The sequence below is a fragment of the Pseudochelatococcus lubricantis genome, from assembly GCF_011762225.1.
Taxonomy (GTDB): Bacteria; Pseudomonadota; Alphaproteobacteria; order Rhizobiales; family Beijerinckiaceae; genus Pseudochelatococcus; species Pseudochelatococcus lubricantis.
The window spans coordinates 1-113,644 of record NZ_JAASQI010000010.1 but is presented as its reverse complement, the minus strand read 5'-3'; the positions used below and the strand labels follow the sequence as shown (position 1 = coordinate 113,644).

General features: G+C 66.5%; 100 protein-coding genes, 2 pseudogenes and 1 riboswitch (1 of these 103 cut by a window edge). Of the genes and pseudogenes, 55 read left to right on the top strand and 47 right to left on the bottom strand.

From position 1 onward, the window contains the following. Positions 1–921 carry the 3' portion of a ubiquinone anaerobic biosynthesis protein UbiV gene (gene ubiV, locus FHS82_RS18010; protein WP_343042620.1) on the top strand. The gene continues 15 nt to the left of window position 1, outside the view, so the window shows 921 of its 936 coding nt (coding positions 16–936); its start codon lies off the left edge, out of view; it ends in the stop codon at positions 919–921. A 12-nt stretch (positions 922–933) separates the two neighbouring features. On the opposite strand, the gene FHS82_RS18005 is transcribed toward ubiV, so the two are convergent. Beyond that, on the bottom strand, positions 934–1,155 hold the full coding sequence (locus FHS82_RS18005) for a hypothetical protein (protein WP_166955483.1): 222 nt from the start codon (positions 1,153–1,155) through the stop codon (positions 934–936). Between the two features lie 170 nt (positions 1,156–1,325). Here FHS82_RS18005 and FHS82_RS18000 point away from each other — a divergent pair, with 170 nt between their 5' ends. From FHS82_RS18000 to FHS82_RS17985, 4 genes are read left to right on the top strand one after another with little or no spacing between them, the layout of a single operon-like run. Continuing rightward, positions 1,326–1,778, top strand: coding sequence for a c-type cytochrome (locus FHS82_RS18000; RefSeq protein WP_166955481.1), 453 nt, complete (start codon positions 1,326–1,328; stop codon positions 1,776–1,778). A gap of 10 nt (positions 1,779–1,788) precedes the next feature. Then, positions 1,789–3,162 (top strand): cbb3-type cytochrome c oxidase subunit I, encoded by a 1,374-nt coding sequence (locus tag FHS82_RS17995; RefSeq protein ID WP_166955479.1) that lies wholly within the window; start codon positions 1,789–1,791, stop codon positions 3,160–3,162. Between the two features lie 5 nt (positions 3,163–3,167). Beyond that, entirely contained in the window at positions 3,168–3,977 is an 810-nt protein-coding gene (locus FHS82_RS17990; RefSeq protein WP_166955477.1) for a CbbQ/NirQ/NorQ/GpvN family protein, read from the top strand. A gap of 4 nt (positions 3,978–3,981) precedes the next feature. After that, on the top strand, positions 3,982–5,916 hold the full coding sequence (locus FHS82_RS17985) for a nitric oxide reductase activation protein NorD (protein ID WP_166955475.1): 1,935 nt from the start codon (positions 3,982–3,984) through the stop codon (positions 5,914–5,916). A 141-nt stretch (positions 5,917–6,057) separates the two neighbouring features. Here the strand turns inward: FHS82_RS17985 and FHS82_RS17980 are convergent, their stop codons facing one another. The 6 genes from FHS82_RS17980 to FHS82_RS17955 all read right to left on the bottom strand — a co-directional run bounded on the left by FHS82_RS17980 (position 6,058) and on the right by FHS82_RS17955 (position 11,040). Further along, positions 6,058–6,774, bottom strand: a complete 717-nt coding sequence (locus FHS82_RS17980; protein WP_166955473.1) for a Crp/Fnr family transcriptional regulator — start codon at positions 6,772–6,774, stop codon at positions 6,058–6,060. 186 nt (positions 6,775–6,960) lie between these two features. Continuing rightward, on the bottom strand, positions 6,961–7,653 hold the full coding sequence (locus FHS82_RS17975) for a Crp/Fnr family transcriptional regulator (RefSeq protein WP_166955471.1): 693 nt from the start codon (positions 7,651–7,653) through the stop codon (positions 6,961–6,963). Between the two features lie 106 nt (positions 7,654–7,759). After that, a complete protein-coding gene (locus FHS82_RS17970; protein WP_166955469.1) occupies positions 7,760–8,629 on the bottom strand; it encodes an SUMF1/EgtB/PvdO family nonheme iron enzyme in 870 nt (289 codons plus the stop codon). A 109-nt stretch (positions 8,630–8,738) separates the two neighbouring features. Then, positions 8,739–9,863, bottom strand: coding sequence for a copper-containing nitrite reductase (gene nirK, locus FHS82_RS17965; RefSeq protein ID WP_166955467.1), 1,125 nt, complete (start codon positions 9,861–9,863; stop codon positions 8,739–8,741). A gap of 234 nt (positions 9,864–10,097) precedes the next feature. Then, positions 10,098–10,643, bottom strand: coding sequence for a DUF2249 domain-containing protein (locus FHS82_RS17960; protein ID WP_166955465.1), 546 nt, complete (start codon positions 10,641–10,643; stop codon positions 10,098–10,100). A 124-nt stretch (positions 10,644–10,767) separates the two neighbouring features. Next, positions 10,768–11,040, bottom strand: a complete 273-nt coding sequence (locus FHS82_RS17955; protein WP_166955463.1) for a hypothetical protein — start codon at positions 11,038–11,040, stop codon at positions 10,768–10,770. 203 nt (positions 11,041–11,243) lie between these two features. On the opposite strand from FHS82_RS17955, the gene FHS82_RS17950 reads away from it, so the two are divergent. After that, positions 11,244–11,684, top strand: a complete 441-nt coding sequence (locus tag FHS82_RS17950) for an Rrf2 family transcriptional regulator (protein WP_166955461.1) — start codon at positions 11,244–11,246, stop codon at positions 11,682–11,684. Positions 11,685–11,720: 36 nt separating this feature from the next. Here the strand turns inward: FHS82_RS17950 and FHS82_RS17945 are convergent, their stop codons facing one another. Genes FHS82_RS17945 through FHS82_RS17935 form a run of 3 tightly spaced genes read right to left on the bottom strand, consistent with a single transcriptional unit; the run spans position 11,721 to position 14,274 of the window. Further along, entirely contained in the window at positions 11,721–12,404 is a 684-nt protein-coding gene (locus tag FHS82_RS17945) for an anaerobic ribonucleoside-triphosphate reductase activating protein (RefSeq protein ID WP_166955452.1), read from the bottom strand. Continuing rightward, complete coding sequence (nrdD, locus tag FHS82_RS17940; RefSeq protein WP_166955442.1) at positions 12,361–12,564, bottom strand: anaerobic ribonucleoside-triphosphate reductase; 204 nt, start codon at positions 12,562–12,564, stop codon at positions 12,361–12,363. Before nrdD ends, FHS82_RS17945 begins: the two co-directional genes overlap by 44 nt. A 15-nt stretch (positions 12,565–12,579) precedes the next feature. Further along, a complete protein-coding gene (locus FHS82_RS17935) occupies positions 12,580–14,274 on the bottom strand; it encodes a ribonucleoside triphosphate reductase (RefSeq protein WP_343042616.1) in 1,695 nt (564 codons plus the stop codon). Positions 14,275–14,633: 359 nt separating this feature from the next. Between FHS82_RS17935 and FHS82_RS17930 the strand changes: the two genes are divergently transcribed. The 5 genes from FHS82_RS17930 to FHS82_RS17910 all read left to right on the top strand — a co-directional run bounded on the left by FHS82_RS17930 (position 14,634) and on the right by FHS82_RS17910 (position 20,763). Further along, complete coding sequence (locus FHS82_RS17930) at positions 14,634–16,862, top strand: TonB-dependent receptor family protein (RefSeq protein ID WP_166955437.1); 2,229 nt, start codon at positions 14,634–14,636, stop codon at positions 16,860–16,862. 71 nt (positions 16,863–16,933) lie between these two features. After that, entirely contained in the window at positions 16,934–17,896 is a 963-nt protein-coding gene (locus FHS82_RS17925) for an ABC transporter substrate-binding protein (protein ID WP_166955433.1), read from the top strand. Then, on the top strand, positions 17,874–18,761 hold the full coding sequence (locus FHS82_RS17920) for an ABC transporter permease (protein WP_246225422.1): 888 nt from the start codon (positions 17,874–17,876) through the stop codon (positions 18,759–18,761). The genes FHS82_RS17925 and FHS82_RS17920 overlap by 23 nt, the downstream gene beginning before the upstream one ends. Then, entirely contained in the window at positions 18,758–19,519 is a 762-nt protein-coding gene (locus tag FHS82_RS17915) for an ABC transporter ATP-binding protein (protein ID WP_166955431.1), read from the top strand. Before FHS82_RS17920 ends, FHS82_RS17915 begins: the two co-directional genes overlap by 4 nt. Beyond that, positions 19,516–20,763 carry an NnrS family protein gene (locus FHS82_RS17910; RefSeq protein ID WP_166955429.1) on the top strand — a complete coding sequence of 416 codons (1,248 nt, stop codon included), beginning with the start codon at positions 19,516–19,518 and terminating at the stop codon, positions 20,761–20,763. The genes FHS82_RS17915 and FHS82_RS17910 overlap by 4 nt, the downstream gene beginning before the upstream one ends. An 11-nt stretch (positions 20,764–20,774) precedes the next feature. Here the strand turns inward: FHS82_RS17910 and FHS82_RS17905 are convergent, their stop codons facing one another. Genes FHS82_RS17905 through FHS82_RS17875 form a run of 7 tightly spaced genes read right to left on the bottom strand, consistent with a single transcriptional unit; the run spans position 20,775 to position 29,714 of the window. After that, on the bottom strand, positions 20,775–21,791 hold the full coding sequence (locus FHS82_RS17905) for an FAD:protein FMN transferase (RefSeq protein WP_166955427.1): 1,017 nt from the start codon (positions 21,789–21,791) through the stop codon (positions 20,775–20,777). Next, a complete protein-coding gene (locus FHS82_RS17900) occupies positions 21,784–22,356 on the bottom strand; it encodes a nitrous oxide reductase accessory protein NosL (RefSeq protein ID WP_166955425.1) in 573 nt (190 codons plus the stop codon). Before FHS82_RS17900 ends, FHS82_RS17905 begins: the two co-directional genes overlap by 8 nt. Positions 22,357–22,367: 11 nt before the next feature. Further along, positions 22,368–23,195 (bottom strand): ABC transporter permease, encoded by an 828-nt coding sequence (locus tag FHS82_RS17895; RefSeq protein ID WP_166955423.1) that lies wholly within the window; start codon positions 23,193–23,195, stop codon positions 22,368–22,370. Further along, positions 23,192–24,109, bottom strand: a complete 918-nt coding sequence (locus tag FHS82_RS17890; protein ID WP_166955421.1) for an ABC transporter ATP-binding protein — start codon at positions 24,107–24,109, stop codon at positions 23,192–23,194. The genes FHS82_RS17895 and FHS82_RS17890 overlap by 4 nt, the downstream gene beginning before the upstream one ends. Beyond that, complete coding sequence (locus tag FHS82_RS17885) at positions 24,106–25,458, bottom strand: nitrous oxide reductase family maturation protein NosD (RefSeq protein ID WP_246225421.1); 1,353 nt, start codon at positions 25,456–25,458, stop codon at positions 24,106–24,108. Before FHS82_RS17885 ends, FHS82_RS17890 begins: the two co-directional genes overlap by 4 nt. Positions 25,459–25,487: 29 nt before the next feature. Beyond that, the gene (gene nosZ / locus FHS82_RS17880) at positions 25,488–27,428 is read right to left on the bottom strand and encodes a TAT-dependent nitrous-oxide reductase (protein ID WP_166955417.1); all 1,941 of its coding nucleotides are present in this window, start codon (positions 27,426–27,428) and stop codon (positions 25,488–25,490) included. Between the two features lie 24 nt (positions 27,429–27,452). Next, the gene (locus tag FHS82_RS17875) at positions 27,453–29,714 is read right to left on the bottom strand and encodes a NosR/NirI family protein (RefSeq protein ID WP_246225420.1); all 2,262 of its coding nucleotides are present in this window, start codon (positions 29,712–29,714) and stop codon (positions 27,453–27,455) included. A gap of 241 nt (positions 29,715–29,955) precedes the next feature. Here FHS82_RS17875 and FHS82_RS17870 point away from each other — a divergent pair, with 241 nt between their 5' ends. The 3 genes from FHS82_RS17870 (at position 29,956) to FHS82_RS17860 (ending at position 31,863) form a co-directional block, all read left to right on the top strand. Further along, the gene (locus FHS82_RS17870; protein WP_166955413.1) at positions 29,956–30,837 is read left to right on the top strand and encodes a ferritin family protein; all 882 of its coding nucleotides are present in this window, start codon (positions 29,956–29,958) and stop codon (positions 30,835–30,837) included. Between the two features lie 215 nt (positions 30,838–31,052). After that, on the top strand, positions 31,053–31,445 hold the full coding sequence (locus FHS82_RS17865; RefSeq protein ID WP_377700051.1) for a pseudoazurin: 393 nt from the start codon (positions 31,053–31,055) through the stop codon (positions 31,443–31,445). A gap of 13 nt (positions 31,446–31,458) precedes the next feature. Beyond that, positions 31,459–31,863: a DUF488 domain-containing protein gene (locus FHS82_RS17860; protein WP_208394318.1), complete on the top strand. Its 405-nt coding sequence runs from the start codon at positions 31,459–31,461 to the stop codon at positions 31,861–31,863. Between the two features lie 232 nt (positions 31,864–32,095). On the opposite strand, the gene FHS82_RS17855 is transcribed toward FHS82_RS17860, so the two are convergent. After that, positions 32,096–32,392, bottom strand: coding sequence for a DUF6522 family protein (locus FHS82_RS17855; protein ID WP_166955411.1), 297 nt, complete (start codon positions 32,390–32,392; stop codon positions 32,096–32,098). Continuing rightward, positions 32,389–33,627: an NnrS family protein gene (locus FHS82_RS17850; RefSeq protein WP_246225419.1), complete on the bottom strand. Its 1,239-nt coding sequence runs from the start codon at positions 33,625–33,627 to the stop codon at positions 32,389–32,391. Before FHS82_RS17850 ends, FHS82_RS17855 begins: the two co-directional genes overlap by 4 nt. 290 nt (positions 33,628–33,917) lie before the next feature. Here FHS82_RS17850 and FHS82_RS17845 point away from each other — a divergent pair, with 290 nt between their 5' ends. Next, the gene (locus tag FHS82_RS17845) at positions 33,918–34,106 is read left to right on the top strand and encodes a DUF3008 family protein (protein WP_166955409.1); all 189 of its coding nucleotides are present in this window, start codon (positions 33,918–33,920) and stop codon (positions 34,104–34,106) included. Positions 34,107–34,117: 11 nt separating this feature from the next. On the opposite strand, the gene FHS82_RS17840 is transcribed toward FHS82_RS17845, so the two are convergent. Beyond that, complete coding sequence (locus tag FHS82_RS17840) at positions 34,118–35,164, bottom strand: glutathione synthetase (RefSeq protein WP_166955407.1); 1,047 nt, start codon at positions 35,162–35,164, stop codon at positions 34,118–34,120. A 448-nt stretch (positions 35,165–35,612) separates the two neighbouring features. Between FHS82_RS17840 and FHS82_RS17835 the strand changes: the two genes are divergently transcribed. Both FHS82_RS17835 and FHS82_RS17830 read left to right on the top strand, forming a co-directional pair. Beyond that, positions 35,613–35,801, top strand: coding sequence for a hypothetical protein (locus tag FHS82_RS17835; protein WP_166955405.1), 189 nt, complete (start codon positions 35,613–35,615; stop codon positions 35,799–35,801). 20 nt (positions 35,802–35,821) lie between these two features. Next, positions 35,822–36,007, top strand: a complete 186-nt coding sequence (locus tag FHS82_RS17830; protein WP_166955403.1) for a hypothetical protein — start codon at positions 35,822–35,824, stop codon at positions 36,005–36,007. A gap of 197 nt (positions 36,008–36,204) precedes the next feature. On the opposite strand, the gene FHS82_RS17825 is transcribed toward FHS82_RS17830, so the two are convergent. After that, positions 36,205–36,636: a CBS domain-containing protein gene (locus FHS82_RS17825; protein ID WP_166955401.1), complete on the bottom strand. Its 432-nt coding sequence runs from the start codon at positions 36,634–36,636 to the stop codon at positions 36,205–36,207. Positions 36,637–36,958: 322 nt separating this feature from the next. Here FHS82_RS17825 and FHS82_RS17820 point away from each other — a divergent pair, with 322 nt between their 5' ends. The 5 genes from FHS82_RS17820 (at position 36,959) to FHS82_RS17800 (ending at position 43,007) form a co-directional block, all read left to right on the top strand. Beyond that, the gene (locus FHS82_RS17820) at positions 36,959–38,767 is read left to right on the top strand and encodes a glycoside hydrolase family 15 protein (RefSeq protein ID WP_343042614.1); all 1,809 of its coding nucleotides are present in this window, start codon (positions 36,959–36,961) and stop codon (positions 38,765–38,767) included. A gap of 172 nt (positions 38,768–38,939) precedes the next feature. After that, positions 38,940–40,493, top strand: a complete 1,554-nt coding sequence (locus FHS82_RS17815) for a trehalose-6-phosphate synthase (RefSeq protein WP_166955399.1) — start codon at positions 38,940–38,942, stop codon at positions 40,491–40,493. Next, on the top strand, positions 40,490–41,290 hold the full coding sequence (otsB, locus tag FHS82_RS17810; RefSeq protein WP_166955397.1) for a trehalose-phosphatase: 801 nt from the start codon (positions 40,490–40,492) through the stop codon (positions 41,288–41,290). The genes FHS82_RS17815 and otsB overlap by 4 nt, the downstream gene beginning before the upstream one ends. 181 nt (positions 41,291–41,471) lie before the next feature. Next, a complete protein-coding gene (locus tag FHS82_RS17805; protein ID WP_166955395.1) occupies positions 41,472–41,756 on the top strand; it encodes a metal/formaldehyde-sensitive transcriptional repressor in 285 nt (94 codons plus the stop codon). A gap of 138 nt (positions 41,757–41,894) precedes the next feature. Beyond that, a complete protein-coding gene (locus FHS82_RS17800; RefSeq protein ID WP_166955393.1) occupies positions 41,895–43,007 on the top strand; it encodes an S-(hydroxymethyl)glutathione dehydrogenase/class III alcohol dehydrogenase in 1,113 nt (370 codons plus the stop codon). Positions 43,008–43,161: 154 nt separating this feature from the next. Here the strand turns inward: FHS82_RS17800 and FHS82_RS17795 are convergent, their stop codons facing one another. Together FHS82_RS17795 and FHS82_RS17790 are read right to left on the bottom strand one after the other, a co-directional pair. Continuing rightward, entirely contained in the window at positions 43,162–43,371 is a 210-nt protein-coding gene (locus FHS82_RS17795) for a hypothetical protein (RefSeq protein ID WP_166955391.1), read from the bottom strand. A 74-nt stretch (positions 43,372–43,445) separates the two neighbouring features. Next, a complete protein-coding gene (locus tag FHS82_RS17790; protein WP_166955389.1) occupies positions 43,446–45,038 on the bottom strand; it encodes an isocitrate lyase in 1,593 nt (530 codons plus the stop codon). Between the two features lie 127 nt (positions 45,039–45,165). Between FHS82_RS17790 and FHS82_RS17785 the strand changes: the two genes are divergently transcribed. After that, positions 45,166–46,569 (top strand): helix-turn-helix domain-containing protein, encoded by a 1,404-nt coding sequence (locus tag FHS82_RS17785; RefSeq protein WP_166955387.1) that lies wholly within the window; start codon positions 45,166–45,168, stop codon positions 46,567–46,569. A gap of 115 nt (positions 46,570–46,684) precedes the next feature. Further along, positions 46,685–47,545 (top strand): D-amino-acid transaminase, encoded by an 861-nt coding sequence (locus tag FHS82_RS17780; protein WP_166955385.1) that lies wholly within the window; start codon positions 46,685–46,687, stop codon positions 47,543–47,545. Positions 47,546–47,557: 12 nt separating this feature from the next. Here the strand turns inward: FHS82_RS17780 and FHS82_RS17775 are convergent, their stop codons facing one another. Continuing rightward, positions 47,558–48,463 (bottom strand): LysR family transcriptional regulator, encoded by a 906-nt coding sequence (locus FHS82_RS17775; RefSeq protein ID WP_246225418.1) that lies wholly within the window; start codon positions 48,461–48,463, stop codon positions 47,558–47,560. 118 nt (positions 48,464–48,581) lie between these two features. On the opposite strand from FHS82_RS17775, the gene FHS82_RS17770 reads away from it, so the two are divergent. The 10 genes from FHS82_RS17770 (at position 48,582) to FHS82_RS17725 (ending at position 64,023) form a co-directional block, all read left to right on the top strand. Continuing rightward, positions 48,582–48,890, top strand: a complete 309-nt coding sequence (locus FHS82_RS17770) for a (2Fe-2S)-binding protein (protein ID WP_166955383.1) — start codon at positions 48,582–48,584, stop codon at positions 48,888–48,890. Continuing rightward, entirely contained in the window at positions 48,872–50,251 is a 1,380-nt protein-coding gene (locus tag FHS82_RS17765) for an FAD/NAD(P)-dependent oxidoreductase (protein WP_166955381.1), read from the top strand. Before FHS82_RS17770 ends, FHS82_RS17765 begins: the two co-directional genes overlap by 19 nt. Then, the gene (locus tag FHS82_RS17760) at positions 50,244–51,401 is read left to right on the top strand and encodes an NAD(P)/FAD-dependent oxidoreductase (protein WP_166955379.1); all 1,158 of its coding nucleotides are present in this window, start codon (positions 50,244–50,246) and stop codon (positions 51,399–51,401) included. Before FHS82_RS17765 ends, FHS82_RS17760 begins: the two co-directional genes overlap by 8 nt. Before the next feature lie 181 nt (positions 51,402–51,582). Continuing rightward, the gene (locus FHS82_RS17755) at positions 51,583–56,364 is read left to right on the top strand and encodes an ATP-dependent helicase (RefSeq protein ID WP_208394317.1); all 4,782 of its coding nucleotides are present in this window, start codon (positions 51,583–51,585) and stop codon (positions 56,362–56,364) included. Between the two features lie 202 nt (positions 56,365–56,566). Next, the gene (locus FHS82_RS17750) at positions 56,567–57,520 is read left to right on the top strand and encodes a Bug family tripartite tricarboxylate transporter substrate binding protein (RefSeq protein ID WP_166955377.1); all 954 of its coding nucleotides are present in this window, start codon (positions 56,567–56,569) and stop codon (positions 57,518–57,520) included. After that, a complete protein-coding gene (locus tag FHS82_RS17745) occupies positions 57,510–58,037 on the top strand; it encodes a tripartite tricarboxylate transporter TctB family protein (RefSeq protein ID WP_246225417.1) in 528 nt (175 codons plus the stop codon). The genes FHS82_RS17750 and FHS82_RS17745 overlap by 11 nt, the downstream gene beginning before the upstream one ends. Continuing rightward, entirely contained in the window at positions 58,038–59,522 is a 1,485-nt protein-coding gene (locus FHS82_RS17740; protein WP_166955375.1) for a tripartite tricarboxylate transporter permease, read from the top strand. A 211-nt stretch (positions 59,523–59,733) separates the two neighbouring features. Then, a complete protein-coding gene (locus tag FHS82_RS17735) occupies positions 59,734–61,164 on the top strand; it encodes a DUF1800 domain-containing protein (RefSeq protein ID WP_166955373.1) in 1,431 nt (476 codons plus the stop codon). A 4-nt stretch (positions 61,165–61,168) separates the two neighbouring features. Beyond that, a complete protein-coding gene (locus FHS82_RS17730) occupies positions 61,169–62,425 on the top strand; it encodes a DUF1501 domain-containing protein (protein ID WP_246225416.1) in 1,257 nt (418 codons plus the stop codon). Positions 62,426–62,640: 215 nt separating this feature from the next. Continuing rightward, the gene (locus FHS82_RS17725; protein WP_166955371.1) at positions 62,641–64,023 is read left to right on the top strand and encodes a DHA2 family efflux MFS transporter permease subunit; all 1,383 of its coding nucleotides are present in this window, start codon (positions 62,641–62,643) and stop codon (positions 64,021–64,023) included. A 37-nt stretch (positions 64,024–64,060) separates the two neighbouring features. Here the strand turns inward: FHS82_RS17725 and dinB are convergent, their stop codons facing one another. Then, positions 64,061–65,176 carry a DNA polymerase IV gene (gene dinB / locus FHS82_RS17720; RefSeq protein ID WP_166955369.1) on the bottom strand — a complete coding sequence of 372 codons (1,116 nt, stop codon included), beginning with the start codon at positions 65,174–65,176 and terminating at the stop codon, positions 64,061–64,063. A 326-nt stretch (positions 65,177–65,502) separates the two neighbouring features. Here dinB and FHS82_RS17715 point away from each other — a divergent pair, with 326 nt between their 5' ends. Continuing rightward, a complete protein-coding gene (locus FHS82_RS17715; protein ID WP_166955367.1) occupies positions 65,503–67,674 on the top strand; it encodes a malate synthase G in 2,172 nt (723 codons plus the stop codon). A 62-nt stretch (positions 67,675–67,736) separates the two neighbouring features. Here the strand turns inward: FHS82_RS17715 and FHS82_RS17710 are convergent, their stop codons facing one another. Further along, positions 67,737–68,600, bottom strand: a complete 864-nt coding sequence (locus FHS82_RS17710; RefSeq protein WP_166955365.1) for a DMT family transporter — start codon at positions 68,598–68,600, stop codon at positions 67,737–67,739. Between the two features lie 107 nt (positions 68,601–68,707). Between FHS82_RS17710 and FHS82_RS17705 the strand changes: the two genes are divergently transcribed. From FHS82_RS17705 to FHS82_RS17685, 5 genes are all read left to right on the top strand, one after another. Next, positions 68,708–70,111 carry an aminotransferase-like domain-containing protein gene (locus tag FHS82_RS17705; protein WP_166955363.1) on the top strand — a complete coding sequence of 468 codons (1,404 nt, stop codon included), beginning with the start codon at positions 68,708–68,710 and terminating at the stop codon, positions 70,109–70,111. Between the two features lie 207 nt (positions 70,112–70,318). Continuing rightward, a complete protein-coding gene (locus tag FHS82_RS17700; protein ID WP_166955361.1) occupies positions 70,319–70,903 on the top strand; it encodes a DUF2796 domain-containing protein in 585 nt (194 codons plus the stop codon). Between the two features lie 2 nt (positions 70,904–70,905). Next, entirely contained in the window at positions 70,906–71,607 is a 702-nt protein-coding gene (locus tag FHS82_RS17695; protein ID WP_166955359.1) for an ABC transporter ATP-binding protein, read from the top strand. Next, positions 71,604–72,854, top strand: a complete 1,251-nt coding sequence (locus FHS82_RS17690) for an ABC transporter permease (protein ID WP_166955357.1) — start codon at positions 71,604–71,606, stop codon at positions 72,852–72,854. Before FHS82_RS17695 ends, FHS82_RS17690 begins: the two co-directional genes overlap by 4 nt. 11 nt (positions 72,855–72,865) lie before the next feature. Continuing rightward, positions 72,866–73,372: a DUF3299 domain-containing protein gene (locus FHS82_RS17685; RefSeq protein ID WP_166955355.1), complete on the top strand. Its 507-nt coding sequence runs from the start codon at positions 72,866–72,868 to the stop codon at positions 73,370–73,372. A 5-nt stretch (positions 73,373–73,377) separates the two neighbouring features. Here FHS82_RS17685 and tenA read toward each other — a convergent pair whose 3' ends face one another. From tenA to FHS82_RS17665, 4 genes are all read right to left on the bottom strand, one after another. After that, on the bottom strand, positions 73,378–74,061 hold the full coding sequence (gene tenA / locus FHS82_RS17680) for a thiaminase II (protein WP_166955353.1): 684 nt from the start codon (positions 74,059–74,061) through the stop codon (positions 73,378–73,380). Between the two features lie 13 nt (positions 74,062–74,074). Continuing rightward, positions 74,075–74,719: a TenA family protein gene (locus tag FHS82_RS17675; protein ID WP_166955351.1), complete on the bottom strand. Its 645-nt coding sequence runs from the start codon at positions 74,717–74,719 to the stop codon at positions 74,075–74,077. Between the two features lie 22 nt (positions 74,720–74,741). Beyond that, entirely contained in the window at positions 74,742–75,224 is a 483-nt protein-coding gene (locus FHS82_RS17670) for an NUDIX hydrolase (protein WP_166955349.1), read from the bottom strand. 31 nt (positions 75,225–75,255) lie between these two features. Beyond that, positions 75,256–75,387, bottom strand: a riboswitch (TPP riboswitch). Between the two features lie 48 nt (positions 75,388–75,435). Then, positions 75,436–76,140 (bottom strand): TetR/AcrR family transcriptional regulator, encoded by a 705-nt coding sequence (locus FHS82_RS17665; protein WP_166955347.1) that lies wholly within the window; start codon positions 76,138–76,140, stop codon positions 75,436–75,438. 118 nt (positions 76,141–76,258) lie between these two features. Between FHS82_RS17665 and hlyD the strand changes: the two genes are divergently transcribed. From hlyD to FHS82_RS17645, 4 genes are read left to right on the top strand one after another with little or no spacing between them, the layout of a single operon-like run. After that, a complete protein-coding gene (hlyD, locus tag FHS82_RS17660) occupies positions 76,259–77,257 on the top strand; it encodes a secretion protein HlyD (protein WP_166955345.1) in 999 nt (332 codons plus the stop codon). Next, entirely contained in the window at positions 77,254–79,020 is a 1,767-nt protein-coding gene (locus tag FHS82_RS17655; protein ID WP_166955343.1) for an ATP-binding cassette domain-containing protein, read from the top strand. The genes hlyD and FHS82_RS17655 overlap by 4 nt, the downstream gene beginning before the upstream one ends. Continuing rightward, positions 79,017–80,189 carry an ABC transporter permease gene (locus tag FHS82_RS17650; protein ID WP_166955341.1) on the top strand — a complete coding sequence of 391 codons (1,173 nt, stop codon included), beginning with the start codon at positions 79,017–79,019 and terminating at the stop codon, positions 80,187–80,189. The genes FHS82_RS17655 and FHS82_RS17650 overlap by 4 nt, the downstream gene beginning before the upstream one ends. Before the next feature lie 5 nt (positions 80,190–80,194). Next, complete coding sequence (locus tag FHS82_RS17645) at positions 80,195–81,295, top strand: ABC transporter permease (RefSeq protein ID WP_166955339.1); 1,101 nt, start codon at positions 80,195–80,197, stop codon at positions 81,293–81,295. Positions 81,296–81,357: 62 nt separating this feature from the next. On the opposite strand, the gene FHS82_RS17640 is transcribed toward FHS82_RS17645, so the two are convergent. The 3 genes from FHS82_RS17640 to FHS82_RS17630 all read right to left on the bottom strand — a co-directional run bounded on the left by FHS82_RS17640 (position 81,358) and on the right by FHS82_RS17630 (position 86,051). Next, positions 81,358–82,110 carry a hypothetical protein gene (locus FHS82_RS17640; protein ID WP_166955337.1) on the bottom strand — a complete coding sequence of 251 codons (753 nt, stop codon included), beginning with the start codon at positions 82,108–82,110 and terminating at the stop codon, positions 81,358–81,360. Continuing rightward, positions 82,107–84,581: a Lon protease family protein gene (locus FHS82_RS17635; RefSeq protein ID WP_166955335.1), complete on the bottom strand. Its 2,475-nt coding sequence runs from the start codon at positions 84,579–84,581 to the stop codon at positions 82,107–82,109. The genes FHS82_RS17640 and FHS82_RS17635 overlap by 4 nt, the downstream gene beginning before the upstream one ends. A gap of 120 nt (positions 84,582–84,701) precedes the next feature. Beyond that, positions 84,702–86,051: an NtaA/DmoA family FMN-dependent monooxygenase gene (locus FHS82_RS17630; protein WP_166955333.1), complete on the bottom strand. Its 1,350-nt coding sequence runs from the start codon at positions 86,049–86,051 to the stop codon at positions 84,702–84,704. 301 nt (positions 86,052–86,352) lie between these two features. Here FHS82_RS17630 and FHS82_RS17625 point away from each other — a divergent pair, with 301 nt between their 5' ends. Together FHS82_RS17625 and FHS82_RS17620 are read left to right on the top strand one after the other, a co-directional pair. Next, a complete protein-coding gene (locus FHS82_RS17625) occupies positions 86,353–87,975 on the top strand; it encodes an FAD-dependent oxidoreductase (protein ID WP_208394316.1) in 1,623 nt (540 codons plus the stop codon). Further along, positions 87,972–88,295, top strand: a complete 324-nt coding sequence (locus FHS82_RS17620; protein ID WP_166955331.1) for a 4Fe-4S dicluster domain-containing protein — start codon at positions 87,972–87,974, stop codon at positions 88,293–88,295. The genes FHS82_RS17625 and FHS82_RS17620 overlap by 4 nt, the downstream gene beginning before the upstream one ends. Positions 88,296–88,321: 26 nt before the next feature. Here the strand turns inward: FHS82_RS17620 and FHS82_RS17615 are convergent, their stop codons facing one another. From FHS82_RS17615 to FHS82_RS17605, 3 genes are read right to left on the bottom strand one after another with little or no spacing between them, the layout of a single operon-like run. Beyond that, positions 88,322–89,395, bottom strand: a complete 1,074-nt coding sequence (locus tag FHS82_RS17615; protein WP_166955329.1) for a cytochrome-c peroxidase — start codon at positions 89,393–89,395, stop codon at positions 88,322–88,324. Between the two features lie 12 nt (positions 89,396–89,407). Then, positions 89,408–89,986 carry an SCO family protein gene (locus FHS82_RS17610; RefSeq protein ID WP_166955327.1) on the bottom strand — a complete coding sequence of 193 codons (579 nt, stop codon included), beginning with the start codon at positions 89,984–89,986 and terminating at the stop codon, positions 89,408–89,410. Between the two features lie 22 nt (positions 89,987–90,008). After that, positions 90,009–90,803 (bottom strand): substrate-binding periplasmic protein, encoded by a 795-nt coding sequence (locus FHS82_RS17605; RefSeq protein WP_166955325.1) that lies wholly within the window; start codon positions 90,801–90,803, stop codon positions 90,009–90,011. A gap of 202 nt (positions 90,804–91,005) precedes the next feature. Here FHS82_RS17605 and FHS82_RS17600 point away from each other — a divergent pair, with 202 nt between their 5' ends. The 4 genes from FHS82_RS17600 (at position 91,006) to FHS82_RS17585 (ending at position 94,254) form a co-directional block, all read left to right on the top strand. Further along, positions 91,006–92,070 carry an ABC transporter substrate-binding protein gene (locus tag FHS82_RS17600; RefSeq protein ID WP_166955323.1) on the top strand — a complete coding sequence of 355 codons (1,065 nt, stop codon included), beginning with the start codon at positions 91,006–91,008 and terminating at the stop codon, positions 92,068–92,070. Positions 92,071–92,135: 65 nt separating this feature from the next. Beyond that, a complete protein-coding gene (locus FHS82_RS17595) occupies positions 92,136–92,993 on the top strand; it encodes an ABC transporter permease (RefSeq protein ID WP_166955321.1) in 858 nt (285 codons plus the stop codon). A 17-nt stretch (positions 92,994–93,010) separates the two neighbouring features. After that, positions 93,011–93,781, top strand: coding sequence for an ABC transporter ATP-binding protein (locus FHS82_RS17590; protein WP_166955319.1), 771 nt, complete (start codon positions 93,011–93,013; stop codon positions 93,779–93,781). Continuing rightward, positions 93,778–94,254: a tetratricopeptide repeat protein gene (locus FHS82_RS17585; RefSeq protein WP_246225415.1), complete on the top strand. Its 477-nt coding sequence runs from the start codon at positions 93,778–93,780 to the stop codon at positions 94,252–94,254. The genes FHS82_RS17590 and FHS82_RS17585 overlap by 4 nt, the downstream gene beginning before the upstream one ends. Positions 94,255–94,447: 193 nt before the next feature. On the opposite strand, the gene FHS82_RS17580 is transcribed toward FHS82_RS17585, so the two are convergent. Further along, complete coding sequence (locus FHS82_RS17580; RefSeq protein WP_166955317.1) at positions 94,448–94,951, bottom strand: peptide deformylase; 504 nt, start codon at positions 94,949–94,951, stop codon at positions 94,448–94,450. 198 nt (positions 94,952–95,149) lie between these two features. On the opposite strand from FHS82_RS17580, the gene FHS82_RS17575 reads away from it, so the two are divergent. Both FHS82_RS17575 and FHS82_RS21235 read left to right on the top strand, forming a co-directional pair. Beyond that, the gene (locus FHS82_RS17575) at positions 95,150–95,575 is read left to right on the top strand and encodes a VOC family protein (protein WP_166955315.1); all 426 of its coding nucleotides are present in this window, start codon (positions 95,150–95,152) and stop codon (positions 95,573–95,575) included. A 195-nt stretch (positions 95,576–95,770) separates the two neighbouring features. After that, a pseudogene (locus tag FHS82_RS21235) lies at positions 95,771–95,926 on the top strand (hydrolase); the annotation flags it as partial. Positions 95,927–96,052: 126 nt separating this feature from the next. Here FHS82_RS21235 and FHS82_RS21230 read toward each other — a convergent pair. Next, positions 96,053–96,274, bottom strand: a pseudogene (locus FHS82_RS21230) (LysR substrate-binding domain-containing protein); the annotation flags it as partial. After that, complete coding sequence (locus FHS82_RS21225; RefSeq protein WP_343042612.1) at positions 96,216–96,617, bottom strand: LysR family transcriptional regulator; 402 nt, start codon at positions 96,615–96,617, stop codon at positions 96,216–96,218. The gene FHS82_RS21225 and the pseudogene FHS82_RS21230, both read right to left, overlap by 59 nt. A 490-nt stretch (positions 96,618–97,107) precedes the next feature. On the opposite strand from FHS82_RS21225, the gene FHS82_RS17560 reads away from it, so the two are divergent. Next, positions 97,108–97,500 carry a pseudoazurin gene (locus FHS82_RS17560; RefSeq protein ID WP_246225427.1) on the top strand — a complete coding sequence of 131 codons (393 nt, stop codon included), beginning with the start codon at positions 97,108–97,110 and terminating at the stop codon, positions 97,498–97,500. A gap of 119 nt (positions 97,501–97,619) precedes the next feature. On the opposite strand, the gene FHS82_RS17555 is transcribed toward FHS82_RS17560, so the two are convergent. From FHS82_RS17555 to FHS82_RS17535, 6 genes are all read right to left on the bottom strand, one after another. Then, positions 97,620–97,952, bottom strand: a complete 333-nt coding sequence (locus FHS82_RS17555; RefSeq protein ID WP_166955311.1) for an RcnB family protein — start codon at positions 97,950–97,952, stop codon at positions 97,620–97,622. A 630-nt stretch (positions 97,953–98,582) separates the two neighbouring features. Further along, a complete protein-coding gene (locus FHS82_RS17550) occupies positions 98,583–99,983 on the bottom strand; it encodes an LLM class flavin-dependent oxidoreductase (protein ID WP_166955309.1) in 1,401 nt (466 codons plus the stop codon). After that, entirely contained in the window at positions 99,976–101,688 is a 1,713-nt protein-coding gene (locus FHS82_RS17545) for a dipeptide ABC transporter ATP-binding protein (protein ID WP_246225413.1), read from the bottom strand. Before FHS82_RS17545 ends, FHS82_RS17550 begins: the two co-directional genes overlap by 8 nt. Further along, a complete protein-coding gene (locus tag FHS82_RS21220) occupies positions 101,685–102,584 on the bottom strand; it encodes an ABC transporter permease (RefSeq protein ID WP_246225412.1) in 900 nt (299 codons plus the stop codon). Before FHS82_RS21220 ends, FHS82_RS17545 begins: the two co-directional genes overlap by 4 nt. Then, entirely contained in the window at positions 102,581–103,564 is a 984-nt protein-coding gene (locus FHS82_RS17540; protein WP_166955303.1) for an ABC transporter permease, read from the bottom strand. The genes FHS82_RS21220 and FHS82_RS17540 overlap by 4 nt, the downstream gene beginning before the upstream one ends. Positions 103,565–103,568: 4 nt before the next feature. Then, positions 103,569–105,194, bottom strand: coding sequence for an ABC transporter substrate-binding protein (locus FHS82_RS17535; protein ID WP_166955301.1), 1,626 nt, complete (start codon positions 105,192–105,194; stop codon positions 103,569–103,571). Between the two features lie 221 nt (positions 105,195–105,415). Between FHS82_RS17535 and FHS82_RS17530 the strand changes: the two genes are divergently transcribed. Together FHS82_RS17530 and FHS82_RS21455 are read left to right on the top strand one after the other, a co-directional pair. Then, the gene (locus FHS82_RS17530) at positions 105,416–106,468 is read left to right on the top strand and encodes an NADP(H)-dependent aldo-keto reductase (protein ID WP_166955291.1); all 1,053 of its coding nucleotides are present in this window, start codon (positions 105,416–105,418) and stop codon (positions 106,466–106,468) included. 332 nt (positions 106,469–106,800) lie between these two features. Then, the gene (locus FHS82_RS21455; protein WP_166955279.1) at positions 106,801–111,168 is read left to right on the top strand and encodes a tetratricopeptide repeat protein; all 4,368 of its coding nucleotides are present in this window, start codon (positions 106,801–106,803) and stop codon (positions 111,166–111,168) included. A 227-nt stretch (positions 111,169–111,395) separates the two neighbouring features. Here FHS82_RS21455 and FHS82_RS17520 read toward each other — a convergent pair whose 3' ends face one another. Both FHS82_RS17520 and FHS82_RS17515 read right to left on the bottom strand, forming a co-directional pair. Continuing rightward, on the bottom strand, positions 111,396–112,739 hold the full coding sequence (locus FHS82_RS17520; protein WP_166955269.1) for an HlyD family type I secretion periplasmic adaptor subunit: 1,344 nt from the start codon (positions 112,737–112,739) through the stop codon (positions 111,396–111,398). 58 nt (positions 112,740–112,797) lie between these two features. Next, positions 112,798–113,644 (bottom strand): ATP-binding cassette domain-containing protein (locus FHS82_RS17515; RefSeq protein ID WP_166955267.1); only part of this gene is annotated, 847 nt, incomplete at its 5' end.

The window sequence follows — 113,644 nt, the reverse complement described above, 5'->3', positions numbered from 1 at the left end:
CCAACACTCACGCTCGGCCCTGTGCTTTATCTGTGGGAAGGCGAGACGTGGCGCGACTTCTACTTTCGCATCGCCGACGAGGCGCCGGTGAGCCATGTCTACATCGGCGAAACCGTCTGTTCCAAGCGGCTGCATTTTTTCGAGCCGTATCTCGCGGATGTCATCGGCCGGCTGGAAGGGGCGGGCAAGCAGGTCGTCCTTTCCACGCTGGCGCTGGTGACGATCGACCGGGAAATCCGGCACGTGCGCGCCACGATAGACGGCAGCGCCTATCCGGTCGAGGCGAACGATCTTTCGGCGCTCGGCATGCTGCGCGGCAGGCCGCATGTCGTGGGTCCGATGGTGAATGTCTATAACGGCGCAACCGCGCGCCTGCTGGCTGCGCGGGGCGCGGACGCCATCTGCCTGCCGCCGGAGTTGCCCGCCGCCTCCGTGAACCGGATCGTCGCCGACGTGCCGGGCGTCGATTTCGAGGTCTTTGCCTTCGGCCGCGTGCCGCTGGCGATTTCCGCCCGCTGCGCCCACGCGCGCTCGAAGGGGAACATCAAGGACAATTGCCGTTTCGTCTGCGGCGACGACCCCGACGGGCTGCCGGTGCTGACGCTCGACGGGCAGCCGTTTCTGGCGCTCAACGGTGTGCAGACGGTCTCACACACCTGCCAGTCGCTGCTGGGCGAGCTGCACGATCTGGCGGAGGCGGGCGTATCGCGCTTCCGGCTGTCGCCCCAGCACTGCGACATGGTCGCCGTCGCGCGCATCCACGACGATGTGCTGGCGGACCGGACCGATGCCGACGAAGGCATCGCGCGCCTGCGCGCCGTCTATCCGGCGGCGCCGCTGTCGAACGGTTTTCACGAAGGCCGGGAAGGTGCGGCCTGGGTGGCGCGCGCCCGCAATACCGCACACGGCGTGAACGCCTGAAAACAAGCGGGGCTATTGCGCCTCATCCAGCAGATGGCGCACCCAGCGCCCGGCCGCCCATGCCGCCGGCACGCCGAGAGGGACGGCGAGCGCCAGTGCCGTCGCCGGCGACAGAGCGGCGCAACCGATCGCCTGCAGCATGAGGCTCAGCATGAACAGGTTGATTGCCACCGCGGCGGCGGCGAATACGTAAAGCAATATTGCCAATTTCCACACCGGCCAGCGGTCGTCCATTGCGGCGTCTCCTCTAAAGGCAAGGTTTTCATACGTAAAAGCAATTGTCCTTGACTTTGGTTAGGACGCTTCCTCCCCGCTTCTGGCACGTTAGAGCGCATTCCGATCAGATGAAATATCCGGCCGGGAGGCGCTCTAACGACCGGGAACAGTTGAGGGAGACCCTCGTCATGCGCGAAGTCCTGACGAAGAGCATGGCCCGCAATATCTTTTACGGCGGGTCACTGTTCTTCATCATCATTTTCATTGGCCTGTCCGCGCAGAGCCATCTTTACATCGTCAACACCTCGACGGATCGGGCCAGCCTGACGGACAGCGTCGCCGCAGGCAAGCACCTGTGGGAGAAGCACGCCTGCGTGAACTGCCATTCGATCCTCGGGGAGGGCGCCTATTTCGCGCCAGAACTCGGCAACATCATGACACGCTGGGACGTGGCGGACGATCCCGAGCTGGCGTTCCAGACGTTGAAGGGCTGGATGGAGGCGCAGCCGTCGGGCACGCCGGGGCGCCGCCAGATGCCGCAATTCAACCTGACGGATCAGGAGGTGCGCGAACTCGCCGACTTCCTGCTGTGGACCAACAAGATCCGCACCCAGAACTGGCCGCCGAACGACGCCGGTTGAGGAGACGATCATGAAGTACCAGACACAGAAAATCGCGCTCGCCTATTTTGCCGTGGCGCTGGCGCTCTTCGCCGTGCAGGTCACGATGGGGCTGATCATCGGCTATGTCTACGTGAACCCCAATTTCCTGTCGGAGCTGCTGCCCTTCAGCGTCGGCCGCATGCTGCATACCAATGCGCTGATCGTCTGGCTGCTGACCGGTTTCTTCGGAGCGGCCTATTTCCTCATCCCGGAGGAGGCGGAGCGGGAAATCCATTCACCGCTGCTCGCCTATATCCAGCTCGCGATCCTGGTCGTCGGCACGCTCGGCGCGGTGGTGACTTACGCATTTAACCTGTTTGCAGGCAATTTTCTGCTGGGCAGGCAGGGGCGCGAATTCCTGGAGCAGCCAACCTGGGTGAAGATCGGCATCGTCGTCGCGGCGCTGATCTTCCTCTACAACGTCACGCTCACGGTGCTGAAGGGCCGCAAGACGGCGATCACGAACATCCTCCTGATCGGGCTCTGGGGCCTGGCGCTGCTGTTCCTCTTCGCGTTCTACAATCCCCCCAATCTCGCGCTCGACAAGCAATACTGGTGGTTCGTGGTGCATCTGTGGGTCGAGGGTGTGTGGGAACTCATCATGGCGTCGATCCTCGGCTATCTGATGCTGAAGCTCACCGGCGTCGACCGTGAGGTGGTGGAGAAATGGCTGTACGTCATCGTCGCCACGGCGCTGTTCTCGGGCATTCTCGGCACCGGCCACCATTACTACTGGATCGGCATGCCGGCTTACTGGCAATGGGTGGGGTCCATCTTCTCCGCCTTCGAGGTGGTTCCCTTTTTCGCCATGATGGCCTTCACCTTCGTCATGGTCTGGAAGGGGCGGCGCGACCATCCGAACAAGGCGGCGCTGCTGTGGTCGCTTGGCTGCGCGGTTCTGGCCTTCTTCGGGGCCGGGGTGTGGGGGTTCCTGCACACGCTGCACGGCGTGAACTACTACACGCACGGCACGCAGATCACCGCCGCGCACGGGCACCTTTCCTTCTTCGGCGCCTATGTGTGCCTCAACCTCGCGATGTTCACCTATGCCTTCCCCATCCTGAAGAGCCGCGATCCCTACAACCAGGTGCTCAACATGGCGAGCTTCTGGCTGATGTCGGGCGGCATGCTGTTCATGACCTTCGTGCTGACCTTCGCGGGCACGGTGCAGACCCATCTCCAGCGCGTGATGGGCATCAACTACATGGAGGTGCAGGACCAGCTCGCGATCTTCTACTGGATGCGCTTCGGCGCGGGGGCGGCGGTCGTGCTCGGGGTGTTTCTGTTCATCTACGCCATCCTCGTGCCGCGGCGTGAGGTCATCGAGCCTGGCCCATTCGTCAAGCATGCGGCTGCGGAGTGATGGGAATGAACGGAATCCGCATGGTGGAGACGCCGACGGCGCAGCCCCCCTTTTATCTGCCGCAGGCAGACGAGTGCGAAATCTTCGCCGCTGCGCATGGCAACCGGTTGCCACTGCTGCTGAAAGGCCCCACCGGCTGCGGCAAGACGCGCTTCGTCTCCCATATGGCGGCGCGGCTCGGACGGCCGCTCTACACGGTCGCCTGCCACGACGATCTGTCCGCCGCCGACCTGATCGGGCGCTACCTGCTCAAGGGCGGCGAGACTGTGTGGGTGGATGGCCCTCTGACGCGCGCCGTGCGCGAGGGTGCGATCTGCTATCTCGACGAGGTGGTGGAGGCGCGCAAGGATGTCACCGTCGTGTTGCACCCGCTCACCGACGACCGGCGCATCCTGCCCGTTGACCGCACGGGCGAGGAACTGGCGGCGGCGCCCGGCTTCATGCTCGTCGCCTCCTACAATCCCGGCTACCAGAACATCCTCAAGACGCTGAAACCCTCGACGCGCCAGCGCTTCCTCGCCGTGGAATTCGGTTTCCCGAAGCCGGAGCACGAGGTGCCCGTTGTCGCGCGCGAAAGCGGGCTCGCCGAGGCGCGGGTGCAGCCGCTGGTGCGGCTGGCGAACAAGCTGCGCGGGCTGAAGGGGCAGGATCTGGAGGAGGGCGTCTCCACGCGGCTCGTGGTCTATGCCGCCACGCTGATCAATGGCGGCATGCCGGTGGAGCGCGCGGTGCTCGCCGCCATGATCGAGCCGCTGACCGACGACGAGGAGGTGCGGCGCGGGCTGCTCGATCTCGTCGTCGCCATCATGGGTTGATGCCATGGCGTTCGAACCGGTGGAGATCGAGTTTTGGGAGCCGGAGGAAAGCGTCGGCAAGCTGTGGCACGCCTTTGCCTCGCGGCTCGACGCGCCGGTCGTGCATGACGGGGCGCGGGTGCGGCTCGCCGAAGTTTCCGGGCGGCTTGCGGTGCTGTTCCGGGGGCTGGGCGGCAATCCCGCCGTGGAGCTGAAGGCGGCGGTGCAGGAGGTGAGCCGCCACCGGCTGTCGTTCCGGCGTCGGCTCGCGGTGGAGGCGGAGAAGCTGCCGCACGCGAGTTTCGACGGCGAGGTGCTGCGCCTGCCGGAGTCGCTTGCCGTCTTTCCGGAGCGGGCTGCGAACGCGGCGCTTTATGTCTGGCTCGCGGCGATGGTGGCGCATGCGCCGGCGCGCATCGCGCAAGACGATCCCCTGCGCGCCGATCTGGCGGCGATTGCGGCCGCGCGCCGGATGACGCGGGCGACGCTCGTGCACGCGCCGGGGCTGGCGGCGCTTCACACCGATCTCGCGGCCGCGCATCTGGCGGCGCGACCACGGCGGCGGCTGGCGGGAGCCGAGGCGCGGGTGGAAGCGCTGTTGCGCTATCTGCTGGGGGATGCCGTGCTGCCGGATCATGCGATGCTCGCCGCGCTGGGCAGCGGCGATTTCGCCGCTTTTCGCGCGCCTTCCGGCTATCGCAGCTTTCTTCCTGTGCCGTTGTGGCCCGACCTGCGGGCCGTCGGCGTTTCCGCGTCCGCCGAGGTCGAAACGCGCCCGGCGGAAGGCGATGCCGGCGAGAGCGGCGCGGACGACACGCCCAGGCGCGCGCGCCGCCACCGCGCGGACCTCGCCGAGCGCAAGGACAGCCTGATCTTGCACAAGTTCGAGGCGTTGCTTTCCTGGGCCGAGTTCCTCAATCTCAACCGCCGTGTCGAAGACGACGACTTCGACAATGCCCGCAAGGCGATAGACGACCAGGAGGAAATCGGCCTCGGGCAGATATCGAAGGCGCCGGCGACACGGCTGAAGCTGCATCTCGACCTCGCGCCCGAGGACGTCGACCGCGAACGGCTCGCCGGCGCCTTCGTCTATCCGGAATGGGACACGCGGGCGGGAAGCTATCTTCAGGGCCATGTGCGCGTGCTTGCCGCGCCAGTGGCGGCGGACCCCGCCCACGCCGTCAGCGATGATCCGGCTGCGCGCCGCCGTATCCGCGCCGTGCGTCGCCAGTTCGAGGCCATGCGGCCGGGGCGGGTTCTCACCGCCGGCCAGCTGGACGGTGACGAACTCGACATGGACGCCGCCCTGCGCGCCGTCATCGACCTCGCGGCTACCGGCCGGGGCAACGACCGCGTCTGGCGGCAGGCACGGCCCATGAGCCGCGATCTCGCCGTGTCGATCCTGCTCGATGTCTCGCGCTCCACCGAGTCGGCCGTGGCCGGGCGCGCTGTTATCGAGATCGAACGCGAGGCGCTGGCCGCGCTCGCCTGGGGGCTCGATGCCTGCGGCGACAGCTTCGCCATCCACGGCTTTTCGTCGCTGCGGCGCGACCGTGTCTACCTGCACGACTGCAAGGATTTCGCCGAGCCGATGAGTCGGGAGATCGAAGGGCGGATTGCGGCGCTGCGTCCCGGCTTCTACACGCGGCTGGGCGCGGCGGTGCGCCACGCTTCGGCAGGGCTCGCGACGCAGCCGAAGGCGCGCAGGCTGCTGATCGTCATCACCGACGGCAAGCCGAACGACCTCGACCACTACGAGGGCCGCCACGGCATCGAGGATAGTGCCATGGCGGTCCGCGAGGCCCGGCGCGCGGGGCAGGCCGTCTTCGGCATCACGGTGGACCGCGAGGGCAAGGCATGGTTCGCGCGGCTCTTCGGACGGGGCGGCTATGCAGTCATCCGCGATCCCGACCGCCTGACCGGTGCGCTGCCGGAAATCTACCGGCAGCTGGTGGCGTGAGGCCGGGCGTGCTCCGATCTTCGTGCGTCCCATCCGCATCAGAGGCCGCGTTCCGATCAGATGGAATCATGTGATCGCTCGGAACTCGCTCAAAATAAGGAACCTGGAATCTGTCCTGTTTCAACGTAAACAGGACAGCTTCTAAAGGGCGCGCGTCCAGGCCGCGCCGGGATCTTCCGCGATCAGGTGCCGCAGGGCGGCGGTAGAAGCGATGGCCGCGCTGATGTGGCGCACGACGACGCCGTGCGCCCGCAGGCGGGCGAAGGCGCGGCTCAGGCTTTCGGGCTTCATCCCGAGGCGTCCGGCGATCAGCGTCTTGTCGTAGGGCAGCGTCACCGTCGCGGCCTCGGAACCGGCGGGGCACAACTCCAGCAGGAATTCGGCCACCCGCTGCGTTCCGGACTGGGCCTTCAGTTGCTCGATCTGGGAAACGAGGGCGTGCAAGTGCAGATACGTCGCGGACAGAAGCGAGATCGCGGCTTCGGGCCGGCTGCGGATCAGGCCGAGAAGCGCTTCCGATGGCACCTCGATCAGCGTGCAGTCGGTCGCCGCCTGGGCCGAAACAGGATAGGGCGCGCCCCTGAGCGCCACCGGTTCGCCGAAACTCTGGCCGTTGGTGAAGACGCCGACGACGGCCTCCGTGCCGTTCGGCGCGATGCGGCAGAGTTTGACCCAGCCGCCGGCAACGTTATGCAGGAACCGCGCCGTATCGCCCTGCCGGAAGATCGTATCGCCGCGCAGATAGCAGACGGTGCGCGCGGCGGCGAGCAGCGGCGCGGCAAGCTCCTCCGGCATGGCCATGAAGAGGCGCGAATGGTGCGCCATGCGGCGCAGGGCTGGCGACAGCGGAACAGTCATCGGGAAAACGCCTTTCTACCTCCTTCGCGGGCTGGAATCTGACCTGCTTCTGTTGAAACGGGTCAGATTTCTCGTTCCGAGCGAATTGTGATCGGAAAGCGCTCCAGCCGCTTGTATTGGAGATACCCCGGCCGGCTATCCCGGATTTTGCGTTTTCACAAACAACGGAGCTGATGCCGGGGGCGCTCAGCCCTGTCCGTCGGCGATCCGGGTCAGCCCGTCGGCATCGCAGACGGTCAGCTTCTGCCGCCCGCTCTCGACCAGCCCTTGTCCCTCCCACGCGGAGAGGGTGCGGGAAACCGTGTGGAGGGTGGTGCCCGTCATCTCGGCGATGTCCTGCCGGGTGATGGGAAAGTCGATGCGGGTGCCGCCCGCCTCCTGCCGCCCGGCTTTCTCGGCCAGACGCAGAACGGCGTGGGCGATGCGGCGCTCGACTTCCTGCGTGGACATCTCGCGCAGGCGCGTATGGGCCTCATCGAGCCGCTCGCCGATCGTCTGCATGGCGTTGATGGCAAGGCGGGGATTGGCCTCCACCACCGCATCCCAGTCGGACATCGGCCAGCCGACGACGATGCTGTCCACCGCTGCGCGGGCCGTGCCGGGATAATCCGGCCGGTTGAGCGCGCGGGCGAAGCCGAAGAGGTCGCCCGGATGCACGATGCGGACCATGACCTGCTGGCCGTCCGGGGTGACCTGCGACACCTTCAGCCTGCCGTGCAACAGGAGGTAGAACGTATCGGCGACCTTGCCCTGCTCGAACACCGCCTCGCCCTTCGGCACCCTGCGACCGGCGGCGCGCGTCATCAGCCGCGACAGTTCCGCATCGCTCACCCGGCTGAAAAGCGGCAGCGCGCGGACCAGAGAAATATCGATCGCCATGCCCCGCTCCCGTTTCATCGCGTCACTCATTGGTGCCGCAAAACGGGGCCGTTGCCTAGAGGCTGTCCATGGTCACCAACAGCCTCCAGCCATTTGAATGCCGAAGTCAGGACGAAAGCCATTTCATGAGGCGATCGATGACCCCGGGCCTGATTTCGCGCACCAGCCGGAAACCGATGTTGTCGGGCGGCGTGCCGACCGAGCAGCCGCCGCTTTTCGGATCGCGGACGAAGAATGTCAGCGCCGCGCGGTGCTGGCCCTCGACGATATAGATGCCGCAGATCTCGTTCCGGGCGGTGACGGCGCCGCCCGCATCGGTTTCCACCCGCTGCAGGCAGGTGGAGGTCCATTCCCAGACCGGGCCGCCGATGTCGTAAACGCCGAGTTCGTTGACATTGACCGCCCCAAGGGGCTTGACCGTCCTGTCGCGGCCACGGCTGCGCGCCGTCTCCGCATCATAGAGGGCCAGCCAGCGCACGGCGGGGTTGTTGCTGTCCTCCGCCACGCCGAGCGCGTCGTCTGCGAAACGGCTACCGGCGCCGTGCGCCCATTCCGCGTCGGTTGGCAGCCGCCACGTCGCGCCGGTCTTCCTCGACAGCCAGCCGGCATAGGCCGTCGCGTCCTGATAGCTGACGCCCGTCACCGGCAGGTCGCTGCGGTCGGCAGGGCCGCCGGGCGCCGCGCAGACCGCCTCGGCCACGCAGGCCAGATAGTCCGCGACGCTGACCGGATAGGCCATGATGTCGACCGGCGCCGGGATTTTCACCGTCACCTTCGGAGCGTCGACGGGACGGCCCTGCCGGGTCCATTCGCCATCGACCCGGTGCGTGAATGGATGCGGATCAAGACGCACGACCTTTGGCGCGGACGAGTTTTTCGGCGAAATCTCACCGCCGCTGGCGGCATCGAGCGGGATAAGCATGGCCCCGGCCGCCGCGAAGGCCGCTGCCCCGACGAATAGCGAAAACCCGTGCATGGAAGGCTCCTGTGGGCCGACGGATCGGCCGAGAGATCGGGCCGGAAAACGATGTCGGGTTACAGGGAAGCGATGGCCCCCTCCCGCGCGGGAGGGGGCGGAGGATGCGTCAGACGCCTGCCGGCGCGCGCACCTGCGTCATCAGGTCGTCGTTCCACTGGCCCTCTACCTTGAAGTGCGCGGCCGCGCCGAGTTCGAAGGCCTCGATCAGGTTGTGGTTCACGTAGGCATAGACGCCGGGCTGCTCGAAGGTGTAGAGCGCCGCTCCCGCCGTGCCGCCGGGGATGAACCACGTCTCCTGATCCAGCTCGGGCGGGTTGCGGAACTTGCCGGTCGCCCAGACGTAGTTGCCGTGTCCGCCGATCAGGTGGGGCCGGGTGTCGCGGTTGGCCTGGCTGTGGATGATCAGTACCGTCTCGCCCACCTTCGAGGTCAGTGCGCCGTCTCCCGTGAGTGCGCCGACACGGCCGTTGAAGACGATATGAGTGGGCGTCAGCGTCCGCATCACCTTCAATTGATCTTCATAGGCCTCGCCGGCGGTGTCGTACTTCTTGAACTTGCCGTTCTCGTCGCGCGGCACGTAGAAGTCCTGCTCCCCGACATAGTAGACCCTGTCGTAGCGGAGCGGGTTGCCCTGGCCGTCCTTCAGCCCGTCGCGCGGCAGCACCATGATCGCCCCGTTCATGCCCGAAACGACGTGCCACGGCACCATGCCGGGAGGGGCGCAGTGGTAGACGAACACGCCCGGCTTCGTCGCCTTCCAACGCAGCACGACCTTTTCGCCGGGGTTGACCTGCGTGAGGGCGCCGCCGCCCAGCGCGCCGGTCGAGCTGTGGAAGTCGATGTTGTGCAGGAGTTCGTTGCTCGCCGGGTTGACCAGCGTCAGCTCGACATAGTCGCCCTCATGCACCACCATCAGCGGCCCCGGCACGGTGCCGTTGAACGTGAAGGCGATGGTTTCCGTGCCGTCGGCGTCAAGGACGATCTTCTTTTCCTCGATGACCAGCTCGAATTCAACGATCTTCGGTCCATCGGTCGCGACCTGTTCGTGGGCATGCACGAAGGGCGGGTCGACCAGATCGACCTTGACCCGCGGCAGGCCCGCGGCGCCGTTGCCCGCGGCGGCGGGAACCGCATGCTGCGCCTGTGCCGCGCCGTTGTTGAGCTGAGCCATCACGCCAGCCATCGTCACCCCGGCAAAAAGTGTGCGTCGCGTCATTGGGAACTTGCTCATGGTTCTTCCTTTCGGTTATTGCGCCGGTTCCCTTGCCCGGTCTGTCGTTCTCCAATTTACATGTCGGGTGACCGCGTTCGTTGTGCCGAAACAACCTTCCGGGACTATCCGGACACGCTGTTTGTCGCAGCACAAACAGGCGTGCGCGGCCGGGCTGCGAACGTGGCGAAAGACGGCCGCAAGGGCCGTCGCCACCGCCTCGCGGTGCGGGCAGCTGTTGTCCGCCGGATGGGGTTATTCGTCGCCCGCGCCCTTGCGCACCAGCAGGCGATAGGCGTCGCCCGCCGCGCTCAGGTTGCCGGCCCATTCGTGCCCGTGCATGGCGAGTTCGGGCAGGATCTGGCCGGGCTCGCCGTCCAGAAGCGCGAAGAGCACGTCGCCGGGGGTGAGGCCGTCCAGCACTTCGAGAATCCGCTCCTTCGGCCCGGGTGGCGCCACGCCGGTGAGATCGAGCATGGCCACCGGCTCCGGCCAGAGCGCCGCACCCGGACACGAGCCGGGCGCCAGCCCCTCTTCCGGCGGCGGGCTGGCGATGGGGGTGAAGATCACCTCCCAGGCGCCACCGGGCAACTGGCGGTCCGTCGCGGAAAATCCCCGGTGGGTCATGATGTCGAATAGCGGCGCGGGGCGAAACGGCGCGATCAGCCGCAGCCGCTCGCCGGGGGCGAGTGCATCTGTCGCGGCCATGATCGCGGTGAACGGTTCCCGCCCGGCACGTATGAGGAGGCGTACATCGAGATCCCGCGTTGCGGGGAGGGAAGCGGCAGGGCGCGGGTTCATGGAAACGGCTCCGGTGTTTCGGCAACGACAGCGGCACGGTTGACCCGGAGCCACGCCGGGCGATTCCGGGCCAGAGCACAATCCCGAAAAGCGGATACCGCTTTCCGTAACAGACGATGCTCGCTCAAATGAACAGACCGGGATGGTCCTTCAGCCGGAAGGCATCACGCTCTGCGAGTCCTCGATCCGGCGCGACTTCCGACCGGCGTGCGCGCCATTTCCCGGACATGGTCCGGCAGCCGCGACAAAATGTCTTTGTCGCCGCACAAACTATGGCCTGTTTGCCGCTGCGCCCGCCGGGCCGCCCTGCTTTGCGCCGCCCGCAGGCGGAAAACCCGTGCGCGGCTTGCAAAAGACGAATTTGGTATGCATAGATAAATGCTTGCATCAGTGCCATCGACCCCGGTCCTCCTGACCGATGCCGACTTCGCTTCATTCAAACGCCGCGCGGGCTTCGCCCGGGCCGATGAGTCAGGCCCGTCGGCCCCCGGTGCTGGCGGACAGGTCGCGCGGCGGCGGTCTCCGGCCTTTTCACGGGGAAGCATATTGTTATAAGGCGAGTTGCATGATCCCGACAGTCACTGGTAACCGGGCGCGCCGATGCGGCTGACGAATTTCTCGGACTATGCCCTGCGCATCCTGATGTATGCGGCGACTTGCCGGGATCGCCTGATCACCATCGAGGAAACGGCGGCCGTCTACGGGATATCGCGCAACCACCTGATGAAGGTCACCAATCAGTTGACGCGCGCTGGCTTTCTCAAGGCGGTGCGCGGCCGCTCCGGCGGGCTGACGCTGGCGCGGGAGGCAGCGAGCATCCGTCTCGGCGACGTGCTGCGCGCCACGGAGCCGGACTTCGCCCTTGTCGAGTGTTTTGCCGCCCAAAAGGGAGACGGAGCCCTCTGCCGCATTTCCTGCCAATGCCGGTTGCGCGGCGTGTTGACTGAGGCGCTGCAGGCGTTCATGGCAACGATGGACCGCCACACGCTCGCGGACATCGTCCTCACCCCGGCCGACTTCGGTATAAAGCCGGCTGCGTGAAGCGCCATCGCGTTCACGAACGCTACGCGGGCTTCCTCAACTGCGGCCGGGACTTTTTTCGCTCGTCGGGTAACGGGTGCCGACGGACCGGAAGGACTGGAGCCTGTGCGGCGGTGCGCCCATGTCCGCAAGGTCCGCCCGCAGCCGCTCGACAGCCGCTTCATCCAGCAGATGGGGATCGGCCGTCGTGCGCAATTCGAATGCAACCCCGCTTTCCAGCAGATGTCGCAGGCTCTCCTTTGCCCGTTTGCCGCTAAGGGGCACGCGGGTAACGCGGTCGTATTCGCCGAAGGCGGCCTTGACGTCGAACCCCACCCAGTCGACGAGCGGCAGCACCGTCGCAAGCCGCTGCGGATAGGGGCCGGCGGAATGCAGGCCGATGCCGAACCCAAAAGCGCGGACCTGCCGGATTGCGTCCGGCAGACCCTTCTGCATCGTGGGCTCGCCGCCCGAAAACACCACACTGTCCAGAAGTCCGCGCCGGGTTTCCAGAAAGGCGAGCACGCCGGGCCAAGGCAGCATCTCCCGCCCCCGGGCGGGCAGCAGATGCGGATTGTGGCAATAGGGGCAATCCCACGGGCACCCCTGACAGAAGACGGTCGCGGCGAGCCTGCCGGGCCAGTCGCACAGCGACAGGCGCTCAAGGCCGCCGATCCGGATGGGGTCCGCGTTCCGCTCAACCGTGGCGCGTGCGCTCTTCCGTAAAGTAGAGGCGTTCATGGAACTCGCCCTTCTTGCCGCGGTTGAACGAGGACACCGGGCGGTGATAGCCCATCACACGGGTCCAGATCTCGCAGCGCTGGCGCTCCCCGTCGTGCGGCGCGACAGGGGCGGAGGGAACGGTATCCCGCGCGGCGATGGCGATTGTCGTCTCTTTCATGGTCTTTCCTTTCGTTCAGGCGGATGCATGCCGCCGTTCCAGAAGTTCCGCGTCGCACTTCGGGCAGAACTCGTGCTCGCCCGCGATGTATCCGTGCTTCGGGCAGATCGAGAACGTGGGGGTGACGGTGATGTAGGGCAGGCGGAAGTTCTCCAGTGCGCGGCGGACCAGCGTGCCGCAGGCCTCCGCCGAGGAAAGCCGCGTTCCCATGTAGAGATGGAGCACCGTGCCGCCGGTGTACCTGCACTGCAGGGCATCCTGCCGCATCAGCGCCTCGAACGGATCGTCGGTGAAGCCGACCGGCAACTGGCTGGAGTTGGTGTAATAGGGCTCGTGCCGGGTGCCGGCTTGCAGGATATCCGCATAGCGCTTGCGGTCCTCCCTGGCGAAGCGATAGGTCGCGCCTTCCGCGGGGCTCGCTTCCAGATTGTAGAGATGGCCGGTCTCCTCCTGGAAGCCGACGATCCTAGCCCGCGTGTGATCGAGCACGCGCAGGGCAAAGGCGTGGCCATGATCGGTGGTGATGTCGTGTGCATCGCCGGTGAAATTGCGGATCATCTCGTTGATGCCGTTGACGCCGAGCGTCGAGAAATGGTTCCGCAGCGTGCCGAGATAACGCCGTGTATAGGGCAGCAGGCCGTCATCGATGAGCCGCTGCACGACGCGGCGCTTGATTTCGAGGCTGTCGCGGCCGATGGCCAGCAGCGCGTCGAGCCGCCCGAAAAGCGCCTCCTCGTCGCCCTTGTGGAGATAGCCGAGCCGGGCGCAGTTGATGGTGACGACGCCGAGGGAGCCGGTCTGCTCCGCGCTGCCGAACAGGCCATTGCCACGCTTGAGCAGTTCGCCGAGATCGAGCTGCAGCCGGCAGCACATGGAGCGCACCATGTTCGGCTTCATGTCCGAATTGATGAAGTTCTGGAAATAGGGCAGCCCGTATTTCGCCGTGAGGGCGAAGAGGCGTCGGGCATTCTCGCTCTCCCACGGAAAATCCGGCGTGATGTTGTAGGTAGGAATGGGGAAGGTGAAGACCCGGCCCCTGTGGTCGCCCGCCGCCATGACCTCCATATACGCACGGTTGATCATGTCCATCTCGGCTTGCAGCTCGCCGTAGGTGAAGCCGGCTTCCTGGCCGCCGATCACCGGCACCTCGCCGCGCAGGTCCTCGGGGCATGTCCAGTCGAAAGTCAGGTTGGTGAACGGCGTCTGCGTGCCCCAGCGCGAGGGGACGTTCAGGTTGTAGATCAGCTCCTGCATATGCTGGCGCACCTGACCGTAGCCGAGCCGGTCGATGCGCACGTAGGGCGCCATGTAGGTGTCGAAGGAGCTGAAGGCCTGCGCGCCGGCCCATTCGTTCTGGAGCGTGCCGAGGAAGTTGACGATCTGTCCGACGGCACTCGACATGTGCCGGGGCGGGCCGGCCTCCACCTTGTCCGGCACACCGTTCAGCCCCTCCGCGAGCAGCGTGCGCAGGGACCAGCCGGCGCAGTAGCCCGCCAGCATGTCGAGATCGTGGATATGCAGGTCGCCGTCGCGGTGCGCGTCTCCGATGCGGTCGGGATAGACGTGCGACAGCCAGTAATTGGCCACCATCTTGCCGGAGGTGTTGAGGATCAGGCCGCCGAGCGAATAGCCCTGGTTGGCGTTCGCGTTGACCCGCCAGTCGGTCCGTTCGAGATATTCGTCGATGGTCGAGACGGCGTCGACGGTCACGCCGCTCCCGGGCAGGGCTGAACGGGAGCAATGGTGAGCAGCTTGCATCCGGATCCTCCGCTATCGCGTGTCACGGCCGGAGGCTCCAGCCGTTTGTCTACATGTAGAGCCGTAAATCTTAATAAGCACTATATATTGATTCTCTGCTCATCGGATTGGGGCAATTTGCCGCGCGGCCGTTTCGCGTGAGGCGTGGCGGGCGGCGGACCTCCGGATTTTCCACCACCCAAACTCCTTGCGCTGGATCAATGACACACCAAGGTGAATGTGGCCTCTCGTCATAAAAGATGAATTTGAAATATATCTTTAGAATAACTCCAATACACGACGTGTATTCGGCGTGCGATGCGAGGGAAAGCATGGGAATTATCTGGAAATCGGCACCTGTCGTCACGACGCTGCTCTTGTCCACCACGAGCCAGTGGGCGCTGGCGCAATCGGCCGCGCCCGGCACGGTGCTCGAACTGGAGCCCATCGTCGTGGAAGCCACCCGCACCGGGGAGGATTCGGCCGCGTTGCAGCAGCGGCTTAACGCCATCGCCGGCGGCGTCGCGCTGGTGCCGCGCGACGCAATCGCACCTACCGGAAACCCGACTGTGGCGCATGCGCTGGAAAGCGTGCCGGGCGTCATCGTGCAGAGCTTCTTCGGAGGCAACGACCAGCCGCGCATCCAGATTCGCGGTTCCGGCCTGCAGCAGAACCCGGTCGAGCGCGGCATCCTCGTGCTGCAGGACGGCCTGCCGCTCAACCGCGCGGACGGCTCCTATATCGTCGGCTTTGCCGATCCGCAGCAGGCGGACGCCATTGAAGTCTTCCGGGGCTATACCGCCAACAGGCTCGGCGCGACTGTGCTGGGCGGTGCGCTCAACTTCATTTCGCCCAAGGGGTCGGATGCGCCCGGCGCGCGCCTGTCGGTGAGTGGTGGCAGCTTCGGGCAGGCGAATGTGGCAGGCCAGGCCGGTTTCGGCGGCGAGGCCTATGACGGCTTGCTGCAGGCCGACTTCACCACCCGCGACGGCTTCCGCGACTACAACGGCTCGCGGCGGCTGAGCGTCGGCGGCAATGTCGGCTTCGCATGGTCCGACACCGTAACGACGCGCGTCTTCGCCGGCTACCGCGATCTCGCCTTCGACGTCGCCGGGCCGCTGCCGTGGGATGCGCTGAAGGCGCGCCCGTCCCAGAACTGGGGCGGCCCCGTGGTCACGCCATCGGGCGCGATCTATCCCGGCCCCAACGTGCACCGCGACCGGCCGCGCCGCGAGGCGACGCAATTCCTCATCGGCTCGCGCACCACGGCGACCTTCGGCGCGCACATCCTCGACGGCGCCTTCGGCTATACCTATACGGACGACATGTTCCGCTTCCCCATTTCCTCGGGCGTGCGCACGACGAAGGGCGGTGACTTCACCCTGCTCGGGCGCTATGCCTACAAGCCGGACGCGGACAGCCCCCTGCCGCTGTTCGAGGCGACGGCGCAGTACACGGTCGGCTCCGCGGAGCGCGGCAATTATCTCAACATCGGCGGCCAGCAGGGACAGCCGTTCGGGCGGAGCGACCTCGACGCCTCGACGCTGTCGCTGTTCGCCGGGCTGAACATTCCACTTTGGGAGAAGTTCACCTTCTCCCCGGCGATCTCCTACGCGCACGCGACGCGCGAGAACAAGGACCGTTGGGCGCTGCCGACTCGTCCGACGACGGCCTTCAACCCGGCGCGCCCCTCCATCCTGTTGCCCAACGGCGCGGTGCCGACGCAGAACACGAGTTACGACCGCTCCTATGACGGCTGGAGCCCGAGCCTCGGCGTGACCTGGCGGCCGGACGAGAATCAGACCGTCTTCGCCGCCGTCAGCCGCAGCTTCGAGCCGCCGACCCATGACGATCTGCTCGCGACCGTCAACGGCACGCCCAACAGCAGCCCCGGTCGGCCGAACCCGGCGAACCCGCGCCTCGCCGCGGCGGCCTTCGCCACACCCGATCTCGATGCGCAGACCGCGACCACCGTCGAGGCTGGCTGGCGCGGGCGCTACGGCGATTTCTCGTGGGACGCCGTGACGTACTATTCCTGGGTGAGGGACGAGCTGCTCAGCCTGCGCGATGCCACCGGAGCATCGCTCGGCGCGGTCAATGCCGACAGGACGACGCATTTCGGCGTCGAACTGGGTCTCGGCGCGAAGCTCTGGGAGCGCTGGTCGGGCCGCATCGCCTATACCTATCAGGACTTCCGCTTCGACGGCGATCCCGTACGCGGCGACAACCGGCTGGCTGGCGCGCCACGCCATTTCGTGACGGCGGCGCTGCAGTTCCAGGCGACCGACAAATGGTCGCTGCAGGGCGCGGTGCGCTGGTCGCCGGAAAAGGCGCCGGTCGACAACATGAACACGCTCTACGCCGACGCCTGGGCGGTGGTGGATGTGCGCACCGAATATCGCATCAACGACACGTTCACGGTGTTCGGCGAGATCACCAACATTTTCGACGAAACCTACGCCTCCTCCACGCTCATCGTGGATCAGGCGACCGCCGATCAGGCGGCGTTCCTGCCCGGCGACGGGCGCGGGTTCTTCGCCGGGGTCAAGGCAACATTCTGATGGCATGCCCGTTCGCGCGCCGTGCGCGCGATGAAGTTCAGCGCGCCGGGGGCGCGAAGGGAGAGACAATCATGGTTGACCGCCGTTCGTTCATCGCGGGTCTGGCATTCGCCAGCCTGGCCGCGCGTGCGCGCGCCGCCGAACCGCTCGTGCTGTGGGGGCCACCCGCAGCGCCCTCGATCGTGCTGGCGCAGGCCGTCGCCAGCGGTGCGCTGAAGGAGGTCGCGCCCGACGTTACCTTCAAGGTGTGGAAGACGCCCGACGAGATGCGTGCCGGTATCAGCGCCGGAACGTTCCGGGCGGTGGTGGTGCCGACCTATGTCGCATCGAACCTATACAACCGTGGGCTTGGCGTGCGGCTGCTCAACGTGCTCACCGACGGCCTGCTCTTCGTCGTCGCTCCTTCCGGCACGGTGAAAGACATAGCCGGCCTCCGGGGCCGCAAGGTCGCGGTGCCGTTCCGCAATGACATGCCGGATTTCATCTTCCGCCGCATGCTCGCCTCCGCTGGCCTGGCCGCATCCGACATAGATGTCGACTATTCCGGGACGCCGGCGGAGGCCGTCCAGCTGCTGCTGACGGGCCGCGCCGACGCAGCCTTCCTGACCGAACCGCTGGCCAGCGCCGCCATCCTGAGGGCGGCAACGGCCGGCAGGACGCTGGAGCGCGCCATCGACGCGCAGGAGGTGTGGCGGAAGATCACGGGCAGGCAGGCCATTCCGCAGGCGGGCCTCGCGATCACCGACAAGCTCGCCGCCGATATCGGCGGCGGAGGTATCGCCGCCCTGCAGACGGCGCTCGAAGGCGCGCTCGGCAGCGTGCTGAAGGACCCGGCCACCGCCGCCGCCGTCGCCGCGCCGGCGCTGGAACTGCCCGCGCCGGTGATCGAGCGGGCGATTCCGTTCAGCAGTCTCGTGGTGCGCCGCGCCAGCGCGGCGAGGGCGGACCTCGCGGCCCTGTTCGATGCGCTGGCCGAGGCAGACCCGCGCATCATTGGCGGAAAGCAGCCCGATGACGGTTTCTTCGCCCTTTGAGGGGCCGCGCGTCGGGGAAGCGCGCCGCGCCATGCCGGCGTGGCTTCGCGCGGGCGCACGCGCGTGCGTTGCCGCCACCGTGTGGCTGGGGCGCTACGTCTGGGCCGGATGGGTGGGGCTTGCCGGGCTGTTCTGCCTCGCTGCGGGTTGGCAGGCGGGACACGAGTTTTACGGCTCCTTCATCCTTCCCGCGCCGCTGGAGACGGTGACCGTGCTCTTCGGCCTGTTCGAGGGGCCGGAACTGGCGCAGGCGGCGTCCGAGACGGCATGGCGCTCGCTCGGCGGCTTTTTGCTCGCCGCCGGCCTCGGTACGCTCGCGGGGTCCGTGGCGGGCTATTCGTTCGCCGCCATGCGCATCATGCGCCCCATCGTGACCGTGATCCTCGGCGTGCCGCCGATCGCGTGGATCGTGCTGGCGCTCATCTGGTTCGGATCGGGCGGCGGTTCCGCCGTGCTCACCGTGGTGCTGGCCTCGTTCCCGATCTCCTTCGCGGGCGCGCTGGAGGGGGCCGCCACGCGCGACCGGGCGCTCGACGCCATGGCGCGCTCGTTCGGCGCCTCGCTGCCGACGCGCTTTCGCACCGTCACCCTGCCGCATCTCCTGTCCTACCTGTTTCCGGCGTGGACCACGACGGCCGGGAATGCATGGAAGGTGACCGTCATGGCCGAACTGCTGTCGAACACCGGCGGCATAGGCGGGCAGCTCGCGACGGCGCGGGCCCTGTTCGACATCCCGCTGGTGACGGCGTGGATATTGCTCGTCGTCGCCTTCGCGCTGATCACCGAATACGGCATGCTGAACCCGCTGCGCGAGATGACGGAGCGCTGGCGCAGCGCCGGCTTGCCATGGGGCGTCAAGCGATGACGGAGCAAAAGGCAATGAAGCTGGCGCTCGACAAGGTTGGCCATGCGTGGCTCGGGCGCACGGTATTCGAGGATTTCGACCTCGTGCTGGGCGAGGGGGAGGTGGTGGCGCTCGCCGGGCCGTCCGGCTGCGGCAAGACCACGATTCTCCAGATTGCCGCCGGCCTTGTCGAGCCGCTGCGCGGGCGGGTGCGCCGGCACTACCGCCGGCACGCCGTCGTGTTTCAGGAGCCGCGCCTGCTGCCGTGGCTGACGGCGCGCGACAACATCGCCTACGGGCTGAAGGTCGCTGGCCGCGGCAGGGCCGAGCGCGGCGCGGTCGCCGAGGCGCGGGCGCTCGATGTGGGGCTCGACCGCGACGATCTCGACAAATATCCGGTTGAGCTTTCGGGCGGCATGCGCCAGCGCGCGGCGGTTGCGCGAGCCCTCGCCGTGGAGCCGGATGTGATGTTCTTCGACGAGCCGTTCACGGCGGTCGATGTCGGCCTTCGGCGCGCGTTGCAGGATCTGGTGATCGCGGCAGCGCGGCGGGCGCGTTTTTCGGCGCTGTTCGTCACCCACGATCTCGCCGAGGCGGTGAGGGTGGCGCACCGGCTGATCGTGCTCTCCGGCGTCGACGGCCGTATCGTCGATCAGCGCGCCATCGCCGGGGAGCCGGGCAGGCGCGACAACCGGACCGTCTTCGACATTGTCGAGGGTTGGTCGGCCGATCCCGTCTTCGCCGAGCTGTTCGACGCCGACCGCCGGGGGCGGGCATGAACACGCATCGCCATGCCGCGCCGGCCTCCGCGCCCGCGTTCGTGCCGCCGGTGCTCACCGAAGGGCTGCGGCTGTTCTTTCCGGTGGCGGCGGCGCATGGTGCGCTCTGGCCGGTGCTCTGGGTCATCCTCTACGGGCTCGACCTGCCGTTCGCGGCCGCGATCCCGCCGAGCCAGTGGCACGCGCACGAGATGATCTACGGCACCTACGGCATGGCGCTGGCCGGATTTCTGACATCCGCCATGCCGGAATGGACCGATACGCCGCCGCGCAGGGGTGGGGCGCTTCTCCTCCTGCTCGCCCTGTGGCTGCCGGGCAGGCTCGCCGGTCTTGTCGGCGCCGATGTGCTCTCGCCGCTCGCGGGAGCAAGCGACGCCGCGTTCCTCGCCGTGCTGGGGTGGTATGTGCTGAAGCCGCTCCTGCTGCGTCGCAGCGCCCGGCATGGCTCGTTCGTGCTGTGGGTGGCGCTCTTCGCGCTGACGGAGATCGGCATCCGGGTGGCGTGGTTCGTGGAGGACTACGAGCTTTCACACCGGCTGCTGATGGCGGCGGTGTGCATCTTCATGGCGTTCTTCACGCTGTCGGTGGCGCGCATCGGCGTGGTCGTCATCAATCTGGCGCTGGACCCGAGCGGCGGGACGACGCCCTACCGCCCGCATCCCGGCCGCCAGAATCTCGCCGCCGGCATGGTGGCGCTCTATGGCGCGGCGGCGCTCGCCTTTCCCGGTTCCCTCGCGCCCGCCTTCCTCGCACTCGCGGCTGGGGCGACATTCATGGACAGGCTGACCGAATGGTTCATCGGCCGCGCCCTGTTCAGAACGCAGGTACTGGCGCTGGCGCTCGCCAACCTGTTCGCCGGCATCGGCTTCTTCGTCGTCGGGCTCGGCGGATTGGACATCGGCATCGCCGGCATGACGCTCGCCCCCGCCACGGGCGTGCATCTGCTGACGCTCGGCGCGCTGGGCATGGCGATCATGGCGGTGTTCGTGATCGCCGGGCTGCGCCACACCGGGCATGATCTGGTGCTGCCGTGGCAGGCCCACGCCGCGGTGGTGGCCATGGCGGCGGCGGCCCTCGTCCGCACCTTGCCGGAACTCGGCTTCGCGACCTTCCTCATGGGGCCGCATTACGCGCTCGGCGCGCTGCTGTGGGCGGCGGCATTCGCCTTGTGGCTGCACGCCTTCCTGCCGATGATGCGGGCGCCGACCGTCGGCACCGCGACGGAAGACCCCTCACGGTGCTGAACGGCCGGGCCTCAGGAGGAGAGCACGAAATCGGCCGCGATGCCGGGCCGCGTTGCGGTGATGGCGCGCACCGCATCCGGCTCCATCAGGCTGAAGGCCGTCGACAGCGCGTCCGCCGTGGTGGCGTCCGGCGCGATGACGGACATGCGCGCATAGCGCGCCGCCGCCGCGCCGCTGCGCGGATCGAGCAGATGGCTGAAGCGCCCTGACGTGTCGAAGTGGAAGCCGGCGGCGCTCGACGTGGCGACGGCCGCCTCGGTGAGTTCGATGATCTTGTCGGGAGCGGTGTCGCCGGTGCGGGCGAGGCCGACCCGCCATGGCGCGCCATCGGCGCGGGACCCGACGGCGCGGATTTCGCCCATGTCGACGAGGCTGGAGGTCATGCCCGCCTGCTTCATCATGTCGACCGCCCTGTCGGTGACGAAGCCCTGCGCGATGCCGTTGAGGGTCATGGCCACGCCGGGCCGGGCGAAAGCCACCCGGTCGCGGTTGAAACGCACCATCTCGAAGCCCACGAGCGTGCGTGCCGCCGCGAGCGCGGCGGCGGAGGGGCCGCCCGGGTCGCTCCGCATCATCGCGAAATGCCGGCTGTAAAGGCGCCACAGTGGCTGGACAGTCGGGTCGAACGCGCCGCCGCTCACGGCGTGGAAATCCCGGCACTGTCGCAACAGCGCGACGAGTTCCCCGGGCGGCGCGGCGAGAACGCCCGTCCGGTTCAGCTCCGACAGCGCCGAGGCGTCGCGGTAGAGGCTGAAGATCGCTTCGAGCCGCGCGGCTTCCGCGACGATCCGCCCGACCAGCCGGCGCGCCGTGTCCTCGTCTTCGTGATGCAGGATGAGTTGCGCCGGCGCGCCGAGCGCCTGCCCGTGCCAGGTAACGATGCCATCCGTGAAAGTGATGGCGGCGCCGGTGTTCGCGAAGAGGTCTGGCCGTGCCGCCACTGCCGGAAGCGGCAACCCGGCGAAAGCCGCGATGACCGTGATCGCCCGCCGCCGCGTCATGCCCCTGCGATGCAACCGTTCATCCATGATTGCCTCCTGCGCCCGTATCGTGATCCCGGGAAGGGGCGGGGGCCGGATCTTCCCCGGCGTCCGCGTCCGCCCCCAGCACGTAGTCCGGCGGAATGGAGTCGAAGCCGACGACCCGCCCGCCGTTGCGCTCGATGAATGCCCTTGCCTGCGCGAGGTCGGCGAACGGCACCGCCTCCCGCGCACCCATGCCGCCGCGCACGGCGCTGCCGATGACGAAATGGGCCTTGCGGGCGTCGATCCAGTTCGTCGCGCCCGGCGTTTCCCAGGTCGGCGCGGTGCCCATGTCCGACACGTAAATGGCCGCGATGTCGCGCGGCTCCTCCGGCAACATGGTGAAGGCAAGCGTGTCGCGCGCCGACGAGAACCATATCGGCTCGATGAGGTGGCGCAGGATGATCTGCCCCTTGGGTCCGGGATGCTCCAGCACGTTCATGCCGCAGTAGCGGCCCATCGCATCCGCCGTGAGCGCGAAGGGCGGTGGCGGCGCGGCTGTCTCCTCCTGCTGGCATCCCGTCATCAGGAGCAGGCCGGCAAGGGCCAGAGCGGCGGAGAGGTGTTTCATCATGGCCTCCTTCATCGCTCCCGCCGGGAAAAGGCCAGCGTCGCCAGCACCAGCGGCCCCACGGTCCAGAGCACGAGCGCCAGCACGAGGGTTCGCGCGTCGAGCGCGCTGTTGGCGGCGACACCGCCCATGCCCGACAGGGCCGAGGCGCCGCCCGACGACAGGTTCAGCAGGCGGTAGACATCGGTGGGGTTGAGCACGAGCAGCAGGTCGAGCAGCCCGGCCGGCAGCGCCTGCCCCTGCATCGCCACGAGGATGCCGAGCAACGTCATGTCGTAGATCAGCACCAGCGCGAGCCAGATGCCGATGGCGATGCCCGCCGCCGTGCCGCGCTCGCTCACCAGTGTGCTGACGAGATAGCCGATGGCGATGAACACGGCGCCGAGCAACACCGACGAGCCGATCATGACAAGATAGGACGACCAGCTTTCCGCGCCGATCACGGCACCCGTCGCTACCAGCACCGCCGCCGCCACGCCGTATCCCGTCAGCGTCGCGAAGGCGAGAATGGCGATATGGCCGAGAAATTTCCCGAAGATCACCTGCGGCCGGCTCACCGGGTAGCTCAGCAGCAACAGCAGCGTGCCACGCTCGCTTTCTCCGACGATGGCATCGTGCGAGATCAGCAGCGCGATGAGCGGGATGAGGAAGATCGTCAGGCTGGACAGGCTGACGATCACGACATCGAGCCGGCCGACGCCGACATTGCCCGTCGGTGCGCTGCCCAGAAACGACAGCGTGAGCGCCAGCGCCGCCAGCAGCAACGTCATGGCCAGCACCCAGCGGTTGCGCAGGCCCTCCTGAATTTCCTTGCGCGCGATGATGATGAGATTTGTCATCGCCCGGCCTCCGCCCGTCCCAGAAAATGCACGTAGAGATCGTCGAGTGTCGGCTCGGCGATGGCGAGGTCGGCGATGGCGTCGGGCGCCTGCGTCACCGCTTGCAGCAGGGCGATCTTGTCGCCGGCGTCGACCCGCGTCTCGTAGGAGCCGGCGCCCGTCCGCGTCCAGTCGCGCCCGGCGAACGATCTGTGCGCCTGGCCCTTGCCATCCGTGAAGCGCACCTGCACGCGGACGGGCAGGCGCGCCTCGCGCCGCAGGTCGTCCAGCGTGCCGTCCGCGACCCTGGTGCCGCTGTCGAGGACGACGATGCGATCCGTCCGCCCTTCGAGTTCGCTCAGCGCGTGCGAGGACAGGAGTACGGTCGCGCCACCGGCGCGCAGCTCCTCGATGAGGTCATAGAAATGACGGCGCAGCGCCGGATCGAGGCCGCTCGTCGGCTCGTCCAGGAAAAGAACGCGCGGCTCGCCGAGCAGCGCCTGCGCGAGGCCGAGGCGCTGGCGCATGCCCTTGGAATAGGTGTGCACCGGCCTGTCCACCGCCGCCGGCGCCAGGCCGACGCGCTCGAACAGGGCATCGGCCTGCTTAGGCCCCACCCGCTTGAGGCGCGCGTAGAAGGCGAGGGTCTCGCGGCCGGTCAGCGCCAGGTGAAACGACACGCTTTCGGGCAGATAGCCCAGCCTGCGCCTCGCGGAGGCACTGCCGCGCGCGGGATCGCCGCCGAGCACGCGCACCGCGCCCGCGGTGGGGCGGATGAGGCCGAGCATCAGCTTGATCAGCGTGGTCTTGCCCGCGCCGTTATGGCCGACGAGCGCGACGGTCTCGCCCGCATGGAGCGTCAGCGAGACGTCCTGCACCGCGTTCACGCGCCCGTATTGCTTGCAGGCCTCGGCCAGGGTGACGGTTGCGGTCATGGCCGTTGCTCCCCCCGCTGCCGTTCGTCGCGTTGCAGCGGTGCCATCAGCGGACGGCTGTCCACCACGCCGCCGGGCAGCAGCGCCGGAAACTGGGCCTGTGCCCAGCGGATGACCTGAACGGCGGGGCTCGTCGTCAGGATCTTCGCCTGCGGCGACGTCCACAGCACCCTGTCGATGAGATCGTTGGGCCGGTAGGTGTTGTCCGCGATGCCGTCTCCGTCGAGATCGAAAGCCGGATTGTCGCTCCAGTAGTTGCCGCGCCCGCGGTACGACCAGTCGAGATAGCGGCCGCCGACGTATTTCACCTGATTGCGGTTGTTGACGAACGCATTGTCGAAGATGCTGTTGCCTTCGGAACCGGCGGTGAAGTGAATGCCGATGGCGCAGTTCTCGAACAGGTTGTCGCGGAGGCGATTGCGGTTGGCGTTATAGATGAACACGCACTTCTCCGGCCCGAGACGCCACCCGCTGCCCGGCGCGGCGGCCGGCTCGTCCTGCGGCATGCCGTGCCCGGCGTCGCGTGTGCCGGCGAGCACCCAGCGGTCAGGGGGCTGCAGGCGGCCGCGCACGGTGTTCCCGGCGACTTCGGAGGCGTTGGCGTAGTTCAGCAGCAGGCCGTGATCGCGGTCGCCATCGGAAACGTTGCCGAGCACCTTCAGCCTGCTCGAAAACATGATCGCGAAGCCCACCGAGTTGCCGGTGGAGACGTTGTCGCGGATTTCGCTGTCGTTGGTATACATGTAGTGTACGGCAAAGCGCAGGTTGCGGAAGCGGTTGCCGCTGAACACGTTGCGCTTGCTGGAGTTGCTGCCGATGCCGTCGCGGCCGTAGCTGATGTCGTTGCCGAGCACTTTCGCGCCCGGCGCGTTCCACAGGGTGACGCCGTTGCCCGCCTCGCTCAGGCGCCCCTCCTTCAGGCCGACGATCCGGTTGGCGCGCACGACGGACTCCGCCGCGCCGTGCAGATAGACGCCGCACAGGTTGCCAACGATCTCGTTGTTCTCGATCAGCGCGGCGGTCGCGGTGCGGGCGACGAAGATGCCCGAATCCATGGCAGACAGTTCCGTTCCCGAACCCGTCACTGTCAGGCCGCGCACGGTCACGCCCGGTGCCGTCACGGTGATGACGCTGCCGCGTCCCGTACCCGTAATCGTCGCACCGTGCGCGCCTTCGAGCGTCAGCGCCTTGTCGACGGTGACGGGACCAGCATGGCTTCCCGCCGCGAGCACGATCAGGTCGCCCGGCGCGGCGGCATCGACGACGGCCTGCAAGGGACGCGCGTCGTCCGCGCCGACATGGATCGCCGCAGCGGAGACCGCGCAGGGAAGGGCGGCAATCGCCGCCATTCCGGATATCAGGTGACGCAACCTGCGCATCATACCACCTTCGGCTCCACCAGCATGCGGCCCTTCATTTCCATATGCATCGCGTGACAGAACCACGAACAGTAATACCACCAGACCCCTGGCTTGGAGGCCGTGAAGCTGACGGAGGCGGTGGCTTGCGGCGCGACTTCCATGTTGACGCCATAGTTGATGATGGCGAAGCCGTGGGTCAGGTCCTCCACCTCGTCGATGTTGGTGACATAGACCGTCACCTCGTCGCCTTCCTTGACAGTGAACTCCGTGAGCCCGAAGGACGGCGCGGAGGACGTCATGTAGACACGCACCCTGTTGCCGTCGCGGATCACCTCGGAATCCTGCAGCAGGTCGATACCGTCCGCCTCCGCCTGCTTCACCGCATCGGCGAAGAACGGGTCGGCGCGGTCCCAGACGCTGACGGGGTTGATCTTGGAATGGTGAACGATGGTCGCGTCGTGCGGTTCGGCGAAGGAGGGGCCGTCGTGCACCAGCACCATCTCGTCACCGGAGATATCGATAAGCTGGTCGTTCTCCGGCTTCAGCGGCCCGACGTTGAGATAACGGTCCTTCGAGAACTTGTTGAGCGACAGCAGCCACTTGCCGTCCGCGTCCTTGGTCTGCCCCATGGAGGTGTGATTGTGGCCCGGCTGGTATTGCACATCGAGCTTCTGACGGACCGGATCGACCTTCTCGCCGGCAAAGGCGCGCCTGGCGTCCTCGATGTTCCACTTGCAGATCTGGCTGTCGATGAACAGGGTGGTATAGGCATTGCCGCGTCCGTCGTAGGCGGTGTGCAACGGGCCGAGGCCGAGTTCCGGCTCCGCGACCACGGTGTCGCGCGGCTTGATCCTGTCGTCGAACAGATCGTCGAACTTGCGTACATCGAACACGGTCACGGTCGGCGACAGCTTGCCGTTGGCGACCACATGGATGCCGTCCGGCGCGGTGTTGATGCCGTGCGGGCTGTTGGACACCGGCACATAGCGCGTGTAGGGCGATCCCTTGCGGCCGTCGACGACCGGGACGCCGTTCAGCTCCTTGAAGTCTCCCTTCGCGACGGCCTCCTCGATGCGCTTGAGGTTGAAAATGACGATCCAGTCCTGCTCGTTGGCCGTCATTTCCTCAAGCGTCACGCCTTCCTCGGAGTTGTAGCAGGTGGCGAACGCATACTTGCCCTGATAGTCGGCATCCACGTTGTCGAGGTTGCCGTCGACCATCACCTGCCAGGCGATTTTCATGGTATCGCCGTCAATGGCAGTGAAAATGGCATGATACTGCTTGTGGTTGTCCAGTATCTTGCCGTTGTTGGGAATCGGCACACGGTCCTCGCCGTTGGCGAAGACGTAGCCCGTCCGCGGATACTTCTGCACGCGCAGGCCGTGGACGGTGTGCTGGTTCGGAAGCTGGATGATCTTGTCGCATTTCATCACGTCGAGCCGGATGCGGCAGACGCGGGTGTTGGCCTTGTCGTTGGCGAACAGGTAGCGCCCGTCATAACTGCCTTCCGTGAAGGAAGGATGCGGGTGGTGCAGATCGCCGTTGAGGTAGATGCCGCCCTTGTCCGCGAGAAACGCAACGGACTCCGGCAGCAGGCCCTCGGTGAGGATTTTCCGGCTTTCGTTCGTTTGCCCCCAGCCCGTGGCGCTGCAGCGGTTGAAGACGGGAATGCGCATCAGCTCGCGCATCGAGGGCAGGCCGATGATGCGCACTTCGCCGGTCTGCCCGCTGGAGAAAAAGACGTAGTATTCATCGAGTTCGCCGGGCTTGACTTCATTGACGTGCCCGGCGCCGCTCCGGCCGGCGGGCGGTGCACTCTGTGCCACGGCCGGCGTCGTGGTGCCGCCCGCGAGCGTGAACGCACCGCCGACGCTTGCCGCGCCCGCGGCAGCGGCGGCTGCGGTGGTGCCGAGCAACTGGCGCCGGCTCATATGCGGCTTCGTTTCTTCATGCGACATGGCTTCTCTCCTTTGTGATGCGTCTCAAACCGGCCGCTCCGCTCCCGGGCCGGACAGTATGGCGACGGAGGGATCGACCGGCGCGCCCGCATGGGTGATCACAGGCCGGGCGGTGGACGCTTTCTTCGGCGCCGGAGCGGCGTCGGGGGACCCCGCCAGCGCCGCGCGCTTCTCCCGCTTCAGCCGCAGCTGGATCATGTGCGGGCAGCGGTGATCGTCGTGGTAAAGCTCCTGGCAATGCATGCAGTAGATGCACTCGTTGACGTTGATCGGCCCTTCCGGATGGATCGACTGCACCGGGCATTCGTTGGCGCAGCGCTGGCAGGGCGAGCCGCATTCCGGCCAGCGCTTCAGCCATTCGAACATGCGGATGCGGCCGGGAATGGCGAGCGCCGCCCCCAGCGGACAGAGATAGCGGCAATAGAAGCGCTCGATGACGAGGCCGGCCGCCAGAACCGTGAGGGCGAAGATCACGAACGGCCATTCGCGCGCGAACTTCAGCACGATCGCCGTCTTGAAGGGCTCCACCTCCGCGAACATCTCGGCGAGCGCGACGGAATAGAGCGACAGGCCGAACAGGCCGAGGAACACGATGTACTTGAGCGGCCACAACCGCTCGTGCAGGCCCCAAGGCACGCTGATCTGCGGCACCCCGAGCCGTTTGGCGACGGCGTTGGTCAGCTCCTGCAGGGCGCCGAACGGGCACAGCCAGCCGCAGAACGGCCCGCGCCCCCAGAACAACAGCGCCGCCGCCACCGCACCCCACAGGATGAAGACGAGCGGCGCGGACAGGAAGAATTCCCACGAGAAGCCGGTCACCAGTGCGTTGACGAAAGTCAGCACGTTCACGACCGATAGTTGGGCGTTCATATACCAGCCGAGCCACACCAGCGTGAACAGCAGATAGCCCTGCCGCACCCGGCGAAAAAGCAGGGGGCGCGTCACGAGCCAGTCCTGGAAGAAGAAGATGGCGGTGAGCACGAGCAGCGCGGCGACCGTGACGCCGATGGCGATCCGGTTCATCTGCCAGATGCGAAACCACAGCGGCTCGTCGTCCGGGAAGGGGGCGGTCGTGGCCTCGGCGATGGGCGCCGCTTCGGCCGGCGACGGCGGCGTGACGGCCGGTGGGGGGGCGGGCGGCTCCTCGACGGTGACGTAGGCATCCGGCAGGCTGTAGCCGAGATTGAAGGGCAGCACCGCCTTGCCGCGCGCGGAGGTGCTGCGTTGCACGAGGAGTTGCAGTTCCCACGGCTCGGCGACATCGAAGGCGAAATCGGCCGGCACCGTGAACAGCGCGATTTCGCGCAGATGCGGCGCGCCTTCCGCCGCCAGCGCCGCCAGACGGGTGTGGTTACGGTCGCGGAAGCGGATGCCCTGTCCATCCTGCAGCAGCTCGATCCGGTCGAAGATGCCGCCGCGCACATAGCCCGATCCCTTGAAGGAATAGGCGCCATCGCCGGCGACGAGGATGGCGCTTCGGCCCTCCTTCAACTGGCTTTTCAGCCGCTCGTACACCACGTCGCCCAGCAGGCTGCGCCCGATGATCGGCACACTGACGGGGGCGATGAAGAGATCGATGAACCGGTCGTCGGGCGACGGCGACTCAGAGCGGTCGGCCGCCTCCGGCTGGCCGGCCTCGCGAAACACCTGCGATACCTCGCCCACGCTCAGACGCAGGCTGCGCACGGAGCCGTCGCCGAGCAGCGTGTCCCAGTCCGCGACACCGGTTTTCGACACGTCGACCTTGCGGATGGCGCTGACGACCGCGCCGGCCGGCGCTGGCGCCTCTCCCAGCCGGTTGCTGCGGATGAGGCGCACGGCAGCGCGCACCACGCTGTCGCCCATCACCAGCACCGTCACGGTCGCGCCGCTGACGATATCGGCCTGCGGCGGCCGCTCCAGACCGGCGGCGACGCGGCCCATATCCCTGCCGATGATGCTGTTGAGTGCGGCGACGACCTTCGGTTCGGGAATGCCGATCAGCACGATCGGTTCGTCGTGGTGGACGAGCTTCAGCCCGTGGATGACGCCGCCCGTATCGATACCCGCAACGATATGGATCGGCTTGCCGGAATAGCCGATGGCGCTGGTAAAATCGGCATTGAGAAAGACGTAGCCAAGGCGCTCGCCGCCCTTCAGCACGGGGGCTATCGGCGGTTCGCCTTCCGGATCTCCGAACCTGTCGGCGCCGTCGAAGAAGGCGCCGGGATCGAGCGCCGGCAGATAGTTGCCGAGCTGCCCGGCGTGCGCCTGAGACGCGAGGATGAATGCTGCCGCGAGAGACATACAGAGAAGGCAGCGTGCGATGAAGGTTCTCAACCGCGGATACCAATGCAAGGCCATTATTGTTGTTTCCACGTCTCGCAGCCGGCGTCGCGATTTCCGGAGCGGGAGACAGCGCCCCCTCCCGGATCAATTAGATGTAAATGTAATGCATGTTTTTTCCCGAAACTTGAGATAGAACAAATTGCAGGGAAAATTTCCGCCTTTTATCTCAGAGAGGCGCTGGCGGGCAGGAGGCGCTCCCATGTCGCGGCATTCCATATCGAAACGTCCCGCATCGCGGCTGAGGGCCGAGCCGCCGTCGGTCCGTTCGCCGGGCGAACTGATGGCGACTGCCTCTTCCATCGCGGAGGACGCGGCTTCCCGTTATGAGGCGCAGGCGGGGCGCATGCGGCGTGCGGGCGCGGATGCGCTCGCCTCGGCCTATGACGAACTCGCCCGGCAGCAGCGCGAGCAGATCGGGCGCAGCCTGTCCCGATTCGTCGGGGCGACGCATGCGGCCGCGTGCCTTCTCGCCGTCGAAGGTCTGCTGGACGACGAGGGAACGGATGCTGCGGCGGTGGAACTGCTCGACCCTTACCGGATATTCGCGGTCGCGGTCCGCAACTGCGAACGGGCTTTCGCCTTCTGGAGCTATGTTGCGGCGCAGGCGTCTTCCGCCGAAGTCCGCCAGGCGGCCGAGTATCTGGCGGGAAGGGAACTCGAGCGGGTGGCTTGGCTGCGGCGCCGGCGGCGGTCGTCCTATCACGCCTTGCGCGGGCGGGCGGACCGACGTGCGGCAGTGCCCGACGCGATGGAAAGCCGGCTTGCGGCGCTGTTGGCGGAAAAGATGGCGACCTGCGATGGCGACGACGCTGGGCGGCGGGAACTGGAGGCACTTGCCCGGCAGACAAGGGAACGGGCAGCACAGCTTGCGCGCGCGCCCTTCGATCCATCGCTGCCTTCCCTGAAGCATGAGCCCCTCTTGCCGGATGCGGCCTGGAACGGCGCTGGCGCCCTGTGCGAGGCGTTGCTCGACCGCTATCTGGAACTTGCCGGAGAAGCGCGGGACGAGGCGGAGCGCAGCCGTGCGCAGGCATTCGCGGCAGAACTCATCGCCTGCCTTCGTTTCCTGCGGACATTGTGACGCATGGGATGGGCGGTTTTTAAGATGCGTTTAAAATATATCTATTTGCGACAGGTCAAGGAGCGGCAGCGTCGGATTGCCTAGACCTGACGCAGGGAAGGGCGATACGATACGCCGGCTTCCCGATGTTTGAGGCTGCTGCCTGGGGAGAAAGACAAATGGTCAAAGTGATGGGTAAAGCCGTGTGTACCGTAGCGGCGCTGACGCTGCTTTCCATGCCGGCGCTGGCCGAGGATTTCAGGATCGAGATGCTCAACAAGGGCAAGGACGGACTGATGGTCTTCGAGCCGTCGTTCCTCAAGGTCGCGCCCGGCGACAAGGTGACTTTCGTGCCGACCGACAAGACCCATAGCGCGGAAACGGTGAAGGGCCTCATCCCCGACGGTGCTGAGCCGTTCAAGGGCAAGGTCAACGAAGAAATCTCGTCGAGCTTCACGGTGCCCGGCGCGTACCTGATCAAGTGCCTGCCGCATATGCCGATGGGCATGGTGGCGCTGGTGGTGGTTGGCGACGGCGCGCCGGCCAACCTTGATGCCCTCAAGGAGGCCAAGCTGCCGAAGAAGGCGCGCGAGCGGCTGGATGCAGCGATTGCCCAGGTCGGACAGTGACGGGGGTGATGCGATGGCCGACGGCTTCGGCATGCGGCTGAAGCGCATCTACGAGCCGCCGGCGGCGGATGACGGCGCGCGCGTGCTCGTCGACCGCCTCTGGCCTCGCGGCATTCGCAAGGAAGCGGCGGAACTGACGCTCTGGCTGAAGGATGTAGCGCCAAGCCCCGGGCTGCGCCGTTGGTTCGGCCATGATCCGGTGCGGTGGGCCGAGTTCGCCCGCCGCTACCGGGCCGAACTCGCCGCGAACGGGGAGGCCGTCGGCACGCTTCGCGATCTTGCTGCGCGCGGGCCGGTGACCCTGCTCTATGCCGCCCACGACACGGCGCACAATCATGCGCTGGTTCTTGCGGATTATCTTCTCGACGATACCGGTGGGGCGCAGCCGTCGCCGTGCGACAGCAGCGCTCGCCCGTAGTCGCGCCACTGGCGCAAAAGGCCGCGGTCATCCTTTGAGAAGCGCGCGCGGCGGATAAGGTCGGCGAAGCTGTCGTCTGGATGGCACTGCTCGTAACCGGCCCGTGCGACGGCTTCCACGGCTGCGTCGGACGCGGGGGCAGGCCCGAACGAGGGGTCTGGCGCAGGATCGGTCATTGGATCGGTCATACATTCGCCCTCCCGTCATCCGCTTCCGTGACGCCGCAATCCGCTCATTCTCTGGCCGAGGCCTTCCGTAGCGGAATGAAATCGACACGCTGGTGGGCGACTGTGCCGTCCGGCTCGACGATCGCCCGCCACCGGCGATTGCCGCAGCGGACGGAAAGCCGCCAGCGGCCGCGGTCGTCTCCCTCGCCGCGCTCGACGCGGCTGGAGACGAGGCCACGGCGCATCATGTCGCGCAACTCCTCCGGCGACCAGCCGAACCGCCCGGCAAGCATCGCTGCATCGAGCATGAAGGCACCGGCCGCATCCCGAGCAACGGTGAGCCTCTGTCCGGCGGTCGTCATGCGGCGGGCCTTAGCATGCGGTTCGGCTCGCGTGGCTTCAGGCGCGGCTGCAGCAACATCCCGCCATAGCGGGCACAGTAGCCAAGAAACGCGAGGGTCCAAAGCGTTGCCGAGATGTGCAGCAGGCTCGTTTGCTCCGGCAGGAAACCGGCCGCGATGCGAGACAGCGCCGCGAGCACGATCGCGGCGTAGATCAGACAGGTTGCCGTATCGGCCCGAAGTTCACGGCCCGTATGGCCGAGCGCCGCGCGCGTCATGACCGCGAGCGTCATCACGCCGATGGCGCCGACGCCCAGCGCATGGAGCGCCGCGACCGCCGGAAAATGGGCGGGATCGAGCGCCGCGAGGCCGGCGAGCAGAAGGCCAGCGGGCACGAAGAGATAGGCGACATGCAGGATCAGCACGAGGATGTCGCGCCGCGCCCTGTCGCCAGCCCAGCGCGCGAGCCGTGCGAGGTTGACGCCAGCGGCGGCGATGAGGAGGAGGCCGGCCATCGTGCTTTCCGGCGCCAGCGTCCAAGGCGTGAGCGCCGCAACCGAGAGGACGATGGAGAATTTGTCGAACCCGTTGAACGGAACGGGCAGGCGGCCCGGATTCTCGCGCGCGAGCCAGTTGCGGGTGAAGCTCGGGATGATACGTCCGCCGATGATGAGGATCAGGACGATTGCTGCCGCGGTCGCCAGCCTGCGGCTGTAGTCGCTGGTGCCTGAAAGCGCCGCCTCGACGTGAAACAGGATGTTGGCGAACAGGAACACCATGACGGGGATAACGACCTTGAGGTTGCGCCAGTTGCGCCCCGCGACGATCTCCGTGGCGGCAGCGGCCGAGACTGCCGCGAGGAACAGGCTATCGATGGCAGCCGCCGCCAGCCAGCCCGTCCAGGCCGAGAAGAAGACGGCGACACGCCCGGCAACCCATAGCACGACGAGGCCGAGCAGCGGTGCGCCCTGCACCGGCAGCCGTCCCGTCCAGTTCGGAATGGCCGTGAGCAGGAAGCCGGTGACGATGGCCGCGAGATAGCCGAACAGCGTTTCGTGAATATGCCAGTCGACGGGCATGAAAGCGCTCGCGGTTCCAAGCGTCCCGTCGTGTATCGGCAGCCATGCCAGAATGATCAGCCCGCCGTAGAGCGCGCCGAAGAGGAAGAAGGGACGGAAGCCATAGGACAGAAGCGCCGGCCCGCCCGCCGCCCGCCGCGCCTGCGCCGGCATCTTTTCACCTTGCGCAATCATCATGAAAAGTCCTCGGAAGAAGGTTGCCGGAGAAATCCGGGCTCGCCGGCGCCTGAGAGGCGCCAGCAATGCCCGCCTGTGACTGAACACCCGGCAGCGCCGGTGGCCTCCGGATAAATAAGGTATTTTCCATGCATCTTTTCTAATCCGGATTCAGAAGCGTAGCAAGCGTCAAAGGCCGCGGCGGGCGGCCGCGCCTGCGTATGCGTTCATGCTTGCCGCATCAGAACAACGCGGGAAGTGCGCCGTTGTTTTTTCGTATCGGATCAGCAATTCGCGAGGAGGCCATGAAGATGCCCGCGAAATCGAAGGCCCAGCAGAAAGCGGCGGGCGCCGCGCTGTCGGCGAAGCGTGACAGCCGGAAGAAACGTGGATTGAAGGGCGCGTCGAGAGAGATGTACGAGTCGATGACGGAAAAGGAACTGCACGAACTCGCTTCCACGAAACACGAGGGGAAGCCGGAGCACGTCGACAAATCCTGAGTTGCCGGCCTTCAAAGCGTTGCGAGCATCCGGTTATCGATGCCTTCTTTCGATACCGCCTGCGCGGCGACCTTGTTCTCGACCGCACGGATGATCGGGTTACTGAAGTCCACGCCGTAAAGCTCGCGCATGTTCCACAGGCCGCCCGGCGAGAAGACGTTCACTTCCAGAAGCTTGTCGCCGACGATATCGAGGCCGACCAGAAACACGCCGTCCGCCACCAGTTTCGGGCGCACGCGCTCGGCCAGCGCGAGGATATCGTCCGTGATCCTTGCGGGTGCGGCGGCGCCTATGGCACAAATGTTCGACTGCTGATCGCCCCGCGCGGGCATGCGCCGCAACGCCGCATAGGTGTCGCCGTGCTTCAGCGGCTGCCCGTTGAGCAGAAACAGCCGGATGCCGCCAGCCTTCGCCTCCGGAAGATAGGGCTGGGCGACGATGTATCCGTCGACGCCAACGGCCTCGAAGACCTTGTTGAGATTGCTTTTCGAGGCGGAATTGACCTTGAAGACGTTCCTCCTGCCCGAGCCTTGCAGCGGTTTCAGGATCGCGCCCTTCGGGTGGCTTTCGACGAAATGGCGAATCTCGTCGATGTTTCGCGATATCAGGGCAGGCGGGCGTACGACATCTGGAAAGCTCTCGAAATAGAGCTTGTTCTGGGCCAGCGCCAGCGCCTCCGGGTCGTTCAGGACGACAACGCCGCGCTGTGCCGCGAAGCGGCCGAAAAGGATGCCGGCGTGCGCCGCCCACGGCCGCGCCGCGAGATCGAGCGAGGGGTCGTTGCGCAGCAGAAGCGCGTCGATCTCGCCGATCTCGATGGTGCGTCGCTGGAGGGATTCGTCCTGCAACGCTGCGTGAAACGTTTCCGGTTTTTTGAATTTCTTGGACGGAAGGACCTTGGCATGCACCACCAGCGCGCCGTCGGGCCGGAGCGTGAAATCGTCGGGGGTCACATAGATCACTTCATGATCCCGGCTGAGCGCCGCCGCGGCTAGAAGCGAGGTGGTGAAGAGGGGGCTTTCCCCTTCGATGGCGTTGACGAAAAACGCGATGCGCATCACAGCCTCCTTGCCGTTGTCATGCAGCCGTGGCGGCAATGCATGTGATTTTCAACCGCGATCCATGAACGACGGATGTCAACATCATTCAACGCTTATCCGCGATTGCGGCATTTATGGAATGCTTCCAAAAAACTTGTGGACCGATGGCTTTCTATCTGCCAATCAGTCCCGTTCGCTATACACCATAAGCATAATTCTAAATGGGAAATCATTTTCATTCTATATACAGATATTAACCTGAAAGCGATTTTTAGCGCCATAAAGACTGAATGTTATTCATCACGCTGCGTAATTTAGGTCCGAAAGACAAAGATTCGCCCATGTGTCGAAGGTGGCCGCCTATCCCCCGGCTTCATAGGCGAGTATCCGGCCCTGCCGCAAGACACGGAACAAATTTCGCCAGGGCTGCGTTACTGACTTGGTAACGACCACAGGAGAGCCCCCTATGGCGGATTCACCTGACGACCGGCATCCACGCCCCGATGAAGAGCAGCAGGTTGTGCCGGCGACGAAAACGCGCCCGGGCGGCATCGGACGAACGGTTTTCTACATCCTGCTGGCGAGCCTGGCTCTGGCTGCGATTGCGTGGCTGGCGCTGGAGATATGGGCCTACGGCGGTTCTCCCGCTCCGTAGATAATCAAGAAGGTGTCATCATGCCAAAGAACGAGAAAAAGAAAGCTGACAAGCCGACGGATACGGAGAAGATACTGGACAAAAGCTTGGAAGACAGTTTCCCGGCCAGCGATCCGTCCTCCGTTACGCGGGAGCCTGCGGACAAGCGCGAGACGAAGGAACCCCCGCCGGACAAGCCGGCCAAGCCGGCCAAGCATAAACGATAAGCTCGACAGTCCGTTTACGAACAGCTGCCGCGACGTTGTCGACGATCATTCCCGCGAGAGGCCGCTGCCGCCGGGGCCCGTCTCTCCCGTCCCAGGGCGCGTCATTGCGGGCGATCCTTTCCGGCTTCCTCTTCGTCACACGTCAAACAGATGCCGCCGTGGGAACCGGCGGCATCTGCCATTGTGGATCAGTTCTTTCAACCCGTCTGCGAGGTCGGGCCGCCCGGCGCGGTTATGTCCTTGAGGCAGGAGCCGGCAACGGACGGATTTTGGTGCGCCGTGTCGGCGAGCGATACGACACCGGTCAGGCGCTTGTCGCGGTTCACGACCGGCAGCCGCCGCACCTGAATGTCACCCATGTTGCGGGTCACGTCATCGATATCCTCGTCCTCAAAACAGTATTTGACATCAGCGGTCATGACGTCGCGCACCCTGGCGTCGCCGTTCCTGTCGCCGGCGACGTACCGCACCACGATATCCCGATCGGTTATCGTGCCGACAAGCCGGTCGTTTTCCCCGACCGGCAGAAAGCCGATATCGTTCTCAGCCATCATTTTCGCGACCTGAACGATCGTGTCGTCCGGATTGACGAGATGGATATCCCGGCTCATGATTTTTGATACCTGCATTTTCGAGTCCCTCCAATGCGAGATCCAGCGTGCCGTGTTGCGGCAGGCTCCGTGTCGCCGCAAGGGCTCCCCACTGCCCGAGCGGTTGCTGGTTCAACCGGAAGGCCGAGCATTTGTTCCGGCCCAGGCAAAAAAGGTCGGCGGGGAGGACGCCGGTTGCACCATTGCGGTGGATCGTATTCCCCGGCTGGAGCGTTTTCCGATCAAATGGAGGCGTTTGATAGCTAAGACTTAGCATGAAATCAGAATTTAAGATCATATCATCGCTTCCGTGAAAGGGTGACATAATCTAAAAGCGGAACCCCGTGGTGAGGAGTAGACCGTGAGTGTGGACAGAGAAGCTTGTACAACAGGTAATCTTGATCTGGGCGTTATTGGCAACAGCACGATCGCAGCCCTCGTCGACGACCGGGCCAGCATCGTGTGGATGTGCTATCCGCAGCTCGACGGCGATCCCGTCTTCCACTCGCTCATCGGCAAGACCCCGCATGGCGGCGGCGCGTTTGAAATCGTGCTGGAGGGTTTCTCCGCCAGCCACCGGGCCTATACCCCCAACACGGCGATCCTCGAAACCGTGCTCGAAGCCGCCGACGGCTCGCGCGTGCGCGTCACCGATTTCGCACCCCGTTTCAAGCGGTATGGCCGCATCTTCCGTCCGGCGATGCTGGTGCGCCGGATCGAGCCGCTGGCGGGCACACCCCGCATCACGCTGCGCATCCGCCCTTCCGGGGATTATGGCCGCGTGCCGGCCGAGATCACCCGGGGCTCCAACCATATCCGTTACATCGTCGGCGATCAGGTGCTGCGTCTGACCACGGATGCGGCCCCCGGCCTCGTCGTCAAGGAGGTGCCCTTCGTTCTGGAGCGCACGCTCACTTGCGTTCTGGGCCAGGACGAGATCCCAACGGAGGCGCCTGGCCTCATCGGTGGGAATTTCCATGACGAAACCGCCCGCTACTGGCGTGACTGGGTGCGCTATCTCGCCGTTCCCTTCGAATGGCAGGATGTCGTCATCCGCGCCGCGATCACCCTGCGTCTTTGTGCTTTCGAGGAGACCGGAGGCATCGCTGCCGCGCTCACGACCTCGATCCCGGAATTCGGCGCGTCGGGCCGCACGTGGGACTACCGCTATTGCTGGCTGCGCGATTCCTTCTTTACCGTCCGCGCGCTCAACCGGCTGGGCGCGACACTGACGATGGAAGACTACATCAGCTACGTCACCAACGTCGTGACGCGCAACGGCGAGCGCGAACTGCAGCCGCTGTTCGGACTGCAGTTCGAGGCTCATATCACGGAGGAAATCGTCGGGGAACTGCCCGGTTACAGAGGCTACGGGCCGGTGCGTCGGGGCAATGCCGCCTATAACCAGCGCCAGAACGACGGCTACGGCTCCGTCATTCTCGCCATCGCCCAGTGCTTTTTCGACGAGCGCCTTGAGCGGCGCGGCGACAGGGCCCTGTTCGAACGGCTCGAAGCGCTCGGCCACAAGGCGGTGGCGGTGTGGAACACGCCGGACGCAGGGCTGTGGGAATTTCGCGCGCTCGCCTATGTTCACACCCATTCCGCCGCCATGTGCTGGGCGGCGTGCGACAGGCTGGCGCGCATCGCGCTCAAGCTGGACCTCACGGACCGGGCCACCTACTGGCGCGAGCAGGCGGATGCCATCCGCGAAGAAATTTTTGCGCGCGCATGGAACAATGAGCTGTCAAGCTTCGTTTCACGCTTCGAGGGGCACGATGTCGACGCGAGCCTGCTGCTGCTCGCCGACATCGGGCTGTTGCGCGCGGATGACCCGCGTTTCCGCTCCACTGTCGAAACCATCGGGCAGCGGTTGAAACGTGGATCGCACCTTTTCCGTTACGCGGGCGAGGACGATTTCGGTGTTCCGGAGACGGCATTCACGATCTGCACGCTCTGGTACATCGAGGCCCTGGCCAAGATCGGCAGGGAAGGAGAGGCGCGCGCCTTGTTCAACGATCTGCTCGGACGGCGCAACAGTCTCGGCTTGCTGTCGGAGGGCATACATACGGAAACCGGAGAACTCTGGGGCAACTTCCCGCAGACCTATTCGATGGTGGGTCTGATTCACGCGGCACTCTCGCTGTCGCGGAAATGGGAGGATGCCTTCTAGAGCGCGTTCCGATCAGATGAAATCATCCGATCGATCAGAATTCGCTCGAAATAAGGAACCCGGAATCCGTCCTGTTTCAACGTAGGCAGGACGGATTCCAGAGCGCCAGACGTTCCGACGGAATCAGACCGTTTTCTGGTTTGATGCTCAGGAGACGGACCAGGAGGGGGCTGTGAAGCTGATTATCGTATCCAACCGGGTGACGGTGCCCAATCGCAAGAGCCAGTCCGCCGGCGGATTGGCTGTCGCTCTCAATGACGTACTCGCGAAACGGCGCGGCATGTGGTTCGGCTGGAGCGGCAGGATCGGGCCCGAGCAGCAGGAAGCAACCCTGTCCACGCACGGTGACGTCACCTACGCCCTGTGCGACCTCTCCGAAGATGACTACGCCGAGTATTACAGCGGCTTCGCCAACCGCGCGCTGTGGCCACTGCTGCACTACCGCCTCGATCTGACGGAATTCGCACGCAAGGATCTGAACGGATACCGGCGTGTGAACGGTTATTTCGCGGACCTGCTGCTGCCGCATATCGCGCCCGACGACGTGATCTGGATCCACGATTACCACCTCATCCCGCTCGCCGAGGCGCTGCGGGCGCGGGGCGTGTCGAACAGGATCGGATATTTCCAGCACATTCCCTGGCCCTCGGTGGATGTCTTTCTGGCGCTGCCGAACCATGCCGAAATCGCGCATGCGCTGACCGCCTGCGATCTGGTGGGTTTCCAGACCCGGCGGGATGCGGCGAATTTCGGCGACTATCTGGTGACCGAGGCGCATGCCACCACGCAGGACCATGTCAGCTATACCGTGGGAAGTAACACCCTGCAGGTCGGTGTCTATCCGGTCGGGATAGACCGGGCGGGCTTCGCGCGGGCGGCCGTGCGCGCCTCCAGAAGCCGCTTCGTCCGCGATGTCGAGGAAAGCTTTTCCGGGCGCCTGATGCTGCTCGGCGTCGACAGGCTCGATTACTCGAAAGGGCTGACCCAGCGTCTCGACGCCTTCCAGCGGTTGCTGGAAACCTATCCGGGATATCTGGACAAGGTGACCTTCCTGCAGATCACGCCCCGCAGCCGCGCCGATATTCCGGAATATGCGGCCATGCAGCGTGCCCTCGGGGAGACCGCAGGGCGCATCAACGGCCTTTACGGCAAGGCCTCGTGGACGCCGATCCGCTATATCAACCGCACGCACACGCGCGCGGAACTCGCCGGCCTCTACAGGCTGGCGAAGGTGGGGCTCGTCACGCCGCTGCGCGACGGCATGAATCTGGTCGCGAAGGAATTCGTCGCGGCACAGGACCCCGCCGACCCCGGCGTGCTCGTGCTCTCGCGCTTTGCCGGCGCCGCCACGGTGCTGAAAGGCGCGCTGCTGGTCAATCCCTACGATCTGGACGGCACGGCGAAAGCCATCGATCAGGCGCTCAAGATGCCGCTTGAAGAGCGCATCAACCGATGGACGACCATGTGGGCCGGGGTCGGCGAGACAGACATATCGCAATGGGGCGGGCGTTTTCTGGGCGATCTGGAGAATCCCGGCGCGGGTCAGACCATCGTGCTCCCGTCCGAAGGCGGGGTGCCGGCCGCCGGAACGCCCGCGCTGCCGGCAATCGGAAACCTCGACGTCATCTCTGTCGGCAACCGGCGGGCCAATCAGAAAACGCCACGTCCCGCCGAGACGCGCAAGACGGTTCGCACCCTTCCGGTCGCGGTTTCGACGTGCAAATGAACGGCAACGGCGAAAGGGGCGGGGAGGCGTTTTCGCCATCCTCGTTCGGCGCGCTGGCGGCAAATCCCGAGAAATGGGCGCTGTTCCTCGATATTGACGGCACGCTTGTCGATATCGCCCCGACACCGGACGCGGTGGAAGCGCCTGCCGGGCTGGCCGCAAGCCTCGCCGTGGTCATGACGGGCCTCGGAGGCGCCTTGGCGCTGGTGACCGGGCGCGGCATCGGCTTCGTGGATCGACTGTTCCATCCGCACTGCTTTCCGCTCGCCGGTCTGCATGGGGCAGAGCTGCGCCTGCCCGGCGGGCGGACGATCGCAATCGAACCGTCCCCCGCGTTTCTGCAGGCCAAGGCTGCGCTGCACGCCGGCGCCGCCAGCCTGCCCGGCGTGATCGTCGAGGACAAGGGCGTGGCCGTCGCCGTTCATTACCGCCTCGCGCCGCACCACCGCGACAGCGTCGAAGCCCTGATGCGGGAGGCCGCCGTGCGCGCCGGCCCCCGGTGGAGTCTGCAAAGCGGCAAGATGCTGGTGGAGTTGAAACCCGCGGCGGCGGACAAGGGTGAGGCGCTGAAATCCTTCATGCGCGGCGCGCCATTTGCCGGCAGGCAGCCGCTCGCTGTCGGCGACGACCTGACGGACGAGGACATGTTCGCGGCCGCCATCGCGCATGGCGGACGGGCGATCAGGATCGGCGACGGCAATGCACGGACGCTGGCCGCCGGGCGGATAGGGACGCCAGCGCACATGCGCACCCTGTTGGCATCCCTCGCCGATACATGGGAGCGGGACCGGCGGTGAGGTGAGCCGGATGCCCGCGCCGCGAAACCGACTTCCGGCCGCGCGGACCGGTATCTTACGATGCCACAACCTGAACGGCCGGCTCATGCCAGTTGGCCTTCCACGGGTCGGAACGGCGCTTCGGAAGAGATGTTGAAATACCCCGGTGGAGTATATATGGTCCTGAATGTCAGGAGCCGATATGCCACATTCGCTTGAAGACAAGAAACGCGCCATAAGGCGCCTGCGCCGGATCAGGGGGCAGGCCGAGGCTTTGGAACGGGCGGTGGAGGCCGGCACGGAATGCGGCCCGCTATTGCAGCAGATCGCGGCGCTGCGCGGCGCGACGACCGGGTTGATGGCCGAGGTTCTGGACAGCCATTTGCGGGAGACGTTCGGGCAGGCGCAGGTGGCCGGCAGTGCCGTTCCGGAGCGGGATGCGGAGATCGATGAGATCATGCGGCTCTTGCGCACGTATCTGAAGTAACCGCGTCAACGCCCGCTCCCGGCAGGCGGCTTCCGCCTTCCGGAAAAGCTTGTGCACCAACGAAGAAATGAAGCGGGGCGGCGATACCACCAAGGCCGTTGCGCTCCCGATACCATCGCATCGAGAAGGAATACCGACGTGAAATCACGCGCAGCCGTTGCCTGGGAGGCCAAGAAGCCGCTCAGTATCGAAACCGTCGAGATCGGAGGCCCCAAGGCCGGTGAGGTGCTGGTCGAGATCATGGCCACCGGCATTTGCCATACCGATGCCTACACGCTCTCGGGGCTCGACTCCGAGGGCAAATTCCCCGCGATTCTCGGCCACGAGGGTGCGGGCATCGTGCGCGAGGTGAGCGAGGGTGTCACCTCCGTGAAGGTGGGCGACCACGTCATCCCGCTCTATACGCCCGAATGCCGTCAGTGCAAGACTTGCCTGTCGCAGCGTTCCAATCTCTGTACCGCCATCCGCGCCACGCAGGGCCAGGGCCTGATGCCGGACAGGACCACGCGCTTTGCCTGCGATGGCGGCGAGGTCTTCCACTACATGGGCTGCTCGACGTTCTCGAACTTCACCGTCCTGCCGGAGATCGCGGTGGCGAAGGTACGCGAGGACGCGCCCTTCGACAAGATTTGCTACATCGGCTGCGGCGTGACGACGGGCATCGGCGCCGTGATCTACACGGCGAAGGTGCGGCCCGGCTCCAATGTCGTGGTCTTCGGGCTCGGCGGCATCGGCCTCAACGTCATCCAGGGCGCGCGCATGGTTGGCGCGGACAGGATCGTCGGCGTGGATATCAACCCCGCCAAGGCGGAGATGGCCCGCAAGTTCGGCATGACGGACTTCATCAACCCCACGGAAGTCGGCAACGACAAGGTGGTGCAGGCCATTCTCGATGTCACCGACGGCGGCGCGGACTATTCCTTCGACGCAACCGGCAACGTCAACGTCATGCGGCAGGCGCTCGAATGCTGCCACCGCGGCTGGGGTGAATCGATTATCATCGGTGTGGCCGAGGCCGGCAAGGAGATATCGACCCGGCCGTTCCAGCTCGTCACCGGCCGGGTCTGGAAAGGCACGGCGTTCGGCGGCGCGCGGGGGCGCACTGACGTGCCGAAGATCGTCGACTGGTACATGGACGGCAAGATCAACATCGATGACCTGATCACCCACACCATGCCGCTTGAGGAAATCAATACGGCCTTCGACCTCATGCACGAGGGCAAGTCGATCAGGTCCGTTGTCCTCTACTGATGGCGCGCACGGGCGATCAAGAGAGCGGCGGCCGGGAGATTGTTTTCCCGGCCGCCGCCCTGTCGCCCCCCTTTAAGCGTATTCCGGGAGGCATGATCCGCTTTGGTCGAACCGGATCATGCCGTGCACCCGTTCCGTCCGGCCGGACGGCGTATCAGCCGACGCGGCCGAGGCGGTGGTAAAGGTTGGAGTACTTGGACGCTTCCTTGGACGCTTCCGGATTATCCCGGATTTCTTGCAGGTAATGCGCGATCGCCGTGCGGATCAGGTCGAAATCTTCCTGCGAGAAAACGGCGCGCGAGCGCTGCGGTTGTTGAATGGGGTGCAGCTTGTCTTCTTCCTGGTGTTCCTGATGCTCAGACATCTCTTCTCTCCCTCCGGGTTAGGATGGGTGGGCGCCATCGCGTCCACCGTATGGTTTGTGGCGCTTGCCGTGTATCAGGCAGCGAACTGGTTCATGGTGTTGTGCTGGCCGCCCGCCTTCAGTGCGGCTTCACCGGAGAAGTACTCCTTGTGATCGTCGCCGATGTCGGAACCCGCCATGTTCTGGTGCTTCACGCAGGCGATACCCTGACGGATTTCGTTGCGCTGGACATTCGCGACGTAGCCGAGCATGCCCTGCTCGCCGAAGTACTCCTTCGCGAGATTGTCGGTGGACAACGCGGCCGTGTGATAGGTCGGCAGCGTGATGAGGTGGTGGAAGATGCCGGAGCGCAGAGCGGCATCGCGCTGGAACGTCCGGATCTTTTCGTCCGCCTCGGCGGCCAGCTCGCTGCTGTCGTAGTCCGCGCTCATCAGCTTCGCGCGGTCGTAGGCCGAGACGTCCTTGCCCGCTTCCTTCCAGGTGTCGAACACCTGCTGGCGGAAGCTTAGCGTCCAGTTGAACGAAGGCGAGTTGTTGTACACGAGCTTCGCGTTCGGGACGACCTCGCGAATCCGGTCCACCATGCTCGCGATCTGCTCGACGTGCGGCTTCTCGGTTTCGATCCAGAGAAGGTCGGCGCCGTTCTGCAGCGAGTTGATGCAGTCCAGGACGACGCGGTCGGCGCCGGTGCCCTCACGGAACTGGAACAGGTTCGAGCGAAGACGCTTCGGCCGGAACACCTTGCTGCCGCGGGTGATCAGCACTTCGCCGTTGATGTGCTGGCCCTCGGGCACCTCCTCCACGTCCAGGAACGAGTTGTACTGGTCGCCGATGTCGCCCTCGCGGGCGCTGAACGCGATCTGCTTGGTGAGGCCCGCGCCGAGCGAGTCGGTGCGCGCGACGATGATGCCGTCTTCGACACCGAGTTCGAGGAACGCATAGCGCAGCGCGCGGATCTTCGCCACGAAGTCCTCATGCGGCACCGTCACCTTGCCGTCCTGATGGCCGCACTGCTTCTCGTCCGAGACCTGGTTTTCGATCTGCAGGGCGCAGGCGCCCGCCTCGATCATCTTCTTCGCGAGCAGATAGGTCGCCTCGGCGTTGCCGAAGCCGGCGTCGATGTCGGCGATGATCGGCACGACGTGGGTCTGATGGGTTTCGACCTGCTGGATCAGCTCGCGCTCGCGCGCGGCGTCACCGGCCTCGCGGGCCTTGTCGATCTCGCGGAAGATCAGTCCGAGTTCACGCGCGTCGGCCTGGCGCAGGAACGTGTAGAGTTCCTCGATCAGCGCCGGCACGCTGGTCTTCTCATGCATGGACTGATCCGGAAGCGGCCCGAACTCGGAGCGCAGAGCGGCGACCATCCAGCCCGACAGATACAGGTAACGGCGCTCGGTCGTGCCGAAGTGCTTCTTGATCGCGATCAGCTTCTGCTGGCCGATGAAGCCGTGCCAGCAGCCGAGCGACTGCGTGTACTTGGCCGGGTCGCGGTCATAGGCGGCCATGTCCTTGCGGACGATCGCGGCAGTATAGCGGGCAATATCGAGGCCCGTCTGGAAGCGGTTCTGCAGGCGCATCCGTGCAACGGCCTCGGGCGTCACGCCCGTCCAGCTTTCGTTGGACTGGATAAGCTTTTCAGCATCATTGATAGCGCTTTGGTACGACATTTTCCCTTACCAACATCATTTGTTGCGGCTGAGACAAACATTACCGCGGCCGATGCGCGCTGCCGAGAGGGGAACGTGTCACGTTGTCAAACTTTACAAATTCTGGATGTAATGTTGTAATGCAAATATGGAGAAGCATGGTGTCTATCTGGGGCCCCGTCTGCGCCGCCTGCGTCGCGACCTTGGGCTCACACAGGCCAACATGGCGGCGGATCTCGATATCTCGCCGTCCTATATCGCGCTCATGGAGCGCAATCAGCGGCCGGTCACGGCCGAGACTCTCCTGCGTCTCGCGAAGGCGTACAAGGTCGATTTTTCCGACTTCGGCGATGAGACCGGGCCGGATCTGATCGCGCGCCTGCAGGCGGTCATGCGCGATCCGATCTTCACGGACATCGATCTGCCGTCGATGGAAATCGCAGACCTCGTGCACAGTTTTCCCGGCGTCGCCGAGGCGATGCTGCGGCTCCATACCGCGTACAAGGAGGAGCAGTTCGCGCTCGCCGACCGCCGGCAGGACGGCTCCAGCGACGGCATCGGCGTGTCGGCGGACCCGGTTGCCGCGGTTCGCAGCTTTCTGTCGGCACGGCGCAACTGCTTTCCCGTTCTCGACGCCGCTGCCGAAAAGCTGGCGACGAGAATCGCCGAGGACGGCGGGCTCGCGAACTTCTTCAAGGAGCGGCACGGCCTGCGCGTGCGGCGCATGCCGCCGGAGGTGATGACGGGCTCCTTCAGGCGTCTGGACTGGCACCGGAAGGACGTGCTGCTCGACGACACGCTGGACGCCGCGAGCCAGAATTTCCAGCTCGCCCAGCAGCTCGCTTATCTCGAATTCGATCAGGAAATGCGCGATGCGGCGCAGGAAGGCCATTTCGAGACGGACAACGCCCAGCGTCTGGCGCGCCGGGCGCTGGCGGCCTATTGTGCGGCGGCCATCATCATGCCCTATGCGGCATTCGCCCGTGCGGTCGAGCACCGCCGCTACGACATCGAGGCCCTGTCGCGCCAGTTCGGCACCAGTTTCGAGCAAACGGCCCATCGCCTGACCACGCTGCAGAAGCCCGGCCATGAGCGCGTGCCGTTTTTCTTCATCCGCGTCGACGCCGCCGGAAACGTGTCCAAACGGCTGAACAGCGGCACCTTTCCGTTCGCGCGCCACGGCGGCGGCTGTCCGCTGTGGAGCGTGCATCAGGTGTTCGCCACGCCGCGCAAGGTCGTCACCCAATGGCTCGAATTGCCCGACGGGCAACGCTTTTTCTCGATCGCGCGCACTGTCAGCTCCGGCGGCGGTGCCTTCGGTGTGGCGAGTGTCGAGCGCGCCATCGCGCTGGTGTGCGAGGCCAACCATGCCGAGCGGCTGGTCTACAGCCGCGGCCACCCGCAGCCGGTGACGCCGACGCCCATCGGCATCACCTGCCGTCTATGCCACCGAACGTCCTGCACGTCCCGCTCGGAACCGCCCATCGGCCGCCAGATCCTGCCGGACGACTACCGCCGCACAGATGCGCCGTTCGGATTCTCGGATACATAGCACGCAGCGCGGCGGCCCTTGACATTCCCGCCGGCGGGGACCTCCATCCCGCCCCGGGACGGCCGGTGGCATCGGCTGCCGTGATTCCCGGCGGGAATCCTGAAGGGAGAGGCGCGTGACTGGCATCGTTTACGTGAACGGGGAATATCTGCCCGCCGAAGAGGCGAAAATATCGGTATTCGACCGGGGTTTCCTGATGGCCGACGCGATCTATGAACTTACGGCGGTCGTGGACGGCAAGCTGATCGATTTTCCGGCGCATCTCGCCCGGCTCGACCGCTCGCTTGCTGAACTCGATATCGTCAATCCGCATGGCTATGACGAGTGGCTGGCGCTGCACCGCGAACTCGTCGCACGGAATGCGGTCACCGAAGGCAGCGTCTATGTCGAGGTCACGCGCGGCAACACCGGGGAGCGCGCCTTCGAGTATCCGCCCGCGGAGATTCCGCCGACGGTGGTCGCGTTCGCGACGAACCGGCCCGGCATCGTGGACTCGCCCGCGGCGGCGGCCGGCCTGCGGATCGTGACCCTGCCCGATCTGCGGTGGCAGCGGCGCGACATCAAGACGGTGCAGCTCATCTACCAGGCGCAGGCCAAGATGCTCGCCAAACGGGCGGGCGCCGACGACGGCTGGCTGGTGGAGGACGGCTTCGTGACCGAAGGCACATCGAACAACGCCTATATCGTCAGGAAGGGTCGGATCGTCACCCGGCCGCTCGGCAACGACATCCTGCACGGCATTACCCGCGCCTCGCTGTTGCGCTTCGCCCGGGAGGCGCAGATGGAGGTCGAGGAACGCCAATTCACCGTTGCCGAGGCGCAGGCGGCGGACGAGGCTTTCATCACGTCCGCGACCGGTTTCGTGACGCCGGTGGTCGAGATCGACGGCACGGCGGTCGGCACGGGCAAGCCCGGGCCGGTGGCGTTGCGCCTGCGGGAAATCTATATCGACGAAAGCCGCAAGACCGCGTTGTGACGGCCGCGCCTGTCACAGAAGCTCGCGGATGGCGTTCAGGAGGGGCTGGAAGAAACGCGATTTCGGCCTGGCGGCATTCGTGGAAATGGCCACATCCATCACCACCGTGGGGGAGAACGGGCGCGCGACGAGCCCCTCGAAGGAACTCCATTTGACCAGCCCGTCGACGAGCGCGACGCCAAGGCCGCCGGACACGAGCGGAATGGCGCCGACCGATGACGAAATCTGGATCGACAGCTCGCGCTCGACCCCGTGCTGCCTGAACGCCTGCTCGATCGCCGGGCCGATGTCCGCGTGGTTGCCGTAGGAGATCAGCGGCCGCCCGACCAGATCGGCTGGTGTGATCCTTTCCCTGTCGGCGAGAGGATCGTCGTGGCGCATCAGCACCATGGCGGGCACGCCCGCGAGGATTTCGCTCCTGACGGTCGGTGCCTGGATGGTGGACAGTGTGACGGCGAGATCGATGTCGCCGATTACCAGTTGCTCGGCGATTTCCTTCTTCGGCAGCGCATGCAGGTGGATTTTCACCGTGGGATGATCGCGCCGGAAGCTCGTCAGGGCGTGTGGCAGCACGGAATAGGTGACGGGCAGGCTTGCGCCGATTCGCAACAGGCCGATCTTCCGCTCGCCGATGGTGCGCGTGAGGTTCTTGAGCACCTCCAGCTCGCGGAACACCCGGTCGGCGTCCTCGTAGATGAGATGGGCCTCCATCGTCGGCACGAGCCGGCCGCCGATCCGCTCGAAAAGCCGGTAACCGAGCTGATTTTCCAGATGATGCAGAACCTTGCTCACCGCCGGCTGGGATATGGCGAGCGAGTTTGCCGCGGCGGTGACCGAGCCGTCACGCATGATCGCGCGAAAGATTTCGAGTTGGCGGGCGTTCATGGTGACCATCTCCTGACGGAACATGGTTTCCATAACCAAAGGTTTCCTTCAAGGCATCATTTGCGATTGGAAAGCTTCCAGCCGACGTGGGATTCTCGCCTGAACGGGATGCGGGAACGGATGAATCGCGCCCACCGGAAGGGGATCGCCAATGCAGGCAAGGTTCAGGAGGCTCGCCGAGAAAGAGCGGCGGGCCGTGGTGCTGACGGTTGATGGCGAGGCGGTTCGGGCGCTGGAAGGCGACGTGCTCCTGACCGCGCTCATGCTGTCGCGCGGCTTCGCCCGCATGTCCGAATTTGGCGATGGCCCGCGCGCCGGCTTCTGCATGATGGGCGCCTGCCAGGATTGCTGGGTGTGGACCGGCGCGGGTGAGCGTCTGCGGGCTTGCTCGACTTCGGTAGCCGAGGGAATGGATATTCGCACGCACGTGCCGGAGGGAATATGGCCGATCCCCGCGTAATCGTGGTTGGTGCCGGCCCCGCCGGCATCCGTGCGGCGGCGGCCCTCGTCGAGGCGGGCCTGGTGCCGACGGTGATCGACGAAGCCAGCCGCAGCGGCGGCCAGATCTATCGCCGCCAGCCCGAGAACTTCACCCGCAGCTACGAACAGCTTTACGGCACGGAGGCGAGGAAGGCACGCGCCCTGCACACGTGTTTCGACGCCCTGCGGCACAGGATCGATTACCGGCCGGAAACGCTTGCCTGGGCCGTGAAGGACGGGCGGCTGCATGTGCAGAGCGGAATGACGGCGGAGGCCCTGCCTTACGATGCGCTGGTGCTCGCGCCCGGCGCCACGGACCGCATGATGCCGATCCCTGGCTGGACGCGGCCCGGCTGCTATTCCCTGGGCGCGTCGCAGATCGCGCTGAAGGCGCAGGCCTGCGCCATCGGCGAAAAGGTCGTATTCATGGGGACCGGGCCGCTGCTTTATCTGGTCGCCTGTCAGTACATGAAGGCGGGGAACGCGCCCGTTGCCGTTCTCGACACGACCCCGTTCCACCGGCAGCTGCGCGGTCTCGCCCTGATGGCGGCGCGTCCGGGGCAACTCGTCAAGGGCGCCCGTCTGATCGCCGCCCTGCGGGCCGGCGGCGTGCGGGTGGTGAGGGGCATCACGCCGCGCGAGGTGACGGGTGGCGAGGCGGGCGTCACCGGTGTGCGCTACGCGGACGCGGCGGGCCGGACGTTCCATGTAGAATGTACCGCCGTCGGCATCGGCTTCCATCTGCGGGCCGAGAGCCAGCTTGCCGACCTTGCAGGCTGCGTCTTCGCGTTCGACCCGGCGGTGCGCCAGTGGCTGCCGGCAATAGATGCCATGGGGCGCAGCTCGGTGGCGAACGTTTATCTCGCCGGTGACGGCGTCCGCGTTCTCGGGGCAGACGGCGCCGAAACCTCGGGCAAGCTCGCGGCGCAGGCCGTGCTGGCCGATCTCGGACGCCCGCAGCCGGAAGATCGGACGCGCCGGTTGCTGCGGGATATGGAGCGCCATGTCCGGTTCGCCCGCGGCGTCGCGCGGGCCTTTCCGTGGCCGCACGACAAGGTGGCTGCCATTCCGGACGAGACGCTCGTCTGCCGCTGCGAGGCGATCACCGCTGGTGAATTGCGCGCCGCCGTCACGGCGCTGGAGGCGCCCGAGGTCAACAGGGCCAAGGCATTCTCGCGCGTTGGCATGGGGCGCTGCCAGGGCCGGTTCTGCGGCCTCGCCAGCCAGGAGATCGTGGCCGCCGCGTGCCGCCTGCCGGTGGAAAAGGCGGGCCGCCTGCGCGGGCAGGCGCCGGTGAAGCCGCTACCGATCGCGGTGACCGACGGAGGCAGCCATGCGTAACGTGTCCGGACAGGCTGATGTGGTCATCGTCGGCGGCGGCATCGTCGGAACGTCGGCGGCGTTTTTTCTGCGCCAGCGCGGCGTCGGCGTGATCTTGCTGGAGCGTTTCCTCGTCGGGCAGCAAGCCAGCGGAACGAACTTCGGCAATGTGCGAAGGCAGGGCCGCTACCTCCGCCAGTTGCCGCTTGCCAACCGCTCGCGCGCGATCTGGGGCCGGATCCCGGAATTGACCGGCGCGGACGTGGAATTCATGCCCGTGGGTCATGTGCGCTTCCTCTGGGCGGACGAGCAGCTGGCTGTCGTCGAGAAATACCAACGCGATGCGGCGGAGTACGGGCTCGAACTGCACATACTCGGGCGCAACGCCATCCGCGAGCGGTTTCCCTTCATCGGGCCGGAGGCGGTGGCGGGCTCGTGGTCGCCGCACGACGGCCACGCCAATCCCCGCCTCGTCGCGCCGGCTTTCGCCCGTGCTGCCCGGCGCGACGGTGCCACGATCGTCGAGAACTGCGAGGTTCTGTCGATCGACAGGACGGGTGAGGACTTCACCGTCGCGACCGCATCGGGTGACTACCGCGCGCCGATCGTGTTGATCGCGGGTGGCGCGTGGGGCGGCGGCTTCGCGGCGGCCATGGGCGAGCCCGTGCCGCTGGACGTGGCGGGGCCGCAGATGGGCGTGACCGAGCCGTTGCCCTATTTCGTGCATCCCGTCGTCGGCGTTTCCACGAAGGTGCCGGGGGAGGTGGCCTATCTGCGCCAGATCCCGCGCGGGAACATCATCTTTGGCGGTATCGCGCGCCGTAATGCCGCGCTGGACGAGCAGCGGGCGAAATATGATCCAGCCGGCGTTCAGGCGCAGTTCCGCCAGATCCTGCGTCTGGTGCCGGCGCTGAAACACGCGCGCCTCATCCGGACGTGGTCCGGGGTCGAGGGCTACATGGCCGACGACCTGCCCGTCATGGGCCGCAGCGCGAAAATCCCCGGCCTGTTCTACGCCTTCGGCTTCTGCGGCCACGGCTTCCAGATCGGGCCGGGGGTCGGGGACGTGATGGCGGAGCTGATCGCGACGGGCGCCACCACGACGCCCATGGAGGACTTCCGCATCGACCGCTTCGGAGGTTCCGTCCCGGTTCGCGCCCATGCACCATGACGCCTTCGCCCGGGCATCCGCAGACGCCGCACGGCGCCGGTGAGCGCGTGTTTGTGGCTGCGGGCGCGATTATCGGCAGGAAATCGCTGTTTTTTCCGGAAATGTTATAGACCATATTTCGCCGGGATGTTGCGCGCGGCAGGGAGCCGGCGCGTCGCGTCTTCCGTGGAGGAGGTCGAACTTGGTTGAGGATGCTGGCGCCGCGCCGTCCGTGCCGGTGAAACCCGTCACGGATCCGCTCGCGGGGTTCACCCCGGCCACGCGCGCATGGTTCGCCTCGGCGTTCGAGTCGCCGACAGCGGTTCAGCAGGCCGCGTGGGCGGCCATAGGCGCGGGCGAGTGCGCCCTGGTCATCGCGCCCACGGGTTCGGGCAAGACGCTGGCGGCCTTCCTGCATGCGATCGACCGGCTGTTCGACGAGCGGACGCGGGACGCCGCCGCGAGCGCGCAGCACCATGCACCGAAGACGCAGACGCGGGTGCTCTACATCTCGCCGATCAAGGCGCTGGGCGCCGACATCCAGCGTAACCTGCGCGTCCCGCTGCACGGGGTCGGCGCGCAGCGCAAGCGCCGGGGCGATCCGGAGGTCGAGGTGACGGTGGGCATGCGCACGGGCGATACGCCCGTCTCCGAACGCGCGAGCCTGGCGCGGCGGCCGCCGGACATCCTGATCACGACGCCGGAATCGCTCTACCTGATGCTGACGTCGAAAGCGCGCGAGACGTTGCGCGGCGTCCGCACGGTGATCGTCGACGAGGTCCACGCCGTTGCCGGCACCAAGCGCGGCTCGCATCTGGCGCTGAGTCTGGAGCGTCTGGACCTGCTGCTGCCGCAGCCTGCGCAGCGGGTCGGCCTGTCGGCGACGGTGCGCCCGGTGGACCGGGTCGCGAGCTTCCTCGGCGGCGCGCGGCCGGTGACAGTGGTGAACCCGCCATCGGAGCGGCGGCTCGACGTGCGGATCGTGGTGCCGGTGGAGGATATGACGGACCTGCCGGCGCACGCCGGCAACCAGCCGGAAGCCGCCGACGGCCCGGCACAGGTCGGCTCGATCTGGCCGCACGTCGAGGCCAGCATTCTCGACCGGGTTCTCGCCGCGCGCTCGACCATCGTGTTCGCCAACTCCCGCGGCCTGGCGGAAAAACTGACGGCGCGGCTGAACGAGCTTTACGCGGAACGGTTCGCCGACGCGGCCGCCGGCGGGGGAGAGCAGGCCATGCAATACGTGTCGTCGTCCGGCGGCACCAGCGGGCGCACGACCGGCGTGCCGGCCCTGATCGCGCGTTCGCATCATGGCTCGGTCTCCAAGGAACAGCGGGCCGATATCGAACGGGCGCTGAAGTCCGGCGAGCTACGCTGCGTCGTCGCCACCTCCAGCCTCGAACTCGGCATCGACATGGGGCTGGTGGAGCTGGTGATTCAGGTCGCCGCGCCGCCGTCGGTGGCGAGCGCGCTGCAACGGGTGGGCCGTGCCGGCCATCAGGTGGGCGGCACGTCGGCGGGGCTGATCTATCCGCGCACCCGCCGCGATCTGGTGGATGCTGCCGTCACGGTTGAAAGCATGCTGGCCGGGAACATCGAGGCGATCAGCCCGCCGCGCAATCCGCTTGACGTGCTCGCGCAGCAGACCGTCGCCGCGGTCGCCATGGACCCGGCCGGCGTCGACGACTGGTATGCGACTGTGCGGCGGGCGGAGCCGTTCCGCGAACTGCCGCGCAGCGTCTTTGACGCAACCCTTGACATGCTCGCGGGCAGGTATTCGTCCGACGAGTTCGCGGGGTTTCGCCCCCGGCTGGTCTGGGATCGGGAGAGCGGCGTGCTCACCGCCCGCCCGGGCGCGCAGCATCTGGCGGTGACGAGCGGTGGCACGATCCCCGACAGGGGTGCGTTCAGCGTCGTGCTGCCGGAGGGCGAGGAACAGGCAGGCTCCCGCCGCGTGGGCGAACTCGACGAGGAAATGGTCTACGAGTCGCGCGTGAACGAGGTGATCACCCTCGGGGCGACGTCATGGCGCATCCTGCAGATCACCAACGATCAGGTCGTGGTCACGCCGGCGCCCGGCCGGTCGGCGCGGCTGCCGTTCTGGCGCGGAGACGGGCCGGGCCGTCCCGCCGAACTGGGCGAGACGATCGGCGCCTTCCTGCGCGATATCGACGCCGATGCCGCCAGTGAGGGCGCCGGGCCGAGCCCCCGGATCGAGGCGCGCCTGCATGGGGCCGGACTGGAGGGCAACGCGATCGCGAATCTGCTCGGCCTCGTCGGCGAGCAGCGCGATGCGACCGGCGCGCTGCCCACCGACCGCACGCTGGTGGTCGAACGCTGCCGGGATGAAGTCGGTGACTGGCGGCTGCTGCTGCACTCGCCCTACGGGCGGCGTGTGCATGCCCCCTGGGCGCTGGCGATTTCCGACCGCGTCCGTCAGCGGTTCGGCGTGGATGCGTCCGTGGTGGCGGGCGACGACGGGATCATCGCCCGCTTGCCGGATACCGACGGCCGGGTGCCCGGCGCGGAGCTGTTCACGTTCAACGCGGATGGCATGCAGCGGCTCGTCACCGACGCGGTGGGCACCTCGGCGCTCTTCGCGGCCCGGTTCCGGGAATGCGCGGCGCGCGCCCTGCTGCTGCCGCGCCGCAATCCGGGCCGCCGTTCGCCGCTGTGGCAGCAGCGGCTCCGCGCGGGCCAACTGCTCGACGTGGCGCGCGATCATCCCGATTTTCCGATTCTCGTCGAAACCGCGCGCGAATGCCTGCAGGACGTCTACGACCTGCCGGCCCTCGACGCCCTGATGCGGCGCCTCGCCGCCGGGGCGGTGCGTCTCGTCGAGGTCACCACCGAGACGCCGTCTCCCTTCGCGGCGAGCCTGCTGTTCGGCTATGTCGACGAATTCATGTACGAAGGCGACGCGCCGCTGGCCGAGCGGCGCGCGTCCCTGCTGTCTCTGGACAGCGGGCTGCTCGGCGATCTGCTCGGGCAGGTCGATCTGGGTGAGCTTCTCGACCCCACCGTCGTCGAACAGGTCGAGGCCGAGTTGCAGCGCATCGCCCCCGAGCGGCGCGTGGCCGGTGTCGAGGGCGTGGCCGATCTGCTGCGCGAACTCGGGCCGCTGTCCGCCGCCGAGGTCGTTGCCCGTATGGTGCCGGAAGGCGCGGGGGAGGAGCATCTGGCGGCGCTCGAAGCGGCGCGCCGGGCGATCCGCGTGCGCATCGGCGCGGAGGAGCAATGGGCGGCGGTCGAGGACGCCGCGCGGCTGCGCGATGCGCTCGGGGTGCGCCTGCCTGCCGGCATTCCCGCCGCGTTTCTGGAACCTGTCGCAGACCCGCTGCGCGACCTGATCGCCCGATATGCGCGCACGCACACACCGTTCACCACCGGGCAGGCGGCTGCCCGGTTCGGGCTTGGCGTCTCGGTCGCCGACGAGGCGCTGGACCGGCTGCGGGAGCAGGGCCGGGTGCTGCGCGGCAGCTTCGGCGCAGCGCGGCAGAGCGACGGCGCCGGGATGCAGCACAGTCCGCTGGCGCGGCATGAATGGGTGTGGGAGGAGGTGTTCCGCCGCCTGCGCATCCGCTCCCTGCAGGCCGCCCGCGAGGCCACGCGCCCGGTGGGCCAGTCCGCCTACGTCCGCCAGCTTCTGGAGCGGCAGAACGTGTTCATCGAGGCCGCGGGCCATGCGGCGCCCGATGCCGGCATGCCGGCCGTGGCGGCCTTGCAGGGCAGCGACGGCGTCGCCCGTGTCGCCGAGCAGCTCGCCGGCCTGCCGCTGCCCGCGTCGCTGTGGGAGCGTCACATCCTGCCCGCCCGCGTGCGCGACTATTCGCCCGGCATGCTCGACGAACTTATCGCCACGGGAGAGGTGTTCTGGTCCGGCCACGGGCGGCTCGGCGACGAGGACGGGCTGGTCGCCCTGCACCTGCGCGAGCTGGCCGCCGAAACCTTGCCGGCCGGCCCCGATCCCGATACGGCGGCGCGCCTGACGCCGCTGCAACGGGCGATCCTCATAGTGCTCGCCGATGGCGGCGCCTATTTCGTCCGCCAGATCGCCGATCTGGCCCGGGCGCGCCTCGCCAGTGCAGGGGGCGCGGGTGAGATGACGGCCTCCGATCTGCACGGCGCATTATGGGGGCTGGTGTGGGCCGGCTGCGTCACCACCGATACCTGGTCTACGATGCGCGCGCTCACCGGCTTCCACGCATCGCACCGCTCCCGCAGAACCCGCACCGTGCACCGGCGCGGCGGCTTCCACACCTCCATTCTCGCCGGGGCAGTCGATGGGGCTGGCGTCGCGACCCTCAGCGACCCCACGCTGGCCGGCCGGTGGTCGCTGCTGCATCGCGAGCCGATCAGCGACACGGCGCGCGCTCTCGCTCTCGTCGAGGGGCTTCTCGACCGGTATGGCGTCGTCACCCGTGGCGCCGCGGTTTCAGAGGAGGTTCCCGGCGGATTTCCCGCGCTCCAGCGCGTGTTCCGCAGCATGGAAGATGCCGGGCGGGTGTTGCGCGGGCGTTTCGTCGAGGGGCTCGGCGCGGCCCAGTTCGCCGATCACGCCGCCATCGACCGGCTCCGTGAACTGGCCGAGGCGTGTCCTGCCGCTTCGCCCGCCGTCGCGCTGTCCGCCGCCGATCCGGCCAACCCTTTCGGCGCGACGCTGCCGTGGCCGGCCCATGCCTCCGGCATGCGGCCCACCCGGCGTGCCGGCGGGCTCGTCGTCATCCGCGACGGGCGCCTCGTGCTCTGGCTCGCGCCGGGCGGGCGCCACCTCCTTACCTACGCCGATGTCGGCGATCCGGCGACGCCCGATACGCTTGTCGCCACAGGCGCGGCTCTTGCGGCCACGCTCAAGCGCGCGAGAACCGCGAGCTTCACGATCGAGACTGTGGACGATCAGCCCGTCTCCGCCGCGCCCGTTGCGCTCGTCCTGCGGGCCGTCGGGTTCTCGCGACTGCCGAAAGGCCTGTGCTGGTACGGATAAGCCCGCGCGGCCACGAACCTGGATTCGTTGCAATGTAGCAGCGCCTTGCGTCGTTGACTTTCCTCAACAGGCGTGAACGTAATTTGCCGTCGAGTCTGCGACGTGAGCGTCGTGCAGATTCATCATGCGCCGTACGCTGCGGTCGTTGAACCGGGACCGATATCCGGAAATCCGCAGGGCGAGGCGCGGGAGGAGACGTGACATGAGATTGAAGTCGTTTCTGTTGCCGCTGGCGATTATGGCCGCCGCTTTCATTTCAAGCGCGCAGGCACAGGTGAATGTCATGCTGCCGGCCAACCCCGGCGGCGGCTGGGACGCCACCGGCCGGCAGGCCTTTCAGGCGTTGAATGCCGCCGGTCTTTACAAGGGCGGCGTCAACTTCACCAACAAGGGTGGGGCCGGGGGCACGATCGGCCTTGCGGAATTTCAGCGGCAGCAGGCCGGCAAACCCGATGCCCTCGCCGTTTTCGGTGCGATCACGGTGGGCTCGATCGTGCTGAACAACTCGCCGATCGACCTTGCCAAGTTCCGGCCCGTTGCCCGCCTGACGGCCGAATATCTCGTCATCGCGGTGGCCCAGAACTCGCCCCACAAGACCCTTCAGGATCTGGTGGCGGCACTGAAGAGCAACCCGGGCGGAACGGCGGTCGGCGGCGGCTCCGCCGGCGGCGTCGACCACATCGCGCTTGCGTTGCTGGCGCAGAGCGCCGGCGTGCCCGTTGCCGAGCTGAACTACATTCCGCAGACGAGCGGCGCCGAGACGGTCACGGGCATCGTCAACGGCACGCTGACGGCGGGCTTCTCCGGCATCTCCGAATTCGCCCAGTTCGCCGAGCAGGGGCGCGTCCGCATCCTCGCCATCACCTCCGCCGAGCGCGTTAAGGGGCTGGAAGTGCCCACTTTCAAGGAAGCAGGCTTCGATGTCGAGATCGCCAACTGGCGCGGCATTCTCGGCGCGCCGGGCATGCCGGAGGACAACTATGCCGCGTGGGTGGACCGCTTCACCAAGCTGAGCGAGACTCCCGCCTGGAAGGGCGTGCTCGAAAAGCAGGGGTGGGACGCTTTCTTCCTGCCGGGCCAGCAGTTCGGCACCTTCATTGCCGCCGAAAGCGAGCGGATCGGCAAGATCCTGAAGGAAGCCGGCCTTGCCCAGTGAAGAATTGTCCCGCGAGGGAGAAGCGGCACGGGCGCGGGAGACATCCTCCGCGCGCCCGTGGTGGCTTGGTGCCGCCGTCATCGCACTTGGCCTCGTGTGCCTTTACGGCGGATATCAGCTTCCGCAAGGCGCCCGTCACGCGGGCATCGGGCCTGGGCTGTTCGTCACCGCCGTCGGCGCGGCGCTCGTGATACTAGGACTGCTGCTCACGGTGCAGATCGCGCGCGGCGAAACTTTCGAGGCCCAGGATGCCGAGGACGCTTCCGGGTCGGAGAAGGCCGATCCGGCCGCGTTCGTAACCGCGCTGGCCGCCGCATGCGTGCCGGCGCTCACCATCGAAACGCTCGGCCTGCCGCTGACGGCGATGCTGTCGTTCGCTCTGGTGGCGCGCTCCTTCGGCTCGCGCCGGATCGGGCTCGATCTCGTGTCGGGGGCCGTGCTCGGCACGCTGGCGTGGCTCCTCTTCAGCCGGCTGGGGCTGCAACTGGGCGATTTCCTGCCCGTCGCGGGGATCTGAATGGACACGTTCTCTCTGTTGCTGAGCGGGTTCGGGGTCGCCCTGCAACCCGCCAACCTGCTGTGGGCGCTGTTCGGCTCCGCCCTCGGCACCGCAATCGGAATCCTGCCAGGGATCGGGCCGGCGCTCACCATCGCCCTGCTGCTGCCCGTCACGATCTCGCTGGCGCCGACATCGGCGTTCATCATGTTCGCCGGCGTGCTTTACGGCGCGATGTATGGCGGTTCGACCACGTCGATCCTCATCAATACGCCCGGCGAGGCCGGCTCCATGATGACGGCGCTCGAAGGGAACAAGATGGCGCGGGCGGGCCGTGGCGCTGCCGCGCTCGCTACCGCTGCCATCGGTTCGTTCGTGGCGGGCACGATCGCCACCATCGTGCTGACCTTCGCCGCGCCGGCGGTGGCGGAGCTTGCGTTCTACTTCCGCCCCTCCGACTATTTCGCCCTCACCGTTCTGGCGTTCACCTCGGTCGCGGTGGTGATGGGGGCCTCGCGAGTGCGCGGCTTCATCTCGCTGTTCATCGGGCTGGCGCTGGGGCTCGTGGGGATCGATGCCATGAGCGGCCAGCCGCGCCTGACGTTCGGCGTGGAGGAACTGCTCAACGGCATCGAACTCACCGTGGTGCTCGTCTCGCTGTTTGCCGTTGGCGAAATTCTGTACGTCTCCAGCCGCTATCGCGGCACGTCGGAAAGCACCCTGCCCATCAAAGGGCAGATATGGATGACGAAGGAGGACTGGAAGAGATCGTGGAAGCCCTGGCTGCGCGGCACCCTGATCGGCTTTCCCATGGGGGCGCTGCCGGGCAGCGGTTCCGAGATCCCGACCATGCTGTCCTACACGCTGGAACGGAAACTGGCGCGCCACAAGGAGTTCGGCCGCGGCGCCATCGAGGGTGTCGCCGGACCCGAGGCCGCGAACAACGCAGCGGCAGCCGGAATCCTGATTCCGCTGCTGACGCTGGGCCTGCCCACGTCGGCTACCGCTGCCGTGCTGCTGGCGGCCTTCCAGAACTATGGCCTGCAGCCGGGGCCGTTCCTGTTCACGTCCAATCCGGAACTCGTCTGGGGCCTGATCGCGTCGCTCTATGTCGGCAACGTCATGCTGCTGGTGCTGAACCTGCCGCTTGTCGGCATCTGGGTGAAGCTGCTCGCCATTCCCCGGCCGCAGCTTTACGCCGGCATTCTCGTGTTCGCCACCATCGGCATCTGGGGTGTGTCGGGATCGGTGATCGATCTCGTGTGCATGGTGATCGTCGGGTTGATGGGCTATGTCATGCGCGTCTACGATTTTCCCATAGCGCCCGTGCTGATCGGGCTGATCCTGGGGCCCATGGCCGAGGTGCAGTTGCGCACGGCGCTGGCGGCGGGGCAGGGCAACCCGGTCGTGCTGGTTTCCACGCCGCTGTCCGCAACATTGCTCTGCATCGCGGTGCTGGTGTTCTTCGTGCCGATCCTGATCAAACGCCTGCGGGCCAACGCTTGACGGACGGGCCGGGGCGTTCCCCGGCCTTTTCTCTAGAATCTGTCCTGTTTACGTTGAAACAGGACAGATTCTCGTTTCCTTATTTCGAGCGAATTCTGGTCGAAACGCGCTCCAGCGCGCGCATGCCGGAACCGGCGATCGGCGGCCGTCCGCTTTTGGCCATACTTTTCCGTTTTACTGTAGGCCCTGTCGATATCGCTGGAGATGACGCATGGCGAGTCGATCGCAACGGCACGCGAATGCCGTTGGGCTGCAACGTTTTGGCCTCGGCGTGAAAATCGGGCAGGCGGAAGCCTTGCTCGACGGCGCCCGAGACCTGATCCTGAACGAAATCCGTGCCGATTCCATAGCCCGCCCGGCGGGCATCGCCTATGTCGGCACGGCGGACATCAGCACGGCGTTCTATGCCTTCGCGGATGCGGAAAAGAAAGCCCGCGAGGCGCCGCGTGTGGCGCAGGCCAACGTGCCGGCGACGCCCGGCGCCGGAGCGGACGGCGGCGCGGCGACGCCCAGACCGCCCGCCGAGCCGCCGCTGCCCACGCGGATCTATCGCGATGAGGTGATGGCGCGCACCCGACTCGCGCTCGAAGCGCCCGCCGGCTTTGGCGAGCGTCTGGTGCAATTCTGGTCCAACCATTTCTGCGTCGCCGTCAACAAGAACACCACCACGCGGATCATGGCCGGCGCTTTCGAGCGCGAGGCGATCAGGCCGCATGTCTTCGGCCGTTTCGCGGATATGCTGCTCGCCGCCGAAAGCCACCCGGCGATGCTCGAATACCTCGACAACCAGCTGTCGACCGGCCCCAACTCGCCGGCCGGCAACCGGCGCGGGCGAGGGCTCAACGAGAACCTCGGGCGCGAGATTCTCGAACTGCACACTCTCGGCGTCGGCGGCGGCTATACGCAGGCCGACGTCACCAGCCTGGCGCGGATCATCACGGGCTGGATGGTGGCGCCCAGAAATGGTGCGCTGGGCACGCCCGGCGTCTTCGCCTTCAATCCGCGGATACACGAGCCCGGCGCGCAACAACTGCTCGGCAAGCTTTACGACCAGCCCGACAAGGCCCAGGGAGTGGCGGCGCTCGCCGATCTCGCGCGGCATCCGGCAACGGCGCGGTTCGTGGCGACCAAGCTCGTCCGGCACTTCGTCGCGGACGAGCCGCCCGCCGCACTCGTCGACGACATCGCGGCGGCGTTCCGGCGCAGCGAGGGCGATCTCGCCGTGGTTTCGCGCGCGCTGGTGGAGAGCGATGCGGTGTGGAGTGCGGAACCGGCCAAGATCCGCTCGCCGCAGGAGTTTCTGATCGCCGCTTTCCGCGCTCTCGGGCGCGAGCCCGACGCCGGGCAGGTCCTCGGCACGCTCGGCGTCATGGGCCAGCCCGTCTGGCAGCCCCCGGGCCCGAACGGCTATCCCGACACCAACGCCGCGTGGGCGTCGCCACAGGGACTGAAGACGCGCATCGACGTGGCGGCAAGGCTGGGGCAGCAGGCGGCGGGCGGCATCGCCGATCCGCGGCAGTTGAGCGAGGAAATACTGGGGCCGCTGCTGACGCCCGAAACGCGGCAGGCTGTCGCGCGCGCCGAAAGCAAACCGCAGGCGCTGGCGCTGCTGCTGATGTCGCCCGAATTCCAACGGAGATGAACCGATGGCCCATCATGATGATCGCGATGACGATTGCGAACGGATGACGCCCTCGCGCCGCGCCGTACTGGGCGCGGCCGGAGCGCTCTTCGCCTGGTCCTTCATGCCGAAATTCGCCTATGCTTCGGCCGGCAGCCGCGATGCACGCTTCCTGCTGGTGATCCTGCGTGGCGCGCTCGACGGGCTCTCCGCCGTGCCGCCGATCGGCGATCCCGCTTACGCCGGGCTGCGGGAAGGCATCGCCCTCGCCAAGGACGGCGCCGAGGCGGCGCTCCCGCTCGACGGCTTCTTCTATCTGCATCCCGCCATGCCGAATCTGGCGAGGCTTTATGCCGCCGGCGACGCGCTGATCGTCCACGCGGCCGCGACCGGCTATCGCGAGCGCTCGCATTTCGACGGGCAGGATGTGCTCGAAAGCGGGCAGAACGGCCCGGGGCGGACGGAAAGCGGCTGGCTGAACCGCATGATCGCCAGCCTGCCAGCAGGCGAGGCCGTGTCCCGCGCCGGCGTGCTGGGCGTCGGCGTGGTGCCGCCGCTCGTCGTGCGCGGCGCCGCGCCGGTGCTGGGATGGGCGCCGCCGCGCATGGCGCGGGCGGGAGACGACCTGCTAGCGCGCCTCGGAGACCTCTACGGCCAGCGCGATCCGGCGCTGGCGCGGGTGCTCGCCGAAGCGCTCGAAACGGAGCGCATCGCGAGCCGGCGCGGCATGCAGGGCGACAAGAAGGGCGGCGGCGGTCCGGACACGGCGGACGGCATGCGGCGCATCGCCGAAGGCGCTGCCGGACTGGTCGGCGCAGACGACGGGCCGCGCATCGCGGCGCTGGCTTTCGAGGGCTGGGATACACATGCCAACGAAGGCGGCGCGAAGGGGCGGCTCGCCAACCTGCTCGGCGGCCTCGACGGCGCGCTCGCGGTTCTGGAACGGGGACTGGCGCCGGTGTGGAAGGACAGCGTGGTGATGGTGGCGACGGAGTTCGGCCGCACCGCGCAGGTCAACGGCACGGTCGGCACGGATCATGGCACGGGCACGGTCGCCTTCCTCGTGGGCGGAGCCGTGCGGGGCGGCAGGATGCTCGCCGACTGGCCGGGCCTGAGGCCGGAGCAACTCTACGAAAAGCGCGACCTGAAACCGACGACCGACATCAGGGCAGTTGCCAAGGGCGTGGTCGCCGATCTGTTCGGCCTGTCCGGGCCGGTACTGGCAGAAAAGGTATTCCCCGGCACGGCGGACTTGCGCCCGATCCAAGGGCTGGTGATTTAGAGTTTTTCTCGTTTTATGGCAGTTTGCGTTCAACTCGATGGATCGACTTGAATGCAAACTGTTATGGGGTGCGCAGACAGTGGCGCGACCGGAACCGCCTGAGCCCGCCCGCCGTGCACGCTGGCGCGGGAGAGGAAAATCGACTAACTATCCCGGTGGACCGTTTGTCGCAGGCAGGCCGGGTGAGATCGGTGGGCAACGTAAAAAGTCAGGATTTGCAGTTACATAAGGCTGTTCCGCTGATCGTTGCCTCGTCGCTCATCATGCAGCAGATCGATTCCACGGCGATAGCGACGGCCTTGCCCTCCATGGCGCAGGATCTGGGCGTCCCTGCGCTGAGCCTGCATTCGGCCATCACGACCTATCTGCTGTCGCTCAGCGTTTTCCTGCCCCTGAGCGGCTGGATAGCGGACCGTTTTGGCGCGCGGCGGGTTTTCTGCGCCGCGATTGCCGTGTTCACGCTCGCGTCGCTCGCCTGCGCGGCGTCTGTCAGCCTGACGATGCTCGTTCTGGCGCGCTTCATACAGGGGGCGGGCGCGGCGATGATGCTGCCAACCGCGCGCCTCATCCTCGTCCGCTCCGTGCCGCGTTCGGACCTCGTCTCCGCGATGGTGCTGATGAGCATGCCGGCGGTGGCCGGGCCGGTCATCGGCCCGCTGTTCGGCGGCTTCATCACGCATATCAGCTCATGGCACTGGATTTTCTGGATCAATCTGCCCTTCGGCGTGCTGGCGATCATCCTGACGCTCCTGCTGATCGGACCGATTCCGCCGGAGGCGCGGACGTCTTTCGACTTCGTCGGGTTCGTGCTGTTGGGGGTCGGTGTCGGCGCGGTCATCTTCAGCCTCGATTCCCTGGCGCGTGAAATCAGTGCGTGGCAACTCCTGCCCGCATCCGCCGGGCTCGTTTGCCTGGCGCTGTACGTCCGGCATGCCCGACGCCGGCCGGATCCGATTCTCGATATCGACCTCTTCCGCTATCCGACATTCCGTTCGAGCCTGCTTGGCGGCTCGCTGTTCCGCATCGGTTTCGGCGCGGTGCCCTTCATGCTGCCCCTGCTGATGCAGGAGATATTCGGGTACACACCGCTGGAGTCGGGCGCCATCACGTTCGTCTCCGCGATAGGGGCGTTCGGCATGCGCGCGATGACGCGCAATGTCCTGCGTCGCTTCGGCTTCCGTTCCGTGCTGTTGTGGAACGCGCTGCTTGCCAGTTTCTGCACGGGCCTTTTCGCCACCTTCGCGAACGACACCGCTCCGCTGGTGATGATGCTGGTGATCTTCCTTGGCGGCGTGTTCCGCGCCCTGCAGTTCACCAGCATCAATACGCTGGCCTTCGCCGAGGTGCCGGATGCGAAGATGAGCCACGCGACCTCGCTCTCGCAAATGGCGCAACGCATATCGCAGGGCACCGGTGTCGCGGCCGCCGCCGCGTTGCTCCATTTCAACTCCGGCGGTGCGGGGCAGTTGACCGCCACGGCGTTCGCCACGTCCTTCGTCATCATCGCCCTTGTTTCGGCGGCGTCATGCATATCGTTCTTCTTTCTGCCGAAAACGGCGGGCGACGGGCTTGCCGGGCGGGAAGGGGAGGCGGACTGAACTGACGCCCGTTTGACGGTGCTCACGCCGGAAACGTTCAGAAGATCGGCAGGGCCAACTGGCGCGGTGCCTCCGGTGCCTCGTGTACGTCCCCGAGCGACGACAGCGTGACGCCGAGCAGGCGGATGCCCTTGGGCGTGGGAAACAGCGGGGCGAGCAGGCTGTCGACCGTCTGCGAGATGGTGACCTGCGTATCGACGGCGGCGGGCAGCGTGTGGCTGCGGGTGATCTGCTGGAAATCGGCGTATTTCACCTTGAGGGTAATGGTGCGGCCGCGGATGTTATTGGCCTCGCAATGGCGCCAGAGCTTCTCGATCAGCGGCCGCAGCGCGTCGCGCGCCTCGCCGGGCGTGAACAGGTCGGTGTCGAAGGTATCTTCGTTGCCGATGGACTTGCGGATGCGGTTCGGCTGGACGGGGCGGCGGTCGATGCCGCGGGAAATCCAGTAGTAGAACGTGCCGGCCTTGCCGAAATGCTCCTGCAGGAACGGCAGGGTGCGGGTGCGCAGGTCGAGGCCGGTGGCAATGCCAAGCCGGTTCATCTTCGCCGCCGTCGCGGGGCCGATGCCGTGGAAGCGGCCGACCGGCAGCGCCTCGACGAAGGCCGCGCCCATGCGCGGGGTGATGACGAACAGGCCGTCCGGCTTGTTCTGGTCGGAGGCCAGCTTGGCCAGAAACTTGTTGTAGGATACGCCGGCGGATGCGGTGAGCGCGGTTTCTGCCTTGATTTCGGCACGGATGCGCTGCGCGACTTCGGTGGCACTCGCAATGCCGCGCAGGTTCTCGGTGACGTCGAGATAGGCCTCGTCCAGCGACAGCGGCTCGATCAGTGGTGTATATCCGGCGAATATCCGGCGGATCTGGAGCGATATGGCGCGATAGGTGTCGAAGCGGGGCGGGACGAAGATGAGGTCCGGGCACTTGCGCCTGGCGGTGACGGAAGGCATGGCGGAGCGCACGCCGAACCGGCGCGCCTCATAGCTCGCCGCCGCGACGACGCCGCGTTCGCGGGAGCCGCCGACCGCGACTGGCCTGCCGCGCAAGTCGGGATTGTCGCGCTGCTCGACCGACGCATAGAACGCATCCATGTCGATATGGACGATGCGCCGCAGCACGTCCGGGGCTTCGCAGCTGTCGGCGTCGTTGCCGGTCATCGTCCCATCCGGGTCACGCTTTCCCGTTCCGGTGAACATCGCGTGAGGACCATAGCAGGAACGGCGCCGCATTTCACGATTCGTATCGCGAATGACAGGCCGTCACCGGCTGTTCGTCCGCCGGATTTGATGGTAGACGGGTGACCGGCCCGCGAGGCGCGCGGAGTTTCTTACCGCATGTCGCGCCCGGCGGATGCACTGTTTCGCCGTTTGATTTTGTTCCTATTGTTTCGCGCCAGGCACAAGTCATTTCACATTTGTGCCAGTTGCTATTCATCCCGGCGCGGGGGAGATATCTTTCCAGGCATAAGAATCCGGAGGCAAGGATGGCTAGGATAGATCGTTACGGTTTGGCGATAGACGAGAAGCTCCACGACTTTCTGGTGAAGGAGGCACTTCCCGGCACCGGTGTCGATGCGGATCGCTTCTTCTCCGGCTTCTCGCAGATCGTTCACGATCTCGCGCCGAAGAACCGCGAACTGCTTGCCAGGCGCGATGCCCTTCAGGCGCAGATCGACGACTGGTATCGCAAGAACGGCGCGCCCACCGATCAGGACGCCTACGAGGCTTTCCTGCGCGAGATCGGTTACCTGCTGCCGGAAGGGCCGGACTTCGCGGTTTCGACCGGCAACGTCGATCCCGAGATCGCCGAGATCGCGGGGCCGCAGCTCGTCGTCCCGGTCATGAACGCCCGCTATGCGCTCAACGCCGCCAACGCCCGCTGGGGTTCGCTCTACGATGCGCTCTATGGCACCGACGCCATTCCGGAGACGGACGGCGCGGAAAAGGGCGCGGGCTATAATCCCGTGCGCGGCGCGAAGGTCATTGCCTGGGTGCGCGATTTCCTCGATCAGTCGGTGCCGCTCGCCGGCGCGAGCTGGACCGCGGCCGCCTCGTTCTCCGTGGCCGGCGGCAAGCTGGCCGTCGCGCTGCAGGACGGGCGCTCCGTGGACCTCGCCGAGCCCGCGCAGTTCGCCGGCTATCTCGGTGAAGCCTCGTCGCCGACCCGTCTGCTTCTCGCCAGGCACGGCCTGCATGTCGAAATCCTGATCGACGCCACGACGCTCATCGGCAAGGACGACCCGGCGAAGATTTCCGATGTCTGGCTGGAATCGGCTATCACCACGATCATGGACTGCGAGGATTCCGTCGCGGCTGTCGACGCGGAGGACAAGGTCGTCGTTTACGGCAACTGGCTCGGCCTGATGAAGGGCGACCTTTCGGAAGAGGTCGCCAAGGGCGGCAAGACGTTCACCCGCCGCCTCAATCCGGATACGGAATACAACGCGCCGGACGGCTCCGGCTTCATGCTGAAGCGCCGTTCGCTCATGCTGGTGCGCAACGTCGGCCACCTGATGACCAACCCGGCCGTGCTGGACCAGGATGGCCGTGAAGTGCCGGAAGGTATCCTCGATGCGCTGGTGACGGGGCTCATCGCCATCCACGATGTCGGGCCGCAAGGTCGCCGCCAGAACTCGCGCGCCGGCTCCATGTACGTGGTGAAGCCGAAGATGCACGGGCCGGAGGAGGTCGCCTTCGCATCCGAAATCTTCGCGCGCGTGGAAGACGTGCTCGGCCTGCCCGCCAACACGCTCAAGATGGGCATCATGGACGAGGAACGCCGCACGACCATCAACCTCAAGGCCTGCATCCGCGAGGCGCGCGAGCGCGTGGTGTTCATCAACACCGGCTTCCTCGACCGCACCGGCGACGAGATCCATACGTCTATGGAGGCCGGTCCCATGATCCGCAAGGGCGACATGAAGCAGGCGACGTGGATCGCGGCCTACGAGAACGCGAATGTCGACGTCGGGCTGGCGTGCGGCCTCTCCGGCCATGCGCAGATCGGCAAGGGCATGTGGGCCATGCCCGACCTGATGGCCGCGATGCTGGAGCAGAAGATCGCCCATCCCAAGGCCGGCGCCAACACCGCCTGGGTGCCGTCGCCCACCGCGGCTACTCTGCACGCGACGCATTACCACAAGGTCGATGTGGCGGCCGTTCAGGAAAGCCTCAAGAGCCGCCCGCGGGCCAAGCTTTCCGATATCCTGTCCGTGCCGGTCGTGCCGCGTCCGAACTGGACGGCGGAGGAAATCCAGCGCGAGCTGGACAACAACGCCCAGGGCATTCTCGGCTACGTCGTCCGCTGGGTGGACCAGGGCATCGGCTGCTCCAAGGTGCCGGACATCAACAACGTCGGCCTGATGGAAGACCGGGCGACGCTGCGCATTTCCGCCCAGCACATCGCGAACTGGCTGTATCACGACGTCGTCAGCGAGGAGCAGGTGCTTGAGACCTTCCGGCGCATGGCGATCGTCGTCGACGGTCAGAACGCCGACGATCCGTTCTACACGCCGATGGCGAAGGACTATGACGACTCGATCGCCTTCCAGGCCGCGCTCGATCTGGTGCTGACGGGCCGCGTGCAGCCGAACGGCTACACCGAGCCGGTGCTCCACCGCCGCCGGCTGGAGCTGAAGGCGCGGCGGGTCGGATAAGGGCCTGCCTTTCGATTGACCTTTCACCCCGGAAACGGACACCGTTTCCGGGGTGATGTTTCTTATGCGGAGAATTTCCGCGCGCCGGCGACGCACACCACCACGCCGAGCGTCACGGCCAGCATCGCTCCGCTCACGGTCTCGTGCAGCAACATGGCCGCGAGGCCGAGGCCGAGGAACGGCTGGAGCAGCTGGAGCTGCCCGACGGCGGCGATCCCGCCCAGCGCCAGCCCGCGATACCAGAAGACGAAGCCGATCAGCATGCTGAACAGCGAGACGTAGGCCAGCCCCGTCCACGCGGGCGCGCCCACCTGCGCGAACGACCCCGGCATGGTGAGAACGGCGAGGGGCAGCATGACCGGCAGCGACAGCACGAGCGCCCAGGAAATCACCTGCCAGCCGCCAAGCCTGCGTGACAGGCGCCCGCCCTCCGCATAGCCGAGCCCGCACATCACGATGGCGGCGAGCATCAGCAGATCGCCGGCGGAAACCGCGCCCGTTCCCCGCGCCATGGCATAGCCGGCGACAAGTGCGCTGCCGGCGAGCGAAAACAGCCAGAAGGCCGGGCGCGGGCGCTCGCCGCCCCGCAGCACGCCGAAAATCGCGGTGGACAGCGGCAGCAGGCCGATGAAAACCACCGAATGGGCGGAGGACATATGCTGCAGGGCGAGCGCCGTCAGTAGCGGAAAGCCCACGACCACGCCGAGCGCGATGACCGCGAGTGGCAGCAGGTCCCGCCGCTCCGGGCTTTTCTGTCGGAAGACGAAAAGCAGCCCGAGCCCCAGCATGCCGGCGATGGCGGCCCGCGCCACGGTGAGGAAGACCGGGTCGAAACCCGTCACCGCCGCGCGCGTTGCCGGCAGCGAGCCGGAGAAAATCGCCATCCCGATAAATCCGCTTATCCAGCCGCTGGCCGTCCTGTCCATCGCATGCTCCGTTCGTTTCCCGCGCCAGAAAAGCACGACGGCATCGACTTGCCAGAGACAGTTCAATACAATCACACCGAACTGTTATGGTCAGGAGGGCATTACAGATGGACGAGCAACCGGAGGAGTCACGCACGGGAACGCGCATTGAGGCCGTCATGGCGGTAATCCGCTCGCGGATCGCCGCGCGCTCCCTGCTGACGGGGGCGCGGTTGCCGTCCGTGCGGCTGCAGGCGCGGGCCATGAAGGTTTCCGTCTCGACCGTGGTCGAGGCCTATGAGCGGCTGGTGGCGGAGGGCATCATCCGCTCGCAGCCGGGCTCCGGTTTCTACGTCTCGGGTCCGCTCGCGCCATTCTCACTGGCGGAAATCGAGCCGAAGCTCGACCGGGAGGTCGACCCGCTGTGGATATCGCGCCAGTCGCTGGAGGCGGACGACGGCGTGCTCAAGCCCGGATGCGGCTGGCTGCCCGCCTCATGGATGCACGAGGCCGGGATGCGCCGGGCGTTGCGTGCGCTGGCGCGGGCCGGCAACGGGGAACTCGCGGACTATGCGACACCGCTCGGCCTGCCGGCGCTGCGCGGGGTCCTCGCGCGGCGGATGGCGGCCAGCGGCATAGAGGCCGCGCCGCAGCAGATCATGCTCACCGAATCCGGCACGCAGGCCATCGACCTGATCTGCCGCTTCCTGCTGGAGCCGGGCGATGCTGTGATCGTTGACGACCCCTGTTACTTTAACTTTCATGCCTTGCTCAAGGCGCACCGCGCGAAGGCCGTGGGTGTGCCCTACACGCCGAACGGGCCGGACATCGAGGCATTCACCGAGGCCGTTCAGGCGCATGCGCCCCGCCTCTACATCACCAATTCGGCGATCCACAACCCGACCGGCGCGGTTCTTTCGCCGGTGACGGCCCACAGGCTGCTGAAGCTCGCCGAGCGCTCGAACCTCGTGATCGTCGAAGACGACATCTTCGCCGATTTCGAGCTGACGCCAGCGCCGCGGCTGGCCGCCTTCGACGGGCTCGCGCGCGTCGTCCATATCGGCAGCTTCTCCAAGACGCTTTCGGCGTCGGTGCGCTGCGGCTATATCGCGGCGCGGCCTGAGTGGATCGAAAGCCTTGCGGACCTCAAGATCGCGACCAGTTTCGGGGGAGGGCGGCTGGCGGCCGGCATCCTGCTCGCGGCGCTGACGGACGGAGGCTACCGCAAGCACCTGGAAACGGTGCGTGCGCGGCTGGCGGGCGCGATGGAAACGACGGTTGCCCGCCTCGGCGCCATCGGCATCACGCCGTGGATCGTGCCGAAGGCGGGCATGTTCCTCTGGTGCCGGCTGCCGGACGGTATCGATGCCGCAGCAATCGCGCGCACCTGCCTCAAGGAGGGCGTGGTGCTTGCCCCTGGCAACGCTTTCAGCCAGTCGGGGACGGCGAGCGGTTTTCTGCGCTTCAACGTCGCGCAGTCCACGGACGCGCGCCTGTTCGACGTTCTGGCGCGTGCGCTCGCCGTGTCATAAAAAGTATGACGTTATCATATAACGTAACTTGGCTAAAACATAATAACGTAACGTATGCAACAGATGCCAAACCGCCCGGAAGCGTCGCGATCGATACCGGTCCGCGCAAGACGACGTTCCTGCGCGGCGTCTGCCGCTTTCCGCCATCGAGGACCCGGATCCATGAATTACCTCAGGGAAACCGCAGTAACCGGAAAAGGAATTTCCATGAAACGCCTTGCAATCGCGCTTCTCGCCACGGCCGCCGTCTCCCCCGCGCTGGCTCAGGAGCATCGCGAACTCGGCGCGCATGAGCACGGCGTCGGCCGGCTTGAGATTGCCGTCGAAGGCAGCCGGATCGCCATCGGGCTTGAGGCCCCGGGCGCGGATATCGTCGGCTTCGAGCATGCTGCCAGCAGCGCCGGGGACCGCGCCGCGCTGGACCAGGCGATCGCCGTTCTGGAGAAGCCGCTGGAGCTTTTCGTGCTGCCCGGCGGCGCGCAATGTGTGGTGACGGAAGCGGCCGCGCGGCTCGTGGACGAGGAAGAGCACGAACACGAGGCCCACGACGACAAGGCCCATGAGGGCGAGAAGCACGCCGATCACGGGCATGAGGCGCAGCACACGGAGTTCCGTGCGAATTACGTGCTGACGTGTGCCAGCCCCGCGGCGCTCACGGGTATCGAGTTCGCCTACTTCAAGCTTTTCCCGAATGCGCGCGAGCTTGAAATCCGGTTGATCTCGGAAAAGGGGGCGAAGAGCTTCGAGGTGGGGCGCGATGCGCCGGCTCTCGATCTCAAGGGGCAGCTCTGATCTTGACCGGTACGGACAGGATACTCGTTCTTGAGGATGTCCGGTTTCGCTGGCCGGGCCGGGCGTCCTTCAGCCTCAACGTGCCCCGTTTCGCCGTGAACGGGGGCGAGACCGTGCTGCTGCTGGGCGAGAGCGGCTCGGGCAAGTCCACGCTGCTCTCCCTCATCTGCGGGATCGTGGTGGCGGAGGCCGGCAGCGTCCGGGTTTGCGGCACCGATCTCGCGTCGCTCGCACCGGGCGCGCGGGACCGTTTCCGCGCGGAGCAGATAGGCGTCATCTTCCAACAGTTCAACCTGCTGCCCTATGCGACGGTGCGGGACAACATCCTGCTGCCTTTGCGCTTCGCGCCCGGGCGGCGCGCACGGGCGGGCGACGCGGGGGCGGAGGCGGCGCGGCTGTGCGCGGCGCTCGGCCTCGCCGCCGAATTGCTCACGGTGCCAGCCGGGCGGCTCAGCGTCGGCCAGCAGCAGCGCGTCGCGGTCGGGCGGGCGCTGATCGGGCGTCCGCTGCTGATCGTGGCGGACGAGCCGACGTCGGCGCTGGACGCCGGCACGCAGAACGCCTTCCTCGACCTGCTCTTCGCCCGGTGCCGGGAGGGCGGCACCTCCCTGCTGATGGTCAGCCACGACGAGCGGCTGGGCGCGCGCTTCGACCGCGTACTGGACCTGTCCGGCATCGCCACGACGGGGAGGATGGCGGCATGATCCTGCGCCTTGCCTTTGCCTCGCTTCTTGCCCGCTCGCTCACCGTCGGCATGACGATCCTCGCCATCGCGCTGTCGGTTGCCCTGTTTCTCGGCGTCGAGAAGGTGCGCACGGGCGCGCGGGCGAGCTTCGCCGATACGATCTCGGACACCGATCTCATCGTGGGCGCGCGCTCGGGTTCGGTCCAGCTCCTGCTCTACTCCGTCTTCCGTATCGGCAACGCCACGAACAATGTGACGTGGAAGAGCTACCGGGACATCGCTGCCCGGCCGGAGGTGGCGTGGATCGTGCCGATCTCGCTCGGCGACAGCCATCGCCAGTTCCGCGTCATGGGCACGACGGCGGAGTTCTTCGTGCGCTACAAGTATCGCGGCGGCCGCTCGCTCGCGTTCGCGCAGGGGCGGGGGCTCGGCGATCTTTACGACGCCGTGGTCGGTGCCGACGTCGCGGCGACGCTCGGCTATTCGGTCGGCGATCCGATCGTTGTCGCGCATGGGCTCGCCTCTTTCTCGGAGCATGCGGACCAGCCCTTCCGCGTTGCCGGCGTTCTGGCGAAGACCGGCACGCCTGTCGACCGCACCGTGATCGTCGGCCTGGAGGCGATCGAGGCCATTCACGTGGACTGGAAGAGCGGCGCGAAGATACCCGGCCAGACGACGCCGGTGGAGGCGATCCGGCAGATGGATCTGACGCCTACCGCCATCACGGCCGCCATGGTCGGCGTGCGGTCGCGGCTGCAGGTTTTCCAGCTCCAGCGCTGGATCAATCAGTATCCCGAGGAACCGTTGCTCGCCGTGCTGCCGGGGCTGGCGCTGCAGGAACTCTGGCAGATCGTCGGCGTGGCGGAGACGGCGCTGGTCGGCGTATCCGCCATGGTGGTCATCACCGCGTTGATCGGCATGATGGCAATGATCTTCGCGAGCCTCAACGAGCGGCGGCGCGAGATGGCGATCTTCCGCGCCATGGGGGCGCGTCCCACCACGATCCTCGGGCTTTTCGTGCTGGAAGCGGCCCTGATGGCGGCCGTCGGCGCCATGCTGGGCGCGGCCCTGCTTTACGCCGCGCTGGCCGTGGCGCAGCCGTGGATCGACGCGGCCTTTGGCCTCTGGCTACCGCTGGAGCCGCCCGGCGCGCGCGAAGTTCCGGTGTTGCTCGGTGTCGTGGGTGCGGCCACGCTGGTCAGCCTGATTCCGGCCCTGCGAGCCTACAGGCTTTCGCTGGCCGACGGCATGATGGTGAAAATATGAGGTGCGCAAACATGAGCAACAGTCTCTCCCGGCGCGGCTTCGGCGGCGGGCTGGCCGCGTGCCTGCTCCTCTCGGGGCCGGCCCGCGCGAAGGAAGTTGTCGAACTGACGTGGGACGATCTGCTTCCTGCGGGCGTGCCGTCCCGTCCGCCCGCGCTCAGCGGCGTGATCCAGCACGACGCGGCGCCTCTCGCCCGCCAGCAGCCGGTCTCGTCGGGCGTGCGGACCGAGTGGAACGGCAAGACGGTGCGCATTCCGGGTTTCGTGGTGCCGCTCGAACATTCGGGCACGGGCGTCGTGACGTTCATCCTCGTGCCGTATGTCGGCGCCTGCATTCACGTGCCGCCGCCGCCCGCGAACCAGCTCGTGCTGGTCACCACCGCGCGCCCCTATGAGATCAGCGACCTGTTCGAGCCCGTGCGGGTGACGGGCGCGCTCGCCACCGCCGCGACGGCAACCGAGCTGGCGGAGATCGGCTATACCCTGACGGCCGAGCGCATCGAAGCCTACAAGCCCTGAGAGCGCTATCCGGCGGGATCGTTGCGCCGTTCCTCAGCGATGTCGAACGCCATCTGCCAGAAATCCGCCTCCAGGCGCGATGCCTTGGCGAAGATGCCGACGAGTTCGTCGAACCGCCGCGCCGTCAGTGCGCGTTCCGCCAGGCGGTCGATGTGGGCGATGGCAGCGCCGGCCGCTTCCTGAAAACACGCGCCAGCATATTCGCCGATCCACTCCCGGTAGGGATGGTCGGCGGCAGCGTCCAGCGCCGGGGCGAGCCGCCTGCCGATTTCTGCATAGCCGATCACGCAGGGGGCGAGCGCGACATGCAGGTCGAGCAGGTCGCCCGAAAGGCCGCAATCGAGCACATAGCGCGTGTAGGCCACAGTTGCCTGATGCTCGGGCGTGGCTTCGAGCGTGGCGGGCGACAGGTTCCAGCGTTCGCACAGGCGCACGTGCAGCTTCATCTCGTCCATGATCACGTTGAGCGTGGTCTGCGCCGTGCGCATGTCCTCCAGCGACCGGCTCTTGTAGACCGCCAGCGCATAGGCGCGCGCGAACTGGATCAGGAACAGGTAATCCTGCACGAGATAGGCGCGGAACACCGCCTCCGGCAGGGTTCCCGCTTCCATCCTGCGGATGAAGGCGTGGTCGACATAGCGTGTCCAGTCTTCGCGGGCGGCTTCCTTCAGGCGCTCGAAAACAGTCATGTCAGTGTGCTCCTCAAACGTCATGGGCGGCGTCGAAGAACGCCAGTTCGAGCGCGACCGCGCGGCGGAAGAAATCGTGCGCCGTGTCGCTCGCCTGCGGTCCAACGCGGTCGAGTTCCCCGCGCAGGAAAGCCACGAAATCGCGGAAGAACGGATTGTCGTGCAGGGTCACCCATTCGGCGTGGACGAAGTTGTCCGGCAGCGGCTGCGGCGCGCGGGAGGCCCAGTCGAGATAGAGCCATTCCGCCACAACGAGCACGGCGAGCACCGCAGCATAGTCGCGCGTGCCTGCCGCCTCCCGCATCAGGGCCTTGAAGCCGGCAGTTGGCGCCGTGTCCGGCTCTTCCGCGCGGCGCGCCTCGCTCACGCCCAACGCCTCGAAGGCGCGCAGAAAATAGGTGTTCTCCTCGCCGGAGACCATGCCGGCGAAGCGGCCGAAGCGCAACCGCGCCTCGAAGCTGTCCGCGGTGGCGATCGCTGCGCCCAGAAGCGTCAGGAAGCTGTCGAGAAAACGGTGATCCTGGATCAGATAGCGCGCCATCACGCCATCGGGAACGGCGCCGTCGAACAGCTCCCGGACGAAGCGGTGCTGCACGGCCTGCGACCATGTGGATTCGTTGGCGCGGCGCAGGATTTCGGTGAAGGTGTCGTCGCTCATCGTGTTGTTCCTTTTCTGGCGATCATGGCAAACTGTCTTCGGCAATGCCCGCGGCCCGCCGCGCGACGTCGGCCACGTCGCGGCTCAGCGGCAGGCTGGCGTCGTCGAGTTCATCGGGAGTGAACCACCGCGCTTCCAGCGCGTCATCCGCCGCGACGGGCTCACCCGCTATCCAGCGGCAAAGGACGGCGATCAGGATGAAGTGACGGCGAAGCCGGCCATCGGCCGCGCGGTCGAAGGTGTCGAGGGCGGTCAGCACGCGCCGCGCCTCTCCACGGACGCCGGTTTCTTCCAGCAGCTCGCGTACGGCTGCGTCCGCGATCGCTTCGCCTGCTTCGATTTTCCCGCCCGGGAATCCCCACAGGCCGGCGTCGGGAGGATTCGCCCGCCGCACAAGCAGCACCCGACCCTCGTGAAACACGACGGCGATGACCGCCGCGACGGGACCGCGTGCCCGGCCGTCCGGAGAAGGGGCGGGGTTTTCCGTGTTTTCTGTTGGATTCATGGCGGCCTCGCATGGGAGGCCGGCGAAGGAGTGAGGCTAACAGACCCGTCCCTTCGCCGGCATGACCCGGATCAGGTTCAAAGGGTCACTGCGCTGCGCGTTATCGACGGATTCCGGGCCAGCAGTATCTCAGCCCCTTGTCGGGGCACCCCTCGGTAGCGGCCTTCATAACACAAAGCCGGGGTGCGGGCAGCGATATTTGCGCTGTCGGTTAACGTTCCGTTCCGGTGGCATCGTCCGGCTCGTCCTCGCGCCGTTCCGCGTCTCCGAGGACCAGCGACAGTTGCGCGTCGACGATCTCGACGAGATCGACCGGCGGGTGCTTGGTCATGAACCTGTTCCACAGCAGACCGGTGACAACGGGGGCAACGAGGAGCTGGGGAAAGCGGCGGATAGCGTCCAGCCGGGGTGTGCTTCCGTCCTCCATCAGCTTCGAGATGCGCTGCAGGATCGGCTCCAGAACCGCCTGGATGTAGATATCCACAAGTTGCGGGAAGTGATGTCCTTCCGTCAGGGCGACGAGCGCGACGCCCGCCCTGCCGGAATTCTGCAAATCCGCCACGGCCCCGAGCATGAAGGCACGGAAGGCTTCGACTGGGGAGGCGTCTGTTCCGCTCTTTCCGTCCCGGTCTCCTTCCGGCGGCAGCAGCGTCTCGTGCACGACGCCTGCGAAGAGGTCTTCCTTGCTCCTGAAATACAGGTAGAGCGTGCCCTTGGCGACGCCGGCCCGCTCGGCCACCGAAGAAAGCCGCGCGTTCGCGAAACCTCTCTCGGTGAACTCGTCCACGGCCGCCCGCAGGATGGCGGCGCGCTTCACCTGCTTTTTAAGGCGCATACGGTCGGATGCGGGTTTCACCGCTTCGGGTTCCGCCGGTGCGGATGTTTCCGGAGCGTCGGGGCGTTGCTGGTCTGTCATGAGCTGTTCCGTCACAGGCGGATAGTGGCATGAAACAAAATGACCTGCCAGTCATTTTATCATTGAAAAATGACTGGCAGGTCATTATCGTGTTCACAGGTATCGGGAATCCTTCGACATGAAGCACGGAACCCTCATCATCCTGCTTATCGCCGCCGCTCTGGCCGGCGGCGGGGCGTATTACTGGGATAGCCGGCAACCCCGGGGGCAGGTGCTGACGCTCGGCGGCAACGTCGACATCCGCGAGGTCAACCTGTCGTTCCGGGTCGCCGGGCGCGTCGACCGTGTGGAGGTGGACGAGGGCGACCGTGTCGTCGCCGGGCAGGTCGTCGCGCGGATTGACCCCGAGCCGCTCCGGCAGGCGCTGGCGCAGGCGGAGGGTGCGCTCGCCGCCGCGCAGGCGAACGAGGCGCTTCTGAAGGCGGGTACGCGCGCCGAGGACATCGCGAGGCTGGGGGCGCAGGCGGAAGGCCTTCGCGCGGCTGCGGCCAACGCGCAGACGACGTTCGAGCGCCAGCGGACATTGCAGACGACGAACATAAGCTCCCGGCAGGCGCTCGACAACGCGCGCGCGGCGCGCGATCAGGCCAATGCCGGGCTTGAAGCCGCTCAGCAGGCCTACCTCGCCGCACGCAACGGCGCCCGCCCGGAGGAACTGGCGCAGGCGGCGGCGCAGCGGCAGGCGGCGCAGGCGCAGCGCGATGCGGCGGACCTGCAGCTGCACGACGCGACACTGGCGTCGCCGAGCGCGGGAACCGTCCTGACGCGCGCTGTCGAGCCCGGCACCATGGTTGCCGCCGGCACGACGGTCGTCACGCTCTCGCTGGATCGCCCGGTGCGCGTGCGTGCCTACGCACGGGAGCCCGATCTCGGCCGCGTTGCGCCGGGCACGAAGGTGCTCGTCTATACGGATGCCCGTCCCGGCGAGCCCTACGCCGGCACGGTCGGCTTCGTCTCGCCGCGGGCGGAGTTCACGCCGAAGCAGGTGGAGACGCAGGATCTGCGCACCGCGCTGGTCTACCGGCTGCGCATCGTCGTCGACAACGCCGACGACCGGCTGCGGCAGGGCATGCCGGTGACGGTGCGCCTCGCGGACGAGGCGCAGCCGAAACCATGAGCGAGCCGGCCGTCCTGCTCCGGGGTCTGGGCCATCGCTACCCGGAACAGGGCAAAGGCGAATTCGCCCTTGCGGAGGTTGATATCGCCATCCGTTCCGGCATCATCACCGGGCTTGCGGGCCCCGACGGCGCGGGCAAGACGACGCTGATGCGCATCATGGCCGGCCTGCTGAAACCCTCCGCCGGATCGGTGGCGGTTCTCGGGCTCAATCCGGTCGTCGACGCGGGGATCCTGCATCTCAAGGTCGGCTACATGCCGCAGAAATTCGGGCTCTACGAGGACCTGACCGTGATGGAAAACCTCGTGCTCTACGCCGATTTGCGCGGCGTGGGCGGCGAGGCGCGCAAGGTGCAGTTCGAGCGGCTGCTCGATTTCACCGACCTTCGCCGGTTCACGGAGCGCCTCGCCGGCAAGCTCTCAGGCGGCATGAAGCAGAAGCTCGGCCTGGCCTGCACGCTGATCGGCACGCCGGAGCTTTTGCTCCTTGACGAGCCGGGCGTGGGCGTCGATCCGATCTCGCGCCGGGATCTCTGGGGCATGGTGACGAGCCTCGCCAAGGGCGGCATGGCGGTCGTCTGGGCCACGGCATATCTCGACGAGGCCGAGCGTTGCGACGAACTCTGCCTGATGAACGAGGGCAGGCTGATCTTCGCCGGCACGCCGGCCGAACAGATCGGGCGGATGCGGGGGCGCTGCGTGCAGGTCCGTAACCTGTCCGGCAACCGCCGCCATTTCCTGCGCAAGGCGCTCGGCAGCACGGGCGTGGTCGACGGCGTGATCCAGGGTGAGAGCGTCCGCCTCGTGCTGAAGGAAGGCACCGCAATGCCGGACGCCGGCCTGATGGCGAGCGAGGCGGGCGCGAAGGCCGTCCCGGTCGAACCACGTCTGGAGGATGCTTTCATCGACCTCGTGGGCGGCGGGCCGGACGGCCGTTCCGTTCTCGCCGGCACCATGCCGGATGTGAAACTGCCCGAAGGCGTCGATGCGGAGGCGGTGATCCGTGCCCGGGAGCTGACGCGCAAGTTCGGCGATTTCACGGCGACCGACCATGTCACCTTCGACGTCAGGCGCGGCGAGATTTTCGGCCTGCTGGGACCGAACGGCGCGGGCAAGTCCACCACCTTCCGCATGATGTGCGGCCTGTTGACGCCGACTTCCGGCGAGGCGCAGGTGATGGGCATCGACCTGAAGCGCAGCGCTGGCGAGGCGCGCCAGAAACTCGGCTACATGGCGCAGAAATTCTCGCTCTACGGCAACCTCGGCGTCGAGCAGAACCTGCTGTTCTTCTCCGGCATCTATGGCCTGAAAGGGCAAGCGCGGGAGAAGAAGGTCTCCCAGATGATGGAGAGCTTCGATCTGGTGCGCTACCGGCGCACCAACGCAGGGGAACTGCCGCTCGGTTTCAAGCAGCGACTCGCGCTGGCCTGCGCGCTGATGCACGAACCGCCGCTGCTCTTTCTCGACGAGCCGACGTCGGGCGTCGACCCTGTGACGCGGCGCGAATTCTGGATGCATATCAACGCGCTCGTCGACAAGGGCGTCACCGTGATGGTGACGACGCACTTCATGGACGAGGCGGAGTATTGCGATCGCATCGCCCTGATCTATCGCGGGCGCATGATCGCCGCCGGCCCGCCCGACGCGCTGAAGCACCAGGTCGCGAGCGACGATCTGCCCGACCCCACCTTCGAGGACGCCTTCATCCGCCTGATCCAGCGCGACGACGAGGCGCAGCGTGACAAGGAGGGCAGGGCGACATGACACCGACTCCGCCGGCGCCCGCCGGGACATCTCCCTCTTCCGCCGGTTTTTCGTTCCGCAGGCTCACCGCTCTCTGCGTGAAGGAAACGCGGCAGATCGTCCGCGATCCGAGCAGCCTGCTCATCGCCATCGTGCTGCCGGTCGTCCTGCTGTTCATCTTCGGCTTCGGCATCTCGCTCGACACCAACAGGCTGGCTGTCGGCGTGGTGATGGAGGATCGCGGCGTCGAAGCCGTGCGGCTGGCAGCCGCCGCGGCGGGTTCGCCCTACATCGAGCCCGTCTTTGCCGACACGCTGGCCGAGATCAGTGAGAAACTGACGCGCGGGGAATTGCGCGGCATCATCGTCATTCCGCAGGATTTCACCGCGAAGGTGCAGGCTGGCGGCGGCGAGGCGAGCCTGCAGGTGCTGACGGACGGGTCGGAGCCCAACACGGCTAATTTCGTGGCGAGCTACGCGCGGGGCCTTTATGAAAGCTGGCTCGCCGCAAGGGCCGACGCCTACGGCGTGCCCTTCAGCGAGGCCATCTCCATCGAGCCGCGCTACTGGTTCAATCCCGCCACCATCAGCCGCAACTACCTCATTCCCGGCTCTATTTCGGTGGTGATGACCATCATCGGCGCGTTGCTGACCTCGCTCGTCGTGGCCCGCGAATGGGAGCGGGGCACCATGGAAGCGCTGCTGGCGACGCCCATGCGCCGCGCGGAGCTGCTTCTGTCGAAAAGCCTGCCCTATTACGTGCTGGCCATGCTGGCCATGGCCATCTGCGTCCTCATCGCCGTCTTCATCATGAACGTGCCTTTCCGGGGCTCGATCGCCATCCTGCTGCTGTCGACGAGCCTGTTCCTTGGCAGCGCGCTGGGGCTCGGCCTTCTGCTGTCGACCACGACGCGCAACCAGTTCAACGCCGCTCAGGGCGCGCTCAACGCCGCTTTTCTGCCCTCGGCCCTGCTGTCGGGCCTGATCTTCGAAATCGCCTCGATGCCGGCGGCTGTGCAGGCGGTCACGTATCTCGTTCCCGCCCGCTACTTCGTGAAGATCATGCAGACGCTGTTCCAGGCGGGCGACGTGTGGGCCATTCTCCTGCCGAACATGCTTTTCCTGCTGGTTTCGTCGATCTTCTGGCTTGGCCTCACGACGTGGCGGACGCGCCGCAGGCTGGATGGGTGAGGCCCATGTGGAACCGTATCGCCGCTCTTGTTATCAAGGAACTGCAGCAGCTTCTGGCCACCCGGCGCAACATCATGATGCTGCTGACGCCGCTCATCCTCCAGCTCGCCATTTTTCCCTTCGCGACCACGCTGGAGGTACGCAACGCAACGCTCGCGATCCTGAACGAGGATCAGGGTGCCGTGGCGACCGAACTCGTCCAGCGCCTCGCGGCGGCCTCCGCCTTCAGCGAGGTGAGGGCCGTGCATGACGGCGACATGCTGCGGCAGACCATCGACGCGCAGGCGGCGCTTCTCGCCATCCGTATCCCGCCGGACTTTTCCGGCAAGGTTCTGACGGGACAGCCGGTGAGCCTGCAGGCGCTGATCGACGGACGGCGATCCAACGCCGCGCAGATCGCCTTTTCCTACATCCAGCAGATCGTCGCGGATTTCGCGCAGGAACGCACCGGCCAGACGCTGCCGGCGACGCTCGTCGTCCGCAATCTCTACAATCCCAACCTCGAATATCGCTGGTTCGTGCTGCCGAGCCTCGTGGCCATCATCGCAACCGTCGGCTGCCTGCTGGTGACGGCGCTGTCGCTCGCGCGCGAGCGGGAGGAGGGCACCTTCGATCAGCTGCTGGTGACGCCGCTGACGCCGGCCTACATCATGCTCGGCAAGGCGGTGCCGGGCGTTCTCGTCTCGATGACGCAGGGCGGGATCATCGCGCTTGCCGCCGTCTTCCTCTACCGCGTTCCCTTCACCGGGCCGGTGTGGCTGCTGGCGCTCGCCACCTTCGCCTACGCGCTGGCGCTTTCCGGCGTCGGCCTGCTGATCTCGGCGATCTCGACCAGCCAGCAGCAGGCGTTCCTCGGCGTTTTCTGCTTCATGGTGCCGTCGGTCGTGCTGTCCGGCTATCTGGCGCCAGTGGAAAACATGCCGACCGTGCTGCGCTGGCTGAGCGCGGTCAATCCCCTCACGCATTTCATCGCGATGTCAAAGGGCATCTTCCTGAAGAGCTATGGCCTGTCCGAGGCGAGCGGCCCGCTTCTGGCGTTGCTTGCCATTGCCGCCGTTTCCCTGGTTGCTGCCCATACGGTGTTCTGGCAGCAGACGAAATCGTGACCGACCCGGACAGGGCCACGCCGGCGCGCGCCTTGATCCGCCAATGCCGTCAGGCGGGGCGGTCATCCATGGTTTTCCGGCCGCCGCGGCGGCTCTGCCGGTTCGGCGGGCCTGTCCTCCCGCAGGATCAGCACGGGAATCCCCCGCCGCAGCATCGCTGCCGGCAGGTCCGTGTCGGCGGGCATCCGGCCGAAGACGGCGAGTCTCGGCGTCGGGAAGCCCGGTCCGGGTGCTACCGGGATGCCGGGCGTTTCCGGCAGTCTCAGGTGCAGCAGGCGCTCGCCGGCGGAGGCCGCGATGGCGGCGGCCGTGGCGAGCGCCGGCTCGTCGCTTCCCGCCGTGAAGGCGACAACCGGACCCTGCCGCCGCGCGATCCGGTAAGGCACGAAGAGCATTCCGGCTGCCCCCTTCGGTTCGGCCTCCGTGCGCGTGGGGGCGGGTTCGCCGGCGCCGCGCGGGGGCACGACGACGATGTCCTCCGCCTCAGGCATGCCGTTCAGGGCGGGGGCCGTTTCGAAGAGATAGCGGGCGGAGCAGGCGCCCGCCACCTGCGCGAACAGGCGGCGCGAGGCCGCTGCGGCGAGTTCCATGGTGGCGGAGGCGTCCTCGATCGTGTGCCATTCCCGCTCCGGCAGCCGGAACTCGCGAACGGCGGGCAGCCCGGCGAGCCTGGCGACGTTCTCGTCGCGGACGAAGCGGCCGAGCAGGTCGATGCCCATCAGGCGGGCGAGGTCGCCCGCGAGCCGCACTGCCTCCGTGTGGAACGCGCCGCCGCGCAGATGGATGACGATGCGTCTGTAGCGCCGGTCGCTCATGAGGCATCCTCCGCCGTTCCGGAGCCTTCCTGCGCGGCGGGGTTCGCCTTGCCGAAACGCTGGAGCGTTTTCGCGTAATCATGCAGCCGCTGTTCGACGCGCCCGTTGAGCGTGTCCGCCGGATAGCGACCGTCCTCCCCGCGCTCTCCCGCCGGAAGCCCGGTCAGCAGTTGAAGACCCTCGTCGATGGACGCGACGGGGTAGATGGAGAACCGGCCCGCGGCGCAGGCGTCGACGATATCCTTGCGCAGCATCAGGTGCTGGACGTTGGATCGCGGGATCGCGACGCCCTGCCGTCCCGTCAGCCGGCGCGCGTTGCAGACGTCGAAAAAGCCCTCGATCTTCTCGTTGACGCCGCCGATGGCCTGCACCTCGCCGTGCTGGTTGACGGAGCCCGTCACGGCGATGTCCTGCCGCAGCGGCGCGTCGGCCAGTGCCGAGAGCAGCGTGTAAAGCTCCGCCGAGGACGCGCTGTCGCCTTCCACTCCGCCGTAGGACTGCTCGAAGACGAGGCTCGCGTAGAGCGACATCGGCGCATCGAGCGCATAGCGGCCGGCGAGAAAGCCGGCAAGGATCAGCACCCCCTTGGAGTGGATCGGCCCGCCGAGCTTCGCTTCCCGCTCGATGTCGACCACCTGGCCGCCGCCCGGCCGCACGCGGCAGGTGATGCGCGTCGGCCTGCCGAAGCGGAAGCCGCCGAGTTCGATCACGCTGAGCCCGTTGATCTGCCCGGTCGTCTTCCCTTCGGTGCGGATGAGGGCGATGTCCTTGAGGATCGACTCCTTCGAGCGATCGCGCAGGCGCGACGCCCGCCACTCGCGCTTGTCGAGCGCCCGGGCGACATGCTCGGCCGAGATGACGCCTTCGCCCGCCTCGCCGGCCCAGAAGTCCGCCTCCATGGCGACGTCGCGGATGAGATCGACGAGGAGCGTGAGCTTGCCCGCGTCGTCGGCGAGCCGCGCCGCATGCTCGACCAAGAGGGCGACGCCGTCGCGCGCGATGGGGCGCAGGCCCTCGCGTCCGGCGACGGAGGCGACGAGCCGGGCAAGCGCCGCCTCGCTGTCGGGCGTGCGGGTGATGTCGTCCTCGAAATCGGCCAGCACCTTGAAATGCTCGCTCAGTTCCGGGTCGATGCTCACGAGCAGATAGTAGAGCATCCGCTCGCCGAACAAGATGACCTTGAGATCGAGCGCGATCGGGGCCGGCTCCAGCGTGACGGTGCTGGTGAGGCCGAGGACGCGGCCGGCATCCTCGATCGTCACCTTGCCCTGTCCGAGCGCACGCTTCAGCGCCGCCCAGCTGAACGGCTCGGTCAGCAGGCTGCGCGCGTCGAGGAGCAGGTAGCCGCCGTTGGCGCGGTGGAGCGCCCCCGCCTTGATGAGCCGGAAGTTGGTGACGAGCGCCCCTTGCCGGGAAAGGTATTCCACGCGGCCGACCAGGTTGCCGAGCGTGGGGTGCAGTTCCTCGATGATCGGCAGGCCACGTGCGTCGGGCTCGCGCGTCACCAGCACGTTGACGAGGTAACGGTCGAACGGCCCGCCGGTGCCGGAGTCGACGACGATCGGCTCGCCGCCTTCGCCCTTCATCACGAACATGGCGACGTTCTCGATGAGGTCGCTGCGCACCGCCTCGAACTGCGCGATCACCGCCGGAAGGTCGGCAAAGTCCGCCTTGGCCTCGTCTATCGACTGGCCGATGGCGAGCGTTGCCATGTCGCGGTCGAGCTTGCGGACGTCGTCGCGGCGCTCCTTCTCCCACGCGGGAACATGGCGCATGATGCGCTCCAGCTCCTTTTCGAGCGGGAGGATGTCCTCCTGCACCTTCTGTTGCTTGTCCTTGTCCCAGTTGCGGAACTCTTCAGGCGGCACCACCTGCCCGTCGCGGGCCGGCGCGAGGGTGAAACCCATCGGCGTGCGCAGCAGGACGAGTTGTTTCTCCCTTGCCTTGCCGTGTAGCGCGGTGAATGCGTCCGCCTGCTTCTTCTGAAACACTTCCTCGATGGCGCCGCGGCGGGTCTGGTACTCTTCGCTCGAAAAAGCGGCCGGCAGGGCGGCGCCGAGATCGTCGATCAGGGCGCGCATGGCCTTGCTGAACTGGGGCGCCCGTCCGGCGGGGAGGGCGAGCGCGATGGGGCGCTGCGGATCGGCGAAATTGTTCACGTAGACCTGGTCCGGCGGCGGCTCGTCCGTCGCCGCCAGCGGCTCCAGCATCGAGCGAACGGTCCGGCGCATGTCGGCCTCCGCCCGCCCGATGACGAACAGGTTGAAACCGGGCTTCGCGATCTTGGCGGCGAAGCGGACGGCGTCCACGGCGCGGTCCTGCCCGGCGATGCCGTCGAGCGGCGGCACGTCCGCCGTCGACGTGAAGATGAGGCCGGACAAATCGGCGCGGCGGTAAAGAAGTTCCGGCGAAAGCGCTGCCGGCGTGGAGGGGGGCGTTCCGCTGTAGGGCAGGTCAGAACCTGATGGCATGATGGCCTTGGCTCCTTTTTTGTCGCCGTCGTCGCGAACGGCGTGCCCCATATTACACCGCCATCGGTGCCGCGAACAGCGGTCGCGGCACCGGTTTGCGCGGCACCCTTCCGTGTCGGGTCAGGAGGCCTTTTCATGCGGTTGCGCCACGCGGGCGGGGCTCCTGGCGGGGAAGGGCAGGCCGTAGCGCTCCCGCACCGTGTCGCCCGCATATTCGCGCCGGAACACGCCGCGGTCCTGCAGCACCGGAATGACCTTGTCCACGAAAAGGGAGATGTCGTCGGGCGCCACAAGCGGCTGCACCGTATAGCCGTCGACCGTGCCGTCCTGCCAGAGGTCGATGAGCTGATCGGCCACGTCCTCGGGCGTGCCGAGCACCAGACGATGATGCCCCTCGGAGCGGCGCACGGCCTGCCGGGGGGTCAGCGTTTCATGGGTCAGGAGTTCGGACAGGCCGAGCGCCATTCCCACCGCCCATTGCCGGTTCTGGTCCGGCACGAAACGCGCGGGGTCGAGCGGCGCATCGGGGTCGAAGGTCGCGAGGTCGAGGCCCGACTCGATGGCGAAGCGGCGCAGGAGACCGTCTTCGGAGCCCGTGCCGCTCAGGATTTCGTGCTTGCGCAACGCCGCTTCGCGGCTTTCGGCCACCACCGGCACCACGCCGGGCACGATGCGGATGCCGGCGGGATCGCGGCCGAGGGCGCGCGCCCGGTTGCGCAGCCTCTCGCCGAAGGCGCGGCCGGCAGGGCGGGAGAGAACATTGGCGTAGATGATCTCGCCATGCAGCGCGGCGAAGTCGATTCCCCGGTCGGAGGCGCCCGCCTGCGCTAGCACCGGATGGCCCTGCGGCCCCCACGGCACGTTGAGCGGGCCCCGCACCGAGAAGAAACGGCCTTCATGCGCGATCTCGTGCGCGGCCGACGCATCCCAGAAATGGTCGGGCGGCACCTCGCCCGATTCCGCCGGGTCCCAGCTCGACCAGAGCTGCTTGGCCACGTCGACGAACTCGATGGCGCGGGCGTAGCGCACCTCGCGCGGCGGCAGCGGCTCATTGCCGAAATTGGCCGCGACTGCCGGATTGAACGAGGAAACCAGATTGACCACGAGCCGCCCGCCGGTCAGCACGTCGATGCTCTGCGCCCGCCGCGCGAGGTTGTAGGGTGAGTTGTACGTTGTCGAGATCGTCGCCACGAGCCCGATGTCCGGCACCTGCCCGGCGAGGAATGTCAGCAGGATCAGCGGATCGAGCGTGTGCAGCGGTCGCTGCCCGGAGTCGCGCATCAGGGCCGGATGGTCGGAGAGGAACAGCGCATCGAACCGCCCGCGATGCGCGAGCTGCGCCAACCGGAGGTAGTAGGCCGGATCGGTGATGTCGGCGGCGCTGCCGCTGCGCACCTTCCATGCGCGGCCGCCGTAGCCCGTGGTGTTGATGCCGATGTTGAGGTTGAGCTGCCGCTGGGGCGTTGTCATCTCCGTTCCTTTCCGGGCCGGAGCATCATCCAGCCCGACAGAACCGGATGATGCTCCGCTGTTGCAGGGCGGTCGCGGGCGCCCGCATAATCCATAATACGACTATGTCTATAATGTTTATGATTAATCGGGCAAGCGGTTTTCACGGCCCGCGGGCGTGGCCGCCGCACCGGTAAGGGGGGCCGGCAAATTTTTTTGCTTGACGCTTGCGCCGACTAATTTAACTATTCAATTTATAGAATTAATATATTTATTGCAGCGAGTCAGGCATTCGGAAACCGGCCCTGGGAGACACGGAACCATGACGATCTCATCCACCATCGCGAACATCGCGGAGCCGTCGGCCTCGCTCGAACTCGACGCCGATGTGCTCGTCATCGGCGGCGGGCCGGCGGGAACCTGGGCGGCGATCGCCGCCGCTGGCAAGGGCGCGCGGGTCGTGCTGGTCGACAAGGGCTTCTGCGGCTCCTCCGGCGCGACGGCGCCTTCCGGCACGGGCGTGTGGTACGTGCCGCCGGATCCCGCCCGCCGCGGCAAGGCCATGAACAGCCGCTGGGATCTCGGCGGGCGGCTCGCCGATCCGGCCTGGATGCGCCGCACGCTCGACCAGACGTACAGGAACGTCAATCACCTCGCCGAATGGGGCTATCCCTTCCCGAACGACGGCGAGGGGCGTCCCATCCGCGTCAGCCTGAACGGGCCGGATTACATGCGGTTGATGCGCAAGCGCACCAAGGCCGCCGGCGTCAAAATCCTCGACCAGAGTCCGGCAACGGAGCTTCTGCGCGATGAAACCGGCGCGGTGGCCGGCGCCGCCGGCGTGCGCCGCCAGAAGGGCGATACGTGGCTCGTGCGGGCGGGCGCGGTGGTCATCGCCACGGGCGGCTGCGCCTTTCTGAGCAGGGCGCTGGGCTGCAACGTGCTGACGGGCGACGGCCTGCTGCTGGCGGCCGAGCTTGGCGCGGAGCTGTCGGGCATGGAGTTTTCCAGCGCCTATGCGATGGCGCTGGAGGGCGGCTCGGTCACCAAGACGCGCTTCTACGAGTGGGCGAGCTTCACGTTCGAGGACGGCAGTCCCGTGCCGGGCGCGGCGTCGAAGGGCGGGCGCTCCGCAATTGCCCGCGCGCTGGCCACCCGGCGGGTGTTCGCCCGGCTTGACAAGGCGGACGCCGAAACCGAGCAGGCAATGCGCCACTCGCAGCCGAACTTCTTCCTGCCGCTCGACCGCGCGGGCATCGATCCGTTCAGCGAGCGCTTCCCGATAACCCTGCTTCTGGAAGGCACGGTGCGCGGCACCGGCGGCCTGCGGATTGTCGACAACGGCTGCGCCACTACGGTGCCGGGACTTTACGCCGCCGGCGACGCGGCGACGCGGGAGCTGATCTGCGGCGCCTTCACCGGCGGCGGCAGCCATAACGCTGCCTGGGCCATGTCCTCCGGCTTCTGGGCCGGGAGTTCGGCTGCCGGGCACGGGCGGGATTATCGCGGCCGTTCTCGCCGCTATCTGCGGGCGGGCGGCGCCGGCGTCGCCGACGGAACGGGCCGCGCCATCGACGCCCGCGCGCTCGTCAGCGCCGTGCAGGCCGAAGTGACCCCTTATGAGCGCAACTATCAGCGCTCGGGCGAGCGGCTTGCGGATTCGCTTGGCCGTCTGGATGCCCTGTGGTCCGGCATCCACACCGCGCAGGCCGCTTCGCTGGACGAGGCGCAGCGCACCCGCGAGGGCGTCGCCATGCTCGCCACCTCCCGCTGGATGTACCGCAGCGCCCTGTCACGGACGGAGTCGCGCGGCATGCACAAGCGCGAGGACTTCCCGGAGAAGGACGATGCGCAGCTTCACCACACGATCGCCGGAGGCCTCGACGAGGTCTGGATCGGTCGCGAACGCGCGTCCGCGCCGGAGCAGGAGGTGCTGGCAGCATGATCGAGGTCATCAGCGAGGATCGCTGCACCAGCTGCAACATCTGTGTCAACATCTGCCCGACCAATGTCTTCGACGCGGTGAAGGGCGGCATTCCGCTCATCGCCCGTCAGGACGACTGCCAGACGTGCTTCATGTGCGAGGCCTACTGCCCGGAAGACGCGCTCTATGTGGCGCAGAAGGCGGACGGCGTGACGGGCGTGACCGCAGCCGCGCTTGAGGAACAGGGCGCGTTCGGCAGCTACCGGCGATCGATCGGCTGGACGAAGGAGGGAAGAACCCGCCCGGCGCCGGAGATCATGAGCCGTCTGGACCATCATTGAACTGATCCGGGGCATGTTCCCCCGGATCAGAGCGTTTTCAGGAACGCGACCAGCGCGGCCTTCTCCTCCGCGCCGAGGTCGAGCGGCCGTATGTGCGGTGACAACGCCGCCGCATGGGGATACATCGGATCCGCCGCCTCGCGGGCATTCCGCGCCCATACCTCGCCGCCGCCGCGCGCGTAGAAGTTGACGACACCTTCCAGGCTGCGGACGTGGCCGTGATGCATATACGGCGCGGTGTCCGCGACGCTGCGCAGGCTCGGCGTCTGGAATCGGCCGATGTCCTCCGGCCGGCTCGTCACCCGGTATCGACCGAGATCTTCGCGCGGCTCGCGAAACGACGAGAGGCGGAGGTTGTGAAAACCGTCGTCGGTGAGGCGCGGTCCGAAATGGCAGTTCGCGCAGCCGGCCTTGGTTCGGAACAGATGAAGTCCCTCGATCTCGCGGTCCGATAGCGCGTTGTGGTCGCCGGCCAGGAAGCGGTCAAACCGGTTCTCGCGCGGTTGCGCCACGAGATAAGCCGCGAGAGCTTCCGCGAGGCGCGGGGCGTCGATCCCGCTTGTGCCGAACGCCTCCCCGAACGATGCCCCATAGCCGGGCGACTCCTTTATGCGGGCCAGGACATCCCCGAGACCGGCGTTACCCATCTCCGACCTGTCGGTCAGCGGCATCAGCAGCCGTTCGTGAAGGCTGACCGGCGCGCCGTCCCAACCGAAGGCGGAGCGCGCGGGCGTGTCAAGAAGCGCGGTCGGATTGCGCAGGCCCGGCGTGCCGTCGTGCCCGAGGGCATGGGCCGAGCGGATCGTGAAGCCGGCGGCCGGATCGTGGCAGGACGCGCATGACAGGGAACCGTTCACGGAAAGGGCGGGATCGGCGAACAGTCGCGCGCCGAGCATCGCCTTGCGGGCTGCCCCTTCCGCCGCCGTGGTGACCGGCAGGGGAGCGAATTCGACGAAGTTCACGCCGTTATCGAGCGTCGCGGCCGGCCATTCGCTCACGGGTCCGGAGTAGGCCGCGCGCAGTGCGCCATCCGAAGAACCGCGTGCCGGCACCAGTCCCAGCAGGGCGGCGACAAACAGATAGCGGGCGCCGCGCAGCATGCCGGCGGGCTGTCAGCGCGCGCCGATGACAGCGCGAAACCTCGCAGTCTGCTGATCGAGAGGCGTGCGGTAGTCGACGGTGTCGAAGAAATGGCCGTTGCGATCCATCAGATAGACGACAGCCGTATGGTCGACATTATATTCGCCGTCGCCGAGTTCTACCTTGCGGTAGGTTGCCCGGAAGGCGCGCGCCACGGCGGCGGTCTCCTCGTCGGAGCCGCGCAGGGCGACGATGCGCGGGTCGAACGAACTCACGTAATCCCCGAGCACCTCAAGCGTATCGCGCGCCGGATCGACCGTGACGAACAGCGGCGTGATCCGGTCGCCGTCCGGCCCCAGCTCTTCCAGTATGCGGGACAGGTCGAAAAGGGCCGTCGGGCAGATGTCCGGGCAATGGGTGAAGCCGAAGAACACGGCATATGGCCGGCCGAGCAGATCCTTGTCCGAAATCCGCTTGCCGGTATGTGCCGTCAGCGAGAATGCTCCGCCTATGGGCTCCACGGCATAGGCCCTGAAGTTCACGGCTGCCGCCACGATCAGGCAGGCGAACGCGATGCGGACAAACGCAGGAATTGGGGATAGCTTCGGCATGGCATCGTTCCGGTACGGGCGATCAGTGGCAGTCGGGTGCGTCCTGATCGAGATAGACTTCGAGCGCGACATTGGTGGCCCACCGCTGCCGCCGCTCGGCCCATGAGGCGGAGTCGGTGATCTTGCCGAAGGCGTCGCGCAGCGCTGTGAGCCCGGCGTTCGATTTTTTCGGAAGCAGCAGCACAAGCTCGCTCGGCAGGACGGCGGGGAGGGTGGCGGAGAATTTCCGCCAGTTGTCGGCCTCGAACAGCCGGCTGAGCAGCGCCGCGTCGTGGATCGCGGCGTCGCAGGCGCCGGTGCGCACGTCGGCGAGCGTTTGGGCGGGGGCGCGTTCGACCTTCAGTCTCGCGCCGATCGCGTGCAGGTATTGCTGGCCGGCGGCGTTTGCCTGCGTGACGCAGACGGTCTTGCCAGCGAGATCGGGCCACGCACGCACCTGCGTATCCGACCGCATGGCGACGCTGAGCCCGGACTCATAGGCGGTGGGGAGGACATCCACCCGCTCGCGAATCGCATCGCCGGCATCTACCCGTGCGAGAATGGCGTCGACATCGCCGCCGTTCAGCGCCTTTTCCCTTTCCGCATCCGGAAGGGCGACGAGCCTCACCGGGCGGCCCGTGAGCCGGCCGAGCTGCCTGGCGAGGGAGGCCTCGAAGCCTTCCTCGGTGTAGAGCCGCGCCGCGGTCGATGCGTCGGCGGCTGGAATGTAGGAGACGCCGACGCGCAGCGCTCCGTCCGCCGCGACGGAGGGTGGCGCCGCCGACGCCTGAAGCGCGGCGCAGGAAACAATGGAAGAAAGCAGCAGGCAAAGGCGCATCGTCAGAACACAGGTAATGCCGACCGTCAGCGTGCGTGGCCGGCGCGGTAAATCCGTCCGGGAGCGGCTGTCGGTCGGGATGTTTCCCGGAAGGCGGTCCGTGCGGAATGGCAGTCGCCATCCGCACAATATGAATATTGACATGCCATGCAGATAAAGTCTATCAAATTAGTAGATCAAAAACCTGGAACGGAGATCTGCCATGTCCCACGCCTTCTTTCGCTGGGCGTCCGCCGCCCTTCTCGCAGCCGCTGTTGCCGCGCCCGTTGTCGCCGAGGCGAAGGAGCCTCTGCCCTTCATCAATCTCCAGCTCCGCCCCTGGACGGTGGTTGCGCAGGAGAGGGGCATCCTGAAGGAAGAGTTCGACAAGGTCGGCATTCCGCAGGTGAATCTCATCGCCTCCGGCACCGCCGAGCTTGTCGGTGCGGAATCGGCCGCGCTGAACAAGGGCGCGATCGCCATCGCCCAGCGCATGGTCTATCCGGCGACCGTGCATCGCGCCAACGGTCTCGACGCCGTGATCGTGTGGCTCTCCGAGCCGTCGGACAAGTACCGCACCCCCATCCTCGCGCGCGCCAGCAATAACGAGGTGAACGAACTCAAGGATCTGGAAGGCAAGAAATTCGCTTCTTCCCGCATATCCTGCTACTTCACGTCTCCCTTCGAGGCGCTCAACAAGGCGGGCGTGCCGCTCGACAGCCGGCTGAAGCAGGGCAAGGTGCGTTACCAGTCGATCGACAACACGGCGGCAACCAACGCGGCGCTGCTGTCCGGCGCCATCGACGCCACCGCAGCGCATCTGGCAACCAACAACGCCGCGGCGCTCTGGCTGTCGGGCGAAGTGAAGGTGGTCGGCCGCTCCCCGGACGACGGCGTCTATGTGAACGGCGCCGGCCGCGTGTCCTACTTCGCGATGCGCGAGTTCGTGGACGAGTATCCCGAGGCGGTGAAGGCCTTCCTCACGGCGCATGAACGCGCCAAGAAGTGGATTTCCGAGAACATCGACGAGGCATCGCAGATCATCGCCGAAGGCACGCGCGTGCCGGTCGAGATCGCGAAGTTCCAGATCACCGATCCCTCGACCTACGAGTTCATGAAGGGCGAGACGAACGCGACCAGCGCCCGTGAGAACATCAAGAGGTTTCAGGCGTGGTACGTTGAGAATGGCGACGACATCCTGACCGAGAGGCAACTGACGGCGGCCCAGATCGACGACTTCGTCGACGCCCGCTTCTTCGCCGGCGGGGAATACTCCGTCTACAACTGATCCCCGCGCACGCTGGTCAGGCGGTGGCGTGCGGCGTCGCGCGCCACCCGACCGAGGAATCCGGTATGACATCAACACTCGATCTCGAAAGGAGAGGCGCGGCCGGCAGCGCGTCACAGCGCGCATTGCGGCCCGGCGCGTCCTTCCTTTCCGGCCTGTCGTGGCGGCGGAGTTTCAACGGCATCGGCCTGATCCTGCCGCTCGGCCTCCTGGCGCTCTGGCAGACCGCGACGTCGCTCCAGTGGATCCAGCCCGTCTTCCTGCCTTCGCCGCTGGCGACGGCGGGGGCGTTCTGGAAGATGCTGACGAAGCAGAACCTGCATCTGGACTTCCTCAGCTCCATCTCCATCGTGGCGCAGGCCTTTGTCTACGGCTCGCTCGCGGCGGTGGGGCTCGGCATCGCGGCCGGGTTGTCCCGCAAGGTGGAGCAGTTCTTCGGCCCCACCTTCGACACCATCCGCCATATCCCCGGTATCGCCTGGCTGCCGCTGATCGTGTTGTGGCTCGGTATCGGCGCCCCCGCGAAAATCCTCGTCATCGCGAAGTCGGTTTTCTTCCCCGTGTTTCTCAACACGCTGTCGGGCATCCGCAATGTCGAGAAACGCTATGTGGAACTGGGCGAGGTGCTGACGCTCACCCGCTGGCAGCTCGTGCGGCGCGTGCTCGTGCCTTCCGCCGTGCCGTCGATCATGGTGTCGCTGCGCTACTCGGCCGGGCTCGCCTGGGCGCTCGTGGTGGTGGCGGAAGGCCTTTCGGGGCTTGAGGGCATCGGCTTCCTGATCTTCCGCGCGCAGGGCCTGCTGCTTACCGACCAGCTTGTCGTCTGCATGGTGATCATCGGCTTCGTGGGCTTCGCCATCGACCGCACCATGTATGCGCTGCAGCGGCGCGTCCTGCGCTGGAAGCAGGGTTTCGACGGCTGATTTTTCGGAGAACGACAATGACCCAACGCGGCAGTCTCGACATCCGGAAGGTGTCGAAAAACTATGAGGTGGACGGCCGGCCACTGAAGGTGCTCTCCGATATCAACCTGCACGTGGGCCCGGGCGAGTTCATCTCGATCGTCGGTCCCTCCGGTTGCGGAAAGTCCACAATCCTGCGGCTGATCCTGGGCCTCGATACAGGATACGAAGGCGACATCCTTCTCGACGGCACGCGCATCGCCGGCACCAGCCTCGACCGCGGCATCGTTTTTCAGGACCACCGGCTGCTGCCCTGGCTGACGCTGGAGCAGAACGTGTCGCTGGCGCTGGAGAACGCGCCGCTCCCGGCGGCCGAGAAGCGGCGCACGGTGGCGCAGCATATCGCTCTCGTCGGGCTGCAGGGGTTCGAGACCGTCTTTCCCCATCAGCTTTCGGGCGGCATGGCGCAGCGGGGTGCCATCGCCCGCGGGCTGGCCGTGCGCCCGCGCATCCTGCTTCTCGACGAGCCGCTCGGCGCGCTGGACGCGCTGACCCGGCTCAGGCTGCAGGAGGAACTGCTGCGGATATGGAAGGCGGAAGGCGTCACGATGATCCTGGTGACGCACGACGTAGACGAGGCGCTCTACCTCTCCGACCGTGTCGTGGTGATGAATTCCGGTCCCGGTCGCATCGTGGGCGAGGTGGCGGTCGACCTGCCCACGCCGCGCGTTCGCACGAGCCCCGCTTTCGCGAGCCTGAAGCAGCGCGTGCTGTCGCTGATGGGCGAATACGAGCTGGAGGTGGCATGAAGCGCCTTGCGGTTCTTCTCGTCCTGCTGGCAGCGCCTGCGCTAACGGCCGTGCCCGCGCTTCTGGCCGTGCCGGCGGCAGCCGTGGATACGCCGCCGTCCTCGGACCTGCCCGATCTCTCCGCCATCCGCGCCCAGATCTATTCGGGCGAGTATGAGGCGGCGGTGAAAGGCCTTACGGAGCTTTCCGCCACCGTCAGGCACGCGGACATCTACAACCTGCTGGGGTTCGCGACCCGCAAGCTCGGCCGGTATGAGGAGTCGGCGCGCTGGTACAAGGAGGCGCTGTACTACGATCCGACACACCGGCCCGCCATCGAGTATCAGGGCGAGCTTTTCATCGCGACCGGCGATCTCGAAGGGGCGCGGGGCAACCTGCAGATTCTCGATCTGCTTTGCCCCTCCGGCTGTCCGGAGCGGGAAACCCTCGCGGCCGCCATCGCCGGCGCGGAAAAAAGTCCGCAGCCCCGGTGACGGCAGACACGCCCTTGCCTGCGAAAAGCCTTTAGAATCTGTCCTGTTTACGTTGAAACAGGACAGATTATCGATTCCTTATTTTGAGCGAATTCTGATCGGAACCCGCTCCAGGCGCCGCGCCGGCCATCGGCAACCCGACGACGCGGAGGGCGCTGCAGCGACCTTCTCGGGACGAACGGGGCGAGGGCTATCACGGCGCGCCGTCGTGCCGCGATTTCTCGTGGCGCCTGATGATCCGGTCGCGCTTCAAGCGCGAAATCCGCTGAAGCCAGAAGATGCCGTCGAGCTGGTCGATCTCGTGCTGGTGGCAGACGGCGAGCAGGCCGTCGCTTTCCTCGTTCTGCTCGTTGCCATCGAGATCACGGTAGTGCACCCGCACGCGCGCATGGCGCTCGACCTCTTCCGAAACACCGGGCATGGAGACGCTGCCCTCCCGCTGGCGGACCATGTCGGAGGAGGCGTGGACGATCTCCGGGTTGACGTAGATGCGGACGCCGTCGTCCGGCAGTTCGAGCACGACAAGCCGCCTGCCGATGCCGATATGCGCGGCGGTGATGCCGATACCCGGCGCGGCGCGCATGGTGTCGAGCAGATCAGCGGCGAGCATGCGCAGGTCCGCGTCGAAAGCGGTCACCGGCTCGGCGACGGCACGCAGACGCGGGTCGGGAAACTTCACGATCGGCCGAATTGCCATAGACTTCTCCGCGCCCTCTCCAGTCGGGCGATGGCGTCAGGTATCACGGCTTTTCCCGCCGGTGAAGCGCCGGAAAGCGGACACTTCCCCTGCCATTGATACCTTCCGATGAACAATGCCGGGATTCCGGGCTATAGTTCTCCCGATCCGGGCAGCGGGCCATTCTCTCGCGGCGGCGGCAAAACGAGGGAGACGACCGTGGAATCCCCGAAGGCCATTCTCGAAACGACAATCTACGCCGGGGACATCGACGCCGCCGAGGCATTCTACCGCGATGTTCTGGGCCTCGACGTGGTGGCGAAGCTCGACGGCAAGTTCGTTTTCCTGCGTTGCGGCCAGCAGATGCTCCTGGTTTTCAACCCTGTTGAATCGGCGCGGGCAGGCGACGGTAACCCGATCCCGCGGCACGGCGCCTGCGGGTCCGGACATGTCTGCTTCCGCGCCGCGGATGTGGCCGAGGTGAACCGTTGGCGCGACCGCTTCCGCAGTTTCGGGATCGCGATCGAGCACGAGCACGTGTGGGAAAAGACGGGCGGACATTCCGTCTATATTCGCGATCCGGCGGGTAATTCGGTGGAGGTGGCCGAAGGCCGGATCTGGGGTTTCGACCAGGCCGCGGGATGATCGGAGGTCCGGTGCCGCCGTCTGTATGTCGCTTAACGGCAGCGATAAACGGTTTTTCTATTTTATTGAATTGTGATCGAGGTATTATACAAATATTTACGCGAAAAATCCTGCTGTAAAACAATAATCATGGTAGCGGCCTGACCCATCGGGAGCCCGCCGTATCCCTTATTCAGCAGGAGATCGATTATGAGCATCACTGCAACCACGACCCCTGGCAAGACGCTTCTTTCCCCGGCGGATCACGCGCTCGTCCTCATCGACTACCAGTCCCAGATGGCGTTCGCGACCAAGTCCATCGCGCCGGAGCTGCTTCGCAACAACGCGGGCCTCATTGCCCGCGCCGCCGCCGAGCGCCGCGAAGCGGTCCAGCCGCCAGGTGCGCAGGCTGAGAACCGCGAAATCTTCGCCCTCGGTGAAGTGCGAACGGTCGGTCAGCACGAGCTGGACATGGTTGCATGCCTCGCCCGGCGCGATGCGCTCCAGGCGTCCCAGCGGATGATGGGGAGCGGCCACAGGCACCATCGCCACCGATCCCAGCGCGATGCATTCCACGCCTTCGACGCCGGCCGCGAGCGTGCCTGAAATGCCGATGGATGCCTTCTGCTCCAGCACGGCGGCCGTGACCGCGCCCAGCGCCTCAACGTGCAGGCGCATCGCCACGGTCGGAAACATTGCCGCGAACTCTCGCAGGACCATGGCCAGCCGGTCGGCCGGCAGCATTACGTCGACCGCGATGTCCACCTCCCCCCTCCAGCCCGTCGAGCAGCCCCTTCACCTTGGCGCGCAAGCCGTCGATTCCCTGCGCGAGCGCCCGCGCCTCGGCCAGCACCACGCGCCCGGCCGCCGTCAGCTTGGGCTTGCGCGTGCCCATCCGCTCGAACAGGTCGAGGCCGAGCTGCGCCTCAAGGCTGTCGGCGCCATAGCTCACGACCGAGACGGCGCGGTTGAGCTTGCGGGCGGCGCCGGCGAAGCTTCCCGCGTCGACCACTGCCAGAAAGATGCGAAGCTGTTCGAAGGTCGGGGTTCCGGGATTGGCCACTTTGAACTGCCTCCAGAGCGTCAAATCGGGCAATGGCCGCCGCTTGTCGGTTCAATCCGCTGCCCTCGTGAATGAAGCCGTGTGCCGTGGTATACGCAAAAAAGTGGAAAGGTCCATTCTCGGTGTGGCTCAGTCTGCTTCCTCCATGGGCTTCCCTTATTCGTGTCGCCGTCACGCCTGGAGCATCGAGCCGGGAACGCTATTCTCGGGTCCGATCTGCGACATGAACCGGGAGACGCAGCTGCATCGTGCGATTGCGTGTCGCATTTCCAGAAGGGGCGAATCCGGCTTCCCTCACGCCACGGCGCGTCAAGCCGGCGCATCGAAGCAGGTCGGGCAACCGGACGACAGGTGAAACGCTTCGGAAGTGACGCGAGGAAGGGCAGGGCGTCGGCTTTCCGATGTCGAGGCTGCTGCCTGGGGAGAAAGACAAATGGTCAAAGTGATTGGTAAAGCCGTGTGTACCGTAGCGGCGCTGACGCTGCTTTCCATGCCGGCGATGGCCGAGGATTTCAGGATCGAGATGCTCAACAAGGGCAAGGACGGACTGATGGTCTTCGAGCCGTCGTTCCTCAAGGTCGCGCCCGGCGACAAGGTGACTTTCGTGCCGACCGACAAGACCCATAGCGCGGAAACGGTGAAGGGCCTCATCCCCGACGGTGCTGAGCCGTTCAAGGGCAAGGTCAACGAAGAAATCTCGTCGAGCTTCACGGTGCCCGGCGCGTACCTGATCAAGTGCCTTCCGCATATGCCGATGGGCATGGTGGCGCTGGTGGTGGTTGGCGACGGCGTGCCGGCCAACCTTGATGCCCTCAAGGAGGCCAAGCTGCCGAAGAAGGCGCGCGAACGGCTCGATGCGGCGATTGCCGGAGCCGGACTGTAACGCTCATCGGGCAACCGCTGTCGCCCGTCCGGGATACCGGGCGGGCGTGGCGTATTCTACCGGCCCGGGCGGCTTCGGGCGCTGAGGCCGCCGCCCGTCCCGTGCCGGGTTGCGCGGCCTTACGGATCGACGCGGTCGGCGACTTCTCCGTTGGCGCGGTCGATCAGGTAGAAGCTGCGGCCGACCTGCACCCACTGCTGGGTGCGCTTGGGTGGCGTCAGCCCCTGATGATAGGGGTTTTTCACCGGCTTGGCGCGGTAGGCCTCCGGCAATACCTCCCCGCGGGCGAAAGTCCGTGGCGTCGACGCGCGCGGCGTCGCGGGAGTTCGCTGCTGCTGGGCCAGTATCTGCGCCCCGGCGCCCTCCGACCGGGAGGGCGCGCCCGCCGGCGCCGCGAAAGTGGCGGCGGGTATCAGGCAGAGAGATAACATAAGCGTCGTCTTGTGCAGCATCGCTTGCTCCGCTTTCAATGAAAACAGGGGCCGGCCGAATACATCCGGCCGCTGTGAAAGAAACCGTCCAAAGGGGATTATTGGGTCGGTGCATGGATAGCAAGGCAGGATATATGAAATTTTTGTAAGTTTCTAGTAATTACAAATTACATTCTGATACATCTGTGTAGTAACGATAAATTTTTTTAAATATTATATTTCCAATATAGTGCTCGAAGAAGCGTGCGCGCCATCCGCTCGCCCGCGTATACTTCCGCGCTGAGCAACGCCACCCCTCCGTGGGAATCACGCGGTCGCCGGTCCGCCTCGATGAGCCGACATGTCGCTCACAGGCGCGCCGAAGCGCCCCTGATACTGCGGGGCGCGGCTTCGAATTTCGTCCGAGTGACCCGTCATCTGCTTCCCGCTGCTCCGGAACCGTTCGGGGGCCATGGGGCATGTCTTCGGAATCTCTGCCGTCCCTGTCTGGAAGGTTGCTCGGAGACCGCGGATAGGGTCTGGACGCGCAAGGGGCGCTTTCAGGAAGGCCTGCGGCCACGACGGCGGGAGAGCGCGGCCGATGAAAAGTTGAGCGGCACCGTTTCAGGCGGTGCCGCTCCGGAAGCCGTTTCGATGTTGCCCGCTTATCCTTCACACGGTTTCGGCGAGGGCGGGAGCTGGCGCCGCGGCGGGGCGGGAAAATGCGCCGCGCCAGCGCGCGGCGGGATGGCGGTCCGGCAGCCGGTCGTGGCCGAAGAACCTGGCACGCAGCGTGCCCTTGCCATATTCCCGCTTGGCGAGGCCGCGCTTCTGCAGCACCGGCAGCAGGTATTCGTTGAACTCCCGGTACGATGGCGTCAGCGTCCAGTTGATGAGATTCACGCCGTCGATGCCAGCCTCCTGCCAGCGCTGGAGTTCGTCGGCGATCCGCTCCGGCGTGCCGACGAGGCGCGGATGACGCCGGGCCACCAGCGCACCGAGATCGCCCACAGTAGGCTCGCGGCCGGGGTTGCGCTGGCGCAGCCACTCGATCTGGCTGCGCCCTCCGTTGGTCCTCACCTCGGCGAGCGGCGTCTCCGGCGGATAAGGTTCGCCCGTGTCCTGCGAGACGCCCAGATTGGTATGGGCGAGAAAGCCGTCGACGCTGATGAAGCGTTCGAGATCTTCCTCCTTGCGCCGCGCCTCCTCATCGGTGGAGCCTATGACGAAAGAGAACCCCTGAAAGAACTTGATGTCCTCGCCCCGCCGCCCGGCCGCGCGGGCGAGGTCGCGCGTCTCGCGGATCAGGCCGGCGGCGGCTTCGGGCGAGGGCGGCGTAATGAACTGCGCCTCGGCGTGGCGGGCCGCGAAGGCGCGCCCGGCGGGCGACGAACCGGCCTGGAACAGGAAGGGCGTGCGCTGCGGGGAAGGGGCGGGAAGGTGCGGCCCCTCCACCCGGTAGCGCGGCCCGACGTGGTTGATCTTGTGGATGCGCGAGGCATCGGAGAACACGCCCCGGGCGCGGTCCTTCAGGAGCGCGCCGTCCTCCCACGAGCCTTCCCATAGTTTGTAGACGACTTCGAGATATTCTTCGGCCCAGGCATATCGCTCGTCATGCTCGGTGAGCCGCTCGTGGCCGAAGTTGCGGGCCGCGTTCTCCTGCGTGCTGGTGACGATGTTCCACGCCACGCGCCCACGTGCCACGTGGTCGAGCGTCGACACCCGCCGCGCGAATTCGAAGGGGTGCGCCTGCAGGACGGAGGAGGTGAAGGCAAGGCCCAGGTGCTCGGTGCTGACAGCAAGCGCCGAGATGAGCGCGGAGGGGTCATGGTTGGGTATCTGCAGCCCCTCGCGCGCGTTCACCTCGTAGCTGCCGCCGAGCGGGCCGTAGAGCCCGACCACGTCGGCGAAGAAGATCGCGTCGAACAGGCCTTCCTCCAGTGTCCGCGCCAGCTCGATCCAGGTGTCGATATCGTCGAAATCCGCCTGCTTCGCTTCCGGATGCCGCCAGAGGCCGTGCTGGATGTGAGAGACGGTGTTCATGACGAAGGCGTTGAAGTGAAGCTCAGCCATGCGAGGTTCCTTTGATGCGGGGCAGGCGGTCGTGCAGGACCGCCGAGACGAGTTCGCGTGTGTAGTCCTGCTGGGGGGCGTCGAAGATGGCATCGGCCGTTCCCTCCTCCACCACCTCGCCGTTGCGCATGACCAGCACGCGGTCGCTCAGATGCCGGATCACGCCGAGATCGTGGGAGATGAAGAGGTAGCTCACGCCAAGCGCGGCCTTGAGATCGCCGAGCAGGTCGAGGATCTGCGCCTGAATGGAGACGTCGAGCGCCGAGACCGGTTCGTCGCAGACGATGATGCGGGGGCGGGGAGCCATGGCGCGGGCGATGGCCACACGCTGCCGCTGGCCGCCGGAAAGTTCGAGCGGCCGCCGGCGCCGGTGCGCCTTGCCGAGCCCGACAAGTTCGAGCAGTTCGTCGATCTGAGCATCGCGCCCGAAGCCGGCGGCACCGCCGGCGAGCGCATCGCCGACGATGCGCTCCACCGTCCAGCGCGGGTCGAAGGAACTCAGAGGGTCCTGATAGACCACGGATATCTCGCGCCGCAATGGCCGCCGTCCGGCTTCGTCGAGCGCGCTCCAGTCGCGCCCCAGAAGGCGCACGGTGCCTTCGTCCGGCCTGTCGAGCGCCAACGCCAGCCGCGCCGTGGTGGACTTGCCGGAGCCGGACTCGCCGACGATGCCCAACGTCTCGCCCTGTGCCAGCGAAAAATTCACGCCCCGCACCACCGTGCGCCACTGGCCGTCCGGCCCGCGGAAGCGTTTCACGAGGTCGCGCCCTTCCAGCACGGGGCCGGGCGTGTCGCCGCCCCGCCGGCGCCAGTGCGCGGCATCCGCCGTGAGGCGGGGGGCGGAGGCCGGGGCTAGCCGCGTGCCGCGCGTATGCGCCGCCGGGATCGCGTCGAGCAGCCGGCGCGTGTATTCGTGCCGGGGGGCGGAGAACAGGGTCGCCACCGGCGCCTGTTCCACCACCTCGCCGTGGCGCATGACGATCACCTCGTCGGCCATGCGCGAGACGACGGAGAGATCGTGGCTGATGAGGATCAGCGCCTTTCCCCGGTTCTTGGTCGCTTCCAGCAGGTCGAGGATCTGCGCCTGCACGGTGACGTCGAGCGCCGTCGTCGGCTCGTCCGCGATCAGCAGCGCGGGATCGAGCGCCAGCGCGGAGGCGATCAGGGCGCGCTGGCGCTGACCGCCGGAAAGCTCGTGCGGCAGCTGCCGAGCCTTCACCTCTGGCTCCGGCACGCCGACGAGGCGCAGCAGCTCGACGACTCGGGTTTCCTGTTCCTCGCGGCTGCGAATCACACGGTGGATGCGCAGGCCCTCGCCGACTTCGTCGCCCACCGGGCGGAGCTGGTCGAGCGAGACGAGCGCGTCCTGAAGGACGAAGCCGATGTCGCGTCCGCGCAGCCGCTGCCAGTCGCGCTCGCCATAGCGGGTGAGGTCACGGCCGGAGAAGGCGAGCCTCTCCGCCTGCACCGTGGCGTTGCGGCCCGTCAGGCCCACGAGGCTGCGGGCGGTGACGCTCTTGCCCGAACCCGACTCGCCCACGATGGCGAGGCAGCGGCCGGGCTCCAGCGCGAAGGAGATGCCCTTGACGACGGCGCCGGCCGCCGCCGGATCCCGCCCGAAGCCAACGCGCAGCCGCTCCACGGTCAGCAGCGGGGTGGCAGTGGCGGTTGCTGCCCGATGCAGCAGAGGATCACGCGCGGTCATGGGTTGACCCGCCCTTCCAGCCGGTCCTGAAGATGCTGGCCTATTACCGTGACCGACAGGGCGAAAAGGATAATGGCGAAGCCCGGCATCACCTCCAGCCACCAGGCAACGGTGACGTAATTGCGCCCGGCATCGAGCAGCGCGCCCCATTCCGGCGAGGGCGGCGCCACGCCGAGGCCGAGAAAGGCGAGGCTCGATGCCCAGACGATGGTCTGGCCGACGCCCATGGTAATCATCACGATCAGCGGACGCATGGCATTGGGGAAAATATGCTGGCGCACGATCCGCCCGTAAGGATGGCCAAGAGCGCGTGCCGCCTCGACGTAGCCCGAGTTGCGCACGACGAGAAACTGCCCCCGGATCAGCCGCGCATAGCCCGGCGCGCAGCCCAGGCCCACGGAAACGATGAGCGTCGTGGTCGTCGCGCCGAACACGGCGACAAAAAGCAGCGCCAGAAACAGGTTCGGGAAGGCGAGCAGGACATCGAGAAAACGGCTCAGCGCCGCATCCGTCCGCCGTCCCGCAAGGCCCGCCGTGACGCCGACGAGCAGCGCGATGCCGATGCTCAGCCCTATGGCGCCGAGGCCGATCGCGAGCGACTGCCCCGTGCCCTGGACGACGCGCGAATAGAGATCTCGCCCCGACTGGTCCGTGCCGAAGAAATGGTCGAGGGACGGCGACTGCAGCGTGGCGTAGAGATCGGTGCGGAAGGGGTCGTGCGTCTGCAGCAGTGAAGGCGCCACCGCCGCGACAAGGAAGAACGCCACGACCACGCCCGCCGCATAAACGGTGGCCGGCACCGTCCGCAGCGCGTCCGCGGAGGGCAGGAACCGGAGGAGCTGGTCCCCGACGAGTGTCTGCGGATAGACGGAAAGTTGATCGGCGGGCTTGGTCATGATTGTTTCAGCCTCGGGTCGATGATGGGATAGAGCAGGTCGACGATCAGGTTGGCGATGACATAGGCCGCCGCGGAGGCGATGATGATGCCCGTCACCAGTGGGATGTCCCGCGTCGCGGTGCCGGTCACCAGCAGGCCGCCGATGCCGGGCCGCGCGAAAACCGTCTCGATGACCGCCGCGCCGGAGAAGAGAGAGCCGAGCGCCCAGCCGGACAGCGTGATGCCCGGCAGCACGGCATGGCGCAGCACATGGCGCAGGCGCACGGCGAGGTTGCCCATGCCCCTCATCCGGGCTGAAGTGACGAAGGGCTGCTCCAGCACCCGTCCGAACTCCGCGCGGATGATCTGGCCGATGAAGCCCGAGAGCGGGATGGCGAGCGCCAGCGACGGCAGGATGAGTCCCTGCAGGCCGCCGCCGCCTTCGACCGGAACCCAGCGCAGATGGATGGAGAAGACGACGAGCAGGATGGTACCGATCCAGTAGGGCGGCGCGACGGCCTTGATGACCTGAAAGCCGCCGAAGGCGCGTGCGACCGGGCCGTCGCGCCCGCCGGAGAAGACCGTCACGGCGATGGCGATCGCCCACGCCAACGCCAGCGCGCTCAACGTCAGCGCGAGAGTGGGCGCGATCTGCCCGGCGATGAGTTCCGCTACGGGCCGGTGCGACTGGTAGGATTCGCCGAGATCGCCCTGAAGCACGCCCCCGATGTAGTGCAGATATTGCTCCCAGAAGGGCCGGTCGAAGCCGTATTTCGCGTTCACCGCCGCGAGTTCCGCGGCGGTCGGCTGGGTGAAGGTGCCGGCGGCCGCGTTGATCATCAGTTCCGCGCGGTCGCCCGGCAGGAGGGACTGCACGCCAAAGGTGATGCTCGCCGTGGCCCAGATCACGAAGATCGCGCCGAGCAGGCGGTGCAGGACGACCCTGACCCTGCCGGCCCGCGTGGGTTCACCGGCCACAAGACCCGTCGATTCACTCATCGGCTCATTCCTCGAACCAGGCATCGTGGAACACCGGCTCGCTCACCGGGCTGGAAATCCAGACGTCGCGCAGCTTCGGCTGTGCCGCGATGGTGAAGGTCAGCGGAAACAGGCCGACCACGGCGGCGTTGTTCACGATGAGCCGCTGCGCATCCTGATAGAGCTTCAGCCGCTCTGCGTCATCGAAGGTACGGTCTGCGGTCTCGATCAGTTTCCACAGCTCCGGCGGCTGGAAGCGCGAGGCGTTGTTGGCGTTGATCACGCCACCCTCGTCCGGACGCCACGAAATCTTGAGGATTTCCGCCGAGGACGCCACCCAGTAGGCGGGCTGCGCCTCGTAGTCGTCGACAGTGCGGCCTTTGCCGGCGAACCAGTCGGCCTGTGGAATGGGCTTCAGCACCACCTCGAAGCCGACATCGCGCGCCTGATCCTGAAGGATCTGGAGCACGAGCGTAGCGTCGGCGGACAGCAGCGACCCGCCGGCGTAGAGCAGGCGCACCGTCAGCGGCTTGCCGTCCTTCTGGCGGACGCCGTTGCGGTCCCGCGCGCTCCAGCCGGCCTCGTCGAGCAGCCGGTTGGCGGCGGCGGGATCGTACGGATAGCTGTCGTGAAGCGCGCCGACGTGCTCGGGCGAACTCTGGCTGAGGGAGCCGTTGCCGTTGTACGGGATCGAGCCGTGGGTGGCCACTTCCACCGCCTTGCGCCGGTCGGAGACATGGGCGAAGGCCTGGCGCACGCGCACGTCGTCGAAGGGCGGGCGCGCAGTATTCAGTTGCAGCCTGGTGGGCGTGCCGCCGGTGATGTCCTGAATGATGGTGTAGTTCTTCTGCGCCTCCGCCCAGTAGACGGCGGGCACGTCATAGATCGCGTCCGACTCGCCACTCTGCAGCGAGCCATAGCGCAGCGTGTTGTCCTTGAGGAACTTCCAGACGATGCCGTCCACATGCGCCGGCCCCTGATGCTTCGCTGTCGCCGGGGCGGAATTGTAGTCGGGGTTGCGCTTCAGCACCACATACTGGCCACGCTTCCACTCGTCGACATAGAACGGCCCGGAGCCGATGGGCTTCTCGCAGATCGCCTCCTGCCCCTTTTCCAGGGCCGTTGGTGACAGGATGCCGAAGAAGTAGGTCGCCAGCACGGTAAGCAGCGGCTGATAGGGCTTCGACAGCTCGATCTTCAGCGTCAGCGGATCGGGCGCGCTGATCTGCCTGATGTATTCGGCGACATAAAGCTTGGCGTTGCGGTTCGCCTTCGCCGGGTCATCGGAGAGCCAGCGGTTGAAGTTGTAGAGGATCGCGTTCGCGTCGAGCACGGTGCCGTCGGTGAACTTCACGTCGGGCTTTATCCTGAACGTATAGGTCAGGTTGTCGTTCGAGACCGTCCAGCTCGTGGCGAGCCAGGGCACGATATTGCCGTCATTGTCGCGCGCGACGAGGTTGTCGGCATATTGCCGCTGGATATAGCCCGCCTGTACCCAGCCGGTGTAGAGGCAGGGCGGCTCCTGATAATGGCCGTATCGGATGATACCGCCCTGCCGGGGCTCGCCCGCCGCAGCCGCCGACGCGGCAAGGGCAAGCGCCATGGCGGCAGGAATGGATCGCACCGCGAGACGGCGGACGGGTCTGGTCATTGAAAACTCCGTTTGTGTAGCGGCAGCGCCACACCATTTTTATAGTTTGTCGATAGACAAAGTCTGATGAAAGAAATCCATATGGGAAGGAAGAAAATTTTGCCGATCGGGCAAGGATTTCTTCCTGTCTGCGGGGGTGGTTGGCGGATTGTGGCTTTTATGTCTACTCAGTATATAGACTGCTGGCGCATTCGCGCTTGCAGAGATCAGAAAGAGCCCAAATGACCGAATACCGACAGCTCGGCCGGACCGACATCCGCGTTTCCTCCATCGCGCTCGGCACGATGACGTGGGGCCAGCAGAACACCGAGGCCGAGGGGCATGCGCAGCTCGACTTCGCCCTCGACCGCGGCATCAATTTCATCGACACGGCTGAAAACTATTCCATCCCGCCACGGGCGGAGACGCAGGGATCGACCGAGCGCATCATCGGCACGTGGCTCAGGGCGCGCGGCAACCGCGACCGGGTGGTTCTCGCCACCAAGGTTTCCGGCCCGAGCGACCGCACCTATCTGCGCAAGGACGGCAGCCTGCCCCGGCTCGACGCCAGAAACATCAACGAAGCCATCGACAATTCGCTGAAGCGGCTGCAGACCGATTATGTCGATCTCTATCAGCTTCACTGGCCGAACCGCCCGTTACCGCTTTTCGGCGGCGGTAACCATGCGCCCTCGCGTGGCGGGGACGGCGCGGAGGTGCCGGTGGAGGAAACGCTCGATGCGCTGGCTGAACTCGTGCGGGCCGGCAAGGTGCGCCACATCGGCCTCTCGAACGAGACGGCCTGGGGCGTCTCCCGTTTCCTGCACATTTCGGAGATAAAAGAGCAGCCCCGCGTCGTCAGCGTGCAGAACGCCTATAACCTGCTGAACCGGACCTATGAGAACGGGCTGGCCGAATTCCACGAGCGCGAGCAGGTGGGCCTGCTGGCCTATTCGCCGCTGGCGCAGGGCTTCCTGACCGGCAAATATCGGAATGGCGCCCGCCCGGCCGGCGCGCGCGTGACCCTCTTCGATCGCGGGCAGCGCTACCAGAAGCCCGGCACGGCGGAGGCGATAGACAGCTATCTCGCCATCGCGAGTGACTTTGGCCTCGATCCCGCCCAGCTCGCCATTGCATGGGTGACGAGTCGCCCCTTCGTGACCGCGAACATCATCGGCGCGACGAGCCTCGAACAGCTTGAGGCCGACCTCGCATCGCGCTCGCTCGTTATCACGCCGGAAATAGAGGCGCGGATCGACGCAGTGCACCAGCTCCACGGCAACCCCGCGCCCTGACGGGCGCGCACGCCGTTAACCGCGCCCGTCCGTGGGAGGTGCTGGAAACGTCAAGCGGATCGCCGTTGAAATGCGTGCGGTATCCGGTTGCCTTCTGCTTTCTTCACGGACGGGCACCGCGATCCGAGGGCATCGGGAGCCGAAGTGGTGGATGGAAGCTCTCTCGTCCTTGCCGGAATAGATTCGCTATCCCCATCGAATTGTGCGATGACCTCGGAGCCTGGAATCTCCCAAGCCAGTCCTGCCGGTGCGCGGAGGCCGGCATACGCGGATTTACGTGATCTCCATATCATGTTATACTTCTAATAGTTATCACTATTCCGGAGTTTGTCGTGTCCGCCAGTAGTCCTATTGCGGCTCTTCGTGTTGCCAACGAAGGGTTTCTGGTTGCCAGTACTATCGAGCGCTGCCCCAAGACGATGATGCTGCGCGAGCTGGTGATGAATGCACTGGAAGCGGCGGGTACCGCGCCCGCAGGCCAGCAGTTGGTGGATATCAGGCCCAGGATGATCGATGGCGTCCGCAAGCTCTCCATCTGGAATACCGGGCTCGGCATGACGGCGACAGAACTGCATCGCATCTGCGATCTGGCGTCGTCCCTGCACAAGGTGAATGCGCTGGACCGGAACTTCGGCATGGGCGCGAAAGTCGCGTCGCTGCCCTCCAACAAATACGGCCTCCGTTATCGCTCGTGCCGGAATGGCGTGGTGAGCGAGGTGACAATGGGGCAACGGCACGGAATCTATGGGCGGATTCCTTACCGCGAGGCTGCATCGGCCGTCGGGTCCGAGGTCGATGACGTAACCGCCCTCTGCCGTTTCGAAGGTGACTACAACCTGTCGTCTGACTGGACGGAGGTTGTTCTGTTCGGCAACCGGCAGGAGCAGGACACGTGGCTCAATCCCTATGACAACGATCCGTCGGTGCCGCCGGACTGGAGCCTCCACTATCTCGCCCGGCGCTTCTTCCGCACGCCTGCGGGTGTGTCGCTGACGGTGAGCGGCGGTGCACCGGGGCTGCCCGATCGCGTATTTGTTCCCGCTGAAGCGCGCTTCGGCCGCATGCACCGGATCGAGAGCGTACCGACCGTCGGCGGCATTGTTATCCACTACGGTTACGAGCCGGTGGTCGCGCCGGATGCGGATGGCATCCGGATAGCGGGGCAGGTCAGTCTCGTCTATCGCGGCGAGATTTATGCCATCCGCCAGCAACAGGAATGGCTTCAGGAGGCGCCGCTTTTCGGCATACCGTTCGGCGCCGGACATTTCACGGTTTTCATCGAGCTGCCGGACGACTTCGAGGTGCAGCCCGATCTCTATCGCCAGTTTCTGCGGTTCAGGAAAGGCGATCAGCGGCAGGTCCATGCCGGTGATTTCGCACCGCTGGTGCGCGACGGCATTCCCGCCTGGCTGCGCCAGATCATCGCCTCCTATGGCCCTGCGCAGGTCGATTTCCTCGGCGATCTGAAAGGTGAACTGCAGGAGCTGCTCGCCGAACTCGGCATCGCCCCCCAGTATCGGGGAACCGGCAAGGTGCGCGGCATGCCCGAAGAGGCGAAAGAGCCTCAGCCCCCGGTGTCGCCGCCCGGAACTCCGCCGTCTTCCCCGCCGCGACCGCCGGCCCAGCAGACCTTCGAGAAGCCACCGGAAATCATCGCCCTGTCGGACGAGGCACAGATCGATGAGCGAGGGCTTCAGGGCAGGGTTGCGAAATACTATCCGGCGACCCATCAGTTATTCGTCAACCTGACCTATTCGGCCGTTGCACGGATGGCTGCCCAGCTGGAACATGCCTTCGAGGCAGCCCCTGGCGGAGAAGCCAGGGGAAGGATAGCGCGTGACCTTGCCGAACGGGCGATTACCCGCAAGGTGTCTCGCGCCGTCATCTACAGCCTCGGCAAGAAGGCGGTGGGCTGGTTGCCGGACGAGATATCGCGCGTGCAGTCACCCGAAAGCCTCAGCATCGTCGCGGACGACTACGCGCCGCTGCTGCCTGCCGCGCATCAGCGCATGGCGGCCATGCTGGGCATCGACGCGCCGTCCGGGGCGGTTTCCGCCCCGACCCGTGTTTCGTTGGCGCAGCGACTGATCGGTGAACTGGCGGACGCGCGGCAGGCGGCTCGCCGCGCCTTGCAGACGCCGACCGTCAACCCCGTCCCGATCCTGCGTCGCGTCAGCAATATCGAGGCGCAGCGGCGCAACTGGGCGGCGGCGGTAGACTGGGCGCAGCAGGCCCTCGATGCCGGCCCGGCGGACGGAGACTCGTACCTCCATCTCGCGCGCATGCAACAGCAGAAGGGAGATCTCGATCTCTCGGAGGCAACTGTCCGGAAAGCGCTCGATCTCGGGCTTCCCGGGCCCAGCCGCTATCTGCGCCACGTAAGCGCGCTGGCGCAACAACGGGGAGAGCCCGCACAGGCGGCGGAATGCGCCCGCCAGGCGCGGGACATTGAACCGGCGGACGCCGGCGCCCATCATCACCTGATCGGCCTTCTGCTGCAGCAGAACGATCTCGATGCAGCCGAGGAAGCGGTCGAGACGGCGCTGGCACAACATGAAAAAAGGCCGGGACCGTTTATCCGCCACCAGAGCAATGTGGCGGGGAAGCGACGCGAACTGGCGCGGGCCGTGGAACTGGCGCGACGTGCGCTTGAAGCGGATGCAGCTGACGTAGAGTCGCATCACCACCTGATCGGGCTGTTGCTGCAACAGAACGATTTCGCTGGCGCCGAGGAAGCGATTGCAGCCGGACTGGCCTTGCATGGGGACAAGCCCGCCCGGTTTATCCGGCACCGGAGTAATCTTGCCGTCAGGCGAGGCGATCCTGCACGGGCTGTGGAATTTGCCAGACATGCCGTCGAGGCCGATCCACTTGACGCGGGCATGCATCATCACCTGATCGGCCTTCTGCTGCAGCAGAACGATCTCGATGCAGCCGAGGAAGCGGTCGAGACGGCGCTGGCACAACATGAAAAAAGGCCGGGACCGTTTATCCGCCACCAGAGCAATGTGGCGGGGAAGCGACGCGAACTGGCGCGGGCCGTGGAACTGGCGCGACGTGCGCTTGAAGCGGATGCAGCTGACGTAGAGTCGCATCACCACCTGATCGGGCTGTTGCTGCAACAGAATGAATTCGACGCTGCCGGGGAAGCGATTGCGGCCGGACTGGTCTTGCACGGGTACAAGCCTTCCCGGTTTATCCGGCATCAGAGCAATCTAGCCGCCAGACGGCGCGATCCGGTGCTGGCTGTGGAACTGGCCCGGCGCGCCGTGGATGTCGATCCTTCGGATGCAGGCTCGCATCACCACCTGATCGGCCTTCTGCTACAGCAGAACGATCTCGATGCAGCCGAGGAAGCGGTCGAGACGGCGCTGAGGCAGCACGGTAATCGACCGGCAGCGTTCATCCGCCATCTGAGCAATATCGCCACCAGGCGGCGCGATCCGGTGCGGGCAGTGGGACTGGCACGGCGTGCGCTTGAAGCGGATGCATCTGACGTAGAGTCGCGTCACCACCTGATCGGGCTGTTGCTGCAACAGAACGATTTCGCCGGCGCCGAGGAAGCGATTGCAGCCGGACTGGCCTTGCACGGCGACAAGCCCGCCCGGTTTATCCGGCACCGGAGTAATCTTGCCGTCAGGCGAGGCGATCCGGCGCTGGCCGTGGAGCTTGCCAGACATGCAGTCGAGGCCGATCCATTCGACGCGGGTATGCATCACCACCTGATTGGCCTTCTGCTGCAGCAGAACGATCTCGATGCAGCCGAGGAAGCGGTCGAGACGGCGCTGAGGCAGCACGGTAATCGACCGGCAGCGTTCATCCGCCATCTGAGCAATATCGCCACCAGGCGGCGCGATCCGGTGCGGGCGGCGGAACTGGCGCGGCATGCGCTTGAAGCGGATGCATCTGACGCAGAGTCGCATCACCACCTGATCGGGCTGTTGCTGCAACAGAACGATTTCGCCGGCGCCGAGGAAGCGATTGCGGCCGGACTGGCCTTGCACGGGTACAAGCCTTCCCGGTTTATCCGGCATCAGAGCAATCTAGCCGCCAGACGGCGCGATCCGGCGCTGGCGGTGGAATTGGCCCAGCGCGCCGTGGGTGTCGATCCTTCGGATGCAGGCTCGCATCACCACCTGATCGGCCTTCTGCTGCAGCAGAACGAGCTTGACGTCGCGGAGCAGGCAATTGCGGCCGGATTGGCGCTGCACGGGCACCAGCGCGCGATGTTTCTTCGCCATCAGAGCAATCTCGCCGCCAAGCGTCGGGAGCCCGCGCGGGCGGTGGATCTGGCTCGACAATCGCTGGAGATCAATTCGGCCGACACGGGCTCGCACCATCATCTGATCGGTCTGCTGTTGCAACAGAATGATCTGGATGCAGCCGAGGAGGCAAGCCGGGCCGGGCTGACGGTGAATGGTGAGAGGCCCTGGTTGTTCTTGCGACAGCTCAGCAAGGTGGAAGCGCGCCGCAAGAATATGGGCGCGGCTGTGCTTCTGGCCAGGCAGTCACTGGAAGCAGACCCGTCCGACCCGTGGTCGCACGATTATCTTATCGGTCTCCTGCTGCAATCGGGCGATCTGGACGAGGCCGAACGTGCGGCGCATGTCGCGCTCCGGCTGGGCGCACAGAACGGGCCCGACTTCAACAGGCACGTCACCGGTATCGATGAGCAGCGTAATAAGCAGGCTGCTGCCTGACGCGGCAAGTCAAATAAAAGGCCTCCCGAAACCTGATCATGGCCGCTCGGGAGGCTTGCCGGTTTCCGGGGGGCGTTCCGGTCAAGTCGGGTCATTCGACCGGTAAGAATTCGTCTAAAATCAAAGAATTAAAGTACGACGATGCGGATCCGGCGCGCTCTTTCCGCCCCGGAACACTTCCCTACATGAAGCGTCTCGTGGAGGGGCGGTGGCGAAATTGACCCGGCTCAGTTTTCCCGCATGCCTTTACGCAGCCTGTCGGTCAGAGGGCGCAGAAGATATTGCAGGGGCGTCCTTTCGCCGGCCACGATCAGAACATCGGTCGGGAGGCCGGCTCTGAGCTTGTCCCGGATTTCCTCCGGCAACGTGCTGCGATCCGCGACGACGTCCGCGGCGAAATAGGGTTGATTGGTCGCCTCGTCCATCAGGCGGTCATACGAGATATTCTTGATGTATCCGAACATGACCGGCACGTAGGGCAGGTGGAACGACGGAAAACGGATTTCGGCACGCAGGCCGGCATGGACAACGTCCATGCTGTACGGCGAAACCTGGGCACGGATCACGAGTTCCTCGTTGAGTGGCACGATATCGAGCAGCGGATCGCCTTGCCTGATGACGGCGCCCGGTGTGAACACCTTGAGACCCTGCACGACGCCCGTCTGCGGGGCGCGCACATCAAGACGGTCGAGAATGTCCTGCGCGACCTTCTGCTTCTGCTCGGTCTCCGCAATCAGTTTGCGTGTCGCGGCAATCGACTCCGCGACCTGCTGATGAAACTGTTGCTTCAATTCGGCAATCTTCAGGTTCGCCTCGTTGATGGAATGCAGAAGGCGGGCATGCGTCGCCGCGGCGGCGGCCACCACGCCTTCAAGCTGCGCGCGTTGCCGCTCCAGCGAGGTGATGCGCGTCCATTGCACGAGCCCCTTCTTGTAGAGGTCGCGCAAGGACGGCAGCTCCTGATCCACCCAAGAAATCTGCTTGAGGCCGGATGCGCGCTCCTGGGCGGCACCTTCGAGTTGTTCCTGGGCCTGCTTGACCTGCGACTCGAGGACGTCCTTCTGGGCAGAGAGATAGGATTGTCGCTCCCGGAACAGCCTCTGCTGGTCCGCAATCGCCTTGGCAACGGCCGGATCGTTCTGGCGTTCCATGACATCCGACGGGAACTCAAGGGTCGAGCTGCCATCGCGCTCTGCGGTCAGGCGCGCTTCCTCGGCGAGCGCGGCCGCCCTCTGGTTCCGAACCACTTCCAGATTGGCTGCGGCCTGTGTTCCATCCAGCCGGAACAGCACGTCGCCTTCGTCTACATAGTCGCCGTCCCGGACACGGATTTCGCGGACGATCCCGCCTTCCAGATGCTGAACGGTCTTGCGGTTGCTTTCCACCGACACGACGCCCTGAGCGGAAACGGCGCTGTCCAGCGGAGCCAGCGTCGCCCAGGCCAGACTGCCGCCCAGCCCGAAAGCGATGACTGCCCAGCCGATCAGCAGCGGCGTGCGCCAATTGGTGGACGACGTCGTCCGTGGCAGGTCCGAGGCCGGTGCTTCGTCAGCCGCCAGGCCCGGCAGCACTGTTTCCTCGGCCGCCGGGGCAATGCGGGAGCGGTTCAGCGGGGACGGAAGCGCCATGTCATTTACTCCCTATTGCTGCGGGCGGTGGTGGCAGCTTTGCACCCGCGATATGGCTCATGACCTCGTCGCGGGAACCGAAATGACTGATACCGCCTCCGTTCACATAGATGATCTTGTCGACGGCGGCCAGTATCTGGGCTTTGTGCGTGACGATGACGACCGTTGTTCCCTGGGCTTTAAAACGCTTGATAGCCTGCAACAACATCTGTTCGCCCGCGGCGTCCAGATTTGAGTTCGGCTCGTCCAGCACGACCAGCGCGGGATTCCCGTAGGCGGCGCGGGCAAGAGCGATCCGTTGCCGCTGGCCGCCGGACAGCCCTCTGCCGTCAATGTCGATGGCGGTATTGTATCCACCGGACAGGCGCAGAATCAGGTCATGAGCACCAACGAACTTGGCGGCGGCGATCGTCGCTTCGTCGTCGCGTGAACCGAAGCGGGCGATGTTCTGGGCGATTGTGCCCGGGATCAACTCCACGTCCTGCGGGACGTAGCCCAGATACTTGCCGAGCTGGTCGACCTGCCAGTGCTTCAGCTCCGCGCCATCAAGCCTGATCTCGCCCATCGCCGGGGGCAGTATGCCCACCATGGCGCGGGCAAGCGTCGATTTTCCGGAGCCGCTCGGCCCCACCATGGCCACGGTGTCGCCCGGCTCGATGACCAGATTGACGTTGCGCAAGATGATCTGCTTTGTCTCGGGCAATTCAAGCATCACGCCGTGCATAGACAGCGCACCGTCCGGGATCGGCAGAATGACCTGCCCCCCGGTCGTCCCTCGTTCATAACGAGAGTCCTTGGGTTTGATAGTGGTCGGTTTCGGGTTGGGCAAGCGCGCCGGGCGCGGAGCC

Bases quoted from the DNA above. Each gene is read 5' to 3' on its own strand.
- tenA (WP_166955353.1), bottom strand. From the start codon at position 74,061: ATGACTGTTTTCGAGCGCCTGAAGGAAGCCGCCCGCGAAGACTGGACA.
- FHS82_RS17765 (WP_166955381.1), top strand. From the start codon at position 48,872: ATGGCCGATCCCCGCGTAATCGTGGTTGGTGCCGGCCCCGCCGGCATC.
- FHS82_RS17835 (WP_166955405.1), top strand. From the start codon at position 35,613: ATGGCGGATTCACCTGACGACCGGCATCCACGCCCCGATGAAGAGCAG.
- FHS82_RS18005 (WP_166955483.1), bottom strand. From the start codon at position 1,155: ATGGACGACCGCTGGCCGGTGTGGAAATTGGCAATATTGCTTTACGTA.
- FHS82_RS17870 (WP_166955413.1), top strand. From the start codon at position 29,956: ATGTCGCGGCATTCCATATCGAAACGTCCCGCATCGCGGCTGAGGGCC.
- FHS82_RS17865 (WP_377700051.1), top strand. From the start codon at position 31,053: ATGCCGGCGCTGGCCGAGGATTTCAGGATCGAGATGCTCAACAAGGGC.
- FHS82_RS17740 (WP_166955375.1), top strand. From the start codon at position 58,038: ATGGACACGTTCTCTCTGTTGCTGAGCGGGTTCGGGGTCGCCCTGCAA.
- FHS82_RS17845 (WP_166955409.1), top strand. From the start codon at position 33,918: ATGCCCGCGAAATCGAAGGCCCAGCAGAAAGCGGCGGGCGCCGCGCTG.
- FHS82_RS17590 (WP_166955319.1), top strand. From the start codon at position 93,011: ATGACCCAACGCGGCAGTCTCGACATCCGGAAGGTGTCGAAAAACTAT.
- FHS82_RS17770 (WP_166955383.1), top strand. From the start codon at position 48,582: ATGCAGGCAAGGTTCAGGAGGCTCGCCGAGAAAGAGCGGCGGGCCGTG.
- nrdD (WP_166955442.1), bottom strand. From the start codon at position 12,564: ATGAAAGAGACGACAATCGCCATCGCCGCGCGGGATACCGTTCCCTCC.
- FHS82_RS17785 (WP_166955387.1), top strand. From the start codon at position 45,166: ATGGAGAAGCATGGTGTCTATCTGGGGCCCCGTCTGCGCCGCCTGCGT.
- FHS82_RS17830 (WP_166955403.1), top strand. From the start codon at position 35,822: ATGCCAAAGAACGAGAAAAAGAAAGCTGACAAGCCGACGGATACGGAG.
- FHS82_RS17585 (WP_246225415.1), top strand. From the start codon at position 93,778: ATGAAGCGCCTTGCGGTTCTTCTCGTCCTGCTGGCAGCGCCTGCGCTA.
- FHS82_RS17760 (WP_166955379.1), top strand. From the start codon at position 50,244: ATGCGTAACGTGTCCGGACAGGCTGATGTGGTCATCGTCGGCGGCGGC.
- otsB (WP_166955397.1), top strand. From the start codon at position 40,490: ATGAACGGCAACGGCGAAAGGGGCGGGGAGGCGTTTTCGCCATCCTCG.
- FHS82_RS17960 (WP_166955465.1), bottom strand. From the start codon at position 10,643: ATGAACCCGCGCCCTGCCGCTTCCCTCCCCGCAACGCGGGATCTCGAT.
- nirK (WP_166955467.1), bottom strand. From the start codon at position 9,863: ATGAGCAAGTTCCCAATGACGCGACGCACACTTTTTGCCGGGGTGACG.
- FHS82_RS17620 (WP_166955331.1), top strand. From the start codon at position 87,972: ATGATCGAGGTCATCAGCGAGGATCGCTGCACCAGCTGCAACATCTGT.
- FHS82_RS17690 (WP_166955357.1), top strand. From the start codon at position 71,604: ATGATCCTGCGCCTTGCCTTTGCCTCGCTTCTTGCCCGCTCGCTCACC.
- dinB (WP_166955369.1), bottom strand. From the start codon at position 65,176: ATGACCGGCAACGACGCCGACAGCTGCGAAGCCCCGGACGTGCTGCGG.
- FHS82_RS17825 (WP_166955401.1), bottom strand. From the start codon at position 36,636: ATGCAGGTATCAAAAATCATGAGCCGGGATATCCATCTCGTCAATCCG.
- FHS82_RS17630 (WP_166955333.1), bottom strand. From the start codon at position 86,051: ATGACAACGCCCCAGCGGCAGCTCAACCTCAACATCGGCATCAACACC.
- FHS82_RS17735 (WP_166955373.1), top strand. From the start codon at position 59,734: ATGGCGAGTCGATCGCAACGGCACGCGAATGCCGTTGGGCTGCAACGT.
- FHS82_RS17665 (WP_166955347.1), bottom strand. From the start codon at position 76,140: ATGACAGACCAGCAACGCCCCGACGCTCCGGAAACATCCGCACCGGCG.
- FHS82_RS17675 (WP_166955351.1), bottom strand. From the start codon at position 74,719: ATGAGCGACGACACCTTCACCGAAATCCTGCGCCGCGCCAACGAATCC.
- FHS82_RS17750 (WP_166955377.1), top strand. From the start codon at position 56,567: ATGAGATTGAAGTCGTTTCTGTTGCCGCTGGCGATTATGGCCGCCGCT.
- FHS82_RS17595 (WP_166955321.1), top strand. From the start codon at position 92,136: ATGACATCAACACTCGATCTCGAAAGGAGAGGCGCGGCCGGCAGCGCG.
- FHS82_RS17920 (WP_246225422.1), top strand. From the start codon at position 17,874: ATGACGGTTTCTTCGCCCTTTGAGGGGCCGCGCGTCGGGGAAGCGCGC.
- FHS82_RS17890 (WP_166955421.1), bottom strand. From the start codon at position 24,109: ATGACCGCAACCGTCACCCTGGCCGAGGCCTGCAAGCAATACGGGCGC.
- FHS82_RS17930 (WP_166955437.1), top strand. From the start codon at position 14,634: ATGGGAATTATCTGGAAATCGGCACCTGTCGTCACGACGCTGCTCTTG.
- FHS82_RS17885 (WP_246225421.1), bottom strand. From the start codon at position 25,458: ATGGCGGCGATTGCCGCCCTTCCCTGCGCGGTCTCCGCTGCGGCGATC.
- FHS82_RS17915 (WP_166955431.1), top strand. From the start codon at position 18,758: ATGACGGAGCAAAAGGCAATGAAGCTGGCGCTCGACAAGGTTGGCCAT.
- FHS82_RS17900 (WP_166955425.1), bottom strand. From the start codon at position 22,356: ATGAAACACCTCTCCGCCGCTCTGGCCCTTGCCGGCCTGCTCCTGATG.
- FHS82_RS17645 (WP_166955339.1), top strand. From the start codon at position 80,195: ATGTGGAACCGTATCGCCGCTCTTGTTATCAAGGAACTGCAGCAGCTT.
- FHS82_RS17580 (WP_166955317.1), bottom strand. From the start codon at position 94,951: ATGGCAATTCGGCCGATCGTGAAGTTTCCCGACCCGCGTCTGCGTGCC.
- FHS82_RS17710 (WP_166955365.1), bottom strand. From the start codon at position 68,600: ATGGACAGGACGGCCAGCGGCTGGATAAGCGGATTTATCGGGATGGCG.
- FHS82_RS17545 (WP_246225413.1), bottom strand. From the start codon at position 101,688: ATGACCGCGCGTGATCCTCTGCTGCATCGGGCAGCAACCGCCACTGCC.
- FHS82_RS17610 (WP_166955327.1), bottom strand. From the start codon at position 89,986: ATGCCGAAGCTATCCCCAATTCCTGCGTTTGTCCGCATCGCGTTCGCC.
- FHS82_RS17625 (WP_208394316.1), top strand. From the start codon at position 86,353: ATGACGATCTCATCCACCATCGCGAACATCGCGGAGCCGTCGGCCTCG.
- FHS82_RS17540 (WP_166955303.1), bottom strand. From the start codon at position 103,564: ATGAGTGAATCGACGGGTCTTGTGGCCGGTGAACCCACGCGGGCCGGC.
- FHS82_RS17905 (WP_166955427.1), bottom strand. From the start codon at position 21,791: ATGGATGAACGGTTGCATCGCAGGGGCATGACGCGGCGGCGGGCGATC.
- FHS82_RS17990 (WP_166955477.1), top strand. From the start codon at position 3,168: ATGAACGGAATCCGCATGGTGGAGACGCCGACGGCGCAGCCCCCCTTT.
- FHS82_RS21220 (WP_246225412.1), bottom strand. From the start codon at position 102,584: ATGACCAAGCCCGCCGATCAACTTTCCGTCTATCCGCAGACACTCGTC.
- FHS82_RS17950 (WP_166955461.1), top strand. From the start codon at position 11,244: ATGCGGCTGACGAATTTCTCGGACTATGCCCTGCGCATCCTGATGTAT.
- FHS82_RS17670 (WP_166955349.1), bottom strand. From the start codon at position 75,224: ATGAATCCAACAGAAAACACGGAAAACCCCGCCCCTTCTCCGGACGGC.
- FHS82_RS17775 (WP_246225418.1), bottom strand. From the start codon at position 48,463: ATGGAAACCATGTTCCGTCAGGAGATGGTCACCATGAACGCCCGCCAA.
- hlyD (WP_166955345.1), top strand. From the start codon at position 76,259: ATGAAGCACGGAACCCTCATCATCCTGCTTATCGCCGCCGCTCTGGCC.
- FHS82_RS17955 (WP_166955463.1), bottom strand. From the start codon at position 11,040: ATGGCACTGATGCAAGCATTTATCTATGCATACCAAATTCGTCTTTTG.
- FHS82_RS17615 (WP_166955329.1), bottom strand. From the start codon at position 89,395: ATGCTGCGCGGCGCCCGCTATCTGTTTGTCGCCGCCCTGCTGGGACTG.
- FHS82_RS17860 (WP_208394318.1), top strand. From the start codon at position 31,459: ATGGCCGACGGCTTCGGCATGCGGCTGAAGCGCATCTACGAGCCGCCG.
- FHS82_RS17635 (WP_166955335.1), bottom strand. From the start codon at position 84,581: ATGCCATCAGGTTCTGACCTGCCCTACAGCGGAACGCCCCCCTCCACG.
- FHS82_RS17700 (WP_166955361.1), top strand. From the start codon at position 70,319: ATGAAACGCCTTGCAATCGCGCTTCTCGCCACGGCCGCCGTCTCCCCC.
- FHS82_RS17980 (WP_166955473.1), bottom strand. From the start codon at position 6,774: ATGACTGTTCCGCTGTCGCCAGCCCTGCGCCGCATGGCGCACCATTCG.
- FHS82_RS17730 (WP_246225416.1), top strand. From the start codon at position 61,169: ATGGCCCATCATGATGATCGCGATGACGATTGCGAACGGATGACGCCC.
- FHS82_RS17705 (WP_166955363.1), top strand. From the start codon at position 68,708: ATGGACGAGCAACCGGAGGAGTCACGCACGGGAACGCGCATTGAGGCC.
- FHS82_RS17970 (WP_166955469.1), bottom strand. From the start codon at position 8,629: ATGCACGGGTTTTCGCTATTCGTCGGGGCAGCGGCCTTCGCGGCGGCC.
- FHS82_RS17555 (WP_166955311.1), bottom strand. From the start codon at position 97,952: ATGCTGCACAAGACGACGCTTATGTTATCTCTCTGCCTGATACCCGCC.
- FHS82_RS17850 (WP_246225419.1), bottom strand. From the start codon at position 33,627: ATGATGATTGCGCAAGGTGAAAAGATGCCGGCGCAGGCGCGGCGGGCG.
- FHS82_RS17560 (WP_246225427.1), top strand. From the start codon at position 97,108: ATGCCGGCGATGGCCGAGGATTTCAGGATCGAGATGCTCAACAAGGGC.
- FHS82_RS17550 (WP_166955309.1), bottom strand. From the start codon at position 99,983: ATGGCTGAGCTTCACTTCAACGCCTTCGTCATGAACACCGTCTCTCAC.
- FHS82_RS17600 (WP_166955323.1), top strand. From the start codon at position 91,006: ATGTCCCACGCCTTCTTTCGCTGGGCGTCCGCCGCCCTTCTCGCAGCC.
- FHS82_RS17790 (WP_166955389.1), bottom strand. From the start codon at position 45,038: ATGTCGTACCAAAGCGCTATCAATGATGCTGAAAAGCTTATCCAGTCC.
- FHS82_RS17910 (WP_166955429.1), top strand. From the start codon at position 19,516: ATGAACACGCATCGCCATGCCGCGCCGGCCTCCGCGCCCGCGTTCGTG.
- FHS82_RS17995 (WP_166955479.1), top strand. From the start codon at position 1,789: ATGAAGTACCAGACACAGAAAATCGCGCTCGCCTATTTTGCCGTGGCG.
- FHS82_RS17650 (WP_166955341.1), top strand. From the start codon at position 79,017: ATGACACCGACTCCGCCGGCGCCCGCCGGGACATCTCCCTCTTCCGCC.
- FHS82_RS17715 (WP_166955367.1), top strand. From the start codon at position 65,503: ATGGCTAGGATAGATCGTTACGGTTTGGCGATAGACGAGAAGCTCCAC.
- FHS82_RS17805 (WP_166955395.1), top strand. From the start codon at position 41,472: ATGCCACATTCGCTTGAAGACAAGAAACGCGCCATAAGGCGCCTGCGC.
- FHS82_RS17605 (WP_166955325.1), bottom strand. From the start codon at position 90,803: ATGCGCCTTTGCCTGCTGCTTTCTTCCATTGTTTCCTGCGCCGCGCTT.
- FHS82_RS17925 (WP_166955433.1), top strand. From the start codon at position 16,934: ATGGTTGACCGCCGTTCGTTCATCGCGGGTCTGGCATTCGCCAGCCTG.
- FHS82_RS17640 (WP_166955337.1), bottom strand. From the start codon at position 82,110: ATGAGCGACCGGCGCTACAGACGCATCGTCATCCATCTGCGCGGCGGC.
- FHS82_RS17875 (WP_246225420.1), bottom strand. From the start codon at position 29,714: ATGTCTCTCGCGGCAGCATTCATCCTCGCGTCTCAGGCGCACGCCGGG.
- FHS82_RS17945 (WP_166955452.1), bottom strand. From the start codon at position 12,404: ATGAACGCCTCTACTTTACGGAAGAGCGCACGCGCCACGGTTGAGCGG.
- FHS82_RS17975 (WP_166955471.1), bottom strand. From the start codon at position 7,653: ATGGCGATCGATATTTCTCTGGTCCGCGCGCTGCCGCTTTTCAGCCGG.
- FHS82_RS17895 (WP_166955423.1), bottom strand. From the start codon at position 23,195: ATGACAAATCTCATCATCATCGCGCGCAAGGAAATTCAGGAGGGCCTG.
- FHS82_RS18000 (WP_166955481.1), top strand. From the start codon at position 1,326: ATGCGCGAAGTCCTGACGAAGAGCATGGCCCGCAATATCTTTTACGGC.
- nosZ (WP_166955417.1), bottom strand. From the start codon at position 27,428: ATGTCGCATGAAGAAACGAAGCCGCATATGAGCCGGCGCCAGTTGCTC.
- FHS82_RS17535 (WP_166955301.1), bottom strand. From the start codon at position 105,194: ATGACCAGACCCGTCCGCCGTCTCGCGGTGCGATCCATTCCTGCCGCC.
- FHS82_RS17530 (WP_166955291.1), top strand. From the start codon at position 105,416: ATGACCGAATACCGACAGCTCGGCCGGACCGACATCCGCGTTTCCTCC.
- FHS82_RS17985 (WP_166955475.1), top strand. From the start codon at position 3,982: ATGGCGTTCGAACCGGTGGAGATCGAGTTTTGGGAGCCGGAGGAAAGC.
- FHS82_RS17795 (WP_166955391.1), bottom strand. From the start codon at position 43,371: ATGTCTGAGCATCAGGAACACCAGGAAGAAGACAAGCTGCACCCCATT.
- FHS82_RS17685 (WP_166955355.1), top strand. From the start codon at position 72,866: ATGAGCAACAGTCTCTCCCGGCGCGGCTTCGGCGGCGGGCTGGCCGCG.
- FHS82_RS17655 (WP_166955343.1), top strand. From the start codon at position 77,254: ATGAGCGAGCCGGCCGTCCTGCTCCGGGGTCTGGGCCATCGCTACCCG.
- FHS82_RS17855 (WP_166955411.1), bottom strand. From the start codon at position 32,392: ATGACGACCGCCGGACAGAGGCTCACCGTTGCTCGGGATGCGGCCGGT.
- FHS82_RS17840 (WP_166955407.1), bottom strand. From the start codon at position 35,164: ATGCGCATCGCGTTTTTCGTCAACGCCATCGAAGGGGAAAGCCCCCTC.